This window comes from Paractinoplanes bogorensis (genome assembly GCF_018829635.1).
In the GTDB taxonomy this organism is placed as follows: domain Bacteria; phylum Actinomycetota; class Actinomycetes; order Mycobacteriales; family Micromonosporaceae; genus Actinoplanes; species Actinoplanes bogorensis.
Map to the genome: position 1 here is coordinate 396,804 of NZ_JAHKKG010000007.1, position 112,681 is coordinate 509,484.

General features: G+C 70.5%; 113 protein-coding genes and 3 pseudogenes (2 of these 116 only partly in view). 79 read left to right on the top strand and 37 right to left on the bottom strand.

Translation table 11 applies throughout. From position 1 onward, the window contains the following. Window positions 1–1,590 carry the 3' portion of a tetratricopeptide repeat protein gene (locus KOI35_RS24285; RefSeq protein ID WP_215790342.1) on the top strand. The gene continues 1,650 nt to the left of window position 1, outside the view, so 1,590 of the gene's 3,240 nt are visible here — the last part of the coding sequence; the start codon falls outside the window, past its left edge; its stop codon occupies window positions 1,588–1,590. Between the two features lie 2 nt (window positions 1,591–1,592). On the opposite strand, the gene KOI35_RS24290 is transcribed toward KOI35_RS24285, so the two are convergent. The 3 genes from KOI35_RS24290 to KOI35_RS24300 are packed head-to-tail and all read right to left on the bottom strand — an operon-like array spanning window position 1,593 to window position 4,457. Beyond that, entirely contained in the window at window positions 1,593–2,324 is a 732-nt protein-coding gene (locus KOI35_RS24290; RefSeq protein ID WP_215790343.1) for a hypothetical protein, read from the bottom strand. Next, window positions 2,324–3,112 carry a GNAT family N-acetyltransferase gene (locus KOI35_RS24295; protein ID WP_215790345.1) on the bottom strand — a complete coding sequence of 263 codons (789 nt, stop codon included), beginning with the start codon at window positions 3,110–3,112 and terminating at the stop codon, window positions 2,324–2,326. Before KOI35_RS24295 ends, KOI35_RS24290 begins: the two co-directional genes overlap by 1 nt. Window position 3,113: 1 nt before the next feature. Further along, a complete protein-coding gene (locus KOI35_RS24300) occupies window positions 3,114–4,457 on the bottom strand; it encodes a serine hydrolase domain-containing protein (RefSeq protein ID WP_246613646.1) in 1,344 nt (447 codons plus the stop codon). Between the two features lie 151 nt (window positions 4,458–4,608). Here KOI35_RS24300 and KOI35_RS24305 point away from each other — a divergent pair, with 151 nt between their 5' ends. Next, window positions 4,609–5,097 carry a hypothetical protein gene (locus KOI35_RS24305; protein ID WP_215790347.1) on the top strand — a complete coding sequence of 163 codons (489 nt, stop codon included), beginning with the start codon at window positions 4,609–4,611 and terminating at the stop codon, window positions 5,095–5,097. Window positions 5,098–5,293: 196 nt separating this feature from the next. Here KOI35_RS24305 and KOI35_RS24310 read toward each other — a convergent pair whose 3' ends face one another. The 4 genes from KOI35_RS24310 to KOI35_RS48445 form a co-directional block, all read right to left on the bottom strand. Next, window positions 5,294–6,208 (bottom strand): phosphotransferase, encoded by a 915-nt coding sequence (locus KOI35_RS24310; RefSeq protein WP_246613647.1) that lies wholly within the window; start codon window positions 6,206–6,208, stop codon window positions 5,294–5,296. Between the two features lie 264 nt (window positions 6,209–6,472). Beyond that, window positions 6,473–8,110, bottom strand: coding sequence for a RecQ family ATP-dependent DNA helicase (locus KOI35_RS24315; RefSeq protein ID WP_215790349.1), 1,638 nt, complete (start codon window positions 8,108–8,110; stop codon window positions 6,473–6,475). A 40-nt stretch (window positions 8,111–8,150) separates the two neighbouring features. Continuing rightward, entirely contained in the window at window positions 8,151–8,381 is a 231-nt protein-coding gene (locus KOI35_RS47575) for a hypothetical protein (protein WP_246613648.1), read from the bottom strand. Window positions 8,382–8,397: 16 nt separating this feature from the next. Next, the gene (locus tag KOI35_RS48445) at window positions 8,398–8,529 is read right to left on the bottom strand and encodes a hypothetical protein (RefSeq protein ID WP_281420199.1); all 132 of its coding nucleotides are present in this window, start codon (window positions 8,527–8,529) and stop codon (window positions 8,398–8,400) included. Between the two features lie 233 nt (window positions 8,530–8,762). On the opposite strand from KOI35_RS48445, the gene KOI35_RS24325 reads away from it, so the two are divergent. Continuing rightward, window positions 8,763–10,322, top strand: a complete 1,560-nt coding sequence (locus tag KOI35_RS24325; RefSeq protein WP_215790351.1) for a glycoside hydrolase family 3 protein — start codon at window positions 8,763–8,765, stop codon at window positions 10,320–10,322. A 127-nt stretch (window positions 10,323–10,449) separates the two neighbouring features. On the opposite strand, the gene KOI35_RS24330 is transcribed toward KOI35_RS24325, so the two are convergent. Then, window positions 10,450–10,734, bottom strand: coding sequence for a GNAT family N-acetyltransferase (locus KOI35_RS24330; protein ID WP_215790353.1), 285 nt, complete (start codon window positions 10,732–10,734; stop codon window positions 10,450–10,452). 41 nt (window positions 10,735–10,775) lie between these two features. Between KOI35_RS24330 and KOI35_RS24335 the strand changes: the two genes are divergently transcribed. From KOI35_RS24335 to KOI35_RS24365, 7 genes are all read left to right on the top strand, one after another. Further along, the gene (locus tag KOI35_RS24335) at window positions 10,776–11,102 is read left to right on the top strand and encodes a hypothetical protein (protein WP_215790355.1); all 327 of its coding nucleotides are present in this window, start codon (window positions 10,776–10,778) and stop codon (window positions 11,100–11,102) included. Between the two features lie 132 nt (window positions 11,103–11,234). Further along, window positions 11,235–12,059 (top strand): DUF1206 domain-containing protein, encoded by an 825-nt coding sequence (locus KOI35_RS24340; protein WP_215790358.1) that lies wholly within the window; start codon window positions 11,235–11,237, stop codon window positions 12,057–12,059. A gap of 99 nt (window positions 12,060–12,158) precedes the next feature. After that, entirely contained in the window at window positions 12,159–13,346 is a 1,188-nt protein-coding gene (locus KOI35_RS24345; RefSeq protein ID WP_215790360.1) for a mechanosensitive ion channel family protein, read from the top strand. Window positions 13,347–13,416: 70 nt separating this feature from the next. Next, on the top strand, window positions 13,417–13,851 hold the full coding sequence (locus KOI35_RS24350) for a phage holin family protein (RefSeq protein ID WP_215790362.1): 435 nt from the start codon (window positions 13,417–13,419) through the stop codon (window positions 13,849–13,851). Continuing rightward, a complete protein-coding gene (locus tag KOI35_RS24355) occupies window positions 13,848–14,240 on the top strand; it encodes a DUF3618 domain-containing protein (protein WP_215790364.1) in 393 nt (130 codons plus the stop codon). The genes KOI35_RS24350 and KOI35_RS24355 overlap by 4 nt, the downstream gene beginning before the upstream one ends. Next, entirely contained in the window at window positions 14,237–14,509 is a 273-nt protein-coding gene (locus KOI35_RS24360; RefSeq protein WP_215790366.1) for a DUF4235 domain-containing protein, read from the top strand. Before KOI35_RS24355 ends, KOI35_RS24360 begins: the two co-directional genes overlap by 4 nt. A 307-nt stretch (window positions 14,510–14,816) precedes the next feature. Next, complete coding sequence (locus tag KOI35_RS24365) at window positions 14,817–15,020, top strand: cold-shock protein (protein ID WP_011905669.1); 204 nt, start codon at window positions 14,817–14,819, stop codon at window positions 15,018–15,020. A 100-nt stretch (window positions 15,021–15,120) separates the two neighbouring features. On the opposite strand, the gene KOI35_RS24370 is transcribed toward KOI35_RS24365, so the two are convergent. Together KOI35_RS24370 and KOI35_RS24375 are read right to left on the bottom strand one after the other, a co-directional pair. After that, complete coding sequence (locus tag KOI35_RS24370) at window positions 15,121–15,366, bottom strand: hypothetical protein (protein WP_215790367.1); 246 nt, start codon at window positions 15,364–15,366, stop codon at window positions 15,121–15,123. Continuing rightward, complete coding sequence (locus KOI35_RS24375; RefSeq protein WP_215790369.1) at window positions 15,360–16,337, bottom strand: aldo/keto reductase; 978 nt, start codon at window positions 16,335–16,337, stop codon at window positions 15,360–15,362. The genes KOI35_RS24370 and KOI35_RS24375 overlap by 7 nt, the downstream gene beginning before the upstream one ends. 67 nt (window positions 16,338–16,404) lie before the next feature. On the opposite strand from KOI35_RS24375, the gene KOI35_RS24380 reads away from it, so the two are divergent. Together KOI35_RS24380 and KOI35_RS24385 are read left to right on the top strand one after the other, a co-directional pair. Further along, on the top strand, window positions 16,405–17,154 hold the full coding sequence (locus KOI35_RS24380; protein ID WP_215790370.1) for a methyltransferase domain-containing protein: 750 nt from the start codon (window positions 16,405–16,407) through the stop codon (window positions 17,152–17,154). Window positions 17,155–17,167: 13 nt separating this feature from the next. Then, window positions 17,168–18,202, top strand: coding sequence for an adenosine deaminase (locus KOI35_RS24385; RefSeq protein ID WP_215790372.1), 1,035 nt, complete (start codon window positions 17,168–17,170; stop codon window positions 18,200–18,202). Here KOI35_RS24385 and KOI35_RS24390 read toward each other — a convergent pair. The 4 genes from KOI35_RS24390 to KOI35_RS24405 form a co-directional block, all read right to left on the bottom strand. Continuing rightward, entirely contained in the window at window positions 18,156–18,314 is a 159-nt protein-coding gene (locus KOI35_RS24390) for a hypothetical protein (RefSeq protein ID WP_215790373.1), read from the bottom strand. The genes KOI35_RS24385 and KOI35_RS24390 overlap by 47 nt on opposite strands. A 15-nt stretch (window positions 18,315–18,329) precedes the next feature. Further along, a complete protein-coding gene (locus KOI35_RS24395; RefSeq protein ID WP_246613649.1) occupies window positions 18,330–20,543 on the bottom strand; it encodes an RICIN domain-containing protein in 2,214 nt (737 codons plus the stop codon). 203 nt (window positions 20,544–20,746) lie between these two features. Continuing rightward, a complete protein-coding gene (locus tag KOI35_RS24400) occupies window positions 20,747–22,129 on the bottom strand; it encodes a HAMP domain-containing sensor histidine kinase (protein ID WP_215790855.1) in 1,383 nt (460 codons plus the stop codon). Window positions 22,130–22,146: 17 nt separating this feature from the next. Further along, window positions 22,147–22,836, bottom strand: a complete 690-nt coding sequence (locus KOI35_RS24405; protein WP_133875544.1) for a response regulator transcription factor — start codon at window positions 22,834–22,836, stop codon at window positions 22,147–22,149. Window positions 22,837–23,103: 267 nt separating this feature from the next. On the opposite strand from KOI35_RS24405, the gene KOI35_RS24410 reads away from it, so the two are divergent. Beyond that, window positions 23,104–24,231, top strand: coding sequence for a GGDEF domain-containing protein (locus KOI35_RS24410; RefSeq protein ID WP_215790374.1), 1,128 nt, complete (start codon window positions 23,104–23,106; stop codon window positions 24,229–24,231). 24 nt (window positions 24,232–24,255) lie between these two features. Then, the gene (locus KOI35_RS24415; protein WP_215790376.1) at window positions 24,256–24,786 is read left to right on the top strand and encodes an HIT family protein; all 531 of its coding nucleotides are present in this window, start codon (window positions 24,256–24,258) and stop codon (window positions 24,784–24,786) included. Here KOI35_RS24415 and KOI35_RS24420 read toward each other — a convergent pair. After that, window positions 24,757–25,314 (bottom strand): TetR/AcrR family transcriptional regulator, encoded by a 558-nt coding sequence (locus tag KOI35_RS24420; protein ID WP_215790378.1) that lies wholly within the window; start codon window positions 25,312–25,314, stop codon window positions 24,757–24,759. The two genes, KOI35_RS24415 and KOI35_RS24420, sit on opposite strands and share 30 nt — an antisense overlap. A 54-nt stretch (window positions 25,315–25,368) precedes the next feature. Between KOI35_RS24420 and KOI35_RS24425 the strand changes: the two genes are divergently transcribed. Beyond that, window positions 25,369–26,523, top strand: coding sequence for an FAD-dependent monooxygenase (locus tag KOI35_RS24425; protein WP_215790380.1), 1,155 nt, complete (start codon window positions 25,369–25,371; stop codon window positions 26,521–26,523). On the opposite strand, the gene KOI35_RS24430 is transcribed toward KOI35_RS24425, so the two are convergent. After that, window positions 26,513–28,672: an elongation factor G-like protein EF-G2 gene (locus KOI35_RS24430; protein WP_215790382.1), complete on the bottom strand. Its 2,160-nt coding sequence runs from the start codon at window positions 28,670–28,672 to the stop codon at window positions 26,513–26,515. The two genes, KOI35_RS24425 and KOI35_RS24430, sit on opposite strands and share 11 nt — an antisense overlap. A 166-nt stretch (window positions 28,673–28,838) precedes the next feature. On the opposite strand from KOI35_RS24430, the gene pgsA reads away from it, so the two are divergent. Genes pgsA through KOI35_RS24450 form a run of 4 tightly spaced genes read left to right on the top strand, consistent with a single transcriptional unit; the run spans window position 28,839 to window position 32,067 of the window. Continuing rightward, complete coding sequence (pgsA, locus tag KOI35_RS24435) at window positions 28,839–29,486, top strand: phosphatidylinositol phosphate synthase (protein ID WP_215790384.1); 648 nt, start codon at window positions 28,839–28,841, stop codon at window positions 29,484–29,486. Next, entirely contained in the window at window positions 29,483–30,346 is an 864-nt protein-coding gene (locus tag KOI35_RS24440) for a phosphatidylinositol mannoside acyltransferase (RefSeq protein ID WP_215790386.1), read from the top strand. The genes pgsA and KOI35_RS24440 overlap by 4 nt, the downstream gene beginning before the upstream one ends. A gap of 13 nt (window positions 30,347–30,359) precedes the next feature. Continuing rightward, window positions 30,360–31,514 carry a glycosyltransferase family 4 protein gene (locus tag KOI35_RS24445; RefSeq protein ID WP_215790388.1) on the top strand — a complete coding sequence of 385 codons (1,155 nt, stop codon included), beginning with the start codon at window positions 30,360–30,362 and terminating at the stop codon, window positions 31,512–31,514. A gap of 25 nt (window positions 31,515–31,539) precedes the next feature. Next, window positions 31,540–32,067, top strand: coding sequence for a hypothetical protein (locus KOI35_RS24450; RefSeq protein WP_215790857.1), 528 nt, complete (start codon window positions 31,540–31,542; stop codon window positions 32,065–32,067). A gap of 3 nt (window positions 32,068–32,070) precedes the next feature. Here KOI35_RS24450 and pdxS read toward each other — a convergent pair whose 3' ends face one another. The 3 genes from pdxS to KOI35_RS24465 form a co-directional block, all read right to left on the bottom strand. Beyond that, a complete protein-coding gene (gene pdxS / locus KOI35_RS24455; protein ID WP_215790389.1) occupies window positions 32,071–32,967 on the bottom strand; it encodes a pyridoxal 5'-phosphate synthase lyase subunit PdxS in 897 nt (298 codons plus the stop codon). A gap of 714 nt (window positions 32,968–33,681) precedes the next feature. Beyond that, window positions 33,682–34,098 carry a VOC family protein gene (locus KOI35_RS24460; RefSeq protein WP_215790391.1) on the bottom strand — a complete coding sequence of 139 codons (417 nt, stop codon included), beginning with the start codon at window positions 34,096–34,098 and terminating at the stop codon, window positions 33,682–33,684. 10 nt (window positions 34,099–34,108) lie between these two features. Beyond that, on the bottom strand, window positions 34,109–34,513 hold the full coding sequence (locus KOI35_RS24465) for a helix-turn-helix domain-containing protein (protein ID WP_215790393.1): 405 nt from the start codon (window positions 34,511–34,513) through the stop codon (window positions 34,109–34,111). A gap of 22 nt (window positions 34,514–34,535) precedes the next feature. Between KOI35_RS24465 and pdxT the strand changes: the two genes are divergently transcribed. The 3 genes from pdxT to KOI35_RS24480 all read left to right on the top strand — a co-directional run bounded on the left by pdxT (window position 34,536) and on the right by KOI35_RS24480 (window position 36,537). Continuing rightward, complete coding sequence (gene pdxT, locus KOI35_RS24470; protein ID WP_215790395.1) at window positions 34,536–35,138, top strand: pyridoxal 5'-phosphate synthase glutaminase subunit PdxT; 603 nt, start codon at window positions 34,536–34,538, stop codon at window positions 35,136–35,138. Between the two features lie 18 nt (window positions 35,139–35,156). After that, window positions 35,157–35,909: a YebC/PmpR family DNA-binding transcriptional regulator gene (locus KOI35_RS24475; protein ID WP_215790397.1), complete on the top strand. Its 753-nt coding sequence runs from the start codon at window positions 35,157–35,159 to the stop codon at window positions 35,907–35,909. A 61-nt stretch (window positions 35,910–35,970) separates the two neighbouring features. Beyond that, a complete protein-coding gene (locus tag KOI35_RS24480; RefSeq protein WP_215790399.1) occupies window positions 35,971–36,537 on the top strand; it encodes a Uma2 family endonuclease in 567 nt (188 codons plus the stop codon). Between the two features lie 37 nt (window positions 36,538–36,574). On the opposite strand, the gene KOI35_RS24485 is transcribed toward KOI35_RS24480, so the two are convergent. Beyond that, window positions 36,575–37,093: a hypothetical protein gene (locus KOI35_RS24485; protein WP_215790401.1), complete on the bottom strand. Its 519-nt coding sequence runs from the start codon at window positions 37,091–37,093 to the stop codon at window positions 36,575–36,577. 121 nt (window positions 37,094–37,214) lie between these two features. On the opposite strand from KOI35_RS24485, the gene ruvC reads away from it, so the two are divergent. The 10 genes and pseudogenes from ruvC (at window position 37,215) to KOI35_RS24530 (ending at window position 47,368) form a co-directional block, all read left to right on the top strand. Continuing rightward, window positions 37,215–37,748: a crossover junction endodeoxyribonuclease RuvC gene (gene ruvC, locus KOI35_RS24490; RefSeq protein ID WP_215790859.1), complete on the top strand. Its 534-nt coding sequence runs from the start codon at window positions 37,215–37,217 to the stop codon at window positions 37,746–37,748. Further along, window positions 37,745–38,347, top strand: coding sequence for a Holliday junction branch migration protein RuvA (gene ruvA / locus KOI35_RS24495; protein WP_215790403.1), 603 nt, complete (start codon window positions 37,745–37,747; stop codon window positions 38,345–38,347). The genes ruvC and ruvA overlap by 4 nt, the downstream gene beginning before the upstream one ends. After that, a pseudogene (locus KOI35_RS24500) lies at window positions 38,344–38,551 on the top strand (Holliday junction branch migration DNA helicase RuvB); the annotation flags it as partial. The gene ruvA and the pseudogene KOI35_RS24500, both read left to right, overlap by 4 nt. Window positions 38,552–38,568: 17 nt before the next feature. Continuing rightward, window positions 38,569–39,357: pseudogene (locus tag KOI35_RS49340) on the top strand (LAGLIDADG family homing endonuclease); the annotation flags it as partial. 153 nt (window positions 39,358–39,510) lie between these two features. After that, window positions 39,511–40,386, top strand: a pseudogene (gene ruvB / locus KOI35_RS49345) (Holliday junction branch migration DNA helicase RuvB); the annotation flags it as partial. Window positions 40,387–40,532: 146 nt separating this feature from the next. Beyond that, the gene (gene yajC, locus KOI35_RS24510) at window positions 40,533–40,919 is read left to right on the top strand and encodes a preprotein translocase subunit YajC (RefSeq protein WP_215790405.1); all 387 of its coding nucleotides are present in this window, start codon (window positions 40,533–40,535) and stop codon (window positions 40,917–40,919) included. Window positions 40,920–41,071: 152 nt separating this feature from the next. Beyond that, a complete protein-coding gene (gene secD, locus KOI35_RS24515; protein ID WP_215790863.1) occupies window positions 41,072–42,919 on the top strand; it encodes a protein translocase subunit SecD in 1,848 nt (615 codons plus the stop codon). Between the two features lies 1 nt (window position 42,920). Continuing rightward, window positions 42,921–44,126, top strand: coding sequence for a protein translocase subunit SecF (gene secF / locus KOI35_RS24520; RefSeq protein ID WP_215790407.1), 1,206 nt, complete (start codon window positions 42,921–42,923; stop codon window positions 44,124–44,126). A gap of 63 nt (window positions 44,127–44,189) precedes the next feature. Next, window positions 44,190–44,753 (top strand): adenine phosphoribosyltransferase, encoded by a 564-nt coding sequence (locus KOI35_RS24525; protein WP_308121135.1) that lies wholly within the window; start codon window positions 44,190–44,192, stop codon window positions 44,751–44,753. Between the two features lie 167 nt (window positions 44,754–44,920). After that, window positions 44,921–47,368 carry a RelA/SpoT family protein gene (locus KOI35_RS24530; RefSeq protein WP_215790411.1) on the top strand — a complete coding sequence of 816 codons (2,448 nt, stop codon included), beginning with the start codon at window positions 44,921–44,923 and terminating at the stop codon, window positions 47,366–47,368. Window positions 47,369–47,432: 64 nt separating this feature from the next. Here the strand turns inward: KOI35_RS24530 and KOI35_RS24535 are convergent, their stop codons facing one another. Next, entirely contained in the window at window positions 47,433–48,272 is an 840-nt protein-coding gene (locus KOI35_RS24535; RefSeq protein WP_215790413.1) for a peptidylprolyl isomerase, read from the bottom strand. Between the two features lie 40 nt (window positions 48,273–48,312). Continuing rightward, entirely contained in the window at window positions 48,313–49,170 is an 858-nt protein-coding gene (locus KOI35_RS24540; protein WP_215790414.1) for a peptidylprolyl isomerase, read from the bottom strand. A gap of 145 nt (window positions 49,171–49,315) precedes the next feature. Here KOI35_RS24540 and KOI35_RS24545 point away from each other — a divergent pair, with 145 nt between their 5' ends. The 3 genes from KOI35_RS24545 (at window position 49,316) to KOI35_RS24555 (ending at window position 52,340) form a co-directional block, all read left to right on the top strand. Further along, a complete protein-coding gene (locus tag KOI35_RS24545; protein ID WP_215790416.1) occupies window positions 49,316–50,014 on the top strand; it encodes an MBL fold metallo-hydrolase in 699 nt (232 codons plus the stop codon). 24 nt (window positions 50,015–50,038) lie between these two features. After that, a complete protein-coding gene (gene hisS, locus KOI35_RS24550; RefSeq protein ID WP_215790418.1) occupies window positions 50,039–51,346 on the top strand; it encodes a histidine--tRNA ligase in 1,308 nt (435 codons plus the stop codon). Window positions 51,347–51,410: 64 nt separating this feature from the next. Then, the gene (locus tag KOI35_RS24555; RefSeq protein WP_215790420.1) at window positions 51,411–52,340 is read left to right on the top strand and encodes an acyl-ACP desaturase; all 930 of its coding nucleotides are present in this window, start codon (window positions 51,411–51,413) and stop codon (window positions 52,338–52,340) included. Here the strand turns inward: KOI35_RS24555 and KOI35_RS24560 are convergent. Then, window positions 52,312–52,833 (bottom strand): PaaI family thioesterase, encoded by a 522-nt coding sequence (locus tag KOI35_RS24560; protein ID WP_215790421.1) that lies wholly within the window; start codon window positions 52,831–52,833, stop codon window positions 52,312–52,314. The genes KOI35_RS24555 and KOI35_RS24560 overlap by 29 nt on opposite strands. A gap of 55 nt (window positions 52,834–52,888) precedes the next feature. Between KOI35_RS24560 and KOI35_RS24565 the strand changes: the two genes are divergently transcribed. The 7 genes from KOI35_RS24565 (at window position 52,889) to KOI35_RS24595 (ending at window position 62,942) form a co-directional block, all read left to right on the top strand. Further along, entirely contained in the window at window positions 52,889–53,368 is a 480-nt protein-coding gene (locus KOI35_RS24565; RefSeq protein ID WP_215790423.1) for a winged helix-turn-helix transcriptional regulator, read from the top strand. Window positions 53,369–53,377: 9 nt separating this feature from the next. Then, the gene (locus KOI35_RS24570; protein ID WP_215790425.1) at window positions 53,378–54,973 is read left to right on the top strand and encodes an MFS transporter; all 1,596 of its coding nucleotides are present in this window, start codon (window positions 53,378–53,380) and stop codon (window positions 54,971–54,973) included. A gap of 117 nt (window positions 54,974–55,090) precedes the next feature. Then, window positions 55,091–57,808, top strand: coding sequence for a cyanophycin synthetase (gene cphA, locus KOI35_RS24575; protein WP_215790427.1), 2,718 nt, complete (start codon window positions 55,091–55,093; stop codon window positions 57,806–57,808). Between the two features lie 497 nt (window positions 57,809–58,305). Further along, entirely contained in the window at window positions 58,306–60,450 is a 2,145-nt protein-coding gene (locus KOI35_RS24580) for a serine/threonine-protein kinase (protein ID WP_215790429.1), read from the top strand. 371 nt (window positions 60,451–60,821) lie between these two features. Then, a complete protein-coding gene (locus KOI35_RS24585) occupies window positions 60,822–61,076 on the top strand; it encodes a hypothetical protein (RefSeq protein ID WP_215790430.1) in 255 nt (84 codons plus the stop codon). Between the two features lie 131 nt (window positions 61,077–61,207). Next, window positions 61,208–62,110: a sigma-70 family RNA polymerase sigma factor gene (locus tag KOI35_RS24590; protein WP_215790431.1), complete on the top strand. Its 903-nt coding sequence runs from the start codon at window positions 61,208–61,210 to the stop codon at window positions 62,108–62,110. 82 nt (window positions 62,111–62,192) lie between these two features. Beyond that, window positions 62,193–62,942 carry a hypothetical protein gene (locus KOI35_RS24595; RefSeq protein WP_215790432.1) on the top strand — a complete coding sequence of 250 codons (750 nt, stop codon included), beginning with the start codon at window positions 62,193–62,195 and terminating at the stop codon, window positions 62,940–62,942. A 9-nt stretch (window positions 62,943–62,951) separates the two neighbouring features. Here the strand turns inward: KOI35_RS24595 and KOI35_RS24600 are convergent, their stop codons facing one another. From KOI35_RS24600 to KOI35_RS24640, 9 genes are all read right to left on the bottom strand, one after another. Next, window positions 62,952–63,128 (bottom strand): hypothetical protein, encoded by a 177-nt coding sequence (locus KOI35_RS24600; RefSeq protein WP_215790433.1) that lies wholly within the window; start codon window positions 63,126–63,128, stop codon window positions 62,952–62,954. Between the two features lie 185 nt (window positions 63,129–63,313). Then, window positions 63,314–64,045, bottom strand: a complete 732-nt coding sequence (locus tag KOI35_RS24605; protein ID WP_215790434.1) for an urease accessory protein UreD — start codon at window positions 64,043–64,045, stop codon at window positions 63,314–63,316. Beyond that, window positions 64,042–64,740 (bottom strand): urease accessory protein UreG, encoded by a 699-nt coding sequence (ureG, locus tag KOI35_RS24610; RefSeq protein ID WP_215790865.1) that lies wholly within the window; start codon window positions 64,738–64,740, stop codon window positions 64,042–64,044. Before ureG ends, KOI35_RS24605 begins: the two co-directional genes overlap by 4 nt. Before the next feature lie 49 nt (window positions 64,741–64,789). Continuing rightward, entirely contained in the window at window positions 64,790–65,434 is a 645-nt protein-coding gene (locus tag KOI35_RS24615) for an urease accessory protein UreF (protein WP_215790436.1), read from the bottom strand. A 90-nt stretch (window positions 65,435–65,524) separates the two neighbouring features. Continuing rightward, window positions 65,525–67,243 (bottom strand): urease subunit alpha, encoded by a 1,719-nt coding sequence (locus KOI35_RS24620; protein ID WP_215790438.1) that lies wholly within the window; start codon window positions 67,241–67,243, stop codon window positions 65,525–65,527. Beyond that, a complete protein-coding gene (locus KOI35_RS24625; protein ID WP_215790449.1) occupies window positions 67,240–67,668 on the bottom strand; it encodes an urease subunit beta in 429 nt (142 codons plus the stop codon). The genes KOI35_RS24620 and KOI35_RS24625 overlap by 4 nt, the downstream gene beginning before the upstream one ends. Then, window positions 67,665–67,967, bottom strand: coding sequence for an urease subunit gamma (locus KOI35_RS24630; RefSeq protein ID WP_215790451.1), 303 nt, complete (start codon window positions 67,965–67,967; stop codon window positions 67,665–67,667). The genes KOI35_RS24625 and KOI35_RS24630 overlap by 4 nt, the downstream gene beginning before the upstream one ends. 113 nt (window positions 67,968–68,080) lie before the next feature. Beyond that, window positions 68,081–68,461, bottom strand: coding sequence for a RidA family protein (locus tag KOI35_RS24635; RefSeq protein ID WP_215790453.1), 381 nt, complete (start codon window positions 68,459–68,461; stop codon window positions 68,081–68,083). A gap of 10 nt (window positions 68,462–68,471) precedes the next feature. Then, on the bottom strand, window positions 68,472–69,674 hold the full coding sequence (locus KOI35_RS24640; protein ID WP_215790455.1) for an amidohydrolase family protein: 1,203 nt from the start codon (window positions 69,672–69,674) through the stop codon (window positions 68,472–68,474). A 24-nt stretch (window positions 69,675–69,698) separates the two neighbouring features. Here KOI35_RS24640 and KOI35_RS24645 point away from each other — a divergent pair, with 24 nt between their 5' ends. The 5 genes from KOI35_RS24645 to KOI35_RS24665 all read left to right on the top strand — a co-directional run bounded on the left by KOI35_RS24645 (window position 69,699) and on the right by KOI35_RS24665 (window position 75,179). Continuing rightward, window positions 69,699–71,216, top strand: a complete 1,518-nt coding sequence (locus KOI35_RS24645) for a beta-N-acetylhexosaminidase (protein ID WP_246613653.1) — start codon at window positions 69,699–69,701, stop codon at window positions 71,214–71,216. 48 nt (window positions 71,217–71,264) lie between these two features. Continuing rightward, a complete protein-coding gene (locus tag KOI35_RS24650) occupies window positions 71,265–71,702 on the top strand; it encodes a hemerythrin domain-containing protein (RefSeq protein WP_215790457.1) in 438 nt (145 codons plus the stop codon). Then, complete coding sequence (locus KOI35_RS24655) at window positions 71,689–72,882, top strand: alanine racemase (protein WP_215790459.1); 1,194 nt, start codon at window positions 71,689–71,691, stop codon at window positions 72,880–72,882. Before KOI35_RS24650 ends, KOI35_RS24655 begins: the two co-directional genes overlap by 14 nt. Before the next feature lie 16 nt (window positions 72,883–72,898). Next, entirely contained in the window at window positions 72,899–73,660 is a 762-nt protein-coding gene (locus KOI35_RS24660; protein WP_215790461.1) for a 2-phosphosulfolactate phosphatase, read from the top strand. Window positions 73,661–73,745: 85 nt separating this feature from the next. Then, window positions 73,746–75,179, top strand: a complete 1,434-nt coding sequence (locus tag KOI35_RS24665) for an MFS transporter (protein WP_215790869.1) — start codon at window positions 73,746–73,748, stop codon at window positions 75,177–75,179. On the opposite strand, the gene KOI35_RS24670 is transcribed toward KOI35_RS24665, so the two are convergent. Further along, window positions 75,124–76,113 carry an Lrp/AsnC family transcriptional regulator gene (locus KOI35_RS24670; protein WP_308121137.1) on the bottom strand — a complete coding sequence of 330 codons (990 nt, stop codon included), beginning with the start codon at window positions 76,111–76,113 and terminating at the stop codon, window positions 75,124–75,126. The two genes, KOI35_RS24665 and KOI35_RS24670, sit on opposite strands and share 56 nt — an antisense overlap. Before the next feature lie 120 nt (window positions 76,114–76,233). Between KOI35_RS24670 and KOI35_RS24675 the strand changes: the two genes are divergently transcribed. The 7 genes from KOI35_RS24675 to KOI35_RS24705 all read left to right on the top strand — a co-directional run bounded on the left by KOI35_RS24675 (window position 76,234) and on the right by KOI35_RS24705 (window position 82,879). Next, window positions 76,234–76,923 carry a hypothetical protein gene (locus KOI35_RS24675; protein WP_215790463.1) on the top strand — a complete coding sequence of 230 codons (690 nt, stop codon included), beginning with the start codon at window positions 76,234–76,236 and terminating at the stop codon, window positions 76,921–76,923. A gap of 70 nt (window positions 76,924–76,993) precedes the next feature. Then, window positions 76,994–78,796, top strand: coding sequence for an aspartate--tRNA ligase (gene aspS / locus KOI35_RS24680; RefSeq protein ID WP_215790465.1), 1,803 nt, complete (start codon window positions 76,994–76,996; stop codon window positions 78,794–78,796). Window positions 78,797–78,808: 12 nt separating this feature from the next. Continuing rightward, entirely contained in the window at window positions 78,809–79,609 is an 801-nt protein-coding gene (locus KOI35_RS24685; RefSeq protein ID WP_215790467.1) for an SDR family oxidoreductase, read from the top strand. A 63-nt stretch (window positions 79,610–79,672) separates the two neighbouring features. Beyond that, entirely contained in the window at window positions 79,673–80,161 is a 489-nt protein-coding gene (locus tag KOI35_RS24690; protein WP_215790469.1) for a GyrI-like domain-containing protein, read from the top strand. A gap of 7 nt (window positions 80,162–80,168) precedes the next feature. Next, complete coding sequence (locus KOI35_RS24695) at window positions 80,169–80,843, top strand: hypothetical protein (RefSeq protein ID WP_215790471.1); 675 nt, start codon at window positions 80,169–80,171, stop codon at window positions 80,841–80,843. 74 nt (window positions 80,844–80,917) lie between these two features. Then, window positions 80,918–81,139 (top strand): hypothetical protein, encoded by a 222-nt coding sequence (locus tag KOI35_RS24700; protein ID WP_215790474.1) that lies wholly within the window; start codon window positions 80,918–80,920, stop codon window positions 81,137–81,139. Window positions 81,140–81,217: 78 nt separating this feature from the next. Then, on the top strand, window positions 81,218–82,879 hold the full coding sequence (locus KOI35_RS24705) for a replication-associated recombination protein A (protein WP_215790476.1): 1,662 nt from the start codon (window positions 81,218–81,220) through the stop codon (window positions 82,877–82,879). A 2,654-nt stretch (window positions 82,880–85,533) separates the two neighbouring features. Here the strand turns inward: KOI35_RS24705 and KOI35_RS24710 are convergent. Then, complete coding sequence (locus tag KOI35_RS24710) at window positions 85,534–85,920, bottom strand: hypothetical protein (protein ID WP_215790478.1); 387 nt, start codon at window positions 85,918–85,920, stop codon at window positions 85,534–85,536. Window positions 85,921–86,148: 228 nt separating this feature from the next. Between KOI35_RS24710 and KOI35_RS24715 the strand changes: the two genes are divergently transcribed. From KOI35_RS24715 to KOI35_RS24760, 10 genes are all read left to right on the top strand, one after another. Continuing rightward, window positions 86,149–86,982 (top strand): hypothetical protein, encoded by an 834-nt coding sequence (locus tag KOI35_RS24715; protein WP_308121138.1) that lies wholly within the window; start codon window positions 86,149–86,151, stop codon window positions 86,980–86,982. Between the two features lie 76 nt (window positions 86,983–87,058). Continuing rightward, window positions 87,059–87,511 (top strand): DUF948 domain-containing protein, encoded by a 453-nt coding sequence (locus KOI35_RS24720; protein WP_215790480.1) that lies wholly within the window; start codon window positions 87,059–87,061, stop codon window positions 87,509–87,511. Window positions 87,512–87,535: 24 nt separating this feature from the next. Beyond that, entirely contained in the window at window positions 87,536–87,817 is a 282-nt protein-coding gene (locus tag KOI35_RS24725) for a hypothetical protein (protein ID WP_215790485.1), read from the top strand. After that, complete coding sequence (gene alaS, locus KOI35_RS24730; protein ID WP_215790487.1) at window positions 87,814–90,495, top strand: alanine--tRNA ligase; 2,682 nt, start codon at window positions 87,814–87,816, stop codon at window positions 90,493–90,495. The genes KOI35_RS24725 and alaS overlap by 4 nt, the downstream gene beginning before the upstream one ends. A 63-nt stretch (window positions 90,496–90,558) precedes the next feature. Continuing rightward, complete coding sequence (gene ruvX / locus KOI35_RS24735) at window positions 90,559–91,017, top strand: Holliday junction resolvase RuvX (protein ID WP_215790489.1); 459 nt, start codon at window positions 90,559–90,561, stop codon at window positions 91,015–91,017. After that, on the top strand, window positions 91,014–92,216 hold the full coding sequence (gene mltG, locus KOI35_RS24740) for an endolytic transglycosylase MltG (RefSeq protein WP_215790491.1): 1,203 nt from the start codon (window positions 91,014–91,016) through the stop codon (window positions 92,214–92,216). Before ruvX ends, mltG begins: the two co-directional genes overlap by 4 nt. A gap of 10 nt (window positions 92,217–92,226) precedes the next feature. Then, on the top strand, window positions 92,227–93,057 hold the full coding sequence (locus tag KOI35_RS24745; RefSeq protein ID WP_215790493.1) for a shikimate dehydrogenase: 831 nt from the start codon (window positions 92,227–92,229) through the stop codon (window positions 93,055–93,057). A 193-nt stretch (window positions 93,058–93,250) separates the two neighbouring features. After that, entirely contained in the window at window positions 93,251–94,429 is a 1,179-nt protein-coding gene (aroC, locus tag KOI35_RS24750) for a chorismate synthase (RefSeq protein ID WP_215790495.1), read from the top strand. Beyond that, window positions 94,429–94,932, top strand: a complete 504-nt coding sequence (locus KOI35_RS24755; protein WP_215790498.1) for a shikimate kinase — start codon at window positions 94,429–94,431, stop codon at window positions 94,930–94,932. Before aroC ends, KOI35_RS24755 begins: the two co-directional genes overlap by 1 nt. 64 nt (window positions 94,933–94,996) lie before the next feature. After that, on the top strand, window positions 94,997–95,947 hold the full coding sequence (locus KOI35_RS24760) for an NADP-dependent oxidoreductase (protein WP_215790500.1): 951 nt from the start codon (window positions 94,997–94,999) through the stop codon (window positions 95,945–95,947). Window positions 95,948–95,975: 28 nt separating this feature from the next. Here KOI35_RS24760 and KOI35_RS24765 read toward each other — a convergent pair whose 3' ends face one another. Continuing rightward, entirely contained in the window at window positions 95,976–96,692 is a 717-nt protein-coding gene (locus KOI35_RS24765) for a Clp protease N-terminal domain-containing protein (protein ID WP_215790502.1), read from the bottom strand. Between the two features lie 58 nt (window positions 96,693–96,750). Between KOI35_RS24765 and aroB the strand changes: the two genes are divergently transcribed. From aroB to nusB, 4 genes are read left to right on the top strand one after another with little or no spacing between them, the layout of a single operon-like run. Further along, a complete protein-coding gene (gene aroB, locus KOI35_RS24770) occupies window positions 96,751–97,803 on the top strand; it encodes a 3-dehydroquinate synthase (protein WP_215790504.1) in 1,053 nt (350 codons plus the stop codon). Beyond that, window positions 97,800–98,228 carry a type II 3-dehydroquinate dehydratase gene (gene aroQ / locus KOI35_RS24775; protein WP_215790506.1) on the top strand — a complete coding sequence of 143 codons (429 nt, stop codon included), beginning with the start codon at window positions 97,800–97,802 and terminating at the stop codon, window positions 98,226–98,228. Before aroB ends, aroQ begins: the two co-directional genes overlap by 4 nt. Before the next feature lie 58 nt (window positions 98,229–98,286). Beyond that, window positions 98,287–98,844 carry an elongation factor P gene (efp, locus tag KOI35_RS24780; RefSeq protein ID WP_215790508.1) on the top strand — a complete coding sequence of 186 codons (558 nt, stop codon included), beginning with the start codon at window positions 98,287–98,289 and terminating at the stop codon, window positions 98,842–98,844. A gap of 25 nt (window positions 98,845–98,869) precedes the next feature. Further along, complete coding sequence (gene nusB / locus KOI35_RS24785; protein WP_215790874.1) at window positions 98,870–99,280, top strand: transcription antitermination factor NusB; 411 nt, start codon at window positions 98,870–98,872, stop codon at window positions 99,278–99,280. Window positions 99,281–99,325: 45 nt separating this feature from the next. Here nusB and KOI35_RS24790 read toward each other — a convergent pair whose 3' ends face one another. Continuing rightward, window positions 99,326–99,820 carry a GNAT family N-acetyltransferase gene (locus KOI35_RS24790; RefSeq protein WP_215790510.1) on the bottom strand — a complete coding sequence of 165 codons (495 nt, stop codon included), beginning with the start codon at window positions 99,818–99,820 and terminating at the stop codon, window positions 99,326–99,328. 257 nt (window positions 99,821–100,077) lie between these two features. Here KOI35_RS24790 and KOI35_RS24795 point away from each other — a divergent pair, with 257 nt between their 5' ends. Continuing rightward, entirely contained in the window at window positions 100,078–100,563 is a 486-nt protein-coding gene (locus KOI35_RS24795) for an NUDIX hydrolase (protein WP_215790532.1), read from the top strand. A gap of 335 nt (window positions 100,564–100,898) precedes the next feature. On the opposite strand, the gene bldD is transcribed toward KOI35_RS24795, so the two are convergent. Continuing rightward, on the bottom strand, window positions 100,899–101,387 hold the full coding sequence (bldD, locus tag KOI35_RS24800; protein WP_020517563.1) for a transcriptional regulator BldD: 489 nt from the start codon (window positions 101,385–101,387) through the stop codon (window positions 100,899–100,901). Between the two features lie 279 nt (window positions 101,388–101,666). Between bldD and pyrR the strand changes: the two genes are divergently transcribed. From pyrR to gmk, 10 genes are all read left to right on the top strand, one after another. Further along, window positions 101,667–102,227, top strand: coding sequence for a bifunctional pyr operon transcriptional regulator/uracil phosphoribosyltransferase PyrR (pyrR, locus tag KOI35_RS24805; RefSeq protein ID WP_215790534.1), 561 nt, complete (start codon window positions 101,667–101,669; stop codon window positions 102,225–102,227). Then, window positions 102,224–103,147, top strand: coding sequence for an aspartate carbamoyltransferase catalytic subunit (locus KOI35_RS24810; protein ID WP_215790536.1), 924 nt, complete (start codon window positions 102,224–102,226; stop codon window positions 103,145–103,147). Before pyrR ends, KOI35_RS24810 begins: the two co-directional genes overlap by 4 nt. Continuing rightward, complete coding sequence (locus tag KOI35_RS24815) at window positions 103,144–104,412, top strand: dihydroorotase (protein WP_215790539.1); 1,269 nt, start codon at window positions 103,144–103,146, stop codon at window positions 104,410–104,412. The genes KOI35_RS24810 and KOI35_RS24815 overlap by 4 nt, the downstream gene beginning before the upstream one ends. Next, window positions 104,412–105,518 (top strand): glutamine-hydrolyzing carbamoyl-phosphate synthase small subunit, encoded by a 1,107-nt coding sequence (gene carA / locus KOI35_RS24820; protein WP_215790541.1) that lies wholly within the window; start codon window positions 104,412–104,414, stop codon window positions 105,516–105,518. The genes KOI35_RS24815 and carA overlap by 1 nt, the downstream gene beginning before the upstream one ends. Before the next feature lie 2 nt (window positions 105,519–105,520). Then, window positions 105,521–108,835, top strand: coding sequence for a carbamoyl-phosphate synthase large subunit (carB, locus tag KOI35_RS24825; RefSeq protein WP_215790543.1), 3,315 nt, complete (start codon window positions 105,521–105,523; stop codon window positions 108,833–108,835). Then, window positions 108,832–109,833 (top strand): quinone-dependent dihydroorotate dehydrogenase, encoded by a 1,002-nt coding sequence (locus KOI35_RS24830; RefSeq protein WP_215790545.1) that lies wholly within the window; start codon window positions 108,832–108,834, stop codon window positions 109,831–109,833. Before carB ends, KOI35_RS24830 begins: the two co-directional genes overlap by 4 nt. Beyond that, window positions 109,830–111,092, top strand: a complete 1,263-nt coding sequence (locus tag KOI35_RS24835; protein ID WP_215790547.1) for an adenosylmethionine--8-amino-7-oxononanoate transaminase — start codon at window positions 109,830–109,832, stop codon at window positions 111,090–111,092. The genes KOI35_RS24830 and KOI35_RS24835 overlap by 4 nt, the downstream gene beginning before the upstream one ends. Window positions 111,093–111,130: 38 nt before the next feature. Then, a complete protein-coding gene (pyrF, locus tag KOI35_RS24840) occupies window positions 111,131–111,961 on the top strand; it encodes an orotidine-5'-phosphate decarboxylase (protein WP_215790549.1) in 831 nt (276 codons plus the stop codon). Window positions 111,962–112,146: 185 nt separating this feature from the next. After that, window positions 112,147–112,464, top strand: a complete 318-nt coding sequence (gene mihF / locus KOI35_RS24845; protein ID WP_020517554.1) for an integration host factor, actinobacterial type — start codon at window positions 112,147–112,149, stop codon at window positions 112,462–112,464. A 32-nt stretch (window positions 112,465–112,496) separates the two neighbouring features. Beyond that, a protein-coding gene (gene gmk / locus KOI35_RS24850; RefSeq protein WP_215790552.1) for a guanylate kinase crosses the window boundary here: on the top strand, window positions 112,497–112,681 show its 5' portion. It continues 415 nt past the right edge of the window; 185 of the gene's 600 nt are visible here — the first part of the coding sequence; the start codon lies at window positions 112,497–112,499; the stop codon falls past the right edge of the window.

The following is a 112,681-nucleotide window of genomic DNA, read 5'->3' on the forward strand; positions in this document are numbered from 1 at the left end:
CCGTGGCAGCGACTCGGCGAGGTGCAGTTCCTCCAGGGCCGGTACGAGGAGGCGGCCGCCGCCTTCAACGCCGCGGCCCGGCGCACCCGGGCCGCGAACTCGAACAACGACCTCGGTGCCCTCCAGATGGCCCTGCGGGCGGGCGCGAGTCTCGTCCGGACGTCCCGGGTCGACGAAGGCCTCGCTCTGCTGCGCGGTGTCGCGATCGACAGCGAACGTGGCACTGCTTTCCACCGCCAGGCGAAGGATCAGACCTGGGATCATCGCAACGGAGCGAAGTGGTTCGCGGCGCTCGCCTATCACGCCCGCGCGCAGATGGGGGACGCCGAACGTCGCGCCGGCCGGTACTGGGCGGCCCTCGACGACTACTCGGCCGCCCGTGAGCTGATCCCCTATCTCGACGTCGACGACCCGGCACTTGTGCGCAGCGAGGTGCTCGACACCAACCAGGCGATCGTCGAGAACGAGCTGGGCCGCTACCACGCCGCCTCGCAGTCGGCGGCCCGCGCGCTGCAGGCCGATCCGGCGAACCCGGCCTTCCTGATCAACGCCGGTTACGCCGCCGACCGTGCGGGCCGCTACGAGGCGGCGGCCCGGTTCGACGCGCGGGTGCTGGAGAGCGACCCCGGCGCGTTCCCGGCCGCCAACGACCTCGGCGTGGCCCTGGCCCACCTCGGCCACCACGCCGAAGCCGTCGACGCGCTGCGCCGCTCGGTCGGGGCCCGGCCGGCCTACGCGCTCGGCTGGTTCAACCTGGGCGTCGTCTACGCCCGGATGGGCCCGCTGCACTTCCTGCAGTCGCAGGGTGCGCTGGCCCGCGCGTTCGCGCTGGACGAGAAGCTGCGGGACGCGCCGCGCAGACCGACCACGGACACCACCGTCTACCGGACCGGTCTGGACCTTTCGAAGCCGTTACCGCCCCGCTGGAGCCTGGCCAACCTGCCCGCCCTGTCGCCGGCGCCCGCCACCGGTCTGCTCGCCATCCTGGTGCTCGCGTTCGCCCTCGCGCGGGCCGCCGGCTCCCCCGGCAACGCCGAGCAGTGGCTGCAGACGTTGGGCAACCGGCTCGACCGCCGCCTTCCCGGTCCGATGTGGGCGGTCGCCGCCACGGCTCTCGTCTTCGCCGTCGGGGCCTTCCGCAGCCGAAGTCCGCTCGCCGAGACGCTGGCCCTGACCGCCGGCGTCCTGCTGCTGTCGGCCGTGACCCTTCGCGCGCGGAGCTGGACGGCCCGCCGGTCGGGTGAGGTCGTGACCCAGAGCAGTTGGGCGCCCGGGATCGCCTTCGGCATGGTGACCGCCGCCCTGGCCCCGTGGGCGCCGCTGCCGGTCACGCGTCCGGCGGCCGCGTCCTCCCGCGTCCACGCCGCCGCGCCGGTCGCGCTCGGCGTGGTCGGCCTGGTCCTGTTCATCGAGGCGGCGGCCTTCGGCATGCCCCTGGTCCGGGCCCTGGCCACGGCCACCATCGTCATGGTCGCCTCGCTGCTGGTCCCGGTCGCTCCGCTCGACGGCGCGCAGATCAACCGGGCCGGCCTGCTCGGTGCCGCCGGCCTCCTGGGCGCCGCCGTCCTGCTGAGCCTCGGCGTCGTCTGACCCTAATCGGGTTCCCGTGGTGTGCCGTCATCCGGGTATCGAGCGAGTTCGGCACCGTCCACCGGCCGTACGGTAAACGGGGTCTGCGGCGGCACATCCACCACCATCGCGGCGTCGTCCCCGCCCGGCAGGCAGACCGCCGGACGGCCCTCCAAGGTGACGAACCGGTCGGTGGCGCCCCGTCTGCATCGGACGAAATCGCCGGACGTCAGCCACACGTCGACGTCCCCGGTGAGTCGCAGGGTCACGCTGTAGCGGCCGGCCCACGCGCCGACCAGGTCATGGCCGGGCACATCCGGGACGTAGAGGGGAATGCCGACCGCCTCGAACTTCTGCCCCCGCCAGCGATCCTGCAACGCCCACGTCAGCCCGGCCGCCAGGATGAGTGTCACCGCGATCGCCGTCGTGGCGCGGCGGCGCCCGATCGACAGGTGTATCGCGAAGGCGACGGCACCCCAGAGCAGCCCGGCTTCGACGCGGTTGCGCTCGAGGCCGGCCACGAGCGGGAGGATCACGGCCGGCACCAGCAGAAGCGGGACCACCATGTGGGGGCGCGGCCGGACCCGGATCACGCCGATGACCGCCGCGGCCGCGATTGCCGCCACCAGGGCCCCGGCCGCTCCGATGGTCGGGTCCATGTCGGCGTAGTCGGACACCTGGTATTCGTCGAGCGCACTGAGCACCCCGGCGAGCGCCCCCGCCGTGATCGCCCCGCACACCAGCGCACCGGCCATCACTCGATGGGTGTCCAGCGGTAGTGGGTCGATGTGGTGATCTCGTGGAAGCCGAGCCGGCGCAGGATCGGCGCGCTGTCCGGGGAGGCGTCGACGTGCAGCAGCCGGCAGCCGCGGGCGGCCGCCTCGCCGGCGCGGGCGGCGAGCAACGCGCGGTAGAGGCCGCGCCCGCGCCACTCGGGCACGGTCGTGCCACCGAGCAGGGCCACGTAGTCGTGGCTCGGGTGAAAGACCGCCCACGCACTGGTGACGAGCCGGTCGCCGGCCTCGGCGATCAGGATGCTGATCCGGTCCGGGGCGGCCGCCACCTGGGATCGGAGGTCGTCGGCGACCCACGAGAGGTCGAAGCCCCACACCTCGGTCTGCTGGTCGGCGATGCGGCGCAGGTCCTCGTCGGCCTGCGTGGCCCGCAGCACCACACCGTCGGGCAGAACCGGCTCGGCCGCCACCTCCTCGGCCAACCCGATCAGCACGGCGGACGGTGGCTCGGCCGTGAAGCCGGCCGCGGTCAGACGCCCGCCCAGGTCGGCGGGCCGGTCGTGGCCGCGTACCTTCCACTCGACGCCTTCACCCCGCGCCCGGAAGTAGTCTCGCTGCCGCGCAATCAGGCGGTCCACCTCGTCCCCGGTGAGGCCCAGGTCGCGCGGGGCCCGGATGCGACCCTCGTGCCCACCGACGACACGGATCACCGGTCCGTCCGGCTCGTACGTGAGGCCGGCCGGGCCGGGGCCGGGTGGTGTCCGCATGTGCTCGTCGTAGGCGGTCAGCAGGGCCGCGGTATCCACCATGTCAGGACACATCCGGTCGGGTCATCAGCGGGGACGTCAGGTGCAACGTCAGGTCGGTGGTGGTCAGTGGTTCGTAGTTCCAGGTCATGGTCGTCGTGTCACCTTCGATGGTCAGCCGTACGCGGTGCGGGGTCGTGATGACGTACAGGTCAGCAACGAATGTGTCGCCCTGCCAGGCCGCGGACGCGACGACCGGGCGGCCCAGCGGGGCACTCTCCCGCCATTCGCGGTAGCCGGCCGCGATGCTGAGCCCGGGATCGAGCCGGATGAGCCAGCCACCGGCGTCGGGTTCGACCGATCTGAGCGCGCGATCCGGGCCGGCCGTGCCCGGTACGTACGGCAGCGAAAGCCCGCGCATCCTCTCGGTCAGGAACTCGTCGTCCTCGGCGCTGTCCGGCTGGTCGAGACCGGGCAGCAGGCACTCCCACAGCGCGTCGACGATCGCGTGGTTGTCCGGCGTGCCGGCGGTCATCGCGATCACCAGCTCGTGCTCGGGGACGACCAGGCACATCTGCCCCAGGTTGCCCTCGCCGAAGTAGCCGTGCCGCGACATCCAGAACTGGTAGCCGTACCCGCACAGCCAATCGGCGCCACCACCGCCGACGATCGCGGGCCGGGTCTCGACGTGCCGCCGGGTCGCGAGCCTTATCCACTCGTACGGGATGAGGTCTCGCCCTTCTTCTCGCAGCAACTCGCCGAACGCCGCAACGGCCTCGGTCGTGAGATGCAGCCCGTGGAATCCGAACGCGGCGCCACTGGCCACGCGATCCCACTCGGCGTGCTTGATGCCCAACGGCCGGAACAGCCGCTCGTCCAGAAACTCGGGCAGGCCGCGCCCGGTCACCCGCTCGACGATCCGGGCCAGCAGAAAGGTGGTCGCGTTGTCGTACATGTGCCGGGTGCCCTCACGATCGGCGAACGGCACCCGCAGAAACCCCTTCACCAGGTCGTGCGGTTCGAGGCGCCAGGCCTGGCCCAGACTGTCCTCGGCGTGGCCGCTGGTCATCGACAGCAGATGATGCACGGTGATCCGGCGCCCTTGAGCCGACACATTTTCCGGTACGTGGTCAGCCAGCACATCAACCACAAGGTCGTCCACCGAAAGCAGCCCGTCGCCGACGGCCAGCCCGACCGCAACCGACGTGAACGACTTGGTCAGCGAGTAGAGCAGATGCGGCCGCTCCGCCGTGTAGGGCGCCCACCAGCCCTCGGCCACGACCCGGCCACGCCGGACAACCATGAGCGAGTGACACTCGAGCGACCGCTCCGCGAGCCGATCCAGCAACGCACCAACAGCCCGCGACGACACACCCGCACCCCGCGGCGACGAACGAGGGAGCAGCATCCCTCGGACCCTAGACGAGCTTGGCCGGCAGCTCATTCCCTTTACCACCGGCACCGACCGCGCTGGTCCTTGGGCATACAGCACAGTCGCTTGCCGGAGGGCATCCGAACGGATGATACGGCCGCCGCAGCGGCAAGATGACCATGAACGGATGGTGGACTCGGCAGCAGACAAGCCGACCGGCCCGGCAGCTGGTGGCGGTTTCTTCATCCTTCTCGGCTTCATCGGCCTGGGCGTGTTCGTCCTGCTGGTAATAGCCGGGGTACGCACTTGGATCCTCGGCTCGCTGCCAACCGACAAGAACCACATGAAGCAGTTCTACGAGGAGCTCGACGCCGCCGACGCCTCCGGCAACGACCAGTTGCTGATCGAGCGGCTGGACCCGACCGTCCTGAAGTACTCGACCGCCGCGCAGTGCACCGCCTACTTCGCGGCACACCGCGGCGCGAACATCGACTCCAACTACGAGGTCGCCGAGGTCGACGGGCCGGAGGAGCAGGGCTTCAACGTGGGCAACGGGCAGGTCGAGAACGTCAAGGTATTCACCGTGACGTGGCAGAAGATCGGCAACGAGACGGACACCAGAACGACTTACGTCGGCGACCGCGACGGCGGGTACACCTGGTTCGGCACCTGCTGACGGGGCGGGCTGTCGGGCCTACCGGGGCGACGGCATCGAGGTACTGCGCCGTCTGACCTCTACGTTCGCCGAAGTTCGGACCGTGGGGGAGGTGCGGAAACCGTCGCGAAACCGTGCCAGTTACCCCGGGCAACATCGTTGAGCTGCGACGATCGGGAGTGGCACGGCGGATTGCCGAACAGGTGCCTTCGGAGCTCTAACCGCCGGCCAGGTCGGAAAAAGCCGTCCAGCGGACGCTGTAGTCCTTGTCCCGGATCGAATCGAGTCGCAGCCGGAACTCGGCGGCCGCCCCGGGCGAAGAGACCAGCATCGGCACCCCACCGACGACCATCTTCAGCTCACGGGCTTCCTGCAGCAGCGGCCAGGCAGGATCGGTCGTGATGTCGTACCCGTACGCCGACGCCAGCTGCTTGTGGGCTCCACTCGGACCGAACCGCGCCTCGTTCGCGGGTGCAGGGACCAGGTCGACCTGCCATGGGCCGGCACAGGTGGCGTCGAAGTCGCACAGCAGGATCCGTCCGTCTTGCTCGCGCAGCAGGTTTCCCTGGTGGGCGTCGCCGTGGACCAGACCAGCTGGTTGCCCGGCGGCGAAGGCTTCAAGCTGCGGTTGTAGCCGATCGCACCATGCGAGCAGGTAGTCGCGATCGGATTCGTCGAGGGCTTCGGCGTCGCTGATCCGTCGATGGGCATCGCCGATCGGATCCCAGACCAGCAGGGAAAACGGCGGAAGGCCAAGAGCGTGAAACTGGCGTAGGGCGACTCCGAGGTCGCGTGCGTCCGGCGTCGGGTCGGTCGGAGGCACCCATTGCCAGACCGAGGCAAGCGCGTCACCGTCGGCGACCGGCTGGATGATCTCCTCGGCCAAGCGGATCGTCGGCGCACCGACCTGCCCGAAGTAACCGCCGAGCTCAACGACCTTGTGAACTCGATCGAGCAAGGTGCGGCTGCGGATGATCCGGATGACCAGGCCGGCGGAGGGAAGCACGAACGTGGCGTTGTTGGCCATATGAAGCAGGTGCGCATCGCTCGCATCGACGTTCAGGCCAACGGCCATCCGACGCATGACGTCGTGCATGGCTTGTTCGGTGAACCGTCCGTTGTTCGCACTCATCGTTCACGCGGCCCGAGCAGCGGGTCGCGGCAAGCCGGCCAGAAACGTGTCGACCTCGGGGTTGCCGGCGAAACGGTGACCGTCGCGGCGCAGGTTCGCCAGCCGGTCACGGACCCGAGGCGACGTGAGACCCACGGCCTGCCTCTGCGCGCGGCGGCCCTCACGAACCGCCTCGCCCGGAGCGCCCAATCTTTCGTCACGTTCTGGAGTGACAAGTCGCACTGATTGCAACCGTTTGGACTGATATCTGATTTCCGCTCGCACTTATTGAGCCACAAGTAGCTTGTTCTCGAGGACGACCGGGACGGAGAGGGTCTTGTAGCCGACCTCGTCGAACAGGACGGTCATGCGGTCTTCCTCGTAACCCATCACCGTGCCGGGACCCCACTCGCCGTGGCGGACCTTGGTGTGGACCGGGAACGGCTCGTCGCCCGATGCCGTCTCGATGATCTCGGCGCTGCCGTCGGTGCAGTTGTCGCAGTGACCGCACGGCTTGGGCAGGTCTTCGCCGAAGTAGGCCAGCAGGGTCTGTGTGCGACAGGCGCGCGTCTCGGCGAAACCGCGCATCATGTCCGTACGGGAGCGGGAAACGATCTGCTGACGCTCGTGCTCCTTGACCGCGGCGGTGGCGGCGGCGGCCGGCAGCGGGGCGAACACCGGCACCGTCAGCTTGTTGCCCTGGCCGCTGGTCACCGCGCCGACCTGTTCCAGCAGACCGAGATACGACCCCAGCTTGCGCGGTCCGAGGCCGGTCTTCTCCTTGAGGGCGGTCTTGGTCACCGGCCCCGAGCGTACGGCCGCAGCCAGCTCGCGCAGCTCGACCTCATCCGGAGCGCCACCGTTGAAGAAGCGCTGGATCGCCTCGTCCTCGGCCCGCCACAGCAGCAGGGCCCGGGCCTGTTCGTTGTCGCGACCTGAGCGCCCGATCTCCTGGAAGTAGCTGTCGGGGGAGTCGGGCAGGGCCACGTGCGCGACCCAGCGGATGTTCGCCTTGTCGATGCCCATCCCGAACGCCGACGTGGCCACCATGATGTCGACCTTGTCGGCGGTGAAGTCCTCGTGCTTCTGTTCGCGTTCCCGGGCGGCCATGCCGCCGTGATAGAACTCGGCCGGGTAGCCGGCCTCGGTGAGCCGCTCGGCCAGTTCCTCAGCCGCGCGCCGGGTGGCGACATAGATGATGCCGGGCCGTGACGCCGAGTCGATCAGGGCGGTCAGCTTCCGCCACCGGTAGCCCTCGTCGGGGCAGTAGGCGACCTCGAGAAACAGGTTGCGGCGGTCCAGTCCGGACACGTGGATCTCGGGCTTGCGGAGTTGCAGCCGTTCGATGATGTCGTCGCGCACGGGCGGCGAGGCGGTGGCGGTCAGGGCCAGCACCGGTGGCCGGCCCAGCCCCTTGATCATTTCACCCAGGGCCAGGAACTCGGGCCGGAAGTCGTGCCCCCAGGCCGAGATGCAGTGCGCCTCGTCGACCGCGACCAGGCCGGGCTTGAGCGCCTTGACCTCGGCCAGCCGTTCCGGGTCGCTGAGCTGCTCGGGCGTGATGAACAGGAACTCGGCCCGGCCCTCGCGGATCTCCCGGATCGCCTCGCGCTGCTGCGCCGGCGTCTCGGCCGAACTCACCCGGACCGCGCGGATCTTGGGATCGCCCCGCTCGTTGAGGGCGGCGATCTGGTCCTGCTGCAAGGCCAGCAGCGGCGAGATGACCACCGTCGGCCCGGGCAGCAGCACGGCCGGGATCTGATAGATCGCCGACTTGCCGGCCCCGGTCGGCAGCACGACGAGGGCGTCGCGGCGCCGCAGCACGGCCCGCATGGGCTTGAACTGGCCGGGCCGCAGCGACGGCCAGCCGAAGTGACGCCGGGCGACCTTGCGCAGGCGTGGTCCGTACACGGGAAGCTTCATCGAGCGGCCATTGTGCCCCACGGACATGACGGGCAAACGCCTACTTGAGCTTGGGTAGGACGTGGTCCGCGTACAGGTCGAACACCCCCTGGTAGTGCGGCCCGGTGTTGGCCACGTAGACCTCGTCGAAGCCCGCGTGCCGATACTTGTCGATCATCTCGAGGTGGTCGGCCGGATCGTTTCCGCGCCCGGCACGTTCCGCCCCGCGGGCCTGTTCGAGCAGCTCAGCCGGGCCGTATTCCTCGCACGAGAGGAAGTATCCGATGCGCATATCGCCCCGGATGCCCCTATTTCTTGCCCCCGAACATGCGGCGGATCGCCCAGATCAGGAACAGAACCGCGAGCGCCACACCGAGCAGCCGGACGGCGTGCACCTCGGACCAGTCGACGTTCTCTGCCGCAAACACCGTGGGGGTCACCGGCGCATCGTATCGAGCGGAGTCGCGCGTGAGCAGCCATCCCCAGCCCCCACCCGCCCTGGGGAGAAGGAAGCAAGATACCCCCGCGTCAAATCGATCATGCTCGTTGTCCACAGCTTTTGCCACGTCTAATAGAAAGGTTTGTTGACTAAATAGGGGGTGGGTGTGACCATAGGTCGGCCAGGGCGCGCTCCCATCCGCGCGCCGCACGTTCTTCGGAGGTACGGGGGCCCATGCCGAACACCGAATTGCCGGAACTCGCCGCGACGGTGTTACAGCCGGGATTCGTCGGCACCACCGCGCCCGACTGGATCCGGCGGTGGCTCGGCGACGGCCTCGGTGGCGTCGCCCTGTTCGCGCGCAACGTCGAGTCGCCCGCCCAGGTGGCGGCGCTGACCGCGCAGCTGCGGGCCGAGCGCCCGGACGTGCTGGTCGCGATCGACGAGGAAGCCGGCGACGTCACCCGCTTCGAGTCCCGCCATGGCAGCTCCCGTCCGGGCAACCTGGCCCTCGGGGCGATCGACGACGTGCGGCTGACCGAGGAGGTCGCCCGCGATCTCGGCGCCGAGCTCGCCAACGCCGGCATCACCCTCGACTACGCGCCCGACGCCGACGTCAACAGCAATGCCGCCAACCCCGTTATCGGCGTACGGGCTTTCGGCGCCGAACCGCACCTGGTCGCGCGGCATTCGGCGGCGTTCATCCGCGGTCTCCAGACGGCCGGGGTCGCCGCCTGCGCCAAGCATTTCCCCGGCCACGGCGACACCAGCGTCGACTCCCACCACGACGTCCCGCTCATCGCCCGCGACCGGGCCCAGTTGGACGAATGCGAGCTCGTGCCCTTTCGGGCCGCGATCGAGGCCGGCGTCCAGGTCGTCATGACCGGGCACCTGCTCGTCCCGGCCTACGACACCGAGCTGCCGGCCACCCTCAGCCACAAGATCATGACTGGCCTGCTGCGCGAGGAATTCGGCTTCGACGGGCTGATCGTCACCGACGGCATCGAGATGCAGGCCGTGCGCCGTCGCTACGGTCTGGCCGGAGCCACCGTACGGGCCCTGGCCGCCGGGGTCGACGCGATCTGTGTCGGAGGCGACCACGCCGACGAGCAGACCGCGATCCTGCTGCGCGACGCCATCGTCGACGCCGTCCGCAGCGGTGAGCTATCCGAGCAGCGGCTGCGCGAGGCCGCAGGCCGGGTCCGCCGCCTCGGCGAGTGGACCACCGCAACCCAGAGCGCGACCGGCTCCCGGGCCATTGCCGACGCCGCCTCCGAGGTGGCTGTGCTGAGCCCGAGCAGCGGCGTCGGCTTCGACGCGGCCCGGCGCGCTGTCCGCGTGACCGCGGCCCCCGAGGCCACCCCGCTGCCGGTCTCCGAGCCGCCGCACGTCGTCGAGTTCGCGCCGCCGCGCAACATCGCCATCGGCGCCGAGACTCCGTGGGGCGTGGGAGCGCCGCTCGACACCTTGCTGCCCGGCACGACGGCAGTGCGGCTGACCGAGGAGGACCTGGGCCACGATCCCGCCGCTGCCGTGCTGGCCGGCTCGGCCGGGCGCCCGCTGGTGCTGGTGGTGCGCGACGTGCACCGCCACGAGTGGCAGGCCAACGCGCTGACCGCGGTTCTGGCCCAGCGCCCGGACGCGATCGTCGTCGAGATGGGCCTGCCCGAAACGGTGCTCGGCGCCGTGCACATCGCCACGTTCGGCGCGACCCGGGCGTGTGGCCTGGCCGCAGCCGAGCTGATCGCCGGCACCCGGGTGCCCGCCCCGACGCCGCAGCCCTTAGCCGCCTAGGTAGTCAACAGACGCAGACCCGCCCTCCTCCGGGGGGCCTCCACCACGCCACGAAGTGTGACAGCGCGGCGCGATCTTGGGGGCCGGCCGCGGCCCGCGCTGTGGATGGAGCGGGATTGTGGATAACTCAGTCTTCGATGATGTCGTCGTATTCGTGGTGCTCGGCGACGTATTTGGCGAAGAACGGGCACGCCGGGTAGACGCGGGCGCCCTGGGCGCGGAGCTGATCGAGGGTGCGCGAGGCCAGCACGTTGCCGAGGCCCTGGCCCCGGAACCGGCGGTCGATTTCGCTGTGGGTGACGACGGTCAGGCCGTCGCGGACGCGGTAGACCGCCATGCCGGCCAGTTCGCCGTCGACCGTCAGCTCGAACCGGTGCTCCGAAGGGTTGTCGCGCACATCGACGTCGCTCATCGGCCCAGCTTAGGGTCGCGCGGAGCCCGTACGCTGGAAGGGTGTTGAAACCCACCCCCCGTATCGCCGCCATCGTCAGCTCGGCCGCCCTCGGCCTTGCGCTCCTCGCCGGCTGCAGCAGTGACAACGTCAGCTGCGGCCTCGACCAGTGCACCGTCTCGATCGACCGGGAAACGAACGCGAGCGCGAGTTTCCTGGGGGTGGAGGCGAAGTTCATCAGCGCCGACGCCAACACCGTCACCCTCGACGTGGCCGGTGAGCAGATCAGCCTGACCAAGGGCCAGCAGGCCGTCGAGGTCGCCGGGCTGCAGGTGTCCCTCGACAGCGTGACCAGCGACCAGATCGGCATCCAGGTCTCGCGCAACTGAGACAGGAAGCGTGACTGAGACAGGAAGCGTGACTGAGACAGGAAGCGTGACTGAGACAGGAAGCGTAACTAGCACATAAAGACGACACGGTCCCGGGTTTGGAAAAACCCGGGACTGGTGATTTTGACGGGCATGACTTCAGCCGCCCAGAACGTCAAGAGCACCGCGTCACGGGCCGCCGACAGCAAGCCGCTCGAGTATGTGGCACGGGGCGGCTTCATCGGATACGGCATCGTCCACCTCATCTTCGCCTGGATCGCGTTCCAGGTCGCCTTCCAGGGCTCCTCCCAGGAGAGCGACCAGTCCGGCGCGTTCCAGCAGCTGGCGAGCAACGGCGTCGGCAAGACGCTCCTCGTCCTGATCGTCATCGGCATGATCGGCATGGCCATCTGGCAGGCCTTCGAGGCCGCGATCGGCGAGAGCGGCGAGCAGGACAAGACCGCCATCGCCGAGCGGGTGATGTCCGGCTTCCGGGCGATCCTCTACCTCTACCTGGCCTTCACCGCGATCAAGGTGCTCCAGGGGTCGAACGCCTCGATGGGTGACAACTCGCAGAGCAAGACCTCGACCATCATGGACAACACCGGTGGCCGCTGGCTGATCGGCTTCGTCGGCATCGTGGTGATCGGCGTCGGCATCGGCATGCTGATCTACGGCTTCAAGCGCAAGTTCGCCAAGCACCTCAAGACCTCCGAGATGCCGGCCAAGGCCCGCCAGACGATCCTGCGGCTGGGCCAGGGCGGCTACATGGCCAAGGGCACCGCGTACACCATCGCCGGTGTGCTGGTCGTCTCGGCCGCCGTGACCTACGACCCGGAGAAGGCCCGCGGCCTCGACGGGGCGCTCAAGACCCTGGCCGGTAACTCGTGGGGCGTGTGGCTGCTCGCGTTGATCGCGCTCGGGATCGCGGCCTTCGGTGTCTACTGCATCGCACAGGCCAAGTACCGGAAAGTGTGAGCAACCTCTGATCTTCGTGCGGGAAAGTTGCGGGTACCGGTGACCTGGGCAAGCTAGGTCGCTGGTACCCGCACCTTTTTCCTGCGAAGGAGAAGTTCCGTGCCCAGCACTGTGAAGGCCCTGCTCGCCGTGACCGTGGCGGTGGGGCTGGCGATCCTGGTGGTCGGCATCCTGCATCGGTTGCTCGGCCGGCTCGGCCGCAAATCGGATCTGGCGGCCGATCTCGCCCGTACGGCGCACAAACCGTTCCTGGCCACGATGATCCTGTTCGGCATACAGCAGGCCCTGCGGGTGGTCACCAACGACTTCCCCGGCCGCGATGCGGTGCTGCACGTCCTGGTCATCTGTTTCATCGCCGCGTTCGCCTGGCTGGTCGCGGCGTTCGTGCTGGTGCTGGAGGACGCCGCGCTCGCGCACTGGCGCACCGACGTCGAGAACAACCTGCGCCGCCGCCGCTTCAAGACCCAGCTCGTGATGATCCGCCGCCTGACCGTGGCCGCGATCGTCGTGCTCACCCTGGGCGTGGTGCTGATGACCTTCCCCGGCATCCGGGCCCTGGGCGCCAGCGTCCTGGCCTCGGCCGGCATCGTCAGTGTGATCGCCGCCCTGGCCGCCCAGAGCACCCTCGGCAACGTCTTCGCGGGCCTGCAGCTCGCGTTCAGCGACGCCGTCCGGGTCGACGACGTGGTGGTCGTCGAGGGGGAGTGGGGCCGCATCGAGGAGCTCACCCTCACCTACGTCGCCGTGCAGATCTGGGACGATCGCCGGCTGCTGCTGCCCACCTCGTACTTCACCTCGAAGCCGTTCCAGAACTGGACCCGGTCGAGTTCGGCCGTGCTCGGCACCGCCGAGGTCGACGTCGACTGGTCGACCGAGATCGAGCCGTTGCGGGCCGAGCTGCGGGCCACCTGCGAGGGGTCCGAGCTGTGGGACGGCCGGGTCTGCGTGCTCCAGGTGACCGAGGCGGTCGGCGGCATGGTGCGGCTGCGGGCCCTGGTCAGCGCGAGTGACGCACCGTCCCTGTGGGACCTGCGCTGCCTGGTCCGCGAGCGTCTGGTGACCTTCATCTGGGAGCACCAGCGCACCGCGCTGCCGCGGTATCGCGCCGACATGGCCAACGTGACGCGGTCGGTGGCCGATACCGTACGCCCGATACCGCGCCCCGAATCGGACGACGCTCGGATGTTCTCGGGCGGCAACGACGCCGACGAGCGCGCCGCAACCTTCGGGGGACCGGACGAACTCCACGATCCCGTGCCGGTTCCGGCTCGTGACAGCCGGTTCTAGTGTGTTCCTCGCAAGAGGATTGACTCTCTGGTGATCAGGGAATACACCGAGGCATGGAAGGGAGGACACCATGGCTGATGTTCTGAACGGCCGAACCCCGGGTAAAAGTGCCGATCAGTCCACCGCCGAGTTGGTCCAGCAGGCCAGCGAGCAGGTCAGCCGGCTCGTCCGTGACGAGATCGCCCTGGCCAAGGCCGAACTGGCCGAGAAGGGCAAGCACGCCGGCATAGGCATCGGCCTCTTCGCCGGTGGCGGCGTGTTCGCCATGTACGGCGTGGGTGCCCTCATTGCTACCCTGATCATCGTCTTCGACCTCTTCCTACCGCTCTGGCTGGCCGCCCTGATCATCACGGTCGCCATCTTCCTGATCGCCGGCATCCTCGCCCTGATCGGCAAGAACCAGGTGACCAAGGCCGTTCCCCCGGAACCCACGGCCGCCATCGAGAGCGTCAAGGCCGACGTCGACGAGGTCAAGCACGCGGTCCGGGAGCGGAGTCAGGCATGAGCGAGAAGAACGGATCGCCGGCCCCCAAGCCGACGATCGAGGAACTGCGCGCGAAGACCCAGCGCGACCGCGCGGAGCTCGGCGAGACCGTGCAGGCGCTGGCGGCCAAGGCCGACGTCAAGGCCCGGGCCAAGGAACAGGTCGAGCAGACCAGGCAGCGGGTCCGGGCGCAGGCGGTCGAGGCCACCGAGCGCGTCCGTGAGGCGGCCGCCGCCGCGGCGGGTGCGGTCTCGGGAAAGGCCCACGAGGTCGCCGACCAGACAACGATCAAGGTCAATGGGAACACCCGGGATCAGATACGGAACAGTCCGGTTCCGATTTCCTTGGTTTTCGCGGGAGTGGTGGCCGCGGTCGGCATCATTCTCATCCTTCGAGGGAGGCGCCGGTGAGCGGCAAGGTTTCGAAGCTGGCCTACAAGCCGGTCGGGTTGCTGCTCGGCATCGGCGCCGGTGCGGTCGCCGGCCTCGTATTCAAGGAGGTCTGGAAGCTGACCGCCGGAGACGACGATGCGCCGAACGCGACCGACGAGGATCGGGGCTGGGGCGAGATTCTCGCCGCGGCCGCCCTGCAAGGCGCGATCTTCGCACTCGTGAAGGCGGCCGTCGATCGCGGAGGCGCCGTCGGCGTACGGAAAATGACTGGTCAATGGCCTACGTGAAGTTAGGTTAACAGTGCAGGTCCCTCACCCTCGCGAGAGCGAAGTGGGGGACCTTTTCCGTATCTGCGGTCGTTTATTCGATTGGCTCCGGGGGCAGCTATTGGACCCTCTTTTCGGGTACAGTGTGCCCAGTTTTTGCGTACGTGGTTCGCTGCTTCCGCCCGATCGAGGGAAGCCGGTCACCAGCCGGGTCTCGCGACCGAGGGGATGGGACGTCCTCTGAAAGGCCGCCTCACGGCGCCGCTGCTCGAAAACGGTCATCGGCCCGGTATCACAAGGGTCGGCATTTTCAGAAGGAGAGTTCAGCATGGCGCAAGGAACCGTGAAGTGGTTCAACGCAGACAAGGGCTTCGGCTTCATCACCGTCGACGGCGGGGGTGCTGACGTGTTCGTCCACTTCTCGGCCATCCAGACGAGCGGCTACCGCACTCTGGAAGAGAACCAGCGGGTCGAGTTCGAGATCGCCCAGGGCCAGAAGGGCCCGCAGGCGGAGCAGGTTCGCCCGCTCTGAGTCACACGCCGGCCGAGAGGCCGGCCGCCGATCGCCTGGCGGAGGTCGGCTCTAGCGCAGAAACCCCCGCATCCTCATCGAGGGTGCGGGGGTTTTGTCATTAAAGAGCTTCCGCGCGCTTCGACCGCGACCGGAGTCGTTCGCCGAATATGATCAAAATCAGTCCCGCGATAGCCACGACCGGACCAATGACCGAGAAGAGCATGACCCCGCTCATCCGGCTGTCGGTGAGAATGTCGAAGCCCTGCAGTGTCCACAGAGCACCGACGACCGTGGCTAATACACCAAGGGCCATCGGAAGCCAACCTTTGAGCTGTTTCAAGGTCGGTGCCGGTTCGTTCACCATTTGTCATGCACCTGCGGGCGAATGAGGTCGTCGTAAACGGCGCGAACGGCCGTTCGAGCCTCGTCGGAGAGGGAAGGCAGCCCGGCCACGGCCGCGTTTCCGCGCGCCTGCCCGGGATTGCGGGCGCCCGGGATGACGACCGTGACGCCGGCCTGGTCGAGCACCCAGCGCAACGCGAACTGGGCCATCGTGAAGCCCCCGGGAACGAGCGGGCGCAGCCGCCGGACCGCCTCGAGCCCGGTCGCGAAGTCGACGCCCGAGAAGGTCTCGCCGACGTCGAACGCCTCGCCCTGCCGGTTGTAGTTGCGGTGGTCGTCGGCCGCGAACGTGGTGTGCTCGTCGTAGCGGCCGGAGAGCAGCCCGCTGGCCAGCGGCACCCGGGCGATGATGCCCACGCCGGCCTCGGCCGCGGCCGGCAGCACCCGCTCGAGCGGCTTGAGCCGGAACGCGTTGAGGATGATCTGCACGCTCGCGGTGCCCGGTCGCGCGATGGCGGCGAGCGCCTCGTCGACCTTTTCCACGCTCACGCCGTACGCGGAAATGCGCTTTTCCTGTACGAGCGTGTCGAGCGCGTCGTAGACATCGCCGGTCGAGAAGACCGGGGTGGGCGGGCAGTGCAGCTGCACCAGGTCGAGCGTGTCGACGCCCAGGTTGGCCCGCGACCGGTCGGTCCAGGCGCGGAAGTTGTCGAGGGTGTAGTTGCCCGGTTCCTGTGCCATCCGGCGGCCCATCTTGGTGGCCACGGTCAGCTCGGGGCGGCCCTTGATGAACGAGCCGATGATCTGCTCGCTGCGGCCGTCGCCGTAGACGTCGGCGGTGTCGATGAAGGTGACACCGGCCTCCACCGCGGCCTGCAGCGTCTCGTGCGCGTCGGACTCGCTGACGTCACCCCAGTCGGCGCCGAGCTGCCAGGCGCCGAGTCCGACCACGCCGACCGAGCGGCCCATCCTGCCGAATTCACGATTCTCCACGGCTGAAGACCCTACCCGCACGGTGTAGGGTGCTAACAAAACGTACGTACGGTTTGGGAGGACGCACATGTGGGATCCGGCCGTCTACCGCCGCTTCGGCAGCGAGCGCTCGCGCCCGTTCTTCGACCTGGTCAACCGGGTCGGCGCCGAGAAACCGCGGGCCGTCACCGATCTGGGCTGCGGTCCCGGCGACCTCACGCTGACGCTGGCCGAGCGCTGGCCCGGCGCCCGCCTCACCGGCCTCGACTCGTCGCCCGAGATGATCGACAAGGCGAACGCGCACGGCGGCCCCGCCGCGTTCCGGGTCGGCGACGTCCGCGAATGGCACCCCGGGCCCGACACCGACGTGCTGGTCACCAACGCCACCCTGCAGTGGGTGCCCGAGCATCGCGAGCTGCTCACCCGCTGGGCCCGCGAGCTTCCGCCCGGCGCCTGGATCGCCATGCAGGTGCCCGGCAACTTCGGCGCCCCGTCGCACGTGCTGCTGCGCGAGGTGGGGACGCGCTACGGCGTGGGGCACGTGCTGAGGGAGGCGCCGGTGGGCGACCCGGCCGACTACGCGGCCCTGATGAATGGGGCGGACGCGTGGGAGACCACCTATCTGCACCTGCTTCCGGCCGACGGAGACGACCATCCGGTGCTCCGCTGGATGGAGGGCACGGCGTTGCGGCCCGTCAAGGCGGCCCTGGACGAGAATGCTTGGCAGTCCTTCCGGGCCGACCTGGCCCGGGAGCTGTCCGGCGCCTACCCGGTGACCGGCGCGCACGTCGCGTTCCCGTTCCGCCGCATCTTCGTGGTGGCCCGGACCGCCGTCTGAAAGAAGGACCGAGATGGTGACCCCGTTCATCGCCGGACTGCCCAAGGCCGAGCTGCACGTCCACCACGTGGGCTCGGCCTCGCCGCGGATCGTGGCCGAGCTGGCCGCCCGGCACGAGGGCGCCTCCCCGGTGCCGGCCGACCCGGCCGCGCTGGCCGAGTACTTCGAGTTCAAGGACTTCGCGCACTTCGTCGACGTCTACCTGACCGTGGTCGACCTGATCCGCGACGACACCGACGTCCGCATGCTGACCTTCGAGGTCGCCCGCGAGCTGGCCCGCCAGCAGGTCCGTTACGCCGAGCTGACGGTCACGCCGTATTCGAGCGTCAAGCGGGGGATCCCGGCGCCCGCGTTCTGCGAGGCGATCGAGGACGCCCGCCGCGCGGCCGCGGCCGAGTTCGGCATCGAGCTGCGCTGGTGCTTCGACATCCCGGGCGAGGCCGGCCTGCCCGCGGCCGAGGAGACGCTGCGGATCGCGCTCGAGGAACGCCCCGACGGCCTGATCAGTTTCGGCCTGGGTGGTCCCGAGATCGGCGTACCGCGGCCGCAGTTCAAGCCGTATTTCGACAAGGCACGGGCGGCCGGGCTGCACAGCGCTCCGCACGCGGGCGAGACCACCGGGCCGCAGACCATCTGGGACGCCGTACGCGAACTGGGCGCCGAGCGGATCGGGCACGGCATCGCGGCCGCCCAGGATCCCGGGCTGATGGCCTACCTGGCCGAGCACCGGATCCCGCTCGAGGTCTGCCCGACCTCGAACGTGCGCACCCGCGCGGTCGCCGCCATCGAGGAGCACCCGCTGGCCGTGCTGGTCGGGGCGGGCGTGCCGGTCAGCATCGGCTCGGACGACCCGCCGATGTTCGGCACCACGCTCGAGCAGGAGTACGCGGTGGCCGCCCGGCTGCTCGACCTCGACGATCAGGGGATCGCCGGGCTGGCCCGCGCCTCGGTCGAGCAGAGCTTCCTCCCCGTGGAGGGTAAGGCCGCCCTGCTGGCCGAGATCAGCGAATACGTAGCGCGTACAGCGGGTCCTGCCACAGCGCGATGACCACGACGATGCCGATCGTCAGCACCGCGATGATTCGCACCAGCCGCCGTTTGTTCAACCGGGCCGGGCCCTCCTCGGGCTCGGTCCGGGGCCGATCCAGGGTGTCGCGCACAGCCTTGCCTCCCGCCTAGTCGGGTACCGCTGTCCAACTCTGGTAGCGCTGGTTGTTGCTGGTCTGCAGCACGAGCGTCCGGTGGGCGCCGTACCGCTGGTCGCCGACGCCGGCCACGAGACCGCCGTCGGTGGTGCGCAGCGTGAAGCCGTACGGCGAAGCCTGCAGTGTCCACTTCGCCACGTTGCCCGCGCTGCAGTCGCCCTGCACGAGCGGCGTGCCCGCGACCGCGTTGCCGTCCAGCGGTCCGATGCACTTGCCGGAGGCCCGCGAGACCAGTGTGTAGCTGTTGGCGCCGCCCGGCACGAGCTGCCACTGCTGCTGTTGGGCGTCGTCGTCGCTGCCGCTCAGGGTGACCGGCGTGTCGTCGGCCGAGCGGGCCGCGTAGAGGTCGGCGGCACCGCCGGTGAGCGCGTTGGTCAGCGTGAACCAGGAGTTCTGCGCGGGACGGGCCGCGGGCGCCGTCTCGGCCGTGGCCCGGGCGGTGTAGCGGGTGCCCGAGGTCACGGTGACCTTGAAGCTGCTGTCCGGCTTGAGCCCGATCAGGCGGGCCCGGGTCGCCTTGGTGGTGGCCACCGGCTTGCCGTCGACCGCGACCTCGTAGGTCGCCTTGGCCGAGGCCGCGCTCCAGGTGAGCCGCACCGAGCTGCTGGTCGCGTCGCGCACCTCGAGGAACGCCTGCACCGGCTCGGACTGCACGCCGTTGGCGGGCACCCGCGGCGGCGATGTGGTCTTGGCGGCGGCCACCGGCAGCTGCGGCAGGTCGCCCTCGCCGTCCGCCGTCGGGGCCGGTGCGGTGGGCTCGGCGCCCGGGTCGCCCGCGGTCGCCGACTCGCTCGGCGTGACGTCGGGCCCGGGCGGGGCGTCGCCGCCGCCGTCGGACTCGCCGGGCTCGGTCGCGGCCGGTGCGGGCTGGACGCTCGCGCTCGGGGTGGCCGCAGACGGGACCGCACCGGGCTCGGCGGTGGGCGCCGGCGCCCCGATCGCGTCGGGGATGTCGTCACCACCGTCGCTGCGCAGCAGGAACTCGCTCTGCGCGATGTTCCAGTTCTTGTCGAGATAGCTGCCCGGCTTCGGGTTGGTGTTGAAGTAGTCGTCCTTGCCGCAGTCGAGCCGCGTCTCGTGCTTGCGCGGGCAGACGTTGCGCACCGGCTTGCCCGAGCGGTCAGGGCCGCACAGCAGGTCGTATTCGTCGAGACAGCCGCCGGCGCCGCTCGAGTTGGGCGAGTCGATCAGCGTCGCCCCGAGCGTGTGGGTCAGCTCGTGGGCGGCCATGGCCGAGCTCCAGCAGCCCGCGTCGACCCGGCCGTAGGACGGGCCGCCGTTGTTGCGGTTGCCCAGGCCGGGCCGCTTGTCGGCGATGTAGGTGGCGATGCCGCAGTAGCGCTTGGCGTCGGCGAACATCAGGTATTTGCGGTCGGTGCGGTTGTAGCCGAGCTTCTGCAGCGCCGCGATGTTGCCGGCGAAGGAGGCCAGCGCGTCGGTGGGCAGCTGCACCTCGGTGACGTCGACCCGGCACTGCGGGGTGGTGACGAACCGGATGTGCCGGGAGCCGCCGGTCTCGGCCGCGCTCTCGTCGTAGATCTGGTCGACCCCGGCCGACCAGCGCCGGATCGAGCCGAGGAAGTCGCTGTATCGGCTCGGGGTGCCGTATTCGTGCAGATAGAGAACCTGGACCCGTTTTCCCGTACGCCCGTCACCCTCACAGGCCACGTCGTGCGCGCCCATGATGAAGTCGGCGTCACCGGGCGCCACATCGGGCACCAGCGCCGGGGCGTCGGCCGTGAGCGCGCTGCCACCCTCGTCACGGGCGATCTCGGCGTCGGACGGGGCGGCCGCCGCGGCCTCGCGGATCGGGGCCGTCGGCTCGGGCGACGTGGCGGTCACCGGGGTGACGGCGTCGCGCACCTTGAGGCCGGCCGGCGCCTGGTCGGGGCCGTGCGTGCAGGTCAGCCGGTCGAGCTCGTACGACCCGGCGCAGAGCGAGCCCGCCTTGGCCGGCTTGAGCCCGTCGTAGATCAGCCCCTGGTCGGGCTTGTCGGCCGGCAGCGAGGTGAGGGCGAGGTTGCGCGCGTCGGTGCCGGCGACGTTGTCGACCACGCTCGGGCCGACGACCCCGCCGATGCCGAGCAGGGCCAGACCCAGGCCCACCGGCAGCAACCGGTGCGGGCGCCGGGACACGGCCCGCCGGTGACCACGCTGGAGCGTCGGTCGGCGGTGCGCGGTCAAGACCTCTCCTTGCCTGGCGGGTGCGCGGTGGGAGGTGGTTATGGGGTGGCCACCTCTCACCGCGCGGGGGCTTCGCCGGATCGAACCGAAGGGGCGGGCGGGCGCCGAACCGGGAAGCCGGATGGGATCGGGGGGAACACTGCCAGCCCGGCTGCGCGAGCGGAACGCCTTTAATGCAGATCTAAGCAAGAACATGGCCCGGTTCACTCGGACCGGGCGGGCCGGCCGCCGCGTTCCCGGGCCAGGCGCCCCACGAGACCGAACCGGCTGGCCTGTTTCGGGGTCGCCTCGGCGTCCGACAGCAGCATGACCACGCTGGCACCGCCCAGAGCCGCCCGGTCCAGGCTGACCGAGCCACCCGCGGACTGCGCCGCGCGCCGGGCGATGTCGAGCCCGAGCCCGGTCGACCCCTGGTTGCTCTGGCCACGCTGCATTGCTTTCTCCGGATCTGGAATGCCGGGACCGGCGTCGTCGACACGCACCGCGACCCATCCGTCGCGCCGCGAGATGCCCACCTCGAACGCCGTGCCCTGGGGGGTGTAGCGGAACACATTACCCAGAATGGCGTCGAGCGCGGCAGCCAGTTCGGCCCTCGCCACGGGTACGGGAATGCGAACACTTGCCCCCGCCACCCGGTAGCTGCGGTTCTGGTCGCCGGCCAGCGCCGACCAGAACATCATCCGTTCCCGCACCACCTCGGCGGCGTCGCAGACCCCGGTCTCGGGCGCGGCCGCGACCTGGGCCCCGATCGCCTGCCGGGTGGTGTTGATCAGCTCGTTGACCTCGCCCTCGAGGGTGACGATGGCCTGCCGGATGCGCCGGATGCCGCGGCGCCGGTCGATCTCGTCGGCGTCCAGCTCGATGATCTGGGTGTCGTCCGGGTCGAGGGCCTCGGCGTCCAGGCGCAGCGCCGTCAGCGGCGTGCGCAGCCGGTGCGACAGGTCGGCGACCATCTCGCGCTCGCTGGTGCGCGAGGTCACCAGCCGGTCGGCCATCCGGTTGAAGGCATAGCCGGCCTCGGCCAGCTCGCGCGGGCCGGACGGCTGGATGCGTACGCCGAGGTCACCGCCGCCGACCGCCATGGCCGCCTGCACCAGACCGCGGGCCGAGTTCACCGCGCCGCGGGCCAGCCGGTCGACCACGATGACACTGCCCGCCACCAGCACCAGCGCGATGCCGAAGAGCAGCCACCAGTCGGTCGCGGTGCCCTCGTTGAGCTCGCTGTCGGGCACGAAGACCTCGACCACGGACGTACGCCCGGAGACGGTCACCGGTTCGAGCCGCACCAGCCCGCCGTCGACCTCCTGGGTCACGGTCGACCCGCTGGCGGCGGCGTGTCCCACCTCGTCGCTCGCGGCGCGGCCGCCGGCCGTCCCGCCGGGCGGATAGATCTTCACCCGGCCCTGGGTGCCGGCCGTGGCCGCGGCCAGGCCCTTGGCGCCGGCGCCGGCCGAGATCGCGCCGGCCGCCCGGGCGCTCTGTTGCGCTGCCGCGGTGAGAGCCTGCTCACGGTGGTCCTGGCGGAGTTCCCAGCCGAGCGGGATGAGGAAGGCGAGTGCGGCGACGGCGGTGGTCGTGGCGGTGATGTAGGCCAGGCGGGCCCTCAGTCCGGCGCCACCAACCGGAATCCGACCCCCCGCACGGTGCGCAGGTAGCGAGGCTTCGCCGCGGACTCGCCCAGTTTCCGGCGCAGCCAGTACAGATGAACGTCGATCGTCTGGTCCTCGCCGACCGATGGCTGTCGCCATACCTCCTCCAACAGCTCCCGTCGGGATACGACCCGGCCCGGGCGGGCGGCCAGGTATGCCAGCAGATCGAATTCCTTGCGGGTCAGCGCCAGCGGCTGCTCGGCCAGGGTGGCGCTGCGCTCGCCGATGTCGACCCGCAGCTCCCCGACCTCGTGCACGGCCGGCTGGGCCGTGCGGCTGGCCCGGCCCACGCGCCGCAGCACGGTGGCGATGCGGGCGTCCAGGTGGGCGCCGGTGAACGGCTTGACCATGTAGTCGTCGGCGCCGGCCCGCAGCAGGCGCACGACGGTCTGTTCGTCGTCGCGCGCGGTGGCGATGATGATCGGCACGTCGGTGATGCCCCGGAGCATGCGCAGCGCGTCCGAGCCGTCCAGGTCGGGCAGGCCGAGATCGAGCACGACGAGGTCGGGCGTCTCGGCGGCGACCCGCCGGAGTGCGTCGAGCGCCGTGCCGACGGCGTGCACGGCATGCCCCCGGTCGGCGAGCGATCGGAGCATGGCACCGCGCACGACGTGATCGTCCTCGACGAGCAACACCGTGGCCATGCGAAGAAGGTACTGCGCGTGGCAAGCTCGGCCTAACCGGTGATTCAGGGACACTCTTCGATCACGGAGCGTGGCCAAAGATGGGCCGTTGCGCCGATGCCGCCGGCGCTTCCGCCCGGTAACAGCCCGGTATTCGGCCGGGAACAACCGAACCGCTACCCCGGCCGGGCTCAGATGCTCCGGCGGCGGGCCGAATCAGCGGGCATGCCCCGGGCTAACAGTCTCTTCGTCGTTGCCGGCCTCGCCGTCGCCGCGAGCTGGTCCGTGATGCATCAGACCTGGATCGGATTCGTCCAGGCGGCGGTGATCGTGGCCGTGATGGTCATCGTCGTGCGCATGCTGGCCGGCCGGGACGCCGACCTGCGCGCGCTGCGCCGCTCGGTGGCCCGCGAGCAGGTGCTCAGCGAGGTGGGCACGGCGCTGATCCACACCTCCGACGTGGCCGAGGTGCACCGTCTCGCCGTCCGTGCGGCCGGCACCCTGCTGGCCGACCTCCCCGGCTCCCGTACGTCCGTCCTCGAGCACGGTCCCGAGGGTTTCACCGTCGTCGAGGCCGTCGGGGACAACGCCGGGGCCGTGCTGGGCCGCTCCATGCCGCCCGGCTCGATCCCGGACGAGGTGGTCACCCGGCTGCTGGCCGGCGACGTGGTCGTGGTCGCCGACCCCTCCGCGGCGGGCTTCACCCACATCGTGAAGGTGAACAGCCGCCCCTACACGCTGATGCCGCTGACCAACGGCGACCGGTTCCTCGGTGTGCTCTCGGTGAGCGCCGCGACCGAGCTGCCGGCCGAGGTGTTCCAGGCCCTGCAGGCGCTGCGCACCCAGGTGGCGCTCGCCCTGGCCAGTGCCGCACTGACAGCCGAGCTGACCGAGCGGGCCCTGCGTGACCCGCTGACCGGCCTCGGCAACCGGACGTTGCTGCGCGAGCGGCTCACCGGCGCCCTGGCCCGGGCCCGGCGTTCGGGCCGACCGGTCGGCGCCCTGCTGCTCGACCTGAACGGCTTCAAGCAGGTCAACGACGTGCACGGCCACAACGTGGGGGACCGGCTGCTGCAGACGGTGGCCGAGCGGCTGCACGAGTGCGTCCGCGCCGAGGACACCGTGGGCCGGCTCGGCGGTGACGAGTTCGTGGTGATCACCGAGGACCTGGCCTCGGCCCGGGACGCGATCGTGGTGGCCGAGCGGATCGTGGAGTCGCTCGACGAGGCCATCCCGGTCGGCGCCAAGCGGCTGCACACGCCGGCCAGCATCGGCGTCGCGCTGTCCCACAGCGACGTCGAGGGCCCGGACGAGCTGCTGCGGATGGCCGACACGGCGATGTACGAGGCCAAGCGCCGAGGTGGCGGCGGTTTCCACCTGCACGGCGCGCCCGAGGCGGTGCCCGTCCTGTCGTAGCGCCGGCGCAAGTAGGGTGCCGGTGTGAGCGACGACGTCGAGACCGGGGAACCCGACGGGCTGGAGCGGTTGTGGACGCCGCACCGGCTGACCTACGTCACCGGCGAGGAACGGCCCGAGGGCGGTTACGAGAAGCCCGACGGCTGCCCGTTCTGCCAGGCGCCCGCCGCCGACAGGCTCGTCGTCGCGCGCGGCACGCTGGTGTTCGCCGTGCTCAACCTCTACCCGTACAACCCGGGCCACCTGATGGTCTGCCCCTACCGGCATGTCGCCGACTACACCGATCTCACCGACGACGAGACGGCCGAGGTGGCTTCCTTCACCCGTACGGCGATGCGGGTGATCCGCTCGGTGAGCCGTCCGCACGGTTTCAACCTGGGGATGAACCAGGGTGCCGTGGCCGGTGCGGGCATCGCCGCCCACCTGCACCAGCACATCGTGCCGCGGTGGGGCGGCGACGCGAACTTCATGTCGGTGGTCAGCCGGACCAAGGTGCTGCCCCAGCTGCTCGACGACACCCGCCGGTTACTGATCGACGCGTGGCCCGCCGCCTAGCCGCCGTACGCCGGACGCGATCTCCTCGGCGCTGGGGGCGCTCCCGGGGTCGGTGAGCCACTGGGTCACCACGCCGGACAGCAGGGCCATCTGGGCCGAGCCGACCGTGCGCACGGTGGCCTCGTCGAGCTCGTCCTCGGCGATGCCCGTGGCCAGCGACGCCATGCCCCGCCGGCCCTGCCGCAGACCGCCGGCCAGCTGCGCCCGTAGGTCGGGGTTGTGCTCGGCCTGGATCATCACCTCGACGCTGGCCAGCCACAGCTCGCGATGGGTGGTGATCGAGTGGATCACCCGCGACCAGAACTCCTCGGGTTCGCCGCTCAGCGCGCGGCCTATCTCGTCGCCCCAGTCCTCCATCGCGCCCACCATGGCCGCGGTCATCAGCGCCTCGGTCGAGCCGTAGTGGTAGCCGATCGAGCCGAGATTCGTCCCGGACAGAGCGACGATGTCGCGCGCCGTCGTGCGGGCGTAGCCCTTCTCGTACAACGCGCGCTTCGCGCCGTCCAGCAGATCTTCGCGGTGCCCCATGAACGCCGATCCTAAGTTCTATACAAACGTATAAGACGTTTGTATAGTAGCGGCATGGCAGACATCCTGGTTTCCGGCGCCGGCCTCGGCGGCCCCGCGCTCGCCCACCTCCTCGCCCGTCAGGGCCACTCCGTCACCGTCGTCGAGCGGGCGCCCGCGCCGCGCGAGGCGGGCTACAAGGTGGACGTGCGCGGTGCGGCCACCACCGTGCTGCAGCGCATGGGCGTCTACGAGCAGGCCCGGGCGGCCGACGTCGGCATGCGGCAGATCACCTACGTCAACCGGCACGGCAAGCCGTTCGCCGCGCTCCCGGCCGACCTGCTGATGGGCCGGCGCGGCGACGACATCGAGGTGATGCGGGGCGACCTGAGCCGGGTTCTGCACGACGCCGCGTCCGCCTCCGGGGCCGGGTTCGTCTTCGGCGACTCGATCGCGGCGCTGGCCGACGGTCCGGAGGGCGTCGACGTCACCTTCGCCAGTGGCCGGTCCGCGCGGTTCGACCTGGTCGTGGCGGCCGACGGGCTGCACTCGGCGACCCGCCGCCTGGTGTTCGGCGAGGTGCCCTTGGTTCACCTGGGCGCCTCGATCGCGATCTTCTCGACCGCCAACACCCTCGGCATCGACCACGAGGAGGTCATGTACTCGGAGCCGGGGCGACTGATTTTCGCGTACGCGATGGGCCCGTCGGAGCCGATGCGAGTCGGTCTGGTCCTCGCCGGTCCGGGGTCAGGGCGCGACCCGCGTGCGATCGTCGACGGTTTCGCGGGCGGCGGATGGCGTACGGCGGAGTTCCTGTCGGCCCTGGAAGCGGCCGACGACCTCTATGTCGACTCGCTCAGCCAGGTCGAGGTGCCGCGCTGGTCGTCCGGCCGGGTCGTGCTGCTGGGCGACGCCGCGCACTGTCCGGCCCCCTCGTCCGGGCAGGGCACCAGTCTGGCGCTGGTCGGAGCGCATGTGCTGGCCGACGAGCTGGCTTCGAAGAGCCAGGATCAAGCCCTTTCCGCGTACGAGGTGAGGATGCGCCCGTACGTCGAAAAGAACCTGGCCTTCGGTCGTCGGATGGTCAAGGACATGGTGCCGGGCGGCCGCCTCGCGATCGCGTTCCGCAACTACGGCATGCGCACCCTGAAGTTCCACCCGCGCAAGGAGCAGGTGATCGACAAGGTCTTGGCGCCGCTGCGCGAGGCGGCCAACGCGATCAGTGTGTAGCGGTCTCCTTCTTCACCGTGTCGGCCAGGTGGGGTGGCATCGGTTCGTGGCGGGCGTACGTGCGGGTGAAGGTGCCCGCGCCCGACGAGAGGGCGCGCAGCTCGACGGCGTAGCGGACCAGCTCGGTGGCCGGCACCTCGGCCCGCACCAGGCTGTGCAGCCCGTCGTCGTCGCTCTCGCTGCCCTGCGGGCGGCCGCGACGCCCGGACAGGTCGCTCATCACCGCGCCCACGTAGGCCTCGGGGACCCGCACCACGATCTCGTCGATCGGCTCGAGCAGTGTGACCTGCCCGGCGGCGGCCGCCTCGCGCAAGGCCAGCGAGCCGGCGGTCTGGAACGCGGCGTCGGACGAGTCGACGCTGTGCGCCTTGCCGTCATAGAGGGTGACCCGCAGGTCGACCACCTTGTAACCGGCCACCAGCCCGCGCTCGAGCTGGGCCCGCACGCCCTTCTCGACCGAGGGGATGTAGTTGTGCGGCACCGCGCCGCCCACCACCTTGTCGACGAACTCGAAACCCGACCCGCGCGGCAGCGGCTCGACCCGGATGTCGCAGACCGCGTACTGCCCGTGGCCGCCGGACTGCTTGACGTGCCGCCCGTGCCCCTGGGCGTCGCAGCCGAACGTCTCCAGCAGCGCCACCTTGACCGGCTCGGTGTCGAGCTCGACGCCACCCGAGCGCAGCCGGTCGAGCACCACGTCGGCGTGCGACTCGCCCATCGTCCACAGCACCAGCTGGTGGGTGTCCGGGTTGCGCTCCAGCCGCAGCGTGGGGTCGCCGGCGACCAGGCGGGCCAGGTTCTTGGCCAGGGCGTCCTCGTCCGAGCGGGTCTTGGCGACCACGGCGATCGGCAGCAGCGGCTCGGGCATCGCCCACGGCTCCATCAGCAGCGGCACGTCCTTGCCGCTCAGCGTGTCACCGGTCTCGGCACTGCCGGACTTGGTGATCGCACAGATGTCGCCCGCGATGCACTGGGCGACCTCGCGCAGCTGGGCGCCGAGCGGGGTGTAGACGTGGGCGACCCGCTCGTCGGCGTCGTGGTCGGGGTGACCGCGGTCGGCCAGCCCGTGACCCGACACGTGCAGCGTCTGCTCGGGGCGCAGGGTGCCGGAGAACACCCGTACGAGGGAAACCCGCCCCACATGCCGGTCGATCGTGGTCTTGACCACCTCGGCCACCAGCGGGCCGTCGGGATCGCAGGTCAGCGGCGGACGGGCCGAGCCGTCCACCCCGGTGACCACCGGCAGGTCGTGCTCGAGCGGCGACGGCGCACCGCTGACCAGCCCGTCGAGCAGCGCGTCGAGCCCGACGCCGGTGCCCGCGCAGACCGGGATGACCGGATAGAAGTTGCCCCGGGCGACCGCCTTCTCGAGGTCGGGCAGCAGCGTCGCGGTGCTGATCAGTTCGCCACCGAGGTAGCGGTCCATCAGCGATTCGTCCTCGCTCTCGGCGATGATCCCCTCGATGAGCGCGTTCCGGTCGTCGGCGATCGGGTTCAGGTGCTCGGGCTCGGCCTCGCCGACGCGCGGCGGATAGCCCTCGGAGTAGTCCAGCACCCGCAGCGTGACCAGGCCGATCAGGCCCATCACGGAGGTGCCGTCGTCGCCCAGCATGGGCTGGTAGATCGGCATGACGTTCTCACCGAACGCCTCCTGGATGGTGGCCAGCGTCTCCTCGTAGTCGGCCCGCGGGTGGTCGAGCCGGGTGATCGTGACGGCTCGGGGCATGCCGACCGCGGCGCACTCCTCCCAGAGCGCGACGGTGGCGTCGTCGACGCCGTCGACGGCCGAGACGACGAAGAGCGCGGCGTCCGCGGCCCGCAGGCCGGCGCGCAGCTCCCCGACGAAGTCGGCGTAGCCGGGGGTGTCCAGCAGATTGATCTTGACGTCCTGATGAACCAGGGGCGCGCAGGCCAGCGCGACCGAGCGCTGCTGGCGGATCGCGGCCGGATCGTGGTCCGACACCGTGGTGCCGTCGGTCACCGAACCGGCCCGGGAGATCGTCCCGGTGGCCGCCAGCAGGGCCTCGACCAGGGTGGTCTTACCCGCGCCGGAGTGTCCCACCAGCACCACGTTGCGTACTCTGCCGGGCTCGGTCACCACCGGCGCCGTCGCGCCGTTGAGCCCCTTCTCGGTTGCCTTCTGGGCCATGACGCGCGCTCCTGTCTCGTTTCGTGACTGTTACGCCGCTGTTCTCAGATCCCACACCCGGCGGTGTCCGGAGGGCAACCCTTTGTAGTCGCCCAAAAGACGATAAGGCCGGGACGGACCGCCGGGGAGCGCCGGGCCGCTCACCGCCGATAAGGTGGGACCCGCCATGGCAAAGATCGTCCAAGTTCCCGCGCGCGCCGTCGTAGCCTACGGCGTCAACCCGACCGCCCGTTTTCTGCTGCGGATCGGCGTCACTCCCAATGCGGTCACCATCGCCGGCACCGTCGGCGTCCTGATCGGCTCCTACTTCGGCGCGATGGGCCACCTGGTCCTCGCCACCTTCTTCGTCACCGCCTGCGCGCTGACCGACGTGCTCGACGGCACGATGGCCCGGATGCGTGGCGGCTCCAGCAAATACGGCGCCCTGCTCGACTCGTCGATGGACCGGATCGCCGACGCCGCGGTGTTCGGTGCGGTCGTCTACTACCTGCACACCGAGGGCAACCCGTACGGGGGAATGGTCGCGGCCCTGCTCAGCCTGGCCTTCGGTCAGGTCGTCTCGTATGTCAAGGCGCGCGCCCAGAGCCTGGGGCTGAACGCCGACGTCGGCATCGCCGAGCGTCTGGAGCGGCTGCTCATCGTGGGTTTCGGCGGTCTGCTCAGCGGCTTCGGGCTCGACTGGGGTCTGCCCGCCGCGCTGTGGGTGCTGGCCGCGCTGTCGATCATCACCGCGTTCCAGCGGCTGATCCACGCGTACCGCACCGAGCCCGTTCCGGCCTCGGCCGGTCCGACGGCTGATGTGAACGACGCGTGAAGGACCGGCTGACCGAGCTCGGCTACGCGGCCGGGTGGCGGGTGACGCGGATGTTGCCGCTGTCGGTCGCGCGCCGTGTGTTCCAGGCCGGCGCCGATCGGGCGTACGGGAAAAATGGTCCCGGCACGCAGCGGCTGCGGCGCAATCTGCAGCAGGTCCGGCCCGACATGCCCGACACGCTGGTCCGTGACGGTCTGCGCTCCTACGCGCGCTACTGGCTCGAGGCGTTCCGGCTGCCGTCCCAGAGCCGGGAGCAGTTCCTCGACGGCTTCAGCATGGAGTCCGAGAGCTACGACCACCTCAAGACGGCGATGGCCGACGGCAATGGTGTCGTGCTCGCGCTGCCGCACCTGGCCAACTGGGACGCGGCGGCGGCCTGGGTGGTCTCGCACGACTGGCCGATGGTCACGGTGGCCGAGCGGCTCAAGCCCGAGGCCGTGTTCCAGCAGTTCGTGGCCTACCGCGAGAAGCTCGGCATGGAGGTCATCCCGCTCACCGGCGGGCGGCGAGCCCCGCTCGACGTGCTGGCCGAGCGCCTCCACCAGGGTTACGCGGTGTGCCTGCTCGGCGACCGTGACCTGTCCCGGGGCGGGGTCGAGGTCCAGTTCTTCGGCGGGCGTACGCGGATGCCGGGCGGTCCCGCGATCCTGGCCATCCAGACCGGCGCTCCGCTGTACGCGGCCGACCTCTGGTTCACCCCGACCGGCACCAGTTGCCGGCTGCGCCGCATCGTCCCGCCCACCGAGGGTGCGCTCGACGTGCGGGTCAAGGCCACCACCCAGATGCTCGCCGACGCGTACGCCGCCGGCATCGCGGAACACCCGCAGGACTGGCACATGCTGCAGAAACTGTGGCTGTAGGGAGTTTGCCCGCATGCGCATCGGGATCGTGTCGCCCTATTCGTTCGACGTGCCCGGCGGCGTGCAGAACCACATCATGGATCTCTCCGAGGCGCTGATCGGCCTGGGCCACGAGGTCAGCGTGCTGGCCCCGGCCGACGAGGATGCCGAGCTCCCGCCGTACGTGGTTTCGGCCGGTCGCGCCGTACCGCTGCCCTACAACGGCTCGGTCGCCCGCATCGCGTTCGGCCCGGTGTCGACCGCCCGGGTGCGGCGCTGGCTCAAGGCCGGCCAGTTCGACGTGCTGCACGTGCACGAGCCGATGACGCTCAGCCTCTCGCTGCTCGCCGTGCTCTCGGCCCGCGGCCCGGTGGTGGCGACCTTCCACACGGCGATGACCCGGTCGCGGGCCCTCTCGGCCGCCCAGGGCATGCTCCAGCTGGTCGTCGAGAAGATCACGGCGCGGATCGCGGTCAGCGAGCTCGCCCGCAAGGTGCAGGTCGAGCACCTGGGCGGGGGAGCGGTCGAGATCCCGAACGGGGTCGCGGTGGCCAAGTTCGCCTCGGCCTCGCCGCTCGACGGATGGCCCGGTGACGGTGGCACGCTCGGGTTTCTCGGGCGGTTCACCGAGCCGCGTAAGGGGTTCGACATCCTGCGGGCGGCCTTTGTCGATCTTGCCGCCGCACGGCCGGGCCTGCGTCTTCTCGTGGCCGGCCCCGGGGATTCCTCGGCACTCTTCGCCGAGATACCCGCGCATCTGCATTCTCGGGTGACATTTCTCGGTCTGGTCTCTGAAGCCGACAAAGCTCGCATGTTGCGCTCGGTGGACGTCTACGTCGCGCCGAACACGGGTGGCGAGAGCTTCGGCATGATCCTGACCGAGGCGATGGCGGCCGGGACGGCGATCGCAGCCAGTGATCTCGACGCTTTCCGCCGGGTGCTGGACGGAGGCCGGGCCGGGGCGCTGTTCCCGACCGGCGACGCCTTCTCGCTCCGCGCTGTGCTGGACGGCCTGTTGTCTTCGGTAGACCGGCGCACTGAGCTGGCCGCCGCCGCGAGTGCCGCGGTCATGGCCTTCGACTGGGCCTCGGTAGCTCAGCGTGTTCTCGAGGTATACGCAACGGCGATAGAGGCGACCGACGGACGTGTGATGGACGACGAGTGGGCCGAACCACGCTCCAGCGAATGACCATCCGGGGTCGCGGGGCACTACCATTCCCGCCATGTGGTGGGTCCTGGGTGCCGTCGCGGCCGTGGTGCTGCTCGCGGCATACCTGGGCTGGACGGCTCATCGGGTCGAGCGCGTGCACATCCGGGCCCAGTCGGCCGAGCGGGCCCTCGATGCTCACCTGATGCGCCGGGCCGCGGCCGCGGCGGTGGTGGCCGAGCAGGCCGACATCGTCGAGCTGTACGCGGCGGCGCGGCTCGCCCTCGACGCCGGCGCCGACGAACGCGAGTCGGCCGAAAACGACCTGACCCACCAGTTGCAGGCAATCGCGATGACCGGCGCCGACCCGGCCACCCGGACGCTCGTCGCCTCCAGCCGCCGGGTCGTGCTGGCCCGCCAGGTGCACACCGACCTGGTCCGCGACGCCCTGACCGCGCGCCGCCGGCCGCTGGTGCGGGCATTGCGGATGGCACGGCGTTACCCGCGCCCGCAGTATTTCGACATCGAGGAGCCGCCGATGCCGGTGGCGATCCCCGCCCCCGTCGTCCCGGCGGCCCCGCTCGAGACGGTGTAGCGGCTACCAGCCCCGCTCGGAGAGCCGGTGCGGCACCGGCTCGTCCTCGACGTTGATGCCGACCATGGCCTCGCCCAGCCCGCGCGACACCTTGGCCAGCACGTCCGGGTCGTCGTGGAAGGTGGTCGCCTTGACGATCGCGGCCGCCCGCTGAGCCGGGTTGCCCGACTTGAAGATGCCCGACCCGACGAACACGCCTTCGGCGCCCAGCTGCATCATCATCGCGGCGTCGGCCGGGGTCGCGATGCCGCCCGCGGTGAACAGCACGACCGGCAGCTTGCCCAGTTCGGCCACCTCGCGGACCAGCTCGTACGGCGCCTGCAGCTCCTTGGCCGCGACGAACAGCTCGTCCTCGGGCAGCGTCTGCAGCCGCCGGATCTCCTGCCGGATCTTGCGCATGTGGGTGGTCGCGTTCGACACGTCGCCGGTGCCGGCCTCACCCTTCGACCGGATCATCGCGGCGCCCTCGGTGATCCGGCGCAGCGCCTCACCCAGGTTGGTCGCCCCACACACAAAAGGAACGGAGAAATTCCACTTGTCGATGTGGTTGGCGTAGTCGGCCGGCGTCAGCACTTCCGACTCGTCCACGTAGTCGACGCCGAGCGCCTGCAGCACCTGCGCCTCGACGAAGTGGCCGATGCGGGCCTTGGCCATCACCGGAATGGAAACCGCGGCGATGATCCCGTCGATCATGTCCGGATCCGACATCCGCGACACGCCACCCTGAGCGCGGATGTCAGCCGGAACGCGCTCGAGCGCCATGACCGCCACGGCCCCCGCATCCTCAGCGATCTTGGCTTGCTCGGCGTTGACCACATCCATGATCACGCCGCCCTTGAGCATCTCCGCCATCCCGCGCTTGACCCGGGCGGTCCCGACGGCAGACTGGTTATCGGACATGGTGACAAGGCTCCTCACGCCGGAAATACGGTCACCGAATCGTAGGCACGACGACCCGTCCGGCCGATGGCCAATCGACCCCCAGGTGGCCTGCCCCGAGCAACAGCCTTCACAAGAGCACCGGCGGCACAATCACGCCACAACAGAGTGCTGGCTCTGGGGGGTGATCTCCTGGCGGCGGCTGAACAGCCTCATCAGGAGGTGGGGAGGGTACGCAACCGGGGTTTGGTTGCGTACCCTCCCCACCTCCTGATCCCCTGGGCAGTCGTTGCCAGGAGATCACCCCCCTGCTCTTGACCTTCCTCGTCTCGCCCCATTCCCAGTGAACTGGTCCTGTCCCCGTTGATCTCCAGCGGTTGGCGGGGTTCGGGGCGGAGCCCTGAGGTTTTGCTTGTGTGGGAGAACCGGGCGCCTCGATTCGAAGGAGGACTTCACGACACACGCCTGGGAAGGAGGACTTCACGACACACACCGGGGAAGAGCGAAGACCTCAGGGCTCCGCCCCGAACCCCGACCGCGCAAAGAGATCCAAGGGGACGACCAGATCACTGGCACAGGCGCTGAGAAGGTCAAAAGCGAGGGTGATCTCCCCGCGACGACTGCCCAGGGGATCAGGAGGTGGGCAGGTACGCAACCAAACCCCGGTTGCGTACCTGCCCACCTCCTGATGAGGCTGTTCAGCCGCCGCGGGGAGATCACCCTCGACACCACCAGCTAGAAGTCTTGTGTGTTGTTTCGCTCTACCAGGACCAGCCAGTTGCCGGTGTTGTCGCGCATGACGGCCTCTACGCCGTACGGGCGCTCTGCCGGCTCTTGCAGGAACTCGACTCCTTTTGCGCTCAGCTCCGCGTAGGTCTTTCTGCAGTCGTCTACGCGTAGGCCGAAGCCGCCCATCTGGCCCGCCTCGAGCTGACCCCGGATGAACGCGGCCGACTCCGGCGACAGGGGCGGCCCGGGGACCATCAGGGTCAGCTCGAGCTCGGGCTGGTTGGGGTGGGCGACCGTCACCCAGCGCAACTCACCCATGGTCGCGTCGACCCGGGGCTCGAAACCGAGGTGCTGGACGTAGAAGTCACGGGTGGCGTCCTGGTCGAGGCAGTACACGGTCATCAGCGAGACGTTGAGAATCATGTCCCCGACGCTAGGCCTGCGGACCGGGTGCGGGCTTCTCCGGAATTGCGATCACTCCGTGCATGAACAGCCAGCACCCGGGGATGTGCGGCGAACTTGCGGCCCAGCGGCGCTGGTAGGCAACGGGGCTCTCGCCGACCAGGGCGGTGAAGCGGGACGAGAACGATCCCAGCGACGAGTACCCGACGGCCATGCAGACCTCGGTGACGGTCAGGTTCGCGTACCGGAGAAGGTCTTGTGCCTTGGCTATGCGACGGCGGGACAGGTAGCGCATGGGCGTCTCGCCGTACGCCGCGCGGAACGCCCGTACGAGATGAAACCGGGACATGCCACCCAGTGTGGCCAGGGCGCTCAGGGTGAGCGGCGCGGCGCTGTGCCGGTCGATGTGGTCGCGCACCCGGCGCAAGGCGAACACGATCTCAGCCTAAGCTGAAAACGTGAATATCGGAGTTCTGGCCCTGCAGGGTGACGTGCGGGAACACCTGGCGGCGCTGGCCGAGAGCGACGTCCTGGCGCGGCCGATCCGCCGTCCCGAAGAACTGGCCGACGTCGACGCGCTGGTGCTGCCGGGGGGCGAGTCGACCGCGATCAGCAAGCTCGCGGTGTCGTTCGGGCTGCTCGACCCGATCCGGAAGAGGATCGCCGACGGCATGCCGGTCTACGGGTCGTGTGCGGGCATGATCATGCTGGCTACGAAGGTGCTCGACGGGCGGGCCGACCAGGAGTCGTTCCACGGGATCGACATGGTGGTGCGGCGGAACGCGTTCGGGCGGCAGGTCGATTCGTTCGAGGGTGACGTGGCGATCGACGGCATCGAGGGCGGGGATTTTCACGCCGTCTTCATCCGGGCGCCATGGGTCGAAGAGGTCGGCGACGACGTGCGCGTGTTGGGCCGCGTCAAGGACGGGCCGGTCGCCGGTAGGATTGTCGCCGTTCGGCAGGGGAACCTGCTCGCCACGGCTTTCCACCCGGAGCTCACCGGCGACCTTCGTGTCCACCGGTACTTCGTCGAGATGGTCCGCCAGGCCGCAGACGCTTAGTACAGACGGAGGTTTCGCATGTCCGGCCACTCCAAGTGGGCGACGACCAAGCACAAGAAGGCCGTCATCGACGCCAAGCGCGGCAAGATGTTCGCCAAGCTCATCAAGAACATCGAGGTCGCGGCCCGCACCGGCGGCGGGGACCCGGCGGGTAACCCCACGCTCTACGACGCCATCCAGAAGGCGAAGAAGAGCTCGGTGCCCAACAACAACATCGACAACGCGGTCAAGCGCGGCTCCGGCCTCGAGGGCGGCGGCGCCGACTGGCAGACGATCATGTACGAGGGCTACGGGCCCAACGGTGTCGCGCTGCTGATCGAGTGCCTGACCGACAACCGCAACCGCGCGGCGACCGAGGTACGCACGGCGCTGACCCGCAACGGCGGCACGTTCGCCGACGCCGGCAGCGTGTCCTACCTGTTCAACCGCAAGGGCGTCATCGTGGTGCCCAAGGCCGGCCTGAGCGAGGACGACCTGATGCTGGCCGTTCTCGACGCCGGGGCCGAAGAGATCAACGACCTCGGCGACTCGTTCGAGGTGGTCTGCGAGCCGACCGACCTGGTCGCGGTGCGCACCGCCCTGCAAGAGGCGGGCATCGAGTACGACTCGGCCGAGCGCCCGCTGCTGCCGACGATGTCGGTCCCGCTCGACGAGGAGGCCGCGCGCAAGCTCATGAAGCTGGTCGACGCGCTGGACGACTGCGACGACGTGCAAGAGGTCTACCCGAACGCGGAGATCAGCGACGAGGTCATGGCGGCCATCGACGCCTGACCCACAGTATGGTGACGGGGCCGATCGGTGATCGGCCCCGTTTGCTTTGCCTGATGGGGGTGTGACCGTCGTGGCCGGCCTCTCGCTTCCGCCCATCGAGGATCTCGACATCGAGGACCTCGCCTCGCTGCCCAAGCCGTACCGCTACGAGCTGCGCGAGGGCAACCTCGTGATCACGCCGCCGACCAGCTTCTGGCACAAGGTGATGGCCCGCCGGGTGCTGCTCATGCTGCACGCGGCCGGCCTCAACGTCTTTCAGGATCCCGGCGTACGCGGTGACCGCCCCCGCGACAACCGGGTGCCCGACCTGGGGGTGGTGACCCGCCTGCCCTCGGGTACGGCGAGCTACTCCAACCTCGCCGCGTCGTCGTTCAGCCTGGTCGTCGAGATCGTCTCGGAGGGGGCGGCCAACGGCGAATACACCGACAAGGCGGCCTGGTACGCGTCGCACGGCATCCCGGAGTACTGGATCGTCGACATGACCCCCGAACGGGCCGACGACGACGCTTTCGTGTTCGTGCACCGGCTGCTGCTCGCCGGGGGTGAGCCGATCTACGGCCGCGAGCGGAATGTGCTGCTGTCCGAGCTGCGCGCCGAATACCCCGATACCGGAAGCGACCGGCGCTGATCGAGCCAATGTCCTTTGTCGATGGCTGAGTCGATTTCTAGTAGTCGACGGAGAGCCACGACATCGACTGGATGATCGTGGCGATGAGGAGCAGTCCGAACACTATGCGGCGGCCTATGGCGCGCCACTGGGTGCGGCGATAGGCCTGACACCACGCGATGCCCGCGTCGGCCGAGGCGAGCACGCCGACGCGCACCGTGCCGGGGATCAGGGACGCCTTCTGCAGGGCCATGCTGCCGCCCCGGCGGTAGAGCGCGGCCGCGTAGACCGGTGGCGGCAGCACCCGCACGTCGACCTCGTAGATCTGCTCGTCGCGCCACTGCTTCGTGCGTACGGCCAAACGGTGTTGCATGTAATCGCGCACGGCGTGTGGGTGGCCGAGCAGGCGCCGGCGCCACGTCAGCCGCCGCCAGTGACCGGCGATGTCGGCCAGCACGTCCATGTAGATGTGGGCGGCCTCCGTGTTGCCGCCGACCAGGCGATTCGTCTCACGGCGCAGGGCATCGAGATGCATGGACACGAACGCGACGTACTCCGACGGCGGTTCGTCAGCCATGGGTGGCACCAGATACATGAGTCACACCCCCGTCCCATGGTCGAGGCGTGTCGCTGCCGAGCGCAAGAGGGCCGCGTATTAGGGTGTCGAACACACGTACGTGAGGCAGGGGAGGTCCGTGGTGCGCGTGCTCGGCATCGACCCGGGGCTCACCCGGTGCGGGGTCGGTGTCGTCGAGGGTGTGCCGGGCCGGCCGTGCAAGCTGATCGCCTACTACATCGTGCACAGCCAGCCCGACGAGGACATCGCGCTCCGGCTGCTGCATCTCGACACGTCGCTGGCCGATCTGGTGGCCGAGCACAAACCCGAGAGCGTGGCCGTCGAGCGGGTGTTTTCCCAGCACAACGTACGCACGGTGATGGGCACGGCCCAGGCCAGCGCGGTCGCCGTGCTGGCCGGGGCACGCGCCGGGCTGCCCGTGCAGACGTACACGCCGAGCGAGGTCAAGGCGGCCGTCACCGGCTCCGGCACGGCGGGCAAGGCGCAGGTCACGGCAATGGTCACCCGGCTGCTGTCGCTCGACGCGCCGCCCAAGCCGGCTGACGCCGCCGACGCGCTCGCCATCGCCATCTGCCACATCTGGCGTGGCGGCACGCGCGCCAGGATTCAGGCTGCGGCCATAGCCGCCGCGCGTAGAGGGGGAGTCCGCCGATGATCGCCAGTGTGCGCGGGGTGGTTGCCGCGATCATGCCGGACGGCGCCGTCATCGAGGTCGGCGGTGTCGGCCTGCAGGTGCAGTGCGCGCCCGGCACGCTCGCCAACCTCAAGGCGGGGGCCGAGGCCCGGCTGGCCACCAGCATGGTGGTGCGGGAAGACTCGCTGACCCTCTACGGCTTCGCCGACGACGAGGAGAAACACCTCTTCGAGCTGCTGCAGACCGCGAGCGGCGTCGGCCCGCGACTGGCCCAGGCGGTGCTGGCCGTGCACCAGCCCGAGACGGTGCGCCGGGCGATCGCCGGGGGTGACCTGGCCACGCTGACCCGGGTGCCCGGCATCGGTAAGAAGGGCGCCGAGCGGATGGTGCTCGAGCTCCGCGACCGCATCGGCCCGATGCCGATCGCCGACGGTGCGCCGGCCGGCATGCTGCACGGCGTCTGGCAGGACCAGGTGCGCCAGGGTGTGCTTGCGCTGGGCTGGTCGGCGGCCCAGGCCGACCAGGCGGTGGCCGCCGTGGCCGAGGGCATCGACGGCGAGGTGCCGCCCGTTCCGGTGCTGCTGCGTCAGGCCATCCGGCTGCTGGGCAAGGCCCGATGACCGACGATCTGGTCTCGGCCGACGCGGGCGACGACGAGCTCGACGCCGAGGCGAGTGTCCGCCCTCGGCGCCTGGCCGACTTCATCGCGCAGCACCGCGTCCGGGATCAGCTCGAGCTGCTGCTCAAGGGCGCTATGGGCCGCGGCGCGCCACCCGACCACATCCTGCTGTCGGGGCCGCCCGGTCTCGGGAAGCCGGTGTCGATCGATGCTCTTGTGCTGATGGGTGACGGATCACGGCGACGGCTCGGGGACGTCGTCGTGGGAGACCGGGTGATCACCCGGACTGGTGAACCGGCTGAGGTGCAGGCGGTCCACGAACAGGGCGAACTCGACTCCGTCCGGATCCGGACCACATCCGGGCGGGAAGTCGTGGCTGCCCCGGACCACCCGTTCTGGACCACTGAGGGCTGGGTCAAAGCAGGCGATCTGACTCCACAGGACGTCCTGGCCAACGTCTTGTCGCCGGCTGTCGCCTTCGACGCGACCGAGGATACGGACGAGTTCCGCTTGGCCGGTTACATGATCGGTGACGGATGCACGAGCAACCAGGTCACCTTCACCGGCGGCGACGTGGCCGTGCTGGACGATTTCCGCGCGGTCTGCGACCGGCTCGGCTATGCACACAAGACTCGTCCCAACTCGGCTCGCAGCGAACTGGTACGTATCTCAGGGTTGAAGCCGTGGCTGACCGAGACCGGGCTGATCGACAAGACCGCCTGGCTCAAGCGGGTTCCCGGGTTCGTCTTCCGGGGCGACGAATGGCAGGTCGGAGCGTTCCTGGCGGCTTACTTCGCATGTGACGGATCGGTCAGCCGGCGGGGGCGCGACCGCTACGACGTGGTGATCGAGTTCTACAGCGTTTCCCGGGGTCTGCTCGAAGACACCCAGCATCTGCTGCTCCGGCTCGGTATCCAATCGCGGTTGAAGCTGAAGCGTGGCCGTTATCAAGGGCGACCTCACGAGTCGTGGCGGTTGTCCATCACCAGCCAAGATGACGCGGCCCGGTTCGCCGAGCGGGTAACTCCGATCGGTGAGCGTGGTGTCCGGCTGCGCGAGTGGGCGCCACGCCGTGACAGATTCGACGAGCAGCTCGCGCCGGACCGGATCGCCTCCGTCGAGCCGGCGGGTCTGACGGAATGCCGATGCCTCACGGTCGCCGACGACCACACTTTCACCGTGAACGACCTGGTCGTGCACAACACGACGTTGGCCAACATCACGGCGGCGGAACTGGGGACGGGGATCCGGACCACCAGTGGGCCGGTCATCGAACGATCCGGTGACCTGGCGGCGATCCTGACCAGCCTGGCTCCGGGTGACGTGCTGTTCATCGACGAGATTCACCGCATCGCCAAGCCGGCCGAGGAACTGCTCTACAGCGCGATGGAGGACTTCCGGGTCGACGTGATCGTCGGCAAGGGACCGGGCGCGACCGCGATCCCGATCGACGTCGAGCCGTTCACGCTGGTCGGGGCGACGACGCGGGCCGGTCTGCTGTCCGGGCCGATGCGTGACCGGTTCGGGTTCGTGGCCCATCTCGACTTCTACTCGCCGGCCGATCTCGACTCGCTGCTGCACCGTTCGGCGCGCATCCTCGGCGTACCGATCACCGCGGGTGGTGCGGCCGAGATCGCGGGCCGCTCCCGGGGCACTCCGCGCATCGCGAACCGCCTGCTCCGGCGGGTGCGCGACTTCGCCGAGGTGCGGGCCGACGGCGTGGTCACCGAGGAGACGGCCCGCGAGGCGCTCAAGGTGTACGACGTGGACGCTCTGGGTCTCGACCGGCTCGACCGGGCCGTGTTGCGCGCGCTGATCGAGTCGTTCAAGGGCGGGCCGGTCGGTTTGTCCACCTTGGCGGTGGCGGTCGGCGAACAGTCGGACACCGTCGAGGAGGTCTGCGAGCCTTTTCTCGTACGGGCGGGATTGCTCGCCCGGACGCCGAGGGGACGTGTCGCCACCGAGGCGGGCTGGGCGCACCTGGGAAAGACGCCACCCTCGGGCACGGTTCAGGGGGACTTGTTCGCACGAGACGCGTGAAATCCCCTCGTAATGTGAACGTGATGTGTGCCGCATTCGGACTTCCCAGGTTGACCGATTAGACTCGCCGCCGTTCAACCCGGGATGTGCTTATCGCCCCGGTGCGCGTGTTCGGCGCCGCCGGTGGCCAACGGAAGGCTCTATAAGTGATTCAGGCAGCCGAGGCATCCGGCGGTGGCAGCTTCACGCCGCTGCTCCTCATCGTTCTGCTCTTCGCCGTGATGTATTTCCTGATGATCCGGCCGCAGCAGAAGCGTCGCCGGGAGGCCCAGGCGATGCAGAACGCGCTCGGACCCGGCGACCAGATCCAGACCATCGGCGGCCTGCACGGCACCGTCGTGTCGGTCGACGACGACGTCGTCACGCTCGAGATCGCCGACGGTGTGCACGTGCGGTTCGCCCGCCCGGCCATCGCGCGTGTCCTCACCCAGACGCCCGCCGCCGAGGCTCCGCTCGAAGAAGAAGAGCTGGTCGAGCCCGCGGTGGAGGAGCCGATTGTCAACCCGGTGACCGATACGCGTAAAAAGGACTGACGCAAGTTCCCCGAGGCCGGCCCGCGGCGTTATTCAGCCGCCGGGCCGGTTCGTCGGGTGTGCGCAACCGCGCCCGATAAAAGCCGAATTTTCAGACCACCACCGTAAGACACAGGGAGACCGAAGCCGTGGCACGACCACCACAGGGACAGATGCATCCCGGACGGCAGCTAGCCGTGCTCGGCGGAATCTTCGTCGTCCTGTACCTGCTTGTTTTCTTCGCCGGCGGCGCGAGCGGCAGCTTCACCGACCGGCTGCACCCCAAGCTCGGGCTCGACCTGGTGGGTGGCACGCAGGCCACTTACATCGCCTCCGTGCAGGGCGGCCAGGTGCCGTCCAAGGAAAGCATGGAGCAGGCCCGCAACATCATCGAGAACCGGGTCAACGCGCTCGGCGTCTCCGAGGCCGAGGTTGTCGTCCAGGGTGACCGCAACATCGTGGTCTCGCTCGCGGGCAAGGCCGACGACCAGCTCAAGGACCTGTCACAGGCCGCGCAGATGCGGTTCCGCCTGCTGATCGGCACCACCGGTGACGTCTCGGCGACCGCGCTGAACCCGCCGTCCGCGGCGCCGTCCGGCAGCGCCGCGCCGTCGGCCGGTGCGAGCGCCCCGGCGCCCACGGGAAGTGCCCCGGCGGTCAACGCCACCCCGTCCGCCGGCGGTCAGGGTGGTGGCGAGGTCATGAAGGCCCCGACGCCCACCCCGACCCCGACCCCGAGCGCGAGCGCTGAGGCTCCGGCCTCGGCCGCGGAGCTGGCCACGCGCGAGGAGGTGCAGAAGAAGGTCGGTGCCGCCCAGTGGGCCGCCGCCGAGAAGCTCACCGCCCCGGTCGACCTGACCAGCAACCCCGAGGCCGGCAAGCAGTTCGCCAACTTCGCCAAGCTGTCCGGCACCGAGGTCGCCGCGCTGACGGCGCAGATGCAGTTCAACGTGCCGACGATCAGCTGCAAGCAGCTCGACGACCGGCCCAACGGCGCGATCGACGACGTGAACACCGACGCCGCGGTCTGCTACCAGAGCGCCAAGGTGCTGCTCGACAAGGCGAAGGTCGTCGGTGACGACATCTCCAAGGCGAGCCCGCAGCTCGACCAGCAGACCGGCCAGTGGGTCGTCTCGCTCGACTTCACCGGTGCGGGTTCGACCAAGTGGGCGGCCCTGACCCGGCAGGCGTTCGAGGCCACCTCGAGCGACCCCTGCTACGTCGCCGCGCAGTCGCTCTACGGCAGCGTCGAGCACTGCGCCGTCGCCGTCGTGCTCGACAAGTCGGTCATCTCGGCCCCGCAGATCCAGGGCGTGCTCACCGGCACCTCGCAGATCACCGGCCAGTTCAACGCGACCTCGGCGAAGCAGCTGGCCGACCAGCTCAACTTCGGCGCCATCCCGGTCACGTTCAACTCGGGCCCGGCCCAGACCGTCTCGGCCACCCTGGGCATCCAGCAGCTGCAGGCCGGTCTGCTGGCCGCCGCGATCGGCATGGGCCTGGTCGCGATCTACGCGTTCTTCTACTACCGCCTGCTCGGCTCCGTGATCTTCATGAGCCTCATCCTGTCCGGTCTGCTGACCTTCGGCGCGCTGGTCTTCCTGGGCCGCACGATGGGCTTCACGCTGACCCTGGCCGGTATCGCCGGTTTCATCGTGTCCCTAGGTGTCGCGGCCGACTCGTTCGTCATCTACTTCGAACGACTGAAAGACGAGATCCACGAGGGTCGAAGTCCGCGAAGCGCGGTGCCCCGAGCCTGGGCCCGTGCGCGGCGTACGATCATCTCGGCGAACGCGATCACCATTCTCGCCGCGGTCGTGCTCTACATCGTCTCGGTCGGTGCGGTTCAGGGCTTCGCCTTCGCCCTGGGTCTCTCGACGGTTCTGGACCTCCTCGTGGTGTTCCTCTTCCGTCACCCGATCATGACGATGTTCGCGAGCACCAAGGCGTTCCTGTCGCCGCGGGTCAGTGGTCTCGGCCGCGTCCTGCGCCGCGCCCAGACCGACCCCAAGGAGGCCTGACATGGCCCGCGAAGGTCTTGCTTCCCGCCTCTACGCGGGTGAAGCGAACGTCAACGTCATCGGCAAGCGCAAGATCTGGTTCATCGTGGCCGCGGCGCTCGTGCTGCTGTCCGTCGGCAGCTTCGCGATCAACCAGTTCCACCTGGGCATCGAGTTCGCCGGTGGCACCTCGTTCAGCGTTCCGGCCAAGACCACGGACGGGCGCACGCTGACCCAGGCCGAGGCCTCCGACGCGGTGGAGCGGGCGATCCAGTCGGTCGACCCGAACGCCGAGGTCGGCGCGGCCCAGGAGGTCTCCGGCATCGGCGGCAACGGTGGCAGCTTCACCGTCCGCGCGTCGGCGATGACCGCCCAGCAGGCCGAGGCGGCCAAGACGGCACTGGTCGAAGACCTGAAGGTGCCGTCCGAGGCGGTCAGTGACGACCAGGTGTCGGCCGCCTGGGGTGGCCAGGTCACCCGGCAGGCGCTGCTCGGTCTGGTGATCTTCCTGGTCCTGGTGATGGTCTATCTGGTCGTGCGGTTCGAGTGGCGCATGGCGGTCGCCGCCATCTCGTCGCTGCTGCTCGACCTGATCGTCACGGCCGGCATCTACTCGCTGGTCGGGTTTGAGGTCACGCCGTCGACGGTGATCGGCTTCCTGACGATTCTGGGTTACTCGCTGTACGACGTGGTGGTGGTGTTCGACAAGGTGCAGGAGAACACCCGCGGCATCACAGCGGGCAGCACGCGCACCTACAGCGAGGCCGCCAACCTGGCGGTCAACCAGACCCTGATGCGCTCGATCAACACCGGTCTGGTGGCGCTGCTGCCGGTCGGCGGTCTGCTCTTCATCGGGGCCGGCCTGCTCGGCGCGGGCACGCTGAAGGACCTCGGCCTGGTGCTGTTCGTCGGTATGGGCCTGGGCGTGCTCTTCTCGATCATGTTCGCGGCGCCGGTGCTGACCGCGCTCAAGGACCGCGAGCCGCGGATCAAGGCGCACACCGCCCGGGTGCTGGCCCGGCGGGCCGCGATCCGTTCCGGCGACGTGGCCCCGCGGGCCGAGCGGTCCGGCCGCAACGCCAACGTCACCGAGTCGGACGAGGCCCCGGCGCTGGCGTCGGCCGCCCCGCGGCCCGGCAGCCGGCCGACGGCGAAGCGCAACACCAACCGCAGTGGACGGCCCGGCGGCGCCGGCAACCGGCCCAGCGGCGGGAACAAGCGACGCTAGAAAGTCACGATGAGCGGGGGCGGCCGGGATGCGGCCGCCCCCGCTGTCGTTAGGCTGTGCCGCGTGACTGACGAGATTCCCCGCGCCACCGGTGACAGCGGCCGCGATCTGGCCGCGGTGGTCGCCGGCGGCACGATCGACGTGCCCGACTTTCCGAAGCCGGGCATCGTCTTCAAGGACCTGATGCCGCTGTTCGCCGACGGTCCGGCGTTTCGCGAGGTGGTCGACGGGATCGTCGGCCACTACGGCACCGACTCGTTCGACGTGGTGGCCGGGGTCGAGGCGCGCGGGTTCGTGGTGGCGTCGGCCATCGCGTACGCGTCCGGGGTCGGTGTGGTGCCGGTGCGCAAGGCGGGCAAGCTGCCGCGGCAGGCCCTGTCGGCCTCGTACGAGCTGGAATACGGCGAGGCGGCCCTCGAGGTGCACGAGGACGCGTTCATCGCCGGTCAGCGGGTCCTGGTGGTCGACGACGTGCTCGCCACCGGAGGGACGGCGGGGGCCGCTCTCGATCTGGTGGAGCGGGCCGGCGGGTCGGTCATCGGCTTCACCGTTCTGATGGAGCTGGCCTTCCTGAAGGGCCGCGAGCGGCTGAGTCCACGTACAGTGCATGCGCTACTGACCGTTTGATGACCGTTTGACCGGCCGACGCCGCTCTTTCGAAGGTTCGGCCGGGCCATCCGGGAAGACTCTGCGGGTAGGATGACGTTCCTAGCCAGGTGACCAACTCTGGCATTGGTGGGCTTCTCGGGTCGGCGACGACCGGTGAGATCCCGAGCGATGGTGTGAGGAGGCCGGTGTCCAGCGACGTCGTCCCTCCGGCGGAGGGCACGGTGCAGCCGACCGAGGACTCACGTAACGGTGCTGACCCCAAGGTCGAGACGGACGCTGCGGCGCCCGAGGCTGAGGTGCAGCCCGAGGCGGTGGATGAGGACGCCACGCAGGCGTTGACGCCGGCCGACGGCGCGGGCAGTGGCTTCGGCCTGGCCAGCGCGCCGACCGGGCGCCGGGTGCGGGCCCGCCTGGCCCGGTTCAACGCGCCGTGGCAGAGCACGCAGGTCAGCGAGGTGCTCGAGCCGCTGATCGCGACCCACCGGGCCAGTCATCCCAAGGCCGACGGCCGCATGCTCCAGCGTGCGTTCGACGTCGCCGCCCGGTGGCACTCGGGTCAGTACCGCAAGTCCGGTGACCCCTACATCACCCATCCGCTGGCCGTGGCGACCATCCTGGCCAACCTCGGCATGGACACGACCACCCTGGTCGCGGCCCTGCTGCACGACACGATCGAGGACACCGACTACTCGCTCGAGTCGATGCGCAACGACTTCGGCGGCGAGGTGGCGCTGCTCGTCGACGGCGTGACCAAGCTCGACCGGGTGAAACTGGGCGACGCGGCCAAGGCCGAGACCATCCGCAAGATGGTCGTCGCCATGGCCAAAGACCCGCGGGTGCTGGTCATCAAGCTGGCCGACCGGCTGCACAACATGCGCACCCTGACCTTCCTGCCGCGTCCCAAGCAGGAGCAGAAGGCCAAGGAGACGCTCGAGATCCTGGCCCCGCTGGCCCACCGCCTCGGTATGAACACGATCAAGTGGGAGCTCGAGGACCTCGCGTTCGGCACGTTGTTCCCCAAGCGGTTCGAAGAGATCAACCGGCTCATCGGCGAGCACCAGCCGCAGCGTGAGGCGTTGCTGCGGCAGGTCACCAACCGGGTCCAGCTCGACCTGAAGTCGGCCAAGATCAAGGCCGAGACGACCGGCCGGCCCAAGCACCTCTACTCGATCTATCAGAAGATGATCGTGCGGGGCCGCGACTTCAACGACATCTACGACCTGGTCGGCGTGCGCATCCTGGTCGACACGGTCCGCGACTGCTACGCCGCGCTGGGCGTCATCCACGCGAACTGGCAGCCGGTGCCGGGCCGGTTCAAGGACTACATCGCGATGCCGAAGTTCAACATGTACCAGTCGTTGCACACGACGGTCATCGGCCCGACCGGCAAGCCGGTCGAGATGCAGATCCGCACCTTCGCGATGCACCGCACGGCCGAGTTCGGCATCGCCGCGCACTGGAAGTACAAGGAGCAGAAGGGCGCGACGATCGTCGGCCCGCCGGCCCACATCGACGAGATGACCTGGCTGCGGCAGCTGCTCGACTGGCAGCGCGAGGCCAGCGACCCGTCGGAGTTCCTCGACGCGCTGCGGTTCGACCTGTCCAGCCAAGAGGTCTACGTCTTCACGCCCAAGGGCGACGTCATCCCGCTGCCGACGGGTTCGACCCCGGTCGACTTCGCCTACGCGGTGCACACCGAGGTCGGGCACAAGTGCATCGGCGCCCGGGTCAACGGCAAGCTGGTGCCGCTCGAGTCGACGCTGTCCAACGGCGACGTCATCGAGATCTTCACGTCGAAGTCGTCGACCGCCGGCCCGACGCAGGACTGGCTGGGCTTCGTCAAGAGCCCGCGGGCCCGCACCAAGATCCGGCAGTACTTCAACAAGGAACGCCGCGAAGAGGCGATCGAGGAGGGCAAGGAGGCGATCGTCAAGGCGATGCGCAAGCAGGGTCTGCCCCTGCAGCGCATGCTGACGAACGAGAACCTCACGACGATCGCCCGCGATCTGCATCTGGCCGATGTGGCCTCGCTCTACGCGGCCATCGGCGAGAGCACGGTCAGTGCCCAGTCGGTGGTGCAGAAGCTCGTCGCCGGTTTCGGTGGCGAAGAGGGCGCGGTCGAAGACATCGCCGAGACCGCCGTCGCGACCCGCCCGCCGCGCAACCGCAGCACGGCGCAGGATCCGGGCGTCGTGGTCAAGGGTGTCAGCGACGTGTGGGTCAAGCTGGCCCGCTGCTGCACCCCGGTGCCGGGCGACGCGGTGTTCGGCTTCGTCACCCGCTCGGGCGGCGTGAGCGTGCACCGGGAAGACTGCGCCAACGCGGGCGACCTGAGCGACCAGCAGGAACGGGTCGTCGAGGTGACCTGGAAGCCGACCAGCGCGTCGACGTTCCTGGTGGCCATCCAGGTCGAGGCGCTCGACCGGCACAAGCTGCTGGCCGACGTGACCCGTGTGCTGTCCGAGGAACGGGTCAACATCCTGTCGGCGACGGTCACCACGACCCGCGACCGGGTGGCGGTCAGCCGCTTCACGTTCGAGATGGCCGACCCGAAGCACCTGGGCCACCTGGTGGCCGCGGTCCGCAAGGTCGACGGCGTCTTCGACGCCTACCGGGTGACGTCCGGCGCGTAGCTAAAAGAAAGCAGACAAAGAAGGGGCCCTCCGAGAGCGGAGGACCCCTTCTTCATGAAACCGATCAGGCGGCCGGGACCGTCGTCAGGGTCTTGATGGTGATCTCCTTCTTGGGGTGACCACCGCCCGCCTGCTGCGCGAACGCCTTGTCGTCACCGGCCTTCACCACGTCCTCGACGATGTTGAAGCCCTCGGTGATCGTGCCGAGCAGCGTGTACTGCGCGGGGAGCTGGGTGTCGGCCGCGACGATGAAGAACTGGCTGCCGGTCGAGCCGGGCTGACCGGTGTTCGCCATCGCGATCGACTTCGCCGGGTACGGCTTCTGGGTGTCGGTCGGCAGGTTCTCTTCGGCCATCGTGTAGCTCGGGCCGCCCTGACCGTCGGTCTCGCGCCAGCCCTTGCCGCTCGCGAACGGGTCGCCGCACTGCAGCACCTTGAAGCTGGCCTCGTTGACCAGGCGGTGGCACTTCGTGTTGTCCCAGAACTTCTTGCTCGACAGGAACTCGAAGCTGGCCGACGTGCACGGCACCTTGGAACGGTCCAGGGTCGCCTTGATCGTGCCCAGGTTGGTTTCCATGGTCAGCGTGTCGGTGCCGGTGTTGGGCACGGTGGCCGGCGGGGTGCCGACGTCCTTGACCTTGCCGCCGCCGCCCGCGTCGGGCGTCCAGGTGCAGGCGACCTGCCCGGCCGGCACGCTGCTCGCGGCCGGGGTGTCGGACTTCTTGTCGTCCTTCAGCGAGGTCACGATCCACACGGCGGCGCCCGCGATCAGCACGACGGCGATCGCCGAGCCGATGACGGCCTGCTTCTGCCGGCGCTTGCGAGCAGCCGCAGAGCGCTCGGCCATCTCCTTCTCGAGCCGGGCCCGCGCCGCCGCGCGCTGCCGGTCCTTGATCGACGACACGGTGTTCCTCCTGCTGATATGTCGGCCTGGGGGATTTCTTCTAGGACTGAGTGCTCGCCGACGGGGCTGCGGACGCCGGAGCGTCGCCGACGGTCAGAGTCTTGATGGTGATCTTTTGAGTCGGCTTGACCTTCTCGTCGGCCTCGTTGGCCGAGACCGGGATCTTGCCGATCTTTTCCACCGTGGCGAGTCCGCCGGCCACCTTGCCGACGATCGAGAACTCGGGCGCCGGGGGGCTGTAGTCCTTGAAGAAGATCAGGAACTGGCTGCCGTTGGTGCCGGGCGGGTTGCCGATCAGCGCCACCGTGCCTTTGGGATAGAGCGGCGTCTTGGCGGCCGGGTCGGGCGAGGCGCTCGGCTCGGGCGCGTTCGGCACGTTCTCGTTGTAGATGCTGTAGGTCGGGCCGCCGAGACCGGTGCCGCTCGGGTCGCCGCAGCGCAGCGCCCCGTACGTGGTGATCTCGTGGCAGTCCGTGTTGTCGTAGAACTTCTTGCTCGCCAGGTACGTGATGTCGGCCGTGCCGCACGGCGAGAGCTCGCTGTCGAGACCGACGACGATCGGGTCACCCTGGTTGGTGGCGATCGTCATCGTCTGGGTGCCCAGCGTCGGGATGTCCTTGGTCGGGGGCGTGCCCACGTCCTTGAGGTTCGAGTTGGTCTGCGCGTTCTGCGGGGTCCACACGCAGGTGTCCTGATCGGCGGCGTCGGTCGTGGTCTCGTCGGAGTCGAACGCCCCGCCGATCCAGGCCACACCGGCCACGATGAGAAGGACGGCGATGCCCGACCCGACTCCGGCCAGCACACGGCGCCGACGGCGCTCCTTGACGGCCCGCTTCGCCATCTGCCGATCGAGCTTTGCCCGCGCCAGCTTGCGCTGCCGGTCCCTGCTGGATGCCACCGAACGCTGTCCTCTCGTACGACCTGTGTCACACGCCCGCAAGAGTGTACGGGTACCTCCTGAGAAAGTGGTGTGCGCCCGCCGGGCTAGGCTCGTTACGATTCGCTCCTGTTTTTTCCCGGTTCTCCAGAAGTGAGGCCAAGCTGTGCTCGTCACCGGCGTGGAGGCCCAGGCCTTCGGCACCAATTGCTACGTGGTGGCCGCCGGCCCGGGCGAGCAATGCCTGATCGTCGATCCCGGCATCGGCGTGCTCGACCGCCTCGACGAGGTGCTCACCGAGCACCGTCTCGTCCCGGCCGCGGTGCTGCTCACCCACGGCCACCTCGACCACACCTTCTCGGTCGCTCCGGTCTGCGGCGCCCGCGGCATCACGGCCTATGTGCACCCGGCCGACCGCGAGATGCTGGCCGACCCGGCCAAGGGCCTGAGCATGGACCTCACCCAGCTGTTCGGCGGCCGTCTGCCCTACTCGGAGCCCGACGACGTGGCCGAGCTGACCGACGGCGCCACGCTCACGCTGGCCGGTCTCGAGGTCACGGTCGACCATGCGCCCGGCCATACCGGCGGGTCGGTGCTGTTCCGCCTGCCCGGCGTGGGCTCCGAGTTCGAGGCCGACCAGGTCTGCCTCTCCGGAGACGTCCTGTTCGCCGGCTCGATCGGACGCACCGACCTGCCGGGCGGCAGCACCGACACGATGCTGACCAGCCTGCGGGACAAGATCCTGCCGCTGGCCGACGACACCGTCGTCCTGCCTGGCCACGGACCGGCCACCACCATCGGCCGCGAGCGCGCCCACAACCCGTACCTGCGGGAACTGGTCGCCGCGCCGCGCCGCGGACTCTGAGCTTTTTACTAGGAGATTTTGAGAATGCCTATTTCCGGCTTTCCCGAATGGATGCCGCCCCAGCGCATGATCGAGCAGCGGATGCTCGACCGCATTCGCACCACGTTCGAGCTCTACGGCTACGCCCCGCTCGAGACGCGTTCGGTCGAGCCGCTCGACACGCTGCTGAGCAAGGGGGAGACGTCCAAGGAGGTCTACCTGCTGCGCCGGCTGCAGGCGGACGAGAACGCCAAGGACGACGACTCGCTCGGCCTGCACTTCGACCTGACCGTGCCGTTCGCCCGGTTCGTGGTCGAGAACGCGGGCAAGCTGCAGTTCCCGTTCAAGCGCTACCAGATGCAGAAGGTGTGGCGCGGCGAGCGGCCGCAGGAGGGCCGCTACCGCGAGTTCCTGCAGGCCGACATCGACGTGGTCAACCGCGGTGAGCTGCCGTTCCACTACGACTGCGAGATGCCGCTGGTGATCGGGGACGCGCTCGGCGGCCTGCCGATTCCGCGCGTACGGATCCAGGTCAACAACCGCAAGGTGTGCGAGGGCTTCTACCGCGGGCTCGGTCTCGGGGACACGGCGCAGGTGCTGCGTACGGTCGACAAGCTCGACAAGATCGGCCCGGCCCGGGTAGCCGACCAGCTGGTCGAGACGGCCGGCGCGACCCGGGCCCAGGCCGACGCGTGTCTCGAGCTGGCCGCGATCTCGGCCGAGGACGGGTCCTTCGTGGACGCCGTCCGCAAGCTCGGGGTCACCGACCCGCTGCTCGAGGAGGGCCTGGGCGAACTGCTGCGGGTCGTCGAGACCGCCCGCGAGCACGCCCCGGGCCTGGTGGTGGCCGAGTTGAAGATCGCCCGCGGTCTCGACTACTACACCGGCACGGTCTACGAGACGATGCTCGAGGGCTACGAGCGGTTCGGCTCGGTCACCTCGGGCGGCCGCTACGACAGCCTGGCCTCGACCGGCAAGGAGACGTTCCCGGGCGTCGGCATCTCGATCGGCGTGACCCGGATCCTGGGCCTGCTGTTCGGCCACAACGCGCTGAACATCTCGCGCTCGGTGCCGACCTGTGTGCTGGTCGCGGTGCCGGCCGAGGAGCAGCGCACGGCCTGCGACCGGATCGCCGGGGCCCTGCGCCGGCGCGGCATCCCGGCCGAGGTGGCGCCGACCGCGGCCAAGTTCGGTAAGCAGATCCAGTACGCCGACCGGCGCGGGATCCCGTACGTCTGGTTCCCGGGTGAGCCGGACACGGTCAAGGACATCCGCTCGGGCGACCAGACCGAGGCCGACGCGGCTCTGTGGTCCCCGCCGGCTGGTGACCTTCAGCCCACGATCGCCGGCTGAGCAGGTCCAGGGCGTAGCCTTCCCTACGGTGCCGTAAGTTACGGCACCGTAGGGAGTGATCGTCATGCCTCTGGACCAGACAGCGCTGCTCATCGAGCTCGAACCGGTCGTGGCGACCAACCTCGAACGGCACCTGTCCCTGGCCAAGGAGTGGTTCCCGCACGAATACGTGCCGTGGAGCGACGGTCGCACCTTCGACGGCCTGCTCGGCGGCGAGGCCTGGCTCGAGACCGACTCGAAGCTGCCCGACGTGGCCCGGACGGCCCTGATCGTCAATCTGCTGACCGAGGACAACCTGCCCTCGTACCACCATGAGATCGCCACCCTGTTCGGACGCGACGGCGCCTGGGGCACGTGGGTGCACCGGTGGACGGCCGAGGAGGGCCGGCACGGCATCGCCCTGCGCGACTACCTGACGGTCACCAGGGCCGTCGACCCGGTCGAGCTCGAGCGGGCCCGGATGACCCACATGCAGGCCGGTTACTCCAACGACCACCCGGACGAGATCCTGCATTCCATCGCGTACGTGGCCTTCCAGGAACTCGCCACCCGCATCTCGCACCGCAACACGGGCAAGGCCACCGGCGACCCGATCGCCGAGCAGTTGCTGGCCCGGGTCGCGGCCGACGAGAACCTGCACATGGTCTTCTACCGCAACCTGCTGGCGGCCGCGTTCGACCTCGACCCGAACAACGCGATGCGCGCGGTCACCGACGTCGTGTCGACCTTCCAGATGCCCGGGGCCAACATCGAGGGCTTCGGGCGCAAGGCGCTGTCGATCGCGCTGGCCGGCATCTACGACCTGCGGCAGCACCGCGACGAGGTGCTGCAGCCGGTGCTGCGCCAGTGGAACGTGCTGGGCCGCACCGACCTGTCCGGCGACGGCGAGAAGGCCCGCGACGAACTGGCCGCGCACATGGACGACCTGGAGACCCAGGCCGCCCGCTTCGAGGAGAAGCGCGAAGCTAGGCGTCTCCGGCTGGCGAAGAAATAGGGAACAGCATGCAGCTCGACATGGCCTGAGCGACCAGGCGGCCGTTCGCGTCGGAGAGCCGGGCCTCGGCCAGCGCGGTGCGACGACCGCTCTGCAGCACGGTGCCGACGCAGCTCAGGCGGCCCGACTTCAGGGTGACCGGGCGCAGGAACTTCACGTTGAGGTCGAGGCTGGTGTAGCCGACGCCGGCCGGCAGCGTGCTGTGCACCGAGCAGCCGGTGGCCGTGTCGAGCAGCGTCGAGATGACCCCGCCGTGCATCGTGCCCAGCGGGTTGTAGTGGAACTCCTGCGGGTCGAGGCGCACGGTGACCGAGCCGAACTCGGGCTCGAGCGACGCCATCCCGACCAGCTGCATGATCGGCGGCGGGGGCAGTTCGCCGCTCGCCATCGCCTGCAGGAGCTCGAGGCCCGCCCGGCGGCCGATCAGGCCGGCGTGCACCGTGGGGTCGGACCAGCTGAAGGTGCGGGTGCGGTCCTGCTGGGTCTGGGTCATGGACGCAGCCTCGCACCGGCTTGCTGGGTCTGTCCAGTGGACTTAGCCTTCTGGGATGAGTTCCACAGCACCGGAAGCGCTGGCCTGGTCGGTCGAGTCGTGCACGATCGGGCGCGCGATGGAGATCCTCGGTGAGCGGTGGACCGTCGTCGTGCTGCGCGAGGTGTTCGCGGGCATCCGCCGCTTCGACGACATGCGGGTGCGCACCAACATCCCGCGTCAGGTGCTCACCAACCGGCTGGCCATGCTGGTCGACAACGGCGTGTTGCACCGCGTGCCGTACCGGGAGCCGGGGTCACGCGAGCGGCACGAATACCGGCTGACCCGGAAAGGCTTCGACCTCTATCCGGTGCTGATCGCGGTGGCCGAGTGGGGCGACCGCTATCTGGCCGAGCCCGAGGGTCCCCCGCTGGCCTACGAGCACCGCGACTGCGGGGCGGCCGTGCACCCGGTGATCCGCTGCGCCGACGGCCACGAGATCAGCGACTACCGGGAAGTGTTGCCTAAGCCGGGACCGGGCGCGCGCCGCCGATAGGTTGCCCGGGTGGACTCACCCTGGTCACCGCTGCGCGGCCGCGTCTTCCGGATGCTCTGGATCGCGGTGCTGGCCGGCAACGTCGGCACCTGGATGCAGACCGTCGGCGCCCAGTGGCTGGTCGTGCCGGAGCCGGACGCGGCCACCTGGACCAGCCTCGTGCAGGCGGTGACGATGCTGCCGGTGCTGATGCTGGCCCTGCCGGCCGGTGCGATCGCCGACGTGCTCGACCGCCGCCGCCTGCTGCTGGCCGTGCAGATCGCGCTGTCCGGAGTCGGGGCCGTGCTGACCGTGCTGACCGCGCTCGACCGGATGCCACCGGCCCTGCTGCTCTTCTTCACCTTTCTGCTCGGCGTCGGGCAGGCCTTGACCCTGCCGACCTGGCAGGCCGTGATCCCCGAGATCGTGCCGCGCGCGGAGTTGCCGGCCGCGTCGGCGCTGGGCGCGGTGAACACCAACCTGGCCCGGTCGGCCGGTCCGGCGGTGGCGGGCCTGCTGGTGGCCCAGATCGGGTCGGCCGCCGTGTTCGGGCTCAACGCGCTCTCGTACGCCGTCTTCGCGCTCGCCCTGCTCGTCTGGCGCCGCCCGCCCCGCCCGGGACCAAGTCACCCCGAGCACTTCGGACCGGCCGTCCGCGCCGGTGGCCGCTTCGTCCGCTACGACCCCGCGGTGCGCCGCCTGCTCCTGCGCGTGATCCTGTTCGTGCTGCCGGGCAGCGTGGTCTGGGGTCTGCTGCCCGTGGTCGCGCATCAGGAGCTGGGCCTGGGCGCCAGCGGTTACGGCATCCTGCTGGCCGCCCTGGGCGTCGGGGCGATCGGCGGCGCGCTGCTCATGCCGCGCATCCGCCGGCGACTGACGGCCAACCGCCTGATCGCCGTCGCGGGCGTGGTCTATGCCGGGGCGCTGGCGGCGACAGCGTTTTTCCCGTACGCCGTAGTAGTCGCCGCCGTTCTTGTGCTCGCCGGTGCGGCCTGGATGACCCTGGTGTCCCGGATGAACGCCAGCATGCAACTGCTGCTGCCGAACTGGGTGCGCGCCCGCGGCTTCGGCATCTATCAGGTCGTCTTCGCCGGGGCGCAGGCCGTCGGCGCGCTCCTGTGGGGTCAGGTCGCCCAGGCGTTCGGCCTGCGCTTCGCCTTCACCGCCGCGGCCGTGGTGATGCTGCTGGGCACGGCCACCGTCCGCTGGTGGCCGGTGCACGAGCACGACGACGCCGACCTGAGCCCGGCGATCTACTGGTCCGAGCCGCACATCATGCTCGACCCGCGGCCGGACGAGGGGCCGGTGCTGGTGACCTCGATCTACCGGGTCGCCGACGAGAAGGCGGACGAATTCGTCGAGGCGATGGAGGCCGTACGGGGAACGCGGTTGCGCACCGGGGCGACGCGGTGGGGACTGTTCCGGGACGGCGAGGAGCCGGGCAAGTTCGTCGAGGTCTATCAGGTGCCGACCTGGGAGGACCACGTCCGCCAGCACGAGGGGCGGCTGACCGGCAGCGACGAGGAGACCGAGAAGAGGGCTTCCGCGTACGCGTCGGGGCCGCCCGAGGTCACGCACCTGCTGCCGGCCGCACCGGACGGCACTGCATCCCACAAAATGCATTAGTCCAATGTTTCGGATTTGTTCCGTTTAACCTCAGAGGTGCCCGGACCGGCCCGCGTTCCACCTCACGGGCCGCCGGCCCGTCTGCGCCCGGCGGGGCATCCTCGGAGGACCGTCGTCATGAAGATCGAGAGCCTGCGGCACCTGCGCGGGCCGAACGTCTATCTCTCCCGCCCGGCCGTCGTCGCCCGGGTCCGCCTCGAAGAACTGGCCGGCGTCGAGACCTCCGACGTCACCGGGTTCGCCGAGCGCCTGCTGCGCGTGCTGCCCGGCCTGGCCGAGCACCACTGCGCGGCCGGGGCGCCCGGCGGGTTCGTCAGCCGGCTGCGCGGGGGCACCTATTTCGGGCACGTCACCGAGCACGTCTGCCTCGAGCTGTCCCAGCTGATCGGCCGGGACGTCAGCTTCGGCCGCACGGTGTCGGCCGGTGAGCCCGGCGGTTACGACCTCATCATCGAGTGCCCGGTCGACGAGTCGCCCGGCTCGTCGGTGCCGTGCGAGCTGCTCGAGACGGCGGCCGGGCTGGTCACGGCGGTGGTCGACGGGCGGCCGGGGGAACTCGCCCTGGACGATCTGGCGGCGCGGGCCGAACGGGAGGCGGCCGGACCGAGCACCCGGGCGATCATCGCGGCCGCCCGCCGGCGCGGCATCCCGGTCGAGCGCTACGACGACCTCAGCCTGCTGCGCCTCGGCTGGGGCAACCGGCGGCGGCTGGCCTGGGCCGCGATGACCGACCAGACCAGCGGCGTCGGCATCGACATCGCCGGCGACAAGCAGGTGACCCGGCGCGTGCTGACCGAGGCGGGCGTGCCGATGCCGGCCGGGGGCGCGGCCCGCACGCTCGACGAGGCGCTGCGCCTGCTCGGCGAACTCGGTGGCCCGGTTGTGGTCAAGCCCCGGCACGGACGGCACGGCGAGCATGTCGCGCTGCACCTGAACACGCCGGATCAGGTCGAGCAGGCGTTCCGGGCGGCCGGCGCGGACGTGATCGTCGAGCGTGAGCTGGGCGGCCGCGACTATCGGGTGCTGGTGGTCGCGGGCGAGGTGGTGGCCGCCGCCGAACGGATCGCCGCGCACGTCGTCGGCGACGGCTCGCGCACGGTGGCCGAACTGGTCGAGGAGCTCAACGCCGATCCGCGCCGGGGAACCGGGCACTCCCGCGTGCTGACCCGGGTGGAACCGGTGCCCAGTGTGCTCGAGCGCCAGGGATATAAAGGGGAGAGCGTTCCCGCGTACGGGAAAAAGGTCTGGCTCTGCTCCACCGGCAACCTGTCGACCGGCGCGACCAGTCACGACGTGACCGACCTGATCCACCCCGAGGTCTCGCGGCTCTGCCTGCGGGTGACCGCGCTGCTCGGGCTCGACATCGCCGGCATCGACCTGAGGCTGCCCGGCATCGACGCCCCGGTGCCGCCGGCGCAGTCCGGAACCGAGGCCGCAGCCGGGGTGATCGAGGTCAACGCGGTGCCCGGCCTGCGCATGCACCTGGCCCCGGTCGAGGGACGGCCGCGCGACGTGGGCGACGCGATCGTGCGGGCGATGTTCCCGGCCGGCTCGGACGGGCGGATCCCGACGGTCGCTGTCACCGGCACCAACGGCAAGACCACGGTCGCCCGGATAACCGCGCATCTGCTGGCCGGTCACGGGTTGCGGGTCGGTCTGACCACCACCGACGACGTACGCATCGACGGGCGGGTGATCTTCCGGGCCGACGCCACCGGACCACGGTCGGCGCAGATGGTGCTGGGTGATCCGGGCGTGTCGGCGGCGGTGCTCGAGACGGCGCGCGGCGGGCTGCTCAACCGCGGGCTGGGCTACGACTGGTCGGACGTCGGGGTGCTCACCAACATCACGGCCGACCACCTGGGGCAGGACGGGCTGGCCACGGTCGAGGACCTGGCCCACGTGAAGGCGCTGGTGGCCGAGCGGGTGCGCGACGGCGGGACGCTGGTGCTCAACGCCGACGACCCGTGGGTGCGCACGTTGATCGGACGGCCGCGGGTGCGGGCCGACCGCAAGCGGGTGGTGTGGTTCGGGCTCGACGCCGGACAGCCGGTGGTGGTCGAGCATCTGGCCCGGGGCGGGACGGCCTACCTGGCCGACGACGGCTGGGTCCTGCAGGCGACCGGGGCCCGGCGGACTCCGTTGCTGCGGGTGGCCGAGTTGCCGGGGGCGTACGGGGGAGCGGCGCCGCACGTGGTGGCCAACACGCTGGCCGCGATGGCCGCCGCCCGGGCGCTGGGGGCCGGGCAGGACGAGGTGTGCCGGAGGGTGGCCGAGTTCGATCCGGCGGTGGCGAACCCGGGGCGCGGAACGCTGCTGCGCCTCGGGGACGTTTCCGTATTTGTCGACTATGCACACAATCCGGCGGCTCTGGCGGCGACCCTGCGGACCGTGCATCGGCTCTGGGGTCCCGACCGTTGCGTGGCCGCGCTGACCCTGCCGGGGGACCGGCGCGACGATCTGCTGGCGGCATGTGCGCAGGTGGTGGCCGATGCGGTCTCGCGAGTGGTGCTCTATGACGACGAGGACCCTCGCGGCCGTACGCCGTCCGAAGTCTCCGAATTGGTCGAGCGGGAGATGCGGGCGCGGCGTCCCAAGCTGACCGCGCTCCGGGTCTCCGGCTTTGCTGATGCCGTGGTGGAAGCCCTGCGGCTGGCCCGGCCCGGCGATGTGGTGCTGGTCATCTACGAGAAGCTCGCGCCGGTTCTGGCGTTGCTGGAGGAGCTGGGTGCGGTGCCCGCGCCGCCGGCTCGGCCCGGTCGTCGTCCGGCTTATCCGTCGTTAAGATCGCTAATGGGGAACGAGCGGGTTCCTGTCCCCGGTTACCACGTCTGAGGCGGCGCGGCGGAGGTTGGCACGCTAAATGGGCTGATCAGCCGATGGAGCTGACCGTTCAGGCGGGGTTGCACAGGTAGATCCCTGAACAGTTGCCCTAGGACAGGCTTTTGTCGACGATTGCCCGACATTGCGAAGGGTGATGGTCGCATTACGGCTGGTTGCTCTGTCCACGCTGGACGGTAGCGAACTTCTGCTGGAAGAAACTTCCGATAAAGCGGGCATAGGCCCTCGTACTGGTTCGAGCCGGTCGGGTTTCCGTCAGGCATCCGACTTTCGGGTACTGGACGAGTGTCAAAGACAGGTGCGATCTGCCCGGAACGGACGGTGATGAACCGCAGGTAAGACCGTGTGTGCGCGGGATCGTGAGGGGGCCGATCATCGGCTAGCATCCCTTCCGTCGATGGGGAACGTTCGGCTATCCGGCCGGGCACCCCGACGCCGAGGGGCATGGCGGTGCAACTCGGTGTTTCTTCGAAGCGCGCATGTGGGGGCACATGAGCACGACGGACCTTCCGGGTTCGAGTCTGCTGGCCGGTCGCTATCGACTGGTCGAGCGGCTCGGTGCCGGCGGGATGTCAGTGGTGTGGCGAGGGTTCGACGAAGTCCTCGGGCGCCAGGTCGCGGTCAAAGTTCTGCCACCGTCGACCAGTGCAGACCCGGCGTTCCGGCGCCGGCTGCGTGCGGAAGCTCAGGCGGCCGCTCGGCTCAGCCACCCGAACATCACGAATGTCTACGACTACGGCGAAGCGACCACCGTCGACGGTGAGCCGGTTCCTTATGTAGTGATGGAACTCATCGACGGCGAGTCACTCGCCGCCGTACTCGCGCGCGTGCGCAAGCTGCCCTGGCAGCACGCCGTGCGGATAACGGCCGAGGTGGCAGCGGCGCTCGCCGCCGCACACTCACGGGGCATCGTGCACCGCGACGTCACCCCGGCCAACGTCATGCTCACGCCGACCGGGGCCAAGGTCGTCGACTTCGGCATCTCGGCCCTCATCGGCGAGAACGACATCGACCCCGACGGCAGTCTGCTCGGCACGCCGGCCTACCTCGCGCCCGAGCGGCTCGAGGGCGGCCAGGTGAGCCCGGCGACCGATGTCTATGCGGTGGGCCTGCTCATCTACCGCACACTGATCGGCCAGCTGCCGTGGGACGTCGGAACGACGACGGCTCTGCTGCGGGCTCACCAATACACCGAGCCCGAGCCGCTGCCGCCGGTCGACGGTCTGCCCGCCGACGTGGACGCCCTGGTCGGGCGCTGCCTCGAGAAGCGGCCGTCCGACCGGCCGTCCAGTGCCGATCTGGCGCACATCTTGGCCGGCATCGCCTCGGCGTCGCCGGCGGCGGCGCGGGGCTACGTGCCGGACTGGAAGGGCAACGGCGAAGACACGACGATCCTGCCGTCGCCTCAGGCTTACGGCGAGATCCTCGGGTCTCCGGTTTCGCCGGCGCCGGTCTCGCCTGCTGCGGCGGCTCCGCGCCCTGCGGCGGCTGCGGCTGGTGCTGCGGCGGCGGCCGGGGCTGCGGCTGCGTCGGCACCTGCGGCGTCTGCTTCCGCTGCTGCGGCTTCGTCTGCGGATGAGTCGGCTGTGCCTGTTCGGAACAGTCGCTTCGGTGAGCTGAAGTCAGGGCCGGTCTACAACGCGGCTCCGATGGGTGCGGGTGGCCTGCGGTCTGCTGTCGGTGACAAGCCGCCTTCCGGTGACCGGCCTGGTCGCACGACCGAGCCGGCGTGGACGCGGATCGGGCAGACCAAGACCCGGCGGGTCCTGGTGGTGGCCGGTGCCGTGCTGCTCATCGGTCTCGGGACCTACGGCTGGAGCGCGTCGGCGACCGGTAAGAGGGACGGGGGCAACATTGCCGTGCCCTCGAACCCACAGCCGGTGCTGAACAAGTGCGTGGTGAGCTACGCCGTCTGGACCGATGCCAACCACCGGTTCACGGCGCAGGTCACGGTGGCCAACCGCAACGAGACGCCGGTCGAGGACTGGAAGCTCTGGTTCATGATGCCCGGTGACCAGGTGGTCAAGGGCGTCGAGGGCACCCAGCTGGAGCAGGACGGTCCGTCGGGTGGCGGCGTTTCGATCGACTCGACGCAGGCGATCGGGCCGCTCAAGACGGTGGCGCTCAAGATGAACGGCCGTTACAAGGACAGTAATTTGCCGCCGATGGCCTTCTCGCTCAACGGGGCCACCTGCGACGCGTTCGTGTCCAAGGCGCCGAATGAGCCGTCGCGCTTCGTCGAGACGCTGTCCGACGGCACGCTGCGGCTCGGCCCGACCAAGTCGCCGATTCCGGGCGTCACGATCGGGGACGGCGGTCTGATCACCGTCACGCCGACGACGAAGCCGGCTCCCGGTCAGTCGAACCAGCCGCCGGGGTCAACGACGTCGGTTCCGCCGACAAACACAACCCCGCCGGGGCCGGTGGACACGTCGACGCCGCCGATCAAAGACACGGAGCCGCCGCCCCCGAGACCCACGGTGACGGAGACTCGGCCGCCGACGGAGGAGACGACGCCGCCGACGACGGGACCGGCGACTGAGCCGGTGAACGATCCGCCGACCACCACGGTCAAGCCGACGATCCCTGTCGGTGGTGGCGGCGACGATTGCGACGTCGCCGCCGGAGACTGCTAGGACTTGCTAGGAACGTTCACGGAGACAGGGTCGGCCACGAGAGCCGGCCCTGTTTTTTGCGCCTCGAGCGGGGCGGAAGCGCGGGAGCGGGACCTGTGCGGCGTACGGGGGAGGCTGGTTGGTGGTCGAGGGTCGGATGGGGAACAGCTGAACGGCGGAAACCGGACGCGGCGCCGCCCGGGAGCGAGTTACTGTGAAAGCGATGCATCCGGCACTTTCCTCCGTTTCGCCCGGCGTGGCGGCCACGCGGAGGCAGTGCACAGGCAAAAGATGAGATAGCAGAACTGGACGCGCTCATTCCGTCTCAAACACCGTGGATCGGGCATGACGAGAAGTAGCGCTACAGCAAGTCGTCCATCGGGGAGTACGACATGATCAGCATTGTCAAGGATCTGGCGGCGGAGGCCCTGTTCGTCTCCGACCTGCAGCCGTCCCAGTGCCCCACGCACAAGGCCGTGGAAGAGGCGGTGACCGACATGATCCTGCAGCACGGCAGTGACGGTTGCGCCGCCAACGTGGCCGAGGAGTTCGGGGAGCACCCGGACGACGCGGTCCGGCGCATGCACTGGGTGCACGAGGAACTGACCGAGGTGCTCGAACCTCGGCGCCCCGCCGTCATCCGGTAAAAACCTGAGCCTTTCTCGCGAAAAGCACCCTAAAAGCAACCGAGTTCCGCCGCCTTCGCACCTTTCGGCGGCAAATGTTCTCCTCGTCAGCCGGTTTTCACCCAACCGGTCGTATGAGCGAGGAGGACCACGTGACGGACACGACCCCACTCCCCGCCACCATCGGCACGACTCACGACGCGCCTTCCGCGCGTGACATCGAGGACCTCGTCCGCGAACACATGCCGATGGTTGGCCATCTGGTCCGGGAGTTGCTGAACCGGGTTCCGGGCCACGTCCACGCGGACGACCTGTCTTCGGCCGGGTTCGCCGCCCTGCTGGGCGCGGCCCGCTCCTTCGACGTCACCCGCGGGATCCCGTTCCACCGCTTCGCCGCGGTCCGCATCCGCGGCGCGCTCCTCGACGAGCTGCGCGGACAGGACTGGGCCAGCCGATCGGTGCGCGCCCGGGCCCGCAAGACCGCGACCGCCCGCCAGGAGCTCACCGCGGCGCTGGGACGCACCCCGACCGACGCCGAGGTGGCCGAGACGCTCGGCATCGGTGTCGCCGAGCTGGCCACGGTCGAGGACGACGTCCAGAAGGCGGCCCTGCTGAGCCTGCAGGGCTTCCCGACCGGTGCGGCCGAGGAGATGGTGCCGGAGACGTCCGAGGGGCCGGAGGACCTGCTGCTCAAGCGGGAACGACTTGGCTACCTGCACCAGGCCATCCAGGCCCTGCCCGAGCGGTTGCGCCTGGTGGTGACGGAGTCGTTTCTGCAGGAGCAGCCGCTCAGCGACGTGGCGGCGCGGCTCGGCGTGACCGAGTCCCGCATCTCCCAGCTGCGCACCGAGGCGCTGCAGCTGCTGCGCGAGGGCCTGAACAGCTCGCTGGCCCCGGAGCTGCTCACGGTGGCCGCGGGCGGACCGCGTACGCGCAAAGGTTGTATGCAACGCCGCCGGTCGGAGTATTTCGCCCGGGTCGCCCAGCAGGGCAACCTGCACACCCGCCTGGCCCTGACCGACGAGCACGGGGTCCCGATCGCGGTAGCGGCCTGACCAGCATCTGACTCGAGGGCGGCCCTGGTGCCGCCCTCGAGTCAGGCCCCCGTTGTCGATCTTTCTCCCGTACGATCCGGCGATGCCGCCGCGCCTCAGCCGTCTGCTCGCCCCACTGTTTGTGATTCTGGCCTTCGCGCTGTCGGCCGGTCTGTCGCTGTGGCTGCGGCCGCTCACCTGGCGGGTCCAGCCCCTCGCGGCCGGTCTCGCGGTCTACCTGCTGCTCCTGGTGGCGTGCGCGGTCGTTCCGGCCGGTGTGTATGCCCTGATCACCGGAGCGTTCCGAGATCGGCCGGCCGGGTGGGAGAGCGATCCGGCCGGGCGACGGTTCAGCGTGCAGTCGTCGCCGCGGCAGGCGGCGATGCTGATCGCCGCGGGCTCGGTGGTCGGGCAGGCCGTGCCGGTGGAGCGGGTGCCGAACGAGGATCAGATGCGGATCGCGCAGCTCGGCGTGGTGACGTGGGTCTTCTTCGGCCTGGTGGCGGTGCTGATGATCGACCTCGTGCTGCGGTCGATGACGAGCCGCCCGTCCGTCGTGCTGACCCCGGACGGCCTGACCCTGGGCCATCGCTTCCGCGAGCAGGAGATCCGGTGGGACGAGCTGCGGCCGGGCGGGCCGCCGCGGCCGGCCAAGCGGAACCCGGGCACGCTCAAGCTGCTCCGATCCGAGGCGGCGCCGCTGTCCCTGCCGGCCGGCGTGCTGCAGATCGACACGGCGTTCCTGGCCCACACGATCCGCCGGTACGTCGAGCACCCTGACCGCCGCCCCCGAATCGGCGACGCCGCCGAGCTGGCCGAACTCCAGCGCGGCTTCGCCGCCGAGGGCGCCTGAGGTGCGTCTCTACGGATTCAGCAGCTCGGTTACCTGCCTGCGCTGAGCCGCGGTGAGAGCGAACGGACTGGCCGGGTTGCGCGGCGCGTCTTCCGACTCGGGCACACCGGCCGCCCACGACACCTTTCCCCAGAAGACGACGTCGTCGGAAACGGCCAGCGCGGCCAGCTCGGTGGTGTCGTTCACCGCTCCCAGCGTCCGCAGTGCCTCCGCGAGGGTCGACCTCGCGGCTGGGGTGTCGGCCGCGGCGTCGCCGAGTGCCGGCGCGAGCAGAAGCAGGACCCGAGCTCGCCGGATCTGGTCGGGTTGACGGTCGGCGGCGGCGACGAGTTCGGGCCAGGCGATCCCCGGACCCCGCTGGTGCCCGTGCGTCAGGTGTGGGCCAGGGCTCTCGTGGGCTCGCAGAGCGGGTCGAGGGCGGCCTGGACCGGGCGGATGTCGTCGGCGATCGCGGTGGCCAGCATTCCGGGGCCGGCCAGCGGCATGAGGGCGTAGTCGCCGGGGCCTGAGGTCGCGGGCATGGTGTCGGGGGCGAACACGATGGTGCCGATGGCGCGGCCGCCGCCCAGGATTGCGGGGCCGGACCAGCCGGGGGCGGCGGGGCCTACGGCCAGGTCGTGGCGGTAGAGCGTGGTGCCCGCGTACCGGATGGTGGTGTCCAGGCGGACGTTGCCGGAGTCCTCGTGGTGGCGGCCACAGACCAGGTCGTCGCGCCAGAGCAGGGTGCCGCCCTCGGCCACGTCGACCCGGGTGATCGTGTGGTGGTCGCAGCCGGCGGCGGCGATCATCGGCTCGGGGTGCCAGCGCAGGGTGGCGCCGGCGGCCACCGTGGCGGTGATCTCGAAGCGGGACGGGGGCAGGTGGTCGCGGCCGGGCAGGGCCAGCTGGGCGGCCACGCTGCGGATCTCCAGGGTGGCGCCGGGGCCGACCGCGATGTCGAGCCGCAGGTCGTCGCCGCGCAGCGGGCCGGCGCCACCGCCGACCAGATGGACCGTGGTGGGGCCCGTGCGGCGCAGCAGCAGCGGGGACTCGCTGTGCAGGACGGTCAGCCGGGTGCCGCCGAGGTTGTCCCGCTCGGCGACGACCCGGGAGAACGCCTTCACGCCGCCGGCACTCGCGTGGCGACCAGGGTGCGGATCCAGTCGGCGACCGGGGTGGCGTTGCGGTCCTCGACCAGCGACAGGAACACCGTGGGCAGGTCGCCGCGGCGGGCCTTGGCGTCGTGGTCCATCACCGACAGGTCGGCGCCGACCATCGGGGCCAGGTCGGTCTTGTTGATGACCAGCAGGTCGGCCGTGGTGACGCCGGGGCCGCCCTTGCGGGGCACCTTGTCGCCGCCGGCCACGTCGACCACGAAGATCTGCTGGTCGATCAGGCCCTTGCTGAACGTGGCGGTCAGGTTGTCGCCGCCGCTCTCGACCAGCACCAGGTCGAGCGGGCCGAGCGACGCCTCGAGGTCCTCGACCGCGTCCAGGTTGGCGGAGATGTCGTCGCGGATGGCGGTGTGCGGGCAGCAGCCGGTCTCGACCGCGCGCACCCGGTCGGCCGGCAGCACCCCGTTGCGGAGCAGGAAGTCGGCGTCCTCGGTGGTGTAGATGTCGTTGGTGACAACGGCCAGCCGCAACTCGTCGCCCAGCGCCCGGCACAGGGCGGCCACCAGCGCGGTCTTGCCCGAGCCGACCGGTCCGCCGATGCCGACCCGCAGGGCCCGCGGGCCGGTGGTCAGCGGCTCGTGCGGGTCCACGCCGGGGTCGGGGTGGGTGTGCGGCACCTCTTCGGGGCCGTGCGTGTGCGGGATCGTGTAGCCGTCGGAGGGGTGGGGCAGGGCCCCGCCGGCGACGGAGTTCTCAGGATGCAAAGAGACGCACCTCCCAGGTGGCGTGGAGCTCGGCGCCGATGTCGAGCAAGGGAGCGCCCGCGGCCGGCAGATCGTCGACCGGGTCGTCGGCCCGGGCCGCGGCGTCGGCCGCGATCCGGTCGCATTCGGGGGCGAGCCGGGCCAGCAGCCCGTGCACCGCATAGGGATCAAGACCGAGCAGCCGTACGGCGGCCGACGCCGCGCCGCTCGTCGTTCCGTGGGCGGCCGCGACGGCGGCTGCGGCGGGGCCCAGTCCGGCGGCGGCTGCGACCACACCGAGCGCGACGGGTTGGTGCAGGTCGCGGCCGGTGAGCGGCATGGTCCACATGGCTCGGGCGGCCCGCAGCAGCGCCCGGCCCTGGGCTCGGGATGCTTTGCGGAGCGCGGGCGACGGCGTACGGGAATCGAGCCCTTGATCTAATGCCGCCCACTCGGACGGGTGGGCGCAGGCGGCGGCCGCGAACGCCGCGGACACGAGGCCGGAGGTCGCCAGCTTGCCGCGCAGGAAGTCGGCGACCGCGTCGAGGTCGCGCACTCGGCCGGCGGAGACCTGCGCTTCCAGGCCGCCGGAGTGCGCGTGGCCGCCGGAGGGGAGGCGGCCGTCGGCGAGGACGAGCAGGGTCGCGAGGCTCATGCCCGACATTCCGGAAATGTCCGCGAAAGGGATGGAGAGATCTCGCGCGAGGGGGAGTGGGTGAGCTCGCGTGGGAGGAAGGGGGGCATGTCAGAAGAGGAAGTAGCGCTGGGCCATGGGCAGCTCGGTCACCGGGTCGGGCTCGATGACCTCGCCGTCGATGCGGACCACGAACGTGTCGGGCTCCACCTCGATTCTGGGCAGGGCGTCGTTGCGGGGCATGTCGGCCTTGGCGACCGCGCGGGTGTTCTCGACCGGAGCGAACGCGCGCTTCACGCCGATGCGGTCGCCCAGCAGGGCGTCGATCGCGGCCTCGGCCACGAAGGCCAGCGACGTCTGGGCCGGCACCACGCCCTTGGCCCCGAACATCGGGCGCGGCAGCATCGGCTGCGGCGTCGGGATCGAGGCGTTGGCGTCGCCCATCTGGGCCGAGGCGATCATGCCGCCCTTGATGACCAGGGCGGGCCGCACGCCGAAGAACGCCGGATCCCACAGCACCAGGTCGGCCAGCTTGCCGGGTTCGACCGAGCCGATGTGGCTGGACATGCCGTGCGCGACGGCCGGGCAGATCGTGTACTTGGCGACGTAGCGCTTGGCCCGGTTGTTGTCGGCCGTGGTGTCGCCGGGCAGGGCGCCGCGGCGGGCCTTCATGACGTGGGCGGTCTGCCAGGTCCGCATGACCACCTCGCCGACCCGGCCCATCGCCTGCGAGTCGGAGCCGATCATCGAGATCGCGCCCAGGTCGTGCAGCAGGTCTTCGGCGGCCATGGTCGACGGGCGGATGCGGCTCTCGGCGAAGGCCAGGTCTTCCGGTACGGCCGAGTTCAGGTGGTGGCAGACCATCAGCATGTCGAGGTGCTCGCTGAGGGTGTTGCGCGTGTACGGGCGGGTCGGGTTGGTCGAGGAGGGCAGCACGTTGGCCTCGGCCGCGACGGTGATGATGTCGGGTGCGTGCCCGCCGCCCGCGCCCTCGGTGTGATAGGCGTGGATCGACCGGCCGGCGATGGCGCGCAACGTCTCCTCGACGAAGCCGGCCTCGTTCAGCGTGTCGGTGTGGATCGCCACCTGGACGCCGGACGCGTCGGCCACGGTGAGGCAGGCGTCGATCGCGGCGGGCGTCGTGCCCCAGTCCTCGTGCAGCTTGAAGCCCCCGGCGCCGCCGCGCAGCTGCTCCCACATCGACTCAGCCGACATGGTGTTGCCCTTGCCGAGCAGAAGGACGTTTATCGGGTACGCGTCGAGCGCCTCGAGCATGCGGGCCAGGTGCCACGCGTTCGGGGTGACCGTGGTCGCCTTGGTGCCCTCGGCCGGCCCGGTGCCGCCGCCGATGATCGTCGTGATGCCGGCGGCCAGGGCGGTGTCGAGGATGGTCGGGCTGATCAGGTGGACGTGGCTGTCGATCGCGCCCGCGGTCAGGATCTTGCCGTTGCCCGCGATGATCTCGGTGCCGGGGCCGATGACCAGGTCGGGGTGGACGCCGTCCATCGTGTCCGGGTTGCCGGCCTTGCCGATCGCGGTGATCCGGCCGTCGCGGATGCCGATGTCGGCCTTGACGATGCCCCAGTGGTCGAGCACGACCGCGCCGGTGATCACCGTGTCGGGGGTGCCCTCGGCGCGGGTGGCCCGGGACTGGCCCATCGACTCGCGGATCACCTTGCCGCCGCCGAAGACCACCTCGTCGCCGGGGCGGGGACCGGCGCTGCGGTCCTCCTCGATCTCGATCAGCAGGTTGGTGTCGGCCAGCCGGATGCGGTCGCCCGCGGTCGGGCCGTAGAGGGCGGCGTAGCGGCCGCGATCCAGCGTCGTCATCGCGGGCTTCCGTTCTCGGGCGGGTCGACCGTGGTGGCCGAGCCCGGAATGGCCGAGCCGAGTGCGGGTTCGGGCGCGTCGGCCCCGGGCGTCGCCGGGGAAGCGGCCGGGCCGCCGTTGTCGAGCGGGCCACCGGCCAGGCCGCGCAGGCCGGGGACGATGCGGGCACCGGCCAGGGCGACCAGGGCCACATCGCGGGGGAGGCCGGGCTCGAACCGTACGGAGGTGCCGGCCGGAACCGCCAGCCGGTAGCCCCAGGCCGCGGCCCGGTCGAACTCGAGCGCCTCGTTGGACTCGGCGAAGTGGAAGTGCGAGCCCACCTGTACGGGCCGGTCGCCGGTGTTGCGAACGGTGAGAGCCAGCACCTCAAGACCGGCGTTGATCTCGATCGAACCGTCGCCGAAAAGGATCTCGCCGGGGATCATGAGATCGGCCCGTGCACGGTGACGAGCTTGGTGCCGTCCGGGAAGGTGGCCTCGACCTGCACCTCGACCAGCATCTCGGGCACACCCTCCATGACGTCGTCGCGGCTGAGCACGCGCCGCCCGGCGTCCATCAGCTCGGCAACCGTCCGGCCGTCCCGCGCGCCCTCGAGCAGGAAGGCGGTGATGATGGCCGTCGCCTCCGGATGGTTGAGCTTCAGCCCCCGCTCCTGCCGGCGCCGGGCCACGTCGGCCGCGACATGGATGAGCAGGCGTTCCTGCTCGTGCTGGCTGAGAAACAACGGACCTCCCCGGTAGCGCTCCGCGATGCTCGCAGCTCGACGTTTCGGACGTGTTACCCGTTCGCCAAGTCGATCAAAGCAGGCGAACGGGCCGCGTACGGGAGAAACGGCTGCTATGCGCCGGTGTAGAGGACGGCGTCGATCTCGATGTCGAAGCCGACGAGCGGGACCGGCAGCGTCGTCCGTACGGGAAGGTCGGTGCCCTTGATGTATTCGGGGTAGATCTCGTTCATCTCGGCGAAGTCGCCGAAGTCGCGCAGGTAGACGCCGACCCGCACGGCCGCATCCAGGCTGGACCCGGCCGCCTCGGCCACTGCGGCCAGGTTGCGGAACGCGGCGTGGGCCTGCTCGGCGAAGCTGCCGGTGACCCGGGTGCCGTCGGGGAGCGCGGGCACCGAACCGGCCAGGTAGATGAAGTCGCCGGCCACGACGGCGTGCGAGTACGGGCCGCCGGCCGGAGCGGCCTTCTCGGCCTTGATGGCGCGCTTGGGCATGGGATTCTCCTCAGGGGTTTCGTGGGAACTGTTCGTCGAGGCCGTCGGCCCCGACCAGTGGGGCGTTGAGCAGGTCGCGCAGCGCCTGCTGGCGACGGGCCAGGGCGGCGCGCTGGGCGGTGGTGAGCGGGGCCCAGGGCGGCGGGTCGGCGGGCCACGCGGGCGGCAGCAGGCGCCCGCCGACGAAGGTGGCCACGTTCACCAGCCGCAGCGGCGCCGTACGGGTCTGGCGGTGCGAGTCGACCACCTCGTGCGGCTCGTCGCGCACGTCGAAGACGGCCAGATCGGCCGGGCTGCCCGGGGCGAGCGTCCCGCCGGGCAGGCCCAGGGTCCGCGCCGGGGCGGCGGTGGCCAGGTCGATCACCTGGGCCAGGGACATCCCGGCCGCGAGCAGCTTGGCCATCGTGGTCGGCAGGTCGAAGACGGGCCCGGCGACCGAGCGGCAGTGCAGATCGGTCGACACGGTGTGCGGGCCCAGGCCCAGCTCGAGCTGGCGCTCGAGCACGTCGAAGGCGAACGCACCCGAGCCGTGCCCGATGTCGAGCCGGACGCCCCGGTCGACGGCGGCGCGCACGGACGGCCCGAGCGGCGACGCCAGGCCGCTGGCGCTGTGCGTGACGATGTCGCCCGGGCGCAGCAGGTCGAGCACGTCGTCGAGGGCGGGCGGGGTGGTGCCGATGTGGACCATCACCGGGATGTCGCAGGCCTCGCCGACGGCGATCCCGCGGCGCAGCGGCTCGACGCCGTTGTCGCCGACCGTCTCGCGGTCGATGCGCACCTTGAGGCCATGCACCAGGTCGCGGTTGGCCTGCACGGTGTCGATGGCCAGCGGGACGTCGCAGTTGCTCAGGTCGCGGCTCTCGCCGGTGCGGCCGGCCAGCCCGACGGCCGAGATGTTGAGCAGTGCCGGGACGTTCACCGCGGAGGCGGCGGCGACGTGCCGCAGGCCGTCGAGCGTGTAGGCGCCCGCCGAGCCGGCGTCGACCCAGGTGGTGACGCCGGTGTGCCAGGCGATCGGGTCGGGCGCGAGGCCCCAGTAGCCCGGGCCGACGTGGGTGTGCAGGTCGATCAGGCCGGGCGTGACGAGGAGGCCGGAGACGTCGAGGACGACCCGCGCGTCGCGCGACAGGCTGGGCCCGGTCGCCGCGATGACGCCACCGGTGACGCCCACGTCGAACGGCTCACCACCGGCCAGCAACAGGTCGTACGTCACACGCCCAACCCTAAGCTGATGACCATGAGTGTGCGGGGTCTGGTGCCGATGCCGGTGTCGGCCGTGGAAAAGAGCGGCAGGCTGCGGCTGGACGACACGACCGTGGTGGACGGCCCGGCCGAGGTCGTGCGCTGGCTGCGTGGGGCGCTGCGACTTCCCTTGGAAAGAGGGGAGGGCGGGCTGCGGCTGCGCGTGGATCCGGCCCTGGAACCCGAGGCGTACACCATCGAAGATCTGGAGATCGCAGGCGGCTCGACGGCGGGCCTCTTCTACGGGTGTCAGACGCTGCGTCAACTCCTGCCACCGAGCGCGTTGCGCCGCGCGGGGCCGACCGGGTGGGACGTTCCGGCCGTACGGATCGAGGACCGCCCCCGCTTCGGGTGGCGGGGCGTGATGCTCGACGTCGCGCGGCACTTCATGCCGGTCGCCGACGTGCTGCGGTTCGTCGATCTGGCCGCGTTCCACAAGCTCAACGTGCTGCATCTCCACCTGACCGACGACCAGGGCTGGCGCCTCGAGGTGCCGGGGTGGCCGCGGCTCACCGAGGTCGGCGCCTGGCGGCGGGAGAGCATGGTCGGGGCGCGGCAGCACGCCAGGTTCGACGGGCGGCCGCACGGCGGGTTCTACGCCACGGACGACCTGCGCGAGATCGTCGCCTACGCGGCCGAGCGGCACGTCACCGTGGTGCCCGAGGTGGACATGCCGGGGCACATGCAGGCCGCCGTCGCGGCGTATCCGCAGTTGGGGGTGGGTGCGGTCGAGACCCGTACGGGATGGGGAATCTCCTCTCATGTCTTGAACCTGGGCCCGGAGTCGCTGGACTTCTGCCGGGCGGTGCTCGACCAGCTCTGCGACGTGTTCCCGGGCGAGCTGATCGGGATCGGCGGCGACGAGTGCCCGACCGAGGAATGGGGTGGGCGCGACCTGCAGCCGAAGTTCACCGCCGACATGGCCGAGCATCTGGCGGCGCGCGGACGACGGGTCTTCGGGTGGGACGAGATTCTCGAGGGCGGGGCGCCGGCCGGCTCGGTGGTGGCGGCCTGGCGCGGTCCGGAACCGACGCTGGTCGCGGCGCGGCTCGGTCATCAGGTCGTGTCCTGCCCCGATCTCACCGCGTATCTCGACTACCGGCAGTCCGACGATCCGGGCGAGCCGACTCCGGTGGGCACCCGGCTCACCCTGGCTGACGTGTACGGCTTCCAGCCCGTACCGGAAGAGCTTGTGGAAAAGCATCTCGTGCTGGGTGGGCAGGCCAACGTCTGGACCGAGCACATGGATTCGGCCCGCGCCGTCGACTACATGGTCTATCCGCGGTTGTGCGCGTTCGCCGAGGCGGTGTGGGGGCCGCGTGCCTATCGGGACTTCCTCGACCGGCTGAAAACGCACGTCGGGAGGCTGGATGCGCTCGGCGTGAACTACCGGCCGTTGAGCGGGCCGCGGCCGTGGGACGCGCGGCCGGACGCACCCGGCAACCCGCGCACCCTGCTCGATCGGCAGACCGAACTGCGCGAGATGACCAGCCGCTTGCCATCCGGGCGGTGAATCTGATGAGCTTCCGGGGGTATGGAGGCGTGGAACCATGGGACTTCCGTGGACGACGAGAACGCGAGATTTCGCGCGTACGGCACACAACTGATCCTCACCCACCAGCGTCTTCGCGAGATGATCGACGATCTCTACGACGCGCTGGACGACGGCCGGGACTCCCACGACCTGCACCTGCACTGCATGACGCTCTGCGGGGCGGTGACCAAGCACCATACGGCCGAGGACGCGAACGTCTTCCCGTTGCTGGCCGCGCGGCATCCTGAGCTGGAAGCGTTCCTGCGCGGCCTCAAGAGCGACCACAACATGCTCGCGAACATGCTGGGGCGCCTGCAGCGGTCGACCACGCACGAGGAGCTCGACGCCGTCAGTGCTGTGCTGGAGACGCATTTCCGGGGCGAGGAGAAGCGGCTCGTGTCGGTGCTCAATGCGTTGGAACCGATGGGTGACCTGGGGATTGAGGTTGACGATGGACGTGCCTGAGGTGGTTGTCGACTGGCGGAGCAAGGGGTTCTGGCTTCCCACGACCTCGATGACCGGGGAGGACATCGCGGCGGCGAAGCCGGACCTGTTCGGCGGGCTGTTCACCTGGCCGCTGCTGGTGCTGCGGCGGGAGGCGGCCGAGGCGAACATCGCGACCATGGCCGGTTACTGCCGGCGGCACGGGTGGGAGTTCTCGCCGCACGCCAAGACGACCATGGCGCCGGGGCTGCTGGCGCGGCAGATGGCGGCCGGGGCGTGGGGGATGACGGTGGCCACGCCCAACCAGGCGCTGGTGCTGCGGCGGCTCGGGGTGCGGCGGGTGCTGATCGCCAACGAGGTGCTCGATCCGGCCCCGCTGCGGTGGCTGGCCGCCGACGAGGGCGAGATCTATCTGCAGGTCGACTCGCTCGCGGGGGTCGCGATCGCGTCGTCGGCGGCGGACGGGATCGGTACGCTGCGGGTTCTCGTCGAGCAGGGGCACGATCATGGGCGTACGGGAATCCGGTCGCCGGACGGCGTCGAGGAGGTCGCGCGGGCCGTCGTCGCGGCGCCTGGACTGGAGTTGGCCGGGCTTACCGCGTACGAGGGACAACTCCACTATCAGCCGGCCGTGGACGATTTCCTCGACCAGGTCGCCCTCGCTTTCGGCAAGATCCGTTCCTGGGTGCAGGGCAGGCCGATCCTTTCGGCCGGCGGCAGCGCCTGGTTCGACCGGGTCGTCGAGCGGATCGCCCCGGCCGACGCCACGCTCGTGCTGCGCAGCGGCGCCTCGGTGACGCACGACGACGGCTTCTATCGCGAGCGCACGCCGTTCCTGCGGGTGCCGCAGGAGGGCCCGCTGGCCGCCGCGCTCGACCTCTGGGCGCAGGTGATCTCGGTGCCCGAACCGGGGCTGGCGCTGGCCGGCATGGGCAAGCGGGACGCGCCGTTCGACGAGGGCCTGCCGGTGCCGATGGAGATCCGGCGGGCCGACGGCTCGTACGCGGCCACCACCGGCCTCGAGGTGACCAAGCTGAACGACCACCACACCTATCTGTCCACGGGCGACCTGAGCGTCGAGCCGGGCGACCTGATCCGGTTCGGCATCTCGCACCCGTGCACGGCTTTCGACAAATGGCGGCACATTCCGGTGGTTGACGCCGACCGACGTGTCGTCGAGGTCCTCGCCACGTATTTCTGACTGGCAGACTCCGGCCATGAGCGTCTTCCGGGTGCGATTCGACTGGGGACCGATCGGGGCGGACGAGGTGGCGCCCGGCGCGGCGTACGTGGCCGTGGTGGACGTTCTGTCCTTCACCACCACCCTCACCGTCGCGGTCGAGCAGGGCATCAGCGTCCTGCCCTACCGGTGGCGCGACGACTCGGCGGTCGCGGTGGCCCGGCGGCACGGGGCGATGCTGGCCGTGCTGCGCTCGCAGGCCGGGCCCGGGCAGGTCACGCTGTCGCCGGAAAGCATCCTGCACACCGATCTCGAGGCCGCGAAGATCGACCGGCTGGTGCTGCCGTCGCCCAACGGCTCGGCCATCTCGGTGCGGCTGGCCGACGCCGGGTGCACGGTGGTCGGCGTCTGCCTGCGCAACGCGGCGGCGGCCGCGGCCTGGGTCTGGGAGCGGGCCGGCGACCGTCCGGTGGCCGTGGTGGCGGCCGGGGAGCGTTGGCCCGACGGGTCGCTGCGGCCCGCGATCGAGGACCTGTGGGGTGCGGGGGCGTTTCTGGCCCGGCTGGCCGACCTGGACGGGACGAGCGGGTGGTCACCGGAAGCGGTGACCGCGCTGGCCGCCTACCGGGGCGTGGCCGGCCGGATCCGGGCCGAGCTGCGCGAGTCGGTCAGCGGGCGGGAACTGCGGGCCAACGGCTTCGAGGGTGACGTGCTGGTGGCGGCGGCGGTCGGGGCGAGCCCGGTGGTGCCGGTTCTGCGCGACGGGTGGTTCGTTCCTGGCGGATCTTTCGCGTACTGATGGTGGCGGTGGCGGTTTTGGGCGCGACGGTGAATCTGGCTGGGGTTTGTCACGCGGGGTAACCGATCGTGGATCCGTGAACAACATGCGTAAGTGGTGGCCGCTCGTGACGGTCTGCCTCGGAACCTTCATGCTGCTGGTCGACGTGACCATCGTGAACGTGGCCCTGCCACGGATGGCCGGCGACCTGCGCACCTCGTTCGACTCGCTGCAGTGGGTAGTCGACGGCTACGCGCTGTCACTGGGCGTACTGCTGCTCGGCGCGGGCGCGCTGGCCGACCGGGTGGGCCATCGCCGCCTGTACGCGGCCGGCCTGGTCGTCTTCGCGTTGAGCTCGCTGGCCTGCGGGCTGGCCGGGGACGACGGTCTGCTGATCGCGGCCCGGGTCGTCCAGGGCATCGGCGGGGCGGCCCTCTTCACGACCACGTTCGCGCTGCTCAACGCGAGCTATCAGGGGCGCGAGCGCGGGGTGGCGTACGGGATCTGGGGTGGGGTCTCGGGCGCGGCGGCGGCGATCGGCCCGGTGCTCGGCGGGGTGCTCACCGACGGCCTCAACTGGCGCTGGATCTTCCTGGTCAACCTGCCGATCAGCGTCGTCGCACTGGTTCTGTGTGCCCGTCTGCGGCCGGACGCCCCGGCGAAGACGGGCCGGTTCGACTTCGCGGGCTTCGTGACCTTCACGATCGCCGCCACCGCTCTCACCCTCGCGGTCATTCGATCAATGCCTTCCCTGTACGTCGTGAGCGCCGTCGCCCTGCTCGTCTTCGTCCTCATCGAGCGACGCACCGCCGCACCGATGATCGACCTCGCGCTGCTGCGGAACCGCACCTTCACCGGCGTCCTGATCGCCGCCCTGCTGGTCAACTTCGCTGCGTTCGCGGTGCTCACCTACACCTCGATCTGGCTGCAGTCGCTGATCGGCCTGACCCCGTTGCAGGCCGGCCTGACCGCGCTGCCGATGGGCGTGCTCTCGCTGATCGTCTCGGGGGTGGCCGGCGCCCGGCTGCACGGCCGCTCGCCGCGCGTCCTGATCGGCGTCGGCATGCTGCTGATCGCGGCCGGCGGGGTGCTGGCGGCGCTGCTGGTCGGGCCGGGTTCGAGCTGGCCGGCGCTGCTGCCCGGCTACGCGGTGATCGGGCTCGGCGTCGGTCTGGTGATGCCCAACCTGGCCGAGTCGGCGATGGCCGCCGTCCCCGCCCACCGCGGGGGCATGGCCGCCGGGACGCTCAACACCGCGCGGCAGCTGGGCTTCGCCATCGGGGTGGCCGTCCTCGGCTCGGTCTATGCCGACCGCGCGGCCGACACCCTCGGCTCCACCGCCGCCCACGCGCTGGCGACCGGCCAGGTCTCTGCTTCCGTCGCGCCGTCGCTGCTGCACCGCGCGGCCGCCGCGGGCCTGGACGCCGGTTTCGCGGTGGCCGCCGGGATCGGCCTGCTCGGCGCGCTGGCCGTGTTCCTGCTGGTCAGGCCCGTGGGTCGCGTACCCGTCCGTCCTGAATCAGAAAGTGTGCCTGCTTGACCCGGGTCAGCTGGGGCACCGTCTCGACCGACTGCACGCCCGGGATCTCGGCCACCTTGGTGGTCAGATAGCGGTACAGCGCCGACGCGTCGCGGCACATCGCCGACGCCATCAGGTTGCTCCGGCCGGTGACCGCGGCCGCGTAGGCCAGCTCGGTGTGGTCGGCCAGCCGGGCGCCCGCCTCGGCCAGGTGGTTCGGGGCGATGGTGAACCACAGGCTGGCCACCGTGTGGATGCCGACCGCCGAGTTGGCCACGTCGAGGTGGAAATAGATCGCCCCGGCCGCGGTCAGCGCGGCCACCCGCTGGGCCACCTGACGCTGGGTCCCGCCGGTGGCCGCGGCCAGCGCCGCCCAGCTGGCCCGGCCGTCGTCGGCCAGCGCCGCCATCAGTGCGGCGTCGGCCGGCTCGAGGCGTACATCGGGATCCCCGGTGCTTGACGGGGTGCCCTCGAGCAGCGCGGCCCGGCCGGCGGCGTCCAGCTCCTCGCCCGGTGCGACCCAGTCGGCCTCGCCCCGCCCGACGAACCGGTGCAGCACCTGGTGCGCGCTGAAGGTGAGCACGTTCGAGGCGCGCGGCAGCTGGTTGAGCAGGCCCGCCCGATGCTCGTGGACGGTGGCCTGGCAGGTGATCTCGGCCCCGCCCGCGCCGAGGCTGATCCACGAGGTGTCGTCGCGGCGCGCGAGGGCCTCGGCCAGCGTCGCCGCGGTGCCCGGGCGGCAGCCGATCCGCAACGTCCACGACGACATGCCGGGGGTGCGGGTCTCGTCGGCCCGGGCCAGCACCCGAACGATCCCGGAGGTGCGCATGCGCTGGTAGCGGCGGGCCACCGTCTGCTCGGAGACGCCGATCACCGCGGCGATGCGGGCGAACGGCGCCCGCGGAGCCAGCTGCAACGCGTGCAGGATCCGGTGATCGGTCCGATCGTGCGCCACCAGGCGATTCTAGGGGTGGACGGCACGGATGGCCGGTCACCTCGGCGGGGGATGGGATCACGGTCATCGACCAACTTAGGGTCGGTTGATCCGTTTTGCCGGTTCGAGGGGGCCGCCTTGATGTCGACGTTCCGCGCCACCAACAACAACCCGCAGAAGCCCCGCGACCCCTATCCGGTGAACCGGGCCCGCAAGGACGACGAGGCGGAGACCCCGATCCCGGACGGGCCGACCGAGCGGATCGCCCCCAAGCGCCGGAACTGGGGGCTGTTCCTGGCCACGCTGACCGCGCTGTTCGCGCTGAACCTGGCCGGGGTGGCGATCTTCGTCGCCTGGCGGGCGTCGTATCTGGCCCAGGCCGCGCTCGAGCAGAAACCGGTGGCGGCGGTCGCGGCGGCGCCGCCCGAGGGCTTCGACGTGTCGTACGCCCAGGAACCGCTCCGCGTGCAGGTGGGCTGCTCGGCGGTGATGTTCATCGACCTCGACGAGCCCCGGTCGAACGCCGCCGAGAAGGTGAGCGACCTGCGCTACGACAGCCGCTGCGGGGATCAGCCGCCCAGCCTCACGCTCGGGGCCGGCGCGGCCGGTGGGGCCCAGGTGAAGAGCACCGACACGGACGCCGGCGGGTGTGCCAAGGCGATCCGGACCAGCCCGATCGGGCCGGGGGCGAGTGTTCCCGTACGCAAAGGGGCCGTTCTCTGTGTTCTCACCGCGGCCACTCCGGCCCGGATGACGCTGGTCGAGATCACCGATGTCGGCAAGACCGGGACCGCCGGTATGCGGGCGACGTCGTGGAAAGTAGCGGGCTGACGACGGTCGCGCCGGGCGCCCCTGACAGAATGTCGGATGCGCCCCGTGACCGTTGTGAGGAGACTTTCCCGTGATCCGTACCCATGAAGCCGGCACCCTTCGCGCGAGCGACGCCGGCACGACGGTGACGCTCGCCGGGTGGGTGGCCCGCCGGCGCGACCACGGCGGGGTCATCTTCGTCGACCTCCGCGACGCCTCGGGCGTGGTCCAGGTGGTCTTCCGCGAGGAAGACGCGCACGCGCTGCGCAACGAGTTCTGCGTGCTGGTCGTGGGCGAGGTCAACGCCCGCCCCGAGGGCAACGCCAACCCCGAGCTGGCCACCGGCGAGATCGAGGTCGTGGCGTCGCAGCTGACCGTGCTCTCCGAGGCGGCGCCGCTGCCGCTGCCGGTCGACGACGCGATCACCGCCTCCGACGACCTGCGCCTCAAGTACCGCTACCTCGACCTGCGCCGCTCCGGCCCGGCCAACGCGCTGCGCCTGCGCTCGCGGGCCAACCAGATCGCCCGCGAGGTGCTGCACGCCCGCGACTTCAACGAGATCGAGACGCCGACCCTCACCCGGTCGACGCCCGAGGGCGCGCGTGACTTCCTGGTTCCCGTACGCCTGCAGCCCGGCACCTGGTACGCCCTGCCCCAGTCGCCCCAGCTGTTCAAGCAGCTGCTGATGGTCGCGGGCATGGAGCGCTACTACCAGATCGCCCGCTGCTACCGCGACGAAGACTTCCGGGCCGACCGGCAGCCCGAGTTCACCCAGCTCGACATTGAGATGTCGTTCGTGACGCAGGACGACATCATCGCGCTCGGCGAAGAGATCGTCTCCAAGCTGTGGAACGAGCTCGCCGACTACCAGGTACAGCTGCCGATCCCGCGGATCACCTGGACCGACGCGATGAACCGCTACGGTTCCGACAAGCCCGACCTCCGGTACGGCGTCGAGCTGGTCGAGCTGACCTCTTACTTGCAGGGAACGGAATTCCGGGTCTTCGCCGGGGCGATTGCGGCTGGTGGCTACGTCGGGGCGGTCGTCATGCCCGGTGGCGCGTCGCAGACCCGCAAGGAGCTCGACGGATGGCAGGACTGGGCTAAGGCGCGAGGCGCACGTGGTCTCGCGTACGTCGTGCTCGACGCGGAAACGGGCGAGGCTCGCGGCCCGGTCGCCAAGAACCTCTCCGAGGCGCACCTGTCCGGCCTGGCCGACGCGGTCGGCGCGAAGCCGGGTGACGCGATCTTCTTCGCGGCGGCCACCGAGCGTCGCGAGGCGCAGGAGCTGCTCGGCGCGGCCCGCATCGAGATCGCCAAGCGGTCCGGCCTGATCGACGAGTCGGCCTGGGCGTTCTGCTGGGTGGTCGACGCCCCCATGTTCGAAAAGACCGACGAGGGCGGCTGGACCGCGGTCCACCACCCGTTCACGTCGCCCAACGACGAGTGGATCGACCGCTTCGAGGAGGCGCCCGACCGCGCCCTCGCCTACGCGTACGACATCGTCGTCAACGGCAACGAGATCGGCGGCGGCAGCGTCCGTATCCACCGCGGCGACGTGCAGAGCCGCGTCTTCGACCTGCTCGGCATCACGCCCGAGGAGGCGCAGGACAAGTTCGGCTTCCTGCTCGAGGCGTTCAAGTACGGCCCGCCCCCGCACGCCGGCATCGCGCTCGGCTGGGACCGCACCTGCATGCTGCTGTCCGGCAACGACTCGATCCGCGAGGTCATCGCGTTCCCCAAGACGCGCGGCGGTTACGACCCGCTGACCACGGCCCCGACGCCGATCACCACGCAGCAGCGGCTCGAGGCCGGCATCGACGCCAAGCCCAAGCCGGCGGCCGGCACGCCCGGCACCGACGGCCAGGCTGTTCCCGTGGAGCGCTCCAACTGATCTGATCAGAACATGAGCACTCTCATCGTCGGCGCGTCCGGTTTCCTCGGTTCCGAAGTGGCCCGTCAGGCCATGGCAACCGACCAGGCGGTGGTAGGCACGGCCACCACCGCCCGGGACGGTTGGGTGCCGGTCGACATCACCGATCGCAAGGCGGTGCGGGCACTCATTTCCGCCGTACGCCCGAAGCTCGTCATCAACAGCACGCGCGGCGGCTGGCGGGTCGAGGCCGACGGCGCGGCCACAGTGGCCGCCGAGTCGGTCGCCGTCGGGGCACGGCTCGTGCACGTGTCCACCGACGCATTGCACGCGGGCCGGCCCACCCCGTACACGGAGAAGGACGAACCCACCCCGGTCTCGCTGTACGGTGCGGCCAAAGCAGCCGCCGAGACCGCCGTCGCGGCGATCGACCCGGCCGCGGTGATCGTCCGGACGTCCCTGATCTGGGGCGGCGACTCCAGCGGGCACGAGTCCTTCGTGCTCAGCCTTCTCAACGGCAACGGCCGGGGCATGCTGTTCACCGACGAGATCCGCTGCCCGGTACACGTCGCCGACCTGGCCGCGGCGCTGCTCGAACTGGCCGACTCCCGGTTCGCGGGCATCATCAACGTGGCCGGGCCCGAGGCGATCAACCGGGCCGACTTCGGCCGGCTGGTCGCCCGCGCCCACGGACTCGACCCGGCCGCGCTGCCGACCGGGCTCAGCGCCGAGGGCGGGTTCGGGCCGCGGCCGCTGGACGTGCGGCTCGACACGACCCTCGCGCGATCGGTGCTGCGCACGCGGTTCCGGCCGGCCTCCGCCATCGCCGCTTGAGTCGCGCCGCCCATCCTCTTGCGTCGCCCGGCTCCCTCGCGCCGATCGTGTGAGACTGGGGGCGTGGAGCCGACCATTGCCGAGCTGGGCGCGCAGCCGTACGTGGGCCGCCGCGAGACCATCACGATGACCCAGTTCGCGCGGGTCGCCGATCATCTGCCGGCGATGTTCGCCCGGCTCGGCGAACGCGGGGTGCCGGTGGCCGGCGCGCCGTTCTTCCGCTACCGCGTGATCGACATGTCGGCCGACCTGACTGTCGAGGCGGGCATCCCGGTCACCGGGCCGGTCGACGTGGCCGCTCCGATGTTCGTCGAGACGCTGCCCGCCGGGCGCTACGTCACCGTCGCCCACATCGGTCACCCGGACGAGTTGATGCAGGTCACCGCCCGGCTGCTCGACTGGGCCCAGGCGCGGGGCCTCACCTTCGACATGCAGCCCACCCCGACCGGCGAGGTGTGGGGCTGCCGCCTCGAGGTGCTGATGACGAACCCGGCCGAACAGCCCGACATGCACAAGTGGCGCACCGACCTGTTCTTCAAGCTGGCCGATTGACCCTTTGGTGACCGACGACCACTCCGCGCCCGCCTGGCGCCGCCGCACCGACCCCGAGCGTCGCTGGCCGGCTGCGCTCGCCGTGGTCGTGATGATCGTGCTGCAGTTCCTGCTGCCCGAGCGGCTGACCCTCGGCCCGCGCTGGCTGCTCCCGGTGGTCGAGGTCGCCGTCATCGCCGTGCTGATCGCCGCCGACCCGGTGCGGATCCGGCGCGACACCCCGGCCCTGCGGACCCTCGGGCTCGTGCTGATCGCCCTGCTCAGCCTGGGCAACGGCTGGTCGGTGGTGATGCTGGTGCGGGCCATCGTCGCTGGGCACGACGTCGGCGGCCCGGCCCAGCTGCTGGCCGTCGGCGGGGCGATCTATCTGCTCAACGTGCTGTCGTTCGCCGTCTGGTTCTGGGAACTCGACCGCGGCGGCCCGGCCCGGCGTGCCCGCGGCGAGGACCCGTACCCGGACTTCCTCTTCGCCCCGATGACCTCGCCCGACCTGGCCCCCAAGGACTGGGAGCCCTGGTTCCTCGACTACCTCTATCTCGCCTTCACCAACGCGACCGCGTTCAGCCCGACCGACACGCTGCCGATGTCCCGCTGGGCCAAGGCGATCATGGCCCTGGAGACGGCGATCGCGCTGGTGATCGCGGTGCTCGTCGTGGCGAAGGCGGTCAATGCGTTGCCCTGACGGGCGAGTTTGGACTTACCGGCCCCCTGGGTAAATGCGGTGACAAGGCTCTCACCCCCCTCGGAGGACATAAAATGCTTGCCATCGCCGCCGCCGTCGTCTTCGGTATCTGGCTTCTTCTCGACTTCCTGAACACCAACCTCGGCGCCCCCGACCTGTTCAACTTCCAGACCATGGCCACGCTCGGGTTGCTGCTGCTCTCGCTCTACCTGGCCGGCGTGGGCAGCGGTCCCCGCAACGCGAGCGGCACCGGCTCGGGCCGCCGCTTCTACGGCCGTCGCCCCGGCCGCGGCTGACTTCTTTCCCGTACGGTCCGGCCGGTCACCACTTGCATTTTCTGCACTTGGCGGCCGGCCGGTATCGTCGTTGCCGATATGGAATCTGACGGGCTCTTCTCCCTCGGGGCGCAATCGTCTCCTCCCGAGGCCTCGCCGTCCTCGGGTCTCGGCGTTCCGGCTGCCGACTCGCCGCTGCCGGTGCGGATGCGGCCCGTCTCGCTCGACGAACTGGTCGGCCAGGAACACCTGCTCGCCCCCGGGGCGCCGCTGCGCCAGCTGGTCACCGGGGCCAGCCCGATGTCGGTGATCCTGTGGGGCCCGCCCGGCACCGGCAAGACCACGATCGCCCACCTCGTCGCGGGCGCGACCGACCGCAAGTTCGTCGCCATGTCGGCGCTGTCGGCCGGTGTCAAGGACGTGCGCGCGGTGATCGACACGGCCCGCCGCGAGCGGCGCTACGGCGGCTCGCCCACGGTGCTGTTCATCGACGAGGTGCACCGCTTCAGCAAGACCCAGCAGGACTCGCTGCTCGCCGCGGTGGAGGACCGCACGGTCACCCTGCTCGCGGCGACCACCGAGAACCCGTACTTCTCGGTCATCTCGCCCCTGCTTTCCCGCTGTGTGCTGCTGACCCTGCGCGCGCTCGACGACGACGACGTCCGGGGCCTGCTGCGCCGCGCGGTCGCCGACGAGCGCGGGCTGGGCGGCGCGGTCACCCTGGCCGAAGAGGCCGAGGAACACCTCGTACGGCTGGCCTCGGGCGACGTCCGCAAAGCGCTGACCGCCCTCGAGGCCGCGGCGGGCTCGGCCGTGGCCATGGGCGTCAAAGAGATCGACCTCGCCACCGCCGAGAAGGCGGTCGACGTCGCGGCCGTGCGCTACGACCGCGACGGCGACGCGCACTACGACGTGACCAGTGCCTTCATCAAGAGCATGCGCGGCAGCGACCCCGACGCGGCGCTGCACTGGCTGGCCCGCATGCTGGTGGCCGGCGAGGATCCGCGGTTCATCGCCCGGCGCATCGTCATCTTCGCCAGCGAAGACGTGGGCATGGCCGACCCGCAGGCCCTGGTCGTGGCGACCGCGGCGGCTCAGGCCGTCCAGCTCATCGGGCTCCCCGAGGCCGGGCTCAACCTGGCCCAGGCCGTGATCCACATGGCCACCGCCCCCAAGTCGAACAGCGCGACCACCGCGATCGGGGCCGCCATGGCCGACGTGCGGGCGGGTCGTGGGGGAGCGGTGCCGGCGGCGCTGCGCGACGCGCACTACCCGGGCGCGCGCGGACTAGGGCACGGCCGAGGTTATCGCTATCCGCACGACGACCCGCGCGGGGTGGTGACACAGCAGTATCTGCCCGACGATCTGGCGGACGCGGAGTATTACCAGCCGACCGATCACGGCGCGGAACGTGCGATCGGGGAGCGCGTGCCCCGGCTGCGGCGCATCGTGCGTGGTCGAGCGGCTACACCGCGTACGGGGGACGCTCCGGCACCCGGGATCGACCGCGCGGCGGGTGGTGCGCCGGGCCGCGATGAGGGACGCTTTGCCGCGAACATCACACCGGATCATGCCGATTCCCCGGTCGGCGCCGGTCCGGAGCGGGACGGGCCCGCATCGACGAGCGACGCTGAGCCGGTGGCCGCTCGCGATGGGAGCGTGTCCACAGACGGGACTGGTAGTCTCGCCGATTCGACGGACCCGGCCATGACGGACCGGGCGGACGACAGCGGCCCAGCAGCCGGAGAGGAACAGCCGTGACCCCGCGCGGTGCCGATCGGCCCGACGACGACGCTGACCTGCGCAACGAGCAGGCCGGCGGGCGGAAGGGGCGCCGCTTCGGCCGCAGCCGGCCGGAACCGGCCGAGCCCGAGGTCGTCTCGCAGGAAGAAACCGGCTGGCTCGACGACCTGCGCAGCGCCAAGCAGCAGCGAAGCGCGATCGGCCCCGGCACCCTGGCCGGCGAGACCCGTTACAGCAAGTCCGGCCGGGTCGCCCCCGGCCCCGACGACCCCGCCGACGACGACCCCGTGCCCGGCTGGGCCGGCAACAGCGGCGAACATCCGTCCGGTGGCCGGCCCACGCCGCCGCCCGGCCCGAACGCGGGCGCCCCGGGTCAGGCTCCGCGCACTCCCGGCCCGGCCTCCGGCGGCCCCGGTCAGGGCTCGCGTGCTGTCGGCCCGGTGTCCGGTGGGCCCGGTCCGGCCCCGGGCCGGCCTGGCTCTGCTTCCGGTGAGCCTGGACAGGCTTCGCGTGCTCTCGGGCCCGCCTTGGGTGGGCCTGGTCAGGTGTCCGGCGGGCTTCCGGTCCGTGGGCCCGGCCAGATCTCCGGTGGTCGCCCGGCCGGTGGCGCCGCGGTGCCGCCCGGCAGTGTCCCGCCGCAGCCGAGCGGCCGTGCCGGCGCACCGGGGCGAGCCCCCGAGCAGCCCTACGGGACGCCGCCCGCAGTCCCGCTCTCCGGCAACGCACCCGAGGTGCCCGCCGTGCGGCTGGTGTCGCCGGCGTCGCGCCCGGTCTCGCCCGGCGTCCCGACCCGGGGGCGTGACCGTTTCCGCCCCGACGGACCGCCTCCGGGCGGCGCCGGTCGGCCAGTCTCCGGTGCGCCGGGCGGTACCAGTTATGGCGATCCTGGGCGTCCCGGCGGCGCGGAGTACGGCGGCCCCGGCCGACCGGTTTCCGGAGCGCCGGGCGGGTCCGACTTCGGCGATGCCGGGCGTCCGGCTGCCGGTGGCGCGGAATACGGCGGTTCCGCCCGGCCGGGTGGCGCGAGCTACGGCGGCGGGTCCGGCCGGCCTGTGTCCGGGGCGCCGGGTGGGTCGGAATACGGCGGTGCCGCTTCGGGTGACTCCGACGACTCGAGTTTTGGTGCGGCCGGGCGGCATGGCGGAGCAGGGCCGGCCTTTCCTGGCGGCGGCCCGGGTTACTCCGGTCCGAACGGGCCTGCGCCCGGTGCCGGGCGGCACGGCCGGCACGACGGTGCCGCCCCGGGCGAACGCACCGGCCGGCACGGCTCCCCCGACGCGAGCGAGCGCGGGGGTCGGCCTGGTGAGCCGGGCAGTTTCGGCGGTGCCGCGGCACCCCGGTCTCCCGCGCCGGGTGACGCCGGCCCGCGCTCCGGCGCTCGGGGTGCGGAAGACGGCTTCGCGCCGGGAGTAGGCGATGGCACCCGCTCGGGTCGCCGGGGTGACGGCAACCGGGGCATGGACGACGGCTTCGCGCCAGGTGCGGGCGACGGCCGACGGGGTGACGGCAGTCTGGCCGGCGATGACGGTTTCGGTCCGCGTGAGGGCACCCGTTCCGGTCGCGCCGGGATGGCTCCCGGGCCGGAGGACGGACCACGCGGCGGCGGCCGGGGCGGTCGTGGCCGTGCCGGGCGCGGCAACGTGCCCGCGCAGGGCGGCCGACCGGGCGCTCCGGAACCGGGTGACGTCAGCCAGAACGTAGCCCGCCACGGTGGCCCGGGACAGGGCGGGCCGGCGGGGCCGAACGGTCGCGGCGACCAGCCCGGTTCCTACGGTGGGTCGGCTCAGGACGAGCCGGACGGGCCGCCGAACGGGCCGGGCCGTGGCGCGCCGGGTGGGCCCGGTGGTGCCCAGGGTCGTGGCCAGGGCAATCCTCGTGGGCGTGGTCCCGGGGGAGCCGCCGCTGGTCCCGGCATGTCGGGGCACACGGGTAGTTTCCCGGCCGCCACCTCGGGCACGACCGGTCCCGTGCGGGCCGCGGCTGTGGTTCCGCCGGTGGTGCCTGGGCGTGAGGGTGTGCGCACTCCGGCCGTGCCGGGACGAGCCGGTGCCATGGCCGGGCAGGCGTCCGGTGTTATTCAACGTCCGGGCGATGTCTCCGGGCGGGTGGCTCCGCGCGGTGGCCAGGTGCGCCCGCAGGGTCCGGGTCAGCAGAGTCAGGACCGGCCGCAGTCGCCGGGCCGTCCCCAGAGCCCAGCCGGGCCGCAGGGGCCGGGACAGATCCACGGAACCCCGCAGGGACCGGCCGGACCTGGGCAGCCGCAGGGTCCGGGTCAACCCGGACAGATCCAGGGCGCCCCGCAGGGTCAGCCTTATGGCACCCCGCAGTTGCCGCCTGGGCCGGGTCAGCCGTATGGCGCCCCGCCCGGAGCTGGGCAGCCGCCGGGGCCGGGGCAGATCCACGGCGCGCCGCAACTGCCGCCCGGGTCGGGTCAGCCCTACGGTTCGCCGCAGGGACCGGACGGGCCGGGACAGACCTACGGCGCGGCGCCGGGACCGGATGGACCGGGTCAGCCCTTTGGCAACCCACAGGGACTGGCTGGGCCGCAAGGGTCACCGCCGGGGCCGGGACAGCCGTATGGGCCGGAGCAGCCGGCTCGCGGGCGTGGGCGGGCCGGCATGGCGCCGGGCCCGGTCTCGCCGTCGGCCGGGCCGGTTTCGCCGGGGCAGCCGTCAGCGAACGTCTACGGAGCCGCAGGCGGCCGTGCGTCCGGGCCCGCCCCGGGCGAGTACGGCCAGCTCTCGCGCGCCCAGAGCGCCCCGCGCGTGCCGCAGAACGACCCGGACCAGGTTCCGGGCGAGTATGGACAGCTGTCCCGGGCTCAGGCCGTTCCCGGTCAGCCGCAGCGCGAGCCGGGCCAGGCCACGGCCGGCACCCCGCGCGGCGGCCGGAGTGAGCGCGGCCAGGGAACGGGTCGCAACGTCGACCTGGCCGGCGCCGACGCCGGCCGTGGACCCCGGCCGGGCGGCCCAGGTTCTCCCCGGGGAGCCGCCGGAGCCGCGGTGGTCGGCGGAATGGCCGGTGCCGCTGCCGGAGCCGCGGGCTCGGCGGCCGTTCACGCCGGTGCCGCTGCCGTGGGCGGTGCCCAGGGTTCGGCGTCGGTCGGCAGTGCCCAGAGCGGCGACGCGAGTGCCTCGGACAGCGGCCCGAGCGTGCGTGGCCCGAACGGCCCGCTTCCGGTGCGCTCGGCTTCCGGTGCGGCGTCGGTTGCGGGTGCGAGCGCGGCTGCCCCCGTACGGAATGGGCAAAGCACTCCACCCGTCGGTGGCATGGCGGGAGCGGCGGCCGTGAGCGGTGCTGCCTCGGTGGCCGCCAACGCCAAGCCGGGCGGGCGGGTCGCCATCGAGACCGGTGGGGCCGTCCTGTCCAGCGAGGGCTCGTCCCCGGTCGTCGGGGCGCGGGCCGCGGCCGCCAAAGCGCAGGCCGGTGCGCCGGACGAGGCCCCGGCGACGACCGGCGGGCTCGGCGGCATCCGCGAGCAGATGCGCACCCAGCGGAAGCTCCGCGTGGTGACCCTGGTCTCCCTGGCCGTCGTCGTGCTGGTGGTGCTGCCCGCTTTCTTCGGGGTGCGGGCGGCCGGCAGCGACCCGGTCTTCGGCTCGCTCGACTCGCTCGATGTGCCCTCGTGGGCCGAGCAGAAGGTCGACGACCAGAGCAGTGGCAGCCGGTGGTGCTTCACCGACTGCACCTTCCGGGAACGCACCGCCCAGTCGCAGAAGTCGTTCACCGAGACGACCGCCGCGTACACCTCGGCCCTGACCGCCGCCGGCTGGTCGCCGTGGAAGGTCGGTGACTGTCCCGAGCAGGCGGTCGACCCCAAGGACAGCACCTACACCTGCTTCAAGCGGGACGAGTTCACTCTGGACCTGTGGGTGAGCCCGCCGGACTGCAAGGTCGACCAGGTCGCGGCCAACGATCCGTCGGTGGCCGGGGCGACGGCCCCGCCCGACCCGAAGACCCTGGGCGAGTGCGCCGGATCCGCGGTCAGCATCAAGGTGCAGAACGCGATCGAGGACACCCGCGGCAAGCCGGACCCGGATCCGAGCCCGATCACGGGCGAGACGCCCGACCCGGAGCTGTCCAATGATCCGCTCCTGGAGCCGACACCGACGGCGTCGTGACGCGGGCTGTGGTCACGGACGGTAGGGTCTGCACGTTGACCCGCCACCCGTGACCACGTAAAGGGAGTTGCGCCTGATGAACGCCGGAGAAATCGCAGGCCTGATCGCGGCGGGCGCCTTTCTGATGCTCGTCCTCGTGCTCGCCGTGCCGATCCTCAAGCTGGGCCGCACGGTCGACGCCGCCACCCGCTCGATCAACGACCTGACCGACCGCACCGGCCCGCTGCTGAGCGACGTGAACGACACCGTCCGCGGCGTGAACACCGCACTGAGCCAGGTGCAGGTCTCTTTGGACGGTGTCAACGTCCAGCTGGCCAAGGTCGACACGATCACCGAGCACGCCGCGCACGTCACCGCGAACGTGGCCAACCTGTCCACCGTCGTCGCCGCCGCCGCGGCCAACCCGCTGGTCAAGGTGGCCTCTTTCGGGTACGGCCTGCGCAAGACCGTCCAGGCGCGCCGCAACGCGGACGAGGCCCGCGAGGTGCGCGAGACCATGAAGCAGCGCCGCAAGGCCGCTCGCCGCTAATTCTTGAGAAGGGACCAACCCGCCATGAAGCGGCTGCTCTGGCTGGGTGTCGGCCTCGCTGTCGGCGCCATCGTCGTTCGCAAACTCACCCAGAAGGCGAACGAGTTCACTCCGTCCGGCATCGCCACCTCGCTGTCGCAATCCGCTGGCGGCATGGTCGAGTCGATGCGTAGCTTCGTGGAGGACGTACGCGAGGCCGCGGCCGAACGCGAGGACCAGATAAACAAGGCGTTCGCCGAGGGTGAGCTCTACGTCAACGACGACGAGGACGAGGACGGCCGGAACGGCCAGGAGGGGATCCGATGAAGACGGCGGAGATCAAGCGGCGCTATCTGGCGCATTTCGAGGCCAACGGGCACACGGTCGTGCCGAGTGCCCCGCTGCCGGCCATCGACGACCCCAACCTGCTGTTCATCAACGCCGGCATGGTGCAGTTCGTGCCCTACTTCCTGGGCCAGCGCACCCCGGCGTTCAAGCGTGCGGTCAGCGTGCAGAAGTGCATCCGCACGCCGGACATCGACGAGGTCGGCAAGACGTCGCGGCATGGCACGTTCTTCCAGATGAACGGCAACTTCTCGTTCGGTGACTACTTCAAAGAGGGCGCGATCAAGCTCGCCTGGGAGTTGTCGACCAATCCGATCGAGCAGGGCGGCTTCGGGCTCGACCCGGAGCGCATCTGGCCGACCGTCTATCTCGACGACGACGAGGCGTTCGCGCTCTGGAAGGCGATCGGGGTCCCCGAGTCGCGGATCGTGCGCCGCGGCAAGAAGGACAACTACTGGTCGATGGGCATCCCGGGCCCGGCCGGTCCGTGTTCCGAGCTGTTCTACGACCGTGGCCCCGACTACGGCAGGGACGGCGGCCCCGAGGTCGACGAGGACCGGTTCATGGAGTTCTGGAACCTGGTCTTCATGCAGTACGAGATCACCGACGTGAAGTCGAAGTCGGAGTTCACGGTCGTCGGTGACCTGCCGCAGCAGAACATCGACACCGGCATGGGCCTCGAGCGGGTCGCGTCGCTGCTGCAGGGCGTGGACAATCTGTACGAGATCGACGAGGTGCGGCCGATCCTGGCCCGCGCGGCCGAGATGACCGGCAAGAAGTACGGCGCGAAGTCCGGCCACGTGGCGGGTGAGTCGCACCCCGACGACGTCCGGCTGCGGGTGATCGCCGACCACGTGCGGACCGCGCTGATGCTGATCGGCGACGGCATCACGCCCAGCAACGAGGGTCGCGGTTACGTGCTGCGCCGGATCATGCGCCGCGCGATCCGGGCCATCCGGCTGCTCGGCTGGCAGGAGCCGGCGCTGCCCGAGCTGCTGCCGGTGGCGCGGGACTGCATGGCGCCGTCCTACCCCGAGCTGGCCGAGGAGTTCGGGCGGATCTCCACGTACGCGTACGCGGAAGAGGACGCGTTCCTCTCCACGCTGCGTGCGGGCACGACGATCCTCGACACCGCTCTTTCGGCGGCGAAGAAGGCGGGCGGCACCAAACTCAGCGGCGACCAGGCGTTCCAGCTGCACGACACGTACGGCTTCCCGATCGACCTGACCCTCGAGATCGCGCAGGAGCAGGGCCTCGAGGTCGACCAGGAGGGCTTCCGCCGGCTCATGGCCGACCAGCGGACCCGTGCCAAGGCGGACGCGGCGGCCCGCAAGACCGGTCACGCCGACCTGTCGGCCTACCGCAGCGCGCTCGACGAGGGCGGCCCGGTCGAGTTCACCGGCTATCAGGAGGTCTCCCGCGAGTCGCGGGTGCGGGCCCTGATCGGTGACCAGGGCCGGATCGAGGTGGCCGGCGAGGGCGACTTCGTCGAGCTGGTGCTCGACACCACCCCGTTCTACGCCGAAGGCGGTGGCCAGCAGGCGGACACCGGCCTGATCAACGTGGGCGGGGGCCGGGTCGAGATCGTCGACGTCCAGCAGCCTCTGCCCGGCCTGATCGTGCACAAGGCGCGGGTCGTGTCGGGCGAGGTCCGTACGGGAGAAGCGGGTTTTGCCGAGATCGACGTGACCCGCCGCAAGGCGATCTCGCGCTCGCACACCGCGACCCACCTGATCCACCAGACCATGCGGGCGTTCCTCGGTGAGTCGGCGACCCAGGCGGGCTCGCTGAACGCGCCGGGCCGGCTGCGGTTCGACTTCAACACGCCCGGGGCCGTCTCGCCCGCGGTGCTGCACGACGTCGAGCAGCAGGTCAACGAGGTGCTGCTGCGTGACCTCGAGGTCCACGCGTTCATCACCTCCCAGACCGAGGCGCGCCGGTTGGGCGCGATGGCGCTGTTCGGAGAGAAGTACGGCGATGAGGTCCGTGTGGTTGAAGTCGGCGACTACGCGCGTGAACTCTGCGGTGGCACGCACGTGGCCCGCTCGGGTCAGCTCGGCCTCGTCAAGATCCTCAACGAGCAGTCGATCGGTTCCGGCGTACGCCGCGTGGAGGCCCTCGTCGGCATCGACGCGTTCGGCTTCCTGGCCAAGGAACACCTGCTCGTGTCGCGTCTGGCCGAGATGTTCCGGGTGCCGGGCGACCAGGTCGCCGACCGGGTCGAGCAGACGGTGACCGCGCTGCGCGACGCCGAGAAGGAGCTCGAGAAGCTGCGGGCGCAGATGGTGCTCGGCGGCGCGTCGACGCTGGCGGCGCAGGCCAAGGACCTGCGCGGCGTGGCCTTCGTCGGCACCGAGGCGCCCGAGGGCGCGGCCGGCAACGACGTGCGTACGCTGGCCCAGGAGATTCGCGGCAAGATCGACGCGGCTCGTCCCGCGGTTGTCGCGGTGGCGGCCCGCTCGAACGGCAAGGCGTCGCTGATCGTGGCGATCAACTCGGCGGCCAAGGGTCGCGGGCTCTCGGCGGCCGATCTGGTCAAGGGCGCGCTCTCGGGCCGAGGCGGGGGCAACGCCGATCTGGCGCAGGGTGGCGGCGTCCCGGCCGACCAGGTTCCCGCGCTGCTCGCGGCGGTCGAGACCGCGGTCGCGGAAGCCGCCTGAGAACGAACGTTAAGGCCGTCTTAGATCCGGTGGTGAGGCGGCTGAACAGGGGAGGGTGGCCGGATGAGCGCGCTGTCGCGGGGTAGGCGACTGGGCGTCGATGTAGGTAAGGTGCGCGTCGGGGTCGCCATCAGCGATCCTGACGGGATCCTGGCCACCCCCCTGGTCACGGTGCCCCGTGACATGGGTGCGGCAGATGACGCCGTGCCTAGCGATATGGCAGAGCTCTTCCGCCTCGTGGGGGAACACGAGGTGGTGCAGATCGTGGTGGGGCTTCCGGTACGCCTGAACGGTGCCGAGGGACCCGCCGCCATCGACATTCGTACGTACGCCGGACGACTGGCGCAGACGGTCGGAGAGGTGCCGATCGTTCTGGCGGACGAACGGATGTCGACCGTCGTCGCAACCCGTAGGCTGGCCGAACGTGGCGTCCGAGGGAAGCGCCAACGCGCGGTTGTCGACCAGGCGGCCGCGGTGGAGATCCTGCAGAGCTGGCTGGACGCGCAGCGGAGGCAGAGATGATCGACGAGCTGGACCTGGCTTTCGACGAGCACGCCGACAAGACGAAACCCCGGCACCGCCGGGGCCGTGGCGGCAAGAAGGGCTCGGGTAAGTCCGGCATCGCCTTTTTGATGGCTTTTGTCCTGCTGGCCGTCCTCGGCGGTGGCGCCTTCTTCGGCTACAACAAGGTCAAGGGTTTCTTCACCGCCGCCGACTACGACGGCACCGGCGGTGAAGCCGTCGCGGTGACGATCGAGAAGAACGCGACCCTCACCGAGATCGGCAACACCCTGGTCGACTCCGACGTCGTCAAGAGCACCAAGGCGTTCGTGAACGCGGCCGACGCCAACCCCAAAGGCAAGAACATCCAGTCCGGCACGTACAACCTGAAGAAGCAGATGTCGGCCGAGAGCGCCGTGACCCTGCTGCTCGACCCCAAGTCGCGGGTCGTCCGAGGGGTCACGTTCCGCGAGGGCCTCACGATGATGCAGACGTTCACGCTGCTCTCCAAGGCCACCAAGATCCCCGAGCAGGACTTCGTCGAGGCGGCCAAGGACCCGATCGCCCTGGGCGTGCCCGACTACTTCTTCAACCGGCGCGACGGCAAGACGGCCAAGAAGTCGGTCGAGGGCTTCCTGTTCCCCGACACGTACGAGTTCGACCCCAAGATGGACGCCAAGGCGATCCTCGAGGTGATGGTCGGACGGTTCGTCGACACGGTCACCGAGCTCGGATTCGTCGACGACGTGCAGAAGAACCTCTCGGTCTCGCCGTTCGAGGCGCTGATCGTGGCGTCGCTGGCCGAGGCCGAGTCGGGCGTACCGAAAGACCTGCCCAAGATCGCCCGGGTCGCCTACAACCGCACGTACAAGCAGAAGCCGGCCATGCCGCTGCAGTTCGACGTGACGGCCAACTACTGGCTGCAGCTCAAGGGCAGCGCGGCCAAGCACTCCGGCCAGCTGTCGCCGCAGGAGCTGAACGACCCGAAGAACCCGTACAACTCGGTGAGCCAGGCCGGTCTGCCCCCGGGCCCGATCGACAACCCGGGCAAGGCCGCGCTCGAGGGTGCGATGAAGCCGGCCAGCGGACCGTGGCTGTTCTTCGTGGCCGTCGACAAGGCCGGCAACTCGGCCTTCGCGGTCACCGACGCCGAACACGAGAACAACATCGACAAGGCGTGTGCGAACGGCATCGACCTCAACTGCGCCAACAGGAAGTAGCCTGTCCCGCGTGACCAGCTCGTCCCGCCGCGCCGCCGTGTGCGGAAAGCCCATCGCGCACTCGTTGTCGCCGGTGATCCACAACGCCGGTTTCGCGGCGGCAGGCTTGACCGGCTGGAGTTACACGAGGTTCGAGTGCGACGAGGCGGGCCTGGCCGGCCTGGTCGACGGCCTCGGCCCCGAGTGGGCCGGGCTGTCGCTGACCATGCCGCTCAAGGAAGAGGGGCTGCGCCTGGCCGCGGTGGCGACCCCGGTCGCGGTGGCGGTCGGTGCGGCCAACACGCTCGTACGCCGTGACGACGGCTGGCACGCCGACAACACCGACGTGGCCGGCATGGTGCGGGTGCTGCGTGACGCCGGCCTCAAGCCCGCCCCCTCGGTCACGGTGCTCGGCGGCGGGGGGACGGCTCGAGCCGCCTTGGCCGCGGCCGCCCAGCTCGGCTCCTCGGCGGTGACGGTCGTGACCCGGCGTCCGGCGGCGTTGGCGGCGCTGGCCCCGGCCGCGGATGCCCTCGGGATCACCTTGCTCGGCGGCGCGTGGGAGTCGGCGCCGGACGTCCTCCAGGCCGACGCGGTCATCTCCACGGTGCCCAAGGGCGCGGCCGACCACCTGGCCGGTCAGGTGTCGTGGCGTGACGGCACGGTGCTGTTCGACGCCATCTACGACCCGTGGCCGACGCCTCTTGCGGCTGACGCGCAGACTCACGGCGTACCGGTGCTGTCCGGTCTTGATCTTCTGTTGGCGCAGGCGCTGAGCCAGTTCGAACAGTTCACCGGCGTCGTGCCGGCCCCCGAGGCCGCGATGCGCGACGCGTTGTTCACAGCGGCGGCCGCCCGCTAGGCGCCTGTGGATAACTAGGTTCGCTCGGCTTGACACGGCGTAAATTCCCCCTCATCCCCCGAGGCGGGTGGGGGCTGGGGATGGCTGCTCGCGGCGATCTTGAAAGACGTGATCTGCGCCGTGCGGCGTCCGGCAGGCGGGATGACGGCGGGGGTGCGACGGGCCGCATCCGGGACGTGCCAAAATGTGACCCGTGTTGCGCTGGCTTACCGCAGGTGAATCGCACGGACCGGCGCTCGTTGCGCTCCTTGAAGGAGTCCCCGCGGGGGTTGAAGTGACGAGCACGGAGATCGGGCGCGATCTCGCGCGCCGTCGTCTCGGCTACGGCCGCGGCGCCCGGATGAAGTTCGAGCAGGACGTCGTCGAGATCGTCGGCGGCATCCGGCACGGCCTCACGCTGGGCAGCCCGGTCGCGATCCGGGTGGCCAACTCCGAGTGGCCCAAGTGGGAGACCGTGATGGCGGCCGACCCGGTCGACGAGGCGGTGCTGGCCGAGCAGTCGCGCAACGCGCCGCTGACCCGCCCGCGCCCGGGCCACGCCGACCTGGCCGGCATGCAGAAGTACGGGCACACCGACGCCCGGCCGATCCTCGAGCGGGCCAGCGCCCGCGAGACGGCCGCCCGCGTCGCCGTCGGCGTGGTGGCCAAGGCCATGATCAAGCAGGCGCTCGGCATCGAGATCGTCTCGCACGTGATCGAGCTGGGTTCGGTCGCGGCCAAGAGCGGCCTGATCCCCACCCCTTCCGATTTTGATCGCATCGACGCCGACCCGTTGCGCTGCCTCGACCCCGAGGCCTCCGCGCGGATGGTGGCCGAGGTCGACGCGGCCAAGAGCGACGCCGACACACTGGGCGGCATCGTCGAGGTGCTGGCCTACAACGTGCCGCCGGGCCTGGGCTCGCACGTGCAGTGGGACCGCAAGCTCGACTCCCGGCTGGCCGCCGCGCTCATGTCGATCCAGTCGGTCAAGGGCGTCGAGATCGGTGACGGTTTCACGCAGGCCCGCTCGCGCGGCTCGGTGGCCCACGACGAGATCATCCCGACCGAGAACGGCGTCAAGCGCGTCACCGACCGGGCCGGCGGGCTCGAGGGCGGCATCACCAACGGCGAGCCGCTGCGGGTGCGGGCCGCGCTCAAGCCGATCTCGTCGCTCAACCGGGCGCTCCAGACGATCGACATCACCACCGGCGAGGCCACCACGGCGATCAACCAGCGCTCCGACGTGGTAGCCGTGCCGGCCGGGGCGATCGTGGCCGAGGCCATGGTGGCGCTCGTGCTGGCCGAGGCCGCGGTCGAGAAGTTCGGCGGCGACTCGGTGGCCGAGATCCGCCGCAACCTGCAGGGCTACCTCGACACCCTGGTCATCCGCTGATGGCGCCGCGGGCCGTCTTCGTGGGCGCCCCCGGCGCCGGCAAGTCGACGATCGGTGCCGCGGTGGCCCAGCTGCTCGGCGTCCCGTTCGCCGACGCCGACGCCATCATCGAGGTCGAAGCGGGCAAGCCCATCCCCGAGATCTTCATCGACGACGGGGAAGAGGCGTTCCGCGCCCTCGAACGCACAGTCATCGCTTCCGCCCTGGCTGAATACGACGGCGTGCTGGCTCTCGGCGGCGGCGCGATCCTCGACGCCGAGACCCGGTCGCTGCTGTCCAAGAACACGGTCGTCTATCTCTCGGTCGAGCTCAGCGACGCGGTCAAGCGGGTCGGGCTGGGTGCCGGGCGTCCGTTGCTGGCGATCAACCCGCGGGCCACGCTCAAATATCTGCTCGACCAGCGCCGTCCCCTCTACGCCGAGGTGGCCACCCACACGGTCCCGACCGACGGGCGCGAGCCGGACGAGATCGCGCGCGAGGTAGCCGGCCTGCTCGAGGGCTGACCCGTCGAGAGGTGTGACCGACGAGATGCCATGATCGTGGCCGGGTCGGGGCACCATCTGAACCATGAGTAGAGCGGTTCGTTTCGATCAGTACGGCGACGTGGACGTCCTGCGCATCGAAGACGTCCAACGCCCCGAGCCCGCCGCCGACCAGGTCCTCGTCGAGGTGGTCGCGGCCGGCATCAACCCCGGCGAGATCTCCATCCGCTCGGGGCTGCTGCACGAGCGATGGCCCGCCACGTTCCCGTCCGGTCAGGGCAGCGACTTCGCCGGCCGGGTGGTCGAAACCGGCGCGTCGGTCACCGAGTTCGCGATCGGCGACGAGGTGCTCGGATGGTCCGACTGGCGGTCGTCGCATGCCGACTACGTGGTCGTCCCGGCCGGGCATCTCGTGCGCAAGCCTCTGGCCCTCGACTGGATCCGGGCCGGTGGCCTGTTCGTCGCGGGCGTCACCGCGTACGCGTCGGTCCGGGCCGTGCAGCCCAAGGAGGGCGAGACCGTCGTCGTCAGCGGTGCGGCCGGCGGTGTGGGCGCGCTGACCGTCCAGCTGGCCCGGAACACCGGCGCGCACGTGATCGGTATCGCGAGCGACGCCAACGCGAGCTGGTTGCGGAGTGTGGGCGTCACCCCGGTCCCGTACGGCGACCGGCTGGCCGACCGGTTGCGCCAGGCCGCGCCGTCGGGCATCGACGCGTTCCTGGACACGTACGGGAACGGCTATGTTGATCTTGCCGTTGATCTGGGGGTCGACCCGGCCCGGGTGAACACGATCATCGACTACGCGGCCGCCGCCAAGGCGGGGGCCAAGGCCGAGGGCAGCTCGACGGCCAGCGACGCCGAGATCCTGGGTTTCGTGGCCGGCGAGGTGGCCTGGGGCCGGATCGTGCTGCCGGTCGCGGCCGTCTATCCGCTCGACGCCGTGCGGGACGCCTACCGCGAGCTGGGCGACCGGCACACCCGCGGCAAGATCGTGCTGTCCATGACGTTGCCCGCCGACGCCGGCCGGGTCAGCTGACCTGCTTCCGAGATGCTCGGCGTTCGGGTCAGCTGGTCCGCGCTTCCAGTTGCTCGATTCGTGAGATCAAAGGCGCAAGTTCCGCCCGTACGGCGGTGAGCACCCCGGTCAGCGCGGGCGTGCCCGGTTGGGGTGCTTGGCGGCTCAGGTTCGTGCGCAGGTGGGCGTAGCCGGCAATGGCTACGGCCACCGCGCGCCGGGTCGCCTTGGCGTCGGCGCCTCGTTCGCGCAGCAGGCGGCCCGCGGCGCCGTCGGCCTCGCCCGCCAGCGCGACCAGCAGGTGCTCGCAGCCCACGTAGTTGTGCCCGAGACCGATCGACTCGCCGACGGCCGACTCCAGCGCGATCGCCGCGGGCGCGCTGAACCGGAGGCCGTCGTCGGTACGTCCCGGCTCGCTGGTGGTCGGCGCGGTGAGCGAGGACGGCGCGATGTCCATGGCGGTGAGAATCTGCAGGGCGAGGTTGTCGCCCTCGGCGAGGATGCCGTGCAGCAGGTCACCGGTCGTCACGACACCTTCCGCCCGCTCGGCGGCCAAACCGATCACGGCGATCAGGCGCGCGGTGAAGTTCGGCAGACGTTTGGTCAGGTCGCCGGGCTCGAGGTCATCGAGGAGGGTGGCCCGGATCGCTGCGACCCGCTGCACTGACTGCTCCAGAGCACGCTGACAGATGGCCGAGACGGGCAGTCCGGCCTCGCGTACGGAATCGGCCAGATCGTCGGGCAGGTACACGTTGATTTTTGGCATGACGTCTTTGTAACCCGTCTGGGGGTAGAAAGATATAACCCCATTTCCCGTACGTAGGGTGGCCGCTGTGGTGACACGTATATCCGTGGCCGGTGACCGCCCCTACGACGTCCTGGTCGGACGGGACCTCGCCGGCGACCTGCCCGCATTGATCGAGGGGGCGGCCCAGGTCGCCGTGCTCTTCTCCGCGCCGCTGCGCGCCCGGGCCGAGATGATCGCCGCCGCGGCCGGCATTCCCGCGGTGCTCATCGAGGTGCCCGACGCCGAGGCCGGCAAGACGGTCGATGTCGCCGCCATGTGCTGGGACAGGCTGGGCGAGCGCAATTTCACCCGTACGGATGTGATCGTCGGGGTCGGCGGCGGCGCGGTCACCGACCTGGCCGGTTACGTGGCGGCGAGCTGGCTGCGCGGGGTGCGCTGGGTGCCGGTGTCGACGTCACTGCTCGGCATGGTCGACGCCTCGGTCGGCGGCAAGACCGGCGTGAACATCGCCGCCGGCAAAAACCTGGTGGGCGCGTTCCACCCGCCGGCCGGTGTGCTCTGCGACCTCGATGCACTGGACACCCTGCCCGCCGACGACCTGCTGGCCGGCCTGGCCGAGGTGATCAAGTGCGGGTTCATCGCCGACCCGCGGATCCTCGAGCTGGCGGAGAGCTACACCGACTCCGCTGTGCTGCGTGAGCTGGTCGAACGGGCGATCCGGGTCAAGGCCGAGGTGGTCAGCGTCGACCTCAAGGAGTCGGGGCTGCGCGAGATCCTCAACTACGGGCACACGCTGGGCCACGCGATCGAGAAGCGCGAGAAATACACCTGGAAGCACGGCCACGCCGTCTCGGTCGGGATGATCTTCGCCGGCGCGCTGGGCCATCTCTCCGGCCGTCTTTCCTTCGATGTTGCTTCCCAGCACCGGGCCGTTCTCGAGAGTGTCGGCCTGCCGGTTTCCTATTCCGCCGACGCCTGGCCCGAACTGCTCAGCGCGATGCGGGTCGACAAGAAGGCCCGGGCCGCCACCCTGCGGTTCGTAGTGCTCGACGGGCTCGCCAAGCCGGGCATCCTGAGCGGCCCGTCCGAAGAGCTGCTGGCCCGGGCGTACGCGGAGGTGGCCCGATGATCTACGTGCTGAACGGGCCGAACCTGGGCCGCCTGGGCACCCGCGAGCCGTCCGTCTACGGCTCCACCACCCACGCCGACCTGGTCGACCTGTGCCTCACCACGGGCGAGCGTCTCGGCGTACGGGTCGAGGTCCGGCAGACCGACGCCGAGCACGAGATGATCGCCTGGCTGCATCAGGCCGCCGACGAGGGCGCCGACGTCGTGCTCAACCCGGCCGCCTGGAGTCACTACAACATCGCGATCCGGGACGCCGCGGCGCAATTGAGCGGCCGGCTGGTCGAGGTGCACATCTCCAACATCCACACCCGGGAGGAATTCCGGCACCATTCGGTCATCTCGGCCGTCGCCACCGGTGTCATCGCCGGGCTGGGAACCGACGGGTACCGGCTGGCGCTGGAGCACCTGGCCCGATTCGCCGCTTAGGCCGCGACATCGGTAAACTCGGTCGGTCACCGATCGAATTCCAACAGCAGGGCAGGACATGGCTTCCACGAACGACCTCAAGAACGGCCTGGTGCTCAACCTCGACGGCGGCCTCTGGTCGGTCGTCGAGTTCCAGCACGTCAAGCCGGGTAAGGGCGGGGCGTTCGTGCGCACCACGCTCAAGAACGTGCTCTCCGGCAAGGTCGTCGACAAGACCTTCAACGCGGGCACCAAGGTCGAGACCGCGACGGTCGACAAGCGCACGATGCAGTACCTCTACAAGGACGGCGAAGACTTCGTCTTCATGGACATGGACACCTTCGAGCAGATCCCGGTCCAGGGCGGCACGGTCGGCGAGAACGCCAACTACCTGCTCCCCGAGGCCGAGGTCACGGTCGCGCAGCATGAGGGCGTCCCGCTCTACGTCGAGCTCCCGACCAGCGTCTTCCTCGAGGTCACCTACACCGAGCCCGGCCTGCAGGGCGACCGCTCGACCGGCGGCACCAAGCCGGCCACGGTCGAGACCGGCGCCACGGTCAACGTGCCGCTGTTCATCGGCACCGGCGAGAAGATCAAGGTCGACACCCGCGACGGCCGTTACCTCGGTCGTTCCTGAAATGGCGGAAGGTCCCAAGACGCAGATGCCGGCGCGCCGCAAGGCGCGCAAGCGGGCCCTCGACGTGCTCTACGAGGCCGACCTGCGCGACCTGCCGCCACGGCAGGTGCTGGCGACCTACCTCGAGCGGATCGCCAAGCCGCACCCCGACCACCTGGCCTACGCGATCAGCCTGGTCGAGGGCGTGGCCGAGCATCTCGACCGCATCGACGAGCTGATCGCCAGCTACGCCGAGGGCTGGACGATCGACCGCATGCCGGTGATCGACCGCAACCTGGCCCGCATCGCTGTCTACGAGCTGCTCTACGTCTCCGAGATCGACGACCCGGTCGCGATCACCGAGGCGGTCGAGCTGGCCAAGCAGATGTCGACCGACGACAGCCCGCGCTTCCTCAACGGCATCCTCGGCCGGATCGCCGAGTTCGCCACCCGGTAGCTTTTTCAAAGGCTCCGACCGCACACGGTCGGAGCCTTTTGTCGTCTAGAGCGCCTGGTAGTAGCGAACCAGCGGGAACGCGGTGAAGCCGGCCTGCTCGTAGGCGGCCCGGGCCGGGGCGTGACCGGGATCGCCGCCGGTGGAGACCGAGGCCAGCGCGAAGCCGGCCGCGCGCATGTGCTCGAGCGCGAACTCGATCAGAACCCGGGCGATGCCCCGGCGCTGAGCGGCCGGATCGACGGCGATCATCTCGATCTCGGCGCTGTTCGGTTCGGACGCGCCGTCCCGGTGATGGGCGACCGCGACGAAGCCGACCGGCTGACCGTTTTCGACGGCGACCCATGTGGTTTCGGTCAACTCGCGACACGTCTGCGCGACCGCGTCGGCCTGAATCCGGGACCAGTCGGGATAGACGCGCTCGAACACGCGGCGCCCGAGCACCTCTTCGAACGAGGCGAAGACCGGGGCCCAGGCCCGGAGCGAGAACTCGACAACGGCGGCGACATCACTCTCGGCAAGCGCCCGAACTTCGATCGACATGCCCTCAGCCTGTCAGCCGGGTCCACCCGTTTACGCGGCGCCCGCCCGATGCCCGACCACACAGAAACGGTCTCGTTCCACACACCGTCACCGGCTGTGCTCTGCCGCAATCCGGATCACGGGCCGGAGCCCACCCTCCCGGGGGCCCCCGTCCCGCACCAGTGTGAACGAGCGGGCGGATCTTGGGAGGCCGGCCGGGCCAGGACTGTGGACAGGGCGGGACTGTGGATATCGGCGGCGATCGGCAGAATCGTGGTATGCCGCGCTATGCCCGCCGATCCGCCCGGGTGATTCTTGTCGACTCGTCGGATCGGATGTTGCTGATCCGATCGGCGCTGTTGTCCGAGGGGGGTCACGCCTGGTTCACGCCGGGCGGGGGCGTCAAGTGGTGGGAACCCTTGCGGATGGCGGCGGCCCGTGAGCTGTGGGAAGAGGCCGGGCTGCGCGTGCGGGGCCGGCAGTTGCGGGCGGTCGCGTTCACGACCGGGCGGGCCGATCTCGGCTTTGCCAACGGGCTGTTCCGCGACGACTTCTATCTGCTGCGCGTCGACTCGCACGAGGTGGATGTCAGCGGGTTGACCGAGTTCGAGCGGGGGCACTACGGCGGGTTCCGATGGTGGTCGGCGGACGAGCTCGCGACCACGGAGGAGACCGTCTTTCCGTATCGGCTGGCGGAACTGCTCGCCGATGTCGTCGCCGGTCGGGTGCCGTCGCCGCCGCGGGAGTTGCCCTGGCATCACTGAACCTGGCTGGTCAGGTTGGTGCGAATTTGTCGACGCATTGCTGATCGGGGATCACGGATCGCGCAAATTCCGGCGGCCGTGGCGATCTTGGGCGACGAGAGCGCCACGATCAGTGATGTCGGCCGTCGGGGCGGAAAGCCAGGCGTTACAGCCCGGTGTTGCACTCAGGCCGGCTGAGAGCCGCGAGCGGGGGAGTCACGACTCGTACGGGAAACGAAAAAGCCCGCGAACAGAGCGCGGGCTTTTCGGAATCAGGACTCGCGCCGAGGTGGATTCGGCGTGGTCGAGGATGGGGGATGTGGCCGGTTTCTTGGGGGCCGGCGTTGTGGTGGAACTTAGCTGGCGAAGAAGGCGCGCGGGTCGGCGACCAGGACACCCTGCTCGGTCAGGCGCTCGATCAGGCCGGACGGCGAGATGTCGTAGACGATGGCCAGCGCGCGCAGGTCGTCGGCTCGGATGGAGAGGACACGGCCGTTGTAGTCGCCACGCTGCTGCTGGATGGCGCGGGCGTAACGGGCGACGTAGGCGAGGTCCTCGCCGGTGGTGTCGTAGAGCTTCTCGAGGTCCAACACGATCTTGTTGGTGGCCTCGAGGCGGACGCCGCTGCCGTCGGGCAGCAGTTCCGAGACGGGCACCCGGTAGAAGTCGGCCAGCTCGGCGAGGCGCGAGACGGTGACGGCACGGTCGCCGCGCTCGTACGAGCCCACCACTACGGCCTTCCATCGGCCGTTCGACTTCTCTTCCACACCCTGCAGGGACAGGCCCTGCTGCTGTCGGATGGAGCGCAGACGTGCGCCCAGCGACTTGGCGTACTCAGACGGCATTCGGAACACTCCCACTGTGCTGGCCCGGAGGGGGTTCCCCTCCGCGATCGCTACGCAGCGTGACGGTACGGAGTTTGCGACCCCTGGTCAAGTGTCGGTTACCGATGAGTCGCGCCCGTCGGTACGACTTGCCGGATTCGTCCGCGTCAGGCACGTCACCATGGTCAACGCCGCGACCACTGGTAACGTAGCGTCAGCCATAGGGGCGGCCCCTCCCGGGGGTTGTCCCACTGACGTCCTTTAACGACCCGTCCCGTGAGGCGGGGAAGGAGGTCCGCCGTGGCATCGCCACGCGCCGACGCGCCCAGCAAGATCATTCTGAGCGAGTCCGACCTGCATCGGGTCGTCGACCGCATCGCTCATCAGATTCTCGAAAAGACCTCGGGCGCCACCGGCACCGTGCTGCTCGGGATTCCCACCCGCGGAGTGCCGCTGGCCCAGCGGCTGGCCGCCCGCATTCATGCCTTCGAGGGCATCGACGTGCCGGTCGGCTCGCTCGACATCACCCTCTACCGCGACGACCTGCGCCTGCACGCCACCCGCGCGCTCGGCAAGACCGAGTTGCCGGGCGACGGCATCGACGGGCGCCGGGTCGTCCTGGTCGACGACGTTCTTTTTTCCGGCCGTACGGTCCGGGCCGCGCTCGACGCTCTGAAGGACGAGGGCCGGCCCAGTTCGGTGCAGCTCGCGGTGCTGGTCGACCGCGGCCACCGCGAGCTGCCGATCCGCGCCGACTACGTGGGCAAGAACATCCCGACCTCGCTCGACGAGAGCGTCCGGGTCTCGCTGACCGAGATCGACGGCCTCGACGAGGTCAAACTGACCGGGGGTGACAAGTGATCAAGCATCTGCGCTCGGCCGCCGACCTGGACGCGCCCACCGCCACCCTGATCCTGGACACCGCGGCCGAGATGGCGGCGCTGGCCGGGCGTGAGGTGAAGAAGCTGCCGACGCTGCGCGGCCGCACGGTGGTCAACCTCTTCTACGAAGACTCGACCCGCACCCGCATCTCGTTCGAGGCGGCGGCCAAGCGGCTGTCGGCCGACGTCATCAACTTCTCGGCCAAGGGTTCCAGCGTCTCGAAGGGTGAGAGCCTCAAGGACACCGCGCTCACGCTGCAGGCGATGGGCGCCGACGCGGTCGTGATCCGGCACCCTGCCTCGGGCGCGCCGCACCGGCTGGCCGCGTGGGTCGACGGCTCGGTGGTCAACGCCGGCGACGGCACCCACGAGCACCCGACGCAGGCTCTGCTCGACGCGTACACGATGCGGTCGCGGCTCGGCCGGCTCGACGGCCTGCGGGTCGCGATCGTGGGGGACGTGCTGCACAGCCGGGTCGCCCGCTCCAACGTCCTGCTGCTCACGACGTTGGGTGCGCAGGTCACGCTGGTCGGGCCGCCGACGCTGATCCCGCTCGACGTGTCGGCCGCGCTCTCACCGTCGACAAAAGTGTCGTACGACCTCGATAGCGTCCTGCCCGATATGGACGTCGTCATGATGCTGCGGGTGCAGACCGAGCGCATGCAGGACTCGTACTTCCCGTCCGCCCGGGAGTACAGCCGCCGCTACGGTCTCGACCTCGCGCGCATGCGCAAGCTGCCGGAGCACGCGATCGTCATGCATCCCGGCCCGATGAACCGCGGCATGGAGATCACGCCCGAGGTGGCGGACTCGTCGCGTTCCACGATCGTCGAACAGGTCGCCAACGGCGTCAGCGCCCGGATGGCCGTCCTTTATCTGCTGCTTGGGGGCAAGGCATGACCTCATATCTGCTTCGTGGTGTCTCGGTGCTGGGGGCGCCTCCCTCCGATCTGGTTCTGCGCGACGGCGTCATCGCCGGCGGCGCGACAGCCGACCAGGTCATCGACGCCGAGGGGCTCGTGGCGCTCCCCGGCCTGGTCGACCTGCACACCCACCTGCGCGAGCCCGGCCGTGAGGACGCCGAGACGGTCGAGACCGGCTCCCGGGCGGCCGCGCTGGGCGGTTACACCGCGGTCTTCGCGATGGCCAACACGTCCCCGGTGGCCGACACCGCGGGTGTGGTCGAGCAGGTCTGGCGCCTGGGCCGCGAGGCCGGGCTGGTCGACGTGCAGCCGATCGGCGCCGTCACCGTCGGCCTGGCCGGTCAGCAGCTGGCCGAGCTGGGCGCGATGGCGACCTCGGCCGCGGGCGTCCGGATCTTCTCGGACGACGGTCACTGCGTGGCCGACCCCCGCCTGATGCGCCGCGCGCTGGAATACGTGAAGGCGTTCGACGGCATCATCGCCCAGCACGCCGAGGAGCCCCGGCTCACCGAGGGCGCCCAGATGCACGAGGGCGAGGTCAGCACCCGGCTCGGGCTGACCGGCTGGCCGGCCGTGGCCGAAGAGGCGATCATCGCCCGCGACGTGCTGCTGGCCGAGCACGTGGGCAGCCGCCTGCACGTCTGCCACGTCTCCACCGCCGGGTCGGTCGAGGTACTGCGGCAGGCCAAGGCGCGTGGGGTCCGGGTTACGGCCGAGGTCACACCGCACCACCTTCTGCTGACCGACGAGCTGGCCGCGTCCTACGATCCGGTTTACAAGGTCAACCCCCCGTTGCGTACGGCGTCGGACGTGCACGCCCTTCGCGAGGCGCTGGTCGAAGGCGTGATCGACATCGTCGCGACCGACCACGCCCCGCACGCCGTGGAGGACAAGGAGTGCGAGTGGGCGTACGCGCGGCCCGGCATGGTCGGCCTGGAGACCGCCCTGCCGGTCGTGCTGTCCGTGCTGGGGGAGCGCTGGGACCTGATCGCCGAGCGCATGTCCCGGACGCCCGCGCGGATCGCGGGCCTGACCGGCCACGGCACCGACCTGAGCGTCGGGAGCCCGGCCAACCTCACGCTGGTGGACCCGTCCGCCCGGCGGGTCGTCGACCCGTCCGAGCTGGCGAGCCGCAGCCGCAGCCGCAACACACCGTACGCGGGCACCACCCTGCCGGGTCGCATCGTCGCGACCTTCCTCCGGGGAGAGCCGACGGTCCTGGACGGGAAGGCTGTTAAGTAATGAGCAAAGCTCTTTTGGTCCTCGAGGACGGACGCACGTTCGTCGGTGAGGCCTACGGCGCGCTGGGCGAGACGTTCGGCGAGGCCGTTTTCACCACCGGCATGACCGGGTATCAGGAGACGCTGACCGACCCGTCCTACCACCGCCAGGTCGTGGTGCAGACGGCGCCGCAGATCGGCAACACCGGGGTCAACGGCGAGGACGACGAGTCCGACCGGATCTGGGTGGCCGGCTATGTCGTACGGGACCCGGCTCGTCGCCCCTCGAACTGGCGCTCGACCGGTGATCTCGGCGAGCGGCTCGCGGCCGAGGGCGTCGTCGGGATCAGCGGCATCGACACCCGGGCCCTGACCCGGCACCTCCGCTCGCGCGGCGCGATGCGGGTCGGCATCTCATCGGTCGACCTCGACCCGCAGTCGCTCCTCTCGCGTGTCCAGGCGGCACCGCAGATGACCGGCGCCGACCTGTCGGCCGAGGTGACCACCGGGTCCCGCTACACGGTCGACGCCGTCGGCGAGCACCGCTACACCGTCGCCGCGCTCGACCTGGGCATCAAGCGGAACGTCTCGCAGCGGCTCGCCGCGCGCGGCGTGACCACGCACATCTTCCCGGCGTCGTCGTCGATCGACGACCTGCTGTCGGTCTCGCCCGACGCGGTCTTCTTCTCGCCCGGCCCGGGCGACCCGGCGACCGCGGACGGCCCGGTCGCACTGGCGCAGGAGGTCATGCGCCGCCGCACGCCGCTGTTCGGCATCTGCTTCGGCAGTCAGATCCTGGGCCGGGCGCTCGGCTTCGGCACCTACAAGCTCGGCTACGGCCACCGCGGCATCAACCAGCCGGTGCTCGACAAGACCACCGGCAAGGTCGAGGTGACCAGTCACAACCACGGCTTCGCGGTCGACGCGCCGCTCGACCAGGTGATCGACACCGAGTTCGGCGGCGTCGAGGTCTCGCACGTCTGCCTCAACGACAACGTGGTCGAGGGCCTGCGCGGGCTCGAGGTGCCCGCGTTCACCGTCCAGTACCACCCCGAGGCCGCGGCGGGCCCGCACGACGCCGACTACCTCTTCGACAGGTTCGTCGAGCTCGTGGAACGGAAGGCCTGATCATGCCGAAGCGCTCCGACTTGAAACACGTGATGGTGATCGGCTCGGGCCCGATCGTCATCGGCCAGGCCTGCGAGTTCGACTACTCCGGCACCCAGGCGTGCCGGGTGCTGCGGGCCGAGGGCATCCGCGTCTCGCTGGTCAACTCGAACCCGGCCACGATCATGACCGACCCCGAGTACGCCGACGCCACCTACGTCGAGCCGATCACCCCGGAGTTCGTCGAGCTGGTCATCGCCAAGGAACGCCCCGACGCGATCCTGCCCACGCTCGGCGGCCAGACCGCACTGAACACCGCGATCGCGCTGCACGAGAGCGGCGTCCTGGAGAAGTACGGCGTCGAGCTGATCGGCGCCGACGTCGACGCGATCCGCCGTGGCGAGGACCGCCAGTTGTTCAAGGAGATCGTGGCCAAGGCGGGCGGCGAGACCCCGCGCTCGCGCGTGTGTCACTCGATGGACGAGGTCCGCGCCACTGTCGAGGAGCTGGGCCTGCCGGTCGTCATCCGCCCGTCGTTCACCATGGGTGGCCTCGGCTCGGGCATGGCGCACACCGACGAGGACCTCAACCGGATCGCCGGCTCCGGCCTGGCCGCCTCCCCGGTGCACGAGGTGCTCATCGAGGAGAGCGTGCTCGGCTGGAAGGAGTACGAGCTCGAGCTGATGCGCGACAAGCACGACAACGTCGTGGTCGTCTGCTCGATCGAGAACGTCGACCCGATGGGCGTGCACACCGGCGACTCGGTCACTGTGGCCCCGGCCATGACGCTGACCGACCGGGAGTACCAGAACCTGCGTGACCTCGGCATCGCCGTGCTGCGCGAGGTCGGCGTGGACACCGGTGGCTGCAACATCCAGTTCGCGATCAACCCGGACAACGGCCGGCTGGTCGTCATCGAGATGAACCCGCGCGTCTCGCGAAGCAGTGCGCTGGCCTCGAAGGCGACCGGCTTCCCGATCGCCAAGATCGCGGCCAAGCTGGCCATCGGCTACACGCTCGACGAGATCCCCAACGACATCACGCTGAAGACGCCGGCCGCCTTCGAGCCCGCGCTCGACTACGTGGTCGTGAAGATCCCGCGGTTCGCGTTCGAGAAGTTCCCCGGGGCCGACCCCGAACTGACCACCACGATGAAGTCGGTCGGCGAGGCGATGTCGCTGGGCCGCAACTTCGCCGAGGCGCTCAACAAGGCGATGCGCTCGATGGAGACGTCGGCCGCGGGCTTCTGGACCCGCGCCGATCCCGATGGTTCTCTCGACGACGTTCTGTCGGCTCTGCGTACGCCGCACGACGGCCGCCTCTATACCGTTGAGCGCGCGCTGCGGCTGGGCGCCACGGTCGAGCAGGTGCACGAGGCCAGCGGCCGGATCGACCCCTGGTTCCTCGACGAGATCAAGGCGCTGGTCGACCTGCGCACCGAGATCGTCGACGCGCCGGTGCTCGACGCCGATCTGCTGCGCCGGGCCAAGCGCTCGGGCTTCTCGGACAAGCAGCTCGCGGCCCTGCGCCCCGAGTTCGCGGGCGAGGACGGGGTGCGCTCGCTGCGGCACCGGCTCGCCATCCGGCCGGTCTACAAGACCGTCGACACGTGCGCGGCCGAGTTCGAGGCGAACACGCCGTACCACTACTCGACCTACGACGAGGAGACCGAGGTCGCCCCGTCCGACCGGCCCAAGGTGCTGATCCTCGGCTCGGGCCCGAACCGGATCGGCCAGGGCATCGAGTTCGACTACTCGTGTGTGCACGCGGTCATGGCGCTTCGCGAGGTCGACTTCGAGACCGTCATGGTCAACTGCAACCCCGAGACGGTGTCGACCGACTACGACACGGCCGACCGGCTCTACTTCGAGCCGCTCACCTTCGAAGACGTCTTCGAGGTCTTCCACTCCGAAGACTCCAGCGGCAAGGCGGCCGGCGGCCCCGGTGTGGTCGGCGTGATCGTGCAGCTCGGCGGTCAGACCCCGCTCGGCCTGGCCAACCGGCTCAAGGCGGCCGGCGTCCCGATCGTCGGCACCTCGCCCGAGTCGATCGACCTGGCCGAAGACCGCGGCCTCTTCGGCGCGGTGCTGCACAAGGCCGGCCTGCGCTCGCCCGACCACGGCACCGCCACCAGCTTCGACGAGGCCAAGGCGATCGCCGACACGATCGGCTACCCGGTGCTGGTCCGCCCGTCCTACGTGCTCGGCGGCCGCGGCATGGAGATCGTCTACGACGAGCCGACGCTCAAGGGCTACATCGAGCGGGCCACCGAGATCTCGCCCGACCACCCGGTGCTGGTCGACCGGTTCCTGGACGACGCGGTCGAGATCGACGTCGACGCGCTGTGCGACGAGACCGGCGAGGTCTACCTCGGCGGCGTGATGGAGCACATCGAGGAGGCCGGCATCCACTCCGGCGACTCGTCCTGCTCGCTGCCGCCGATCACCCTGGCCGGCTCGCACCTGGCCGAGGTCCGCCGCTACACCGAGGCGATCGCCCGCGGTGTCGGGGTGCGCGGCCTGCTCAACGTGCAGTACGCCCTCAAGGACGACACGCTCTACGTGCTCGAGGCCAACCCGCGGGCCTCACGGACCGTCCCGTTCGTCTCCAAGGCGACGGCCGTTCCGCTGGCCAAGGCGGCCGCCCGCATCATGCTCGGTGCCACCATCGCCGAGCTGCGGACCGAGGGCCTGCTGCTGCCCGAGGGCGACGGCGGCACCACGCCCGAGGGCGCGCCGATCGCGATCAAGGAGGCGGTGCTGCCGTTCAAGCGGTTCCGCACCCCGGCCGGTCAGGGCGTGGACAGCCTGCTCGGCCCCGAGATGAAGTCGACCGGCGAGGTGATGGGCATCGACGCCGGCTTCGGGCAGGCGTTCGCCAAGTCGCAGGCGGCCGCGTACGGGTCGCTGCCGACCTCGGGCAAGGTCTTCGTCTCGGTCGCCAACCGGGACAAGCGGGCCATGGTCTTCCCGATCAAGCGGCTGGCCGACCTCGGCTTCACGATCGTCACCACGGCCGGCACCGGCGAGGTGCTGCGCCGCTACGGCGTCGCCTGCGAGGTCGTGCCCAAGCACTACGAGAGCCCCGGCAAGAACGCGGTCGAGCTCATCCTGGCCGGCGAGATCGCGATGATCATCAACACGCCGCAGGGCTCGGGGGCCAGCGCCCGCTCCGACGGCTACGAGATCCGCAGCGCGGCCGTCACCGCCGACATCCCGAGCATCACCACCGTGCCGGGCGCGTCGGCGGCGGTCATGGGCATCGAGGCGCTGCGGCGCGGCGACATGACCGTACGGCCGCTGCAGGACCTGCACGCCGCACTGCGGGGCACGAAGTGACCTTGTTCGAGTCCGCCGTCCGTCCGGTCCTGTTCCGGGTGGGCGGCGGCGACGCCGAGAAGGCGCACGAGTTCACCCTCGGGCGGCTGGCTTCACTGCCTTCTCCCGTACGGGCGGCGATGCGTGCCCGATACGCGACGAACCGGCCGGTCGAGGCGTTCGGCGTCCGGTTCCCCAACCCGGTCGGCCTGGCCGCGGGCATGGACAAGAACGGCGTCGCGCTGCCGGCCTGGCCCGCCCTCGGGTTCGGCTTCGTCGAGGTCGGCACGGTCACCGCCCAGGCGCAGCCCGGCAACGACCGGCCGCGGCTGTTCCGGCTGCGCGACAGCGAAGCGATCATCAACCGGATGGGCTTCAACAACGCCGGTGCGGCCGCGCTCGCCGACCGGTTGAAGGCGCTCGGGCCCATCGGGGTGCCGCTGGGCGTCTCGCTCGGCAAGTCCAAGGTCACCCCACTCGCGGACGCGGTCGAGGACTATCTGACGTCGTACCGGCTGCTGCACCCGTACGCGGACTACATCGCGGTCAACGTCTCGTCGCCCAACACGCCCGGGCTGCGGACGCTGCAGGACAAGGACTCGATCGCCGACCTGCTCGGCGCACTGCGCGGGGAGACCCCCGTCCTGGTGAAAATCGCCCCCGATCTGAGTGAACCGGCGATCGCCGAACTGCTCGAGGTCTGCCTCAGCCACGGCGCGGCCGGGGTGATCGCGACCAACACGACCCTCGCACGCGACGGCCTGGCCGCGGCCGACCAGCCCCGGGCGACCGAGGCGGGCGGGCTCTCCGGGGCGCCGCTGACCGAGAAGGCCCGCAAGGTCGTCCATTTCGTCCACACCGAGACCGACGGCCGGCTGCCGATCATCGGGGTCGGCGGGGTGATGTGCGCCGACGACGCTGCCCGGCTGTTCGACGCGGGCGCCACGCTCGTCCAGCTCTACAGCGGTTTCATCTACAAAGGGCCGTCCCTCGTACGGGCGGCGGCCCGGGCCCGGTGAACGATCTGCTCGCTCTCGACCGGGCGCACGTCTGGCACCCGTACGGGCCGATGCCCGGACGCAGTGAGCCCTATCTGGTCGAGAGCGCGCAGGGCGTACGGCTGCGTCTCTCGGACGGTCGTGACGTGGTCGACGGGATGTCGTCCTGGTGGTCGGCCATCCACGGTTACCGGCACCCGGTGCTCGACGCGGCGCTGGTCGAGCAGTCGCAGCGGATGAGCCACGTGATGTTCGGCGGGCTCACCCACGAACCGGCCATCCGGCTCGCCACCACGCTGGTCGAGCTGGCGCCGGACGGGCTCGAGCACGTCTTCCTGTGCGACTCGGGCTCGGTCGGGGTCGAGGTGGCGATCAAGATGGCGCTGCAGGCCCAGCTCGCCCTCGGCCGGCCTGGGCGGCGCAAGCTGGCCACCTGGCGCGGTGGCTACCACGGCGACACGTTCCACCCGATGAGCGTGTGCGATCCGGTCGGCGGGATGCACTCGCTGTGGACCGGAGTGCTGCCGGCTCAGATCTTCGCTCCCTCGCCGCCTCCGGTTTTTGATCAGGCGTACGCCGATCAGCTCGTTGATCTGGTGACGCGGCATGCCGACGAGATCGCGGCCGTGATCGTCGAGCCGGTCGTGCAGGGGGCCGGGGGGATGCGGTTCCACGACCCGGGCTATCTGCGCGTGCTGCGCGACGTGACGGCGGCGCACGGCATCTTCCTGATCTTCGACGAGATCGCAACGGGCTTCGGGCGTACGGGTTCCCTGTTCGCGGCCGATCTCGCGGGCGTGACACCCGACATCATGTGCGTGGGCAAGGCGCTCACCGGTGGCTACCTGACCCTGGCGGCGACGTTGTGCACGCCCGAGGTGGCGGCGGCGATCTCGGCCGGGGACGGTGGCGGGCTCGCACACGGGCCCACCTTCATGGGCAATCCACTGGCCTGCGCCGTGGCCAACGCGTCGTTGGGCCTGCTGCGTTCGGGTGACTGGGCGTCCCGCGTACGGGTGATCGAAAGCGGTCTCCGGGCCGGGCTCGAGCCCCTACGCGACCGTCCCGGAGTCGCCGACGTGCGGGTCCTGGGCGCGATCGGGGTCGTCCAGCTGGACCATCCCGTCGACATGGCGGCGGCCACCGCGGCCGCCGTCGGAGCGGGCGTGTGGCTGCGCCCGTTCCGCGACCTGATCTACACCATGCCCCCGTATGTCACGACTCCCGAGGATGTCGCTCTGATCGCCTCGGGGATCGCGGCCGCGGTGGCGGCAACCTGACTGACTACTTGACCGACCGAAGAGATTGGGAGCCCGCTGTGGAGACCTTCGGCAAGCGCCTCGCGGAGGCCATGGACAAGCGGGGCCGGCTCTGTGTCGGCATCGATCCGCACGCCGCCCTGCTGACCAGGTGGGGCCTCTCGGACGACGTCGCCGGCCTGGAACGTTTCGCCCGTACGGTGGTCGACGCCCTGGCCGATCGGGTGGCCGTGCTGAAGCCTCAGTCCGCGTTTTTCGAGAGATTTGGGTCACGTGGCATCGGAATTCTTGAGTCAACTATCCGACAGTCCCGCGAGGCCGGAGCGCTGGTCCTGCTGGACGTGAAGCGCGGCGACATCGGCTCGACGATGGCCGCCTATGCGAGCGCGTATCTCGATCCGGCGAGTTCTCTGTGTGCCGACGCGATTACTGTGAGTCCCTACCTCGGCGTGGGCTCGTTGCAGCCGGCATTCGACGTCACGGCGGCTCACGGCGGCGGCGTCTTCGTCCTGGGCCTCACGTCCAATCCGGAGGGACCCTCCGTCCAGCATGCCGTCGCATCGGACAAAAGGACCGTGGCGCAAACCGTGATCGACGAGATTTCCCAGCTCAACGCAGGTGCGGAGCCGCTCGGAAGCTTCGGGCTGGTAATCGGAGCGACCATCGGCGACACCGGCCACGATCTGTCCCGTGTGAACGGTCCGCTGCTCGCGCCGGGGCTCGGCGCGCAGGGTGCGACCCCCTCCGACCTGCGGTCCGTCTTCGGAAAAAGCCTGCGCACCGTGCTGCCGTCGTACTCACGCGAAGTTCTCGCGGCGGGACCCGGCGTGGCCGGATTGCGGGCCGCCGCGGAGCGTGCCACGGCCGAGTGTGAGACCGCTCTCGGGTGAAACGCGCCTGCTTATCAGGCCGCCGGACACCCGGGTCGGGGGTACCCCCACGTTGCCGAAACCGCCGTTGACCGCTAGTTTTCCCGGCGCCGGGAACCACATGCCCCTTTGGTTCCCTGGCACACCACGTTTCACAGAAGCGGTGGCTTTTTACCGCCATCGCGATAGGGACCTGAGGAGAACTGGTGCCGCTCCCGTCACTGAGCCCCGAGCAGCGCGCTGCCGCGCTGGAGAAGGCCGCGGAAGTACGCAAGGCTCGGGCTGAGCTGAAGGAACAGCTCAAGTCCGGCAAGACCACCCTCGCCGCTGTGCTTGACCGCGCGGAAGAGGACGAGGTCGTCGGCAAGCTGAAGGTCTCGGCCGTGCTTCAGGCGCTGCCGGGCATCGGCAAGATCCGCGCGACCCAGATCATGGAGAAGCTCAAGATCGCTGACAGCCGCCGGCTGCGCGGTCTCGGCGACCAGCAGCGTAAGGCCCTCCTGGGGGAGTTCGCTGCGAACTGACTCATGGGCTCGTGTTGAATGAGCCTGTGAGCATGGATGACGACGCGCGCCCGGCAGCCCGCCTCACCGTCCTGTCCGGCCCCTCCGGGGTCGGCAAGGACAGCGTGATCGAGCTGATCCGGGCGCGCTCGCCTTGGATCAAGCTCTCCGTGTCGGCGACGACCCGGAAGATGCGCGACTACGAGACCAACGGCGAGCACTACCACTTCGTGAGCAG

What these genes read in the sequence shown, in the direction of transcription:
- KOI35_RS24560 (WP_215790421.1), bottom strand. Translation starts at nt 52,833, where the DNA reads ATGACCCAGACCCAGCAGGACCGCACCCGCACCTTCAGCTGGTCCGAC.
- KOI35_RS24310 (WP_246613647.1), bottom strand. Translation starts at nt 6,208, where the DNA reads ATGAGTGCGAACAACGGACGGTTCACCGAACAAGCCATGCACGACGTC.
- alaS (WP_215790487.1), top strand. Translation starts at nt 87,814, where the DNA reads ATGAAGACGGCGGAGATCAAGCGGCGCTATCTGGCGCATTTCGAGGCC.
- ruvX (WP_215790489.1), top strand. Translation starts at nt 90,559, where the DNA reads ATGAGCGCGCTGTCGCGGGGTAGGCGACTGGGCGTCGATGTAGGTAAG.
- bldD (WP_020517563.1), bottom strand. Translation starts at nt 101,387, where the DNA reads ATGCCGTCTGAGTACGCCAAGTCGCTGGGCGCACGTCTGCGCTCCATC.
- nusB (WP_215790874.1), top strand. Translation starts at nt 98,870, where the DNA reads ATGCCGGCGCGCCGCAAGGCGCGCAAGCGGGCCCTCGACGTGCTCTAC.
- KOI35_RS24405 (WP_133875544.1), bottom strand. Translation starts at nt 22,836, where the DNA reads ATGGCCACGGTGTTGCTCGTCGAGGACGATCACGTCGTGCGCGGTGCC.
- KOI35_RS24385 (WP_215790372.1), top strand. Translation starts at nt 17,168, where the DNA reads ATGGTGACCCCGTTCATCGCCGGACTGCCCAAGGCCGAGCTGCACGTC.
- KOI35_RS24655 (WP_215790459.1), top strand. Translation starts at nt 71,689, where the DNA reads ATGGACGTGCCTGAGGTGGTTGTCGACTGGCGGAGCAAGGGGTTCTGG.
- KOI35_RS24355 (WP_215790364.1), top strand. Translation starts at nt 13,848, where the DNA reads ATGAGCGAGAAGAACGGATCGCCGGCCCCCAAGCCGACGATCGAGGAA.
- KOI35_RS24420 (WP_215790378.1), bottom strand. Translation starts at nt 25,314, where the DNA reads ATGGGGCACCGCGAAGATCTGCTGGACGGCGCGAAGCGCGCGTTGTAC.
- KOI35_RS24665 (WP_215790869.1), top strand. Translation starts at nt 73,746, where the DNA reads ATGCGTAAGTGGTGGCCGCTCGTGACGGTCTGCCTCGGAACCTTCATG.
- KOI35_RS24475 (WP_215790397.1), top strand. Translation starts at nt 35,157, where the DNA reads ATGTCCGGCCACTCCAAGTGGGCGACGACCAAGCACAAGAAGGCCGTC.
- KOI35_RS24795 (WP_215790532.1), top strand. Translation starts at nt 100,078, where the DNA reads ATGCCGCGCTATGCCCGCCGATCCGCCCGGGTGATTCTTGTCGACTCG.
- KOI35_RS47575 (WP_246613648.1), bottom strand. Translation starts at nt 8,381, where the DNA reads ATGCGCATCGGATACTTCCTCTCGTGCGAGGAATACGGCCCGGCTGAG.
- KOI35_RS24460 (WP_215790391.1), bottom strand. Translation starts at nt 34,098, where the DNA reads ATGATTCTCAACGTCTCGCTGATGACCGTGTACTGCCTCGACCAGGAC.
- KOI35_RS24555 (WP_215790420.1), top strand. Translation starts at nt 51,411, where the DNA reads ATGCCTCTGGACCAGACAGCGCTGCTCATCGAGCTCGAACCGGTCGTG.
- efp (WP_215790508.1), top strand. Translation starts at nt 98,287, where the DNA reads ATGGCTTCCACGAACGACCTCAAGAACGGCCTGGTGCTCAACCTCGAC.
- KOI35_RS24595 (WP_215790432.1), top strand. Translation starts at nt 62,193, where the DNA reads ATGCCGCCGCGCCTCAGCCGTCTGCTCGCCCCACTGTTTGTGATTCTG.
- KOI35_RS24365 (WP_011905669.1), top strand. Translation starts at nt 14,817, where the DNA reads ATGGCGCAAGGAACCGTGAAGTGGTTCAACGCAGACAAGGGCTTCGGC.
- KOI35_RS24675 (WP_215790463.1), top strand. Translation starts at nt 76,234, where the DNA reads ATGTCGACGTTCCGCGCCACCAACAACAACCCGCAGAAGCCCCGCGAC.
- KOI35_RS24565 (WP_215790423.1), top strand. Translation starts at nt 52,889, where the DNA reads ATGAGTTCCACAGCACCGGAAGCGCTGGCCTGGTCGGTCGAGTCGTGC.
- KOI35_RS24370 (WP_215790367.1), bottom strand. Translation starts at nt 15,366, where the DNA reads ATGGTGAACGAACCGGCACCGACCTTGAAACAGCTCAAAGGTTGGCTT.
- KOI35_RS24620 (WP_215790438.1), bottom strand. Translation starts at nt 67,243, where the DNA reads ATGACGACGCTGGATCGCGGCCGCTACGCCGCCCTCTACGGCCCGACC.
- KOI35_RS24790 (WP_215790510.1), bottom strand. Translation starts at nt 99,820, where the DNA reads ATGTCGATCGAAGTTCGGGCGCTTGCCGAGAGTGATGTCGCCGCCGTT.
- carB (WP_215790543.1), top strand. Translation starts at nt 105,521, where the DNA reads ATGCCGAAGCGCTCCGACTTGAAACACGTGATGGTGATCGGCTCGGGC.
- KOI35_RS24645 (WP_246613653.1), top strand. Translation starts at nt 69,699, where the DNA reads ATGAGTGTGCGGGGTCTGGTGCCGATGCCGGTGTCGGCCGTGGAAAAG.
- KOI35_RS24720 (WP_215790480.1), top strand. Translation starts at nt 87,059, where the DNA reads ATGAACGCCGGAGAAATCGCAGGCCTGATCGCGGCGGGCGCCTTTCTG.
- KOI35_RS24700 (WP_215790474.1), top strand. Translation starts at nt 80,918, where the DNA reads ATGCTTGCCATCGCCGCCGCCGTCGTCTTCGGTATCTGGCTTCTTCTC.
- KOI35_RS24755 (WP_215790498.1), top strand. Translation starts at nt 94,429, where the DNA reads ATGGCGCCGCGGGCCGTCTTCGTGGGCGCCCCCGGCGCCGGCAAGTCG.
- KOI35_RS24445 (WP_215790388.1), top strand. Translation starts at nt 30,360, where the DNA reads ATGCGCATCGGGATCGTGTCGCCCTATTCGTTCGACGTGCCCGGCGGC.
- KOI35_RS24410 (WP_215790374.1), top strand. Translation starts at nt 23,104, where the DNA reads ATGCATCAGACCTGGATCGGATTCGTCCAGGCGGCGGTGATCGTGGCC.
- KOI35_RS24330 (WP_215790353.1), bottom strand. Translation starts at nt 10,734, where the DNA reads ATGAGCGACGTCGATGTGCGCGACAACCCTTCGGAGCACCGGTTCGAG.
- KOI35_RS24815 (WP_215790539.1), top strand. Translation starts at nt 103,144, where the DNA reads ATGACCTCATATCTGCTTCGTGGTGTCTCGGTGCTGGGGGCGCCTCCC.
- KOI35_RS24380 (WP_215790370.1), top strand. Translation starts at nt 16,405, where the DNA reads ATGTGGGATCCGGCCGTCTACCGCCGCTTCGGCAGCGAGCGCTCGCGC.
- KOI35_RS24485 (WP_215790401.1), bottom strand. Translation starts at nt 37,093, where the DNA reads ATGGCTGACGAACCGCCGTCGGAGTACGTCGCGTTCGTGTCCATGCAT.
- KOI35_RS24425 (WP_215790380.1), top strand. Translation starts at nt 25,369, where the DNA reads ATGGCAGACATCCTGGTTTCCGGCGCCGGCCTCGGCGGCCCCGCGCTC.
- KOI35_RS24685 (WP_215790467.1), top strand. Translation starts at nt 78,809, where the DNA reads ATGAGCACTCTCATCGTCGGCGCGTCCGGTTTCCTCGGTTCCGAAGTG.
- KOI35_RS24585 (WP_215790430.1), top strand. Translation starts at nt 60,822, where the DNA reads ATGATCAGCATTGTCAAGGATCTGGCGGCGGAGGCCCTGTTCGTCTCC.
- KOI35_RS24325 (WP_215790351.1), top strand. Translation starts at nt 8,763, where the DNA reads ATGCCGAACACCGAATTGCCGGAACTCGCCGCGACGGTGTTACAGCCG.
- KOI35_RS24295 (WP_215790345.1), bottom strand. Translation starts at nt 3,112, where the DNA reads ATGGTGGATACCGCGGCCCTGCTGACCGCCTACGACGAGCACATGCGG.
- KOI35_RS24290 (WP_215790343.1), bottom strand. Translation starts at nt 2,324, where the DNA reads ATGGCCGGTGCGCTGGTGTGCGGGGCGATCACGGCGGGGGCGCTCGCC.
- KOI35_RS24305 (WP_215790347.1), top strand. Translation starts at nt 4,609, where the DNA reads ATGGTGGACTCGGCAGCAGACAAGCCGACCGGCCCGGCAGCTGGTGGC.
- KOI35_RS24725 (WP_215790485.1), top strand. Translation starts at nt 87,536, where the DNA reads ATGAAGCGGCTGCTCTGGCTGGGTGTCGGCCTCGCTGTCGGCGCCATC.
- KOI35_RS24350 (WP_215790362.1), top strand. Translation starts at nt 13,417, where the DNA reads ATGGCTGATGTTCTGAACGGCCGAACCCCGGGTAAAAGTGCCGATCAG.
- ruvA (WP_215790403.1), top strand. Translation starts at nt 37,745, where the DNA reads ATGATCGCCAGTGTGCGCGGGGTGGTTGCCGCGATCATGCCGGACGGC.
- KOI35_RS24705 (WP_215790476.1), top strand. Translation starts at nt 81,218, where the DNA reads ATGGAATCTGACGGGCTCTTCTCCCTCGGGGCGCAATCGTCTCCTCCC.
- KOI35_RS24615 (WP_215790436.1), bottom strand. Translation starts at nt 65,434, where the DNA reads ATGAGCCTCGCGACCCTGCTCGTCCTCGCCGACGGCCGCCTCCCCTCC.
- cphA (WP_215790427.1), top strand. Translation starts at nt 55,091, where the DNA reads ATGAAGATCGAGAGCCTGCGGCACCTGCGCGGGCCGAACGTCTATCTC.
- secD (WP_215790863.1), top strand. Translation starts at nt 41,072, where the DNA reads ATGCATCCCGGACGGCAGCTAGCCGTGCTCGGCGGAATCTTCGTCGTC.
- hisS (WP_215790418.1), top strand. Translation starts at nt 50,039, where the DNA reads ATGCCTATTTCCGGCTTTCCCGAATGGATGCCGCCCCAGCGCATGATC.
- KOI35_RS24660 (WP_215790461.1), top strand. Translation starts at nt 72,899, where the DNA reads ATGAGCGTCTTCCGGGTGCGATTCGACTGGGGACCGATCGGGGCGGAC.
- pgsA (WP_215790384.1), top strand. Translation starts at nt 28,839, where the DNA reads ATGGCAAAGATCGTCCAAGTTCCCGCGCGCGCCGTCGTAGCCTACGGC.
- KOI35_RS24635 (WP_215790453.1), bottom strand. Translation starts at nt 68,461, where the DNA reads ATGCCCAAGCGCGCCATCAAGGCCGAGAAGGCCGCTCCGGCCGGCGGC.
- KOI35_RS24580 (WP_215790429.1), top strand. Translation starts at nt 58,306, where the DNA reads ATGAGCACGACGGACCTTCCGGGTTCGAGTCTGCTGGCCGGTCGCTAT.
- KOI35_RS24340 (WP_215790358.1), top strand. Translation starts at nt 11,235, where the DNA reads ATGACTTCAGCCGCCCAGAACGTCAAGAGCACCGCGTCACGGGCCGCC.
- KOI35_RS24760 (WP_215790500.1), top strand. Translation starts at nt 94,997, where the DNA reads ATGAGTAGAGCGGTTCGTTTCGATCAGTACGGCGACGTGGACGTCCTG.
- KOI35_RS24315 (WP_215790349.1), bottom strand. Translation starts at nt 8,110, where the DNA reads ATGAAGCTTCCCGTGTACGGACCACGCCTGCGCAAGGTCGCCCGGCGT.
- KOI35_RS24765 (WP_215790502.1), bottom strand. Translation starts at nt 96,692, where the DNA reads ATGCCAAAAATCAACGTGTACCTGCCCGACGATCTGGCCGATTCCGTA.
- pdxS (WP_215790389.1), bottom strand. Translation starts at nt 32,967, where the DNA reads ATGTCCGATAACCAGTCTGCCGTCGGGACCGCCCGGGTCAAGCGCGGG.
- KOI35_RS24625 (WP_215790449.1), bottom strand. Translation starts at nt 67,668, where the DNA reads ATGATCCCCGGCGAGATCCTTTTCGGCGACGGTTCGATCGAGATCAAC.
- aroQ (WP_215790506.1), top strand. Translation starts at nt 97,800, where the DNA reads ATGATCTACGTGCTGAACGGGCCGAACCTGGGCCGCCTGGGCACCCGC.
- carA (WP_215790541.1), top strand. Translation starts at nt 104,412, where the DNA reads ATGAGCAAAGCTCTTTTGGTCCTCGAGGACGGACGCACGTTCGTCGGT.
- secF (WP_215790407.1), top strand. Translation starts at nt 42,921, where the DNA reads ATGGCCCGCGAAGGTCTTGCTTCCCGCCTCTACGCGGGTGAAGCGAAC.
- KOI35_RS24430 (WP_215790382.1), bottom strand. Translation starts at nt 28,672, where the DNA reads ATGGCCCAGAAGGCAACCGAGAAGGGGCTCAACGGCGCGACGGCGCCG.
- KOI35_RS24300 (WP_246613646.1), bottom strand. Translation starts at nt 4,457, where the DNA reads ATGCTGCTCCCTCGTTCGTCGCCGCGGGGTGCGGGTGTGTCGTCGCGG.
- mltG (WP_215790491.1), top strand. Translation starts at nt 91,014, where the DNA reads ATGATCGACGAGCTGGACCTGGCTTTCGACGAGCACGCCGACAAGACG.